Annotated in this window: 118 protein-coding genes and 2 pseudogenes (2 of these 120 cut by a window edge); 55 read left to right on the plus strand and 65 right to left on the minus strand. The window is 48.9% G+C overall.

Annotation, left to right across the window (positions count from 1 at the left end; genetic code table 11):
* Positions 1-558: the 5' end (the start) of an LPS export ABC transporter permease LptF gene (gene lptF, locus BFP99_RS30355; protein WP_065924181.1), read on the minus strand. It extends 561 nt beyond the left edge of the window; the window shows 558 of its 1119 coding nt (coding positions 1-558); it begins with the start codon at positions 556-558; its stop codon lies off the left edge, out of view.
* A 274-nt stretch (positions 559-832) separates the two neighbouring features.
* Between lptF and BFP99_RS30360 the strand changes: the two genes are divergently transcribed.
* From BFP99_RS30360 to rlmF, 5 genes are all read left to right on the plus strand, one after another.
* A complete protein-coding gene (locus tag BFP99_RS30360) occupies positions 833-2323 on the plus strand; it encodes a leucyl aminopeptidase (protein ID WP_065924182.1) in 1491 nt (496 codons plus the stop codon).
* A 167-nt stretch (positions 2324-2490) separates the two neighbouring features.
* Complete coding sequence (locus tag BFP99_RS30365) at positions 2491-2919, plus strand: DNA polymerase III subunit chi (RefSeq protein ID WP_027604668.1); 429 nt, start codon at positions 2491-2493, stop codon at positions 2917-2919.
* 7 nt (positions 2920-2926) lie between these two features.
* The gene (locus BFP99_RS30370; protein ID WP_065924183.1) at positions 2927-3319 is read left to right on the plus strand and encodes a DNA polymerase III subunit chi; all 393 of its coding nucleotides are present in this window, start codon (positions 2927-2929) and stop codon (positions 3317-3319) included.
* Between the two features lie 149 nt (positions 3320-3468).
* The gene (locus BFP99_RS30375) at positions 3469-6315 is read left to right on the plus strand and encodes a valine--tRNA ligase (protein WP_065948900.1); all 2847 of its coding nucleotides are present in this window, start codon (positions 3469-3471) and stop codon (positions 6313-6315) included.
* Between the two features lie 148 nt (positions 6316-6463).
* Positions 6464-7480, plus strand: coding sequence for a 23S rRNA (adenine(1618)-N(6))-methyltransferase RlmF (rlmF, locus tag BFP99_RS30380; protein WP_027604671.1), 1017 nt, complete (start codon positions 6464-6466; stop codon positions 7478-7480).
* 67 nt (positions 7481-7547) lie between these two features.
* Here the strand turns inward: rlmF and BFP99_RS30385 are convergent, their stop codons facing one another.
* Entirely contained in the window at positions 7548-7829 is a 282-nt protein-coding gene (locus BFP99_RS30385; RefSeq protein WP_003188840.1) for an HU family DNA-binding protein, read from the minus strand.
* 396 nt (positions 7830-8225) lie between these two features.
* On the opposite strand from BFP99_RS30385, the gene yejK reads away from it, so the two are divergent.
* On the plus strand, positions 8226-9230 hold the full coding sequence (yejK, locus tag BFP99_RS30390) for a nucleoid-associated protein YejK (RefSeq protein ID WP_012722392.1): 1005 nt from the start codon (positions 8226-8228) through the stop codon (positions 9228-9230).
* Positions 9230-9580, plus strand: a complete 351-nt coding sequence (locus BFP99_RS30395) for a glutaredoxin family protein (RefSeq protein ID WP_065924185.1) — start codon at positions 9230-9232, stop codon at positions 9578-9580. Before yejK ends, BFP99_RS30395 begins: the two co-directional genes overlap by 1 nt.
* Here BFP99_RS30395 and BFP99_RS30400 read toward each other — a convergent pair whose 3' ends face one another.
* Genes BFP99_RS30400 through BFP99_RS30420 form a run of 5 tightly spaced genes read right to left on the minus strand, consistent with a single transcriptional unit; the run spans position 9581 to position 13343 of the window.
* The gene (locus BFP99_RS30400) at positions 9581-10558 is read right to left on the minus strand and encodes a FecR family protein (RefSeq protein ID WP_065924186.1); all 978 of its coding nucleotides are present in this window, start codon (positions 10556-10558) and stop codon (positions 9581-9583) included.
* A complete protein-coding gene (locus BFP99_RS30405; RefSeq protein WP_065948901.1) occupies positions 10555-11133 on the minus strand; it encodes an RNA polymerase sigma factor in 579 nt (192 codons plus the stop codon). Before BFP99_RS30405 ends, BFP99_RS30400 begins: the two co-directional genes overlap by 4 nt.
* 9 nt (positions 11134-11142) lie before the next feature.
* Complete coding sequence (locus BFP99_RS30410; RefSeq protein WP_065948902.1) at positions 11143-11469, minus strand: DUF3325 domain-containing protein; 327 nt, start codon at positions 11467-11469, stop codon at positions 11143-11145.
* The gene (locus BFP99_RS30415) at positions 11470-13044 is read right to left on the minus strand and encodes a PepSY-associated TM helix domain-containing protein (RefSeq protein WP_065948903.1); all 1575 of its coding nucleotides are present in this window, start codon (positions 13042-13044) and stop codon (positions 11470-11472) included.
* Complete coding sequence (locus BFP99_RS30420) at positions 13041-13343, minus strand: DUF3649 domain-containing protein (RefSeq protein WP_065924190.1); 303 nt, start codon at positions 13341-13343, stop codon at positions 13041-13043. Before BFP99_RS30420 ends, BFP99_RS30415 begins: the two co-directional genes overlap by 4 nt.
* A 184-nt stretch (positions 13344-13527) precedes the next feature.
* Here BFP99_RS30420 and BFP99_RS30425 point away from each other — a divergent pair, with 184 nt between their 5' ends.
* From BFP99_RS30425 to fecA, 3 genes are all read left to right on the plus strand, one after another.
* The gene (locus tag BFP99_RS30425; RefSeq protein ID WP_065949018.1) at positions 13528-14016 is read left to right on the plus strand and encodes a sigma-70 family RNA polymerase sigma factor; all 489 of its coding nucleotides are present in this window, start codon (positions 13528-13530) and stop codon (positions 14014-14016) included.
* Positions 14013-14954, plus strand: coding sequence for a FecR domain-containing protein (locus tag BFP99_RS30430; protein WP_065948904.1), 942 nt, complete (start codon positions 14013-14015; stop codon positions 14952-14954). The genes BFP99_RS30425 and BFP99_RS30430 overlap by 4 nt, the downstream gene beginning before the upstream one ends.
* A 90-nt stretch (positions 14955-15044) precedes the next feature.
* The gene (gene fecA, locus BFP99_RS30435) at positions 15045-17384 is read left to right on the plus strand and encodes a TonB-dependent Fe(3+) dicitrate receptor FecA (RefSeq protein ID WP_065948905.1); all 2340 of its coding nucleotides are present in this window, start codon (positions 15045-15047) and stop codon (positions 17382-17384) included.
* On the opposite strand, the gene BFP99_RS30440 is transcribed toward fecA, so the two are convergent.
* Positions 17381-18253: a LysR family transcriptional regulator gene (locus tag BFP99_RS30440; protein ID WP_065924193.1), complete on the minus strand. Its 873-nt coding sequence runs from the start codon at positions 18251-18253 to the stop codon at positions 17381-17383. The two genes, fecA and BFP99_RS30440, sit on opposite strands and share 4 nt — an antisense overlap.
* Positions 18254-18358: 105 nt before the next feature.
* Between BFP99_RS30440 and BFP99_RS30445 the strand changes: the two genes are divergently transcribed.
* Positions 18359-19870: an MFS transporter gene (locus BFP99_RS30445; protein WP_065924194.1), complete on the plus strand. Its 1512-nt coding sequence runs from the start codon at positions 18359-18361 to the stop codon at positions 19868-19870.
* Between the two features lie 51 nt (positions 19871-19921).
* On the opposite strand, the gene BFP99_RS30450 is transcribed toward BFP99_RS30445, so the two are convergent.
* Together BFP99_RS30450 and BFP99_RS30455 are read right to left on the minus strand one after the other, a co-directional pair.
* Positions 19922-20332 (minus strand): HPF/RaiA family ribosome-associated protein, encoded by a 411-nt coding sequence (locus BFP99_RS30450; protein ID WP_027604683.1) that lies wholly within the window; start codon positions 20330-20332, stop codon positions 19922-19924.
* 213 nt (positions 20333-20545) lie between these two features.
* Positions 20546-21493 (minus strand): LysR substrate-binding domain-containing protein, encoded by a 948-nt coding sequence (locus BFP99_RS30455; RefSeq protein ID WP_065948906.1) that lies wholly within the window; start codon positions 21491-21493, stop codon positions 20546-20548.
* Between the two features lie 137 nt (positions 21494-21630).
* Between BFP99_RS30455 and BFP99_RS30460 the strand changes: the two genes are divergently transcribed.
* Positions 21631-23007 (plus strand): L-serine ammonia-lyase, encoded by a 1377-nt coding sequence (locus BFP99_RS30460; protein WP_065948907.1) that lies wholly within the window; start codon positions 21631-21633, stop codon positions 23005-23007.
* A 335-nt stretch (positions 23008-23342) separates the two neighbouring features.
* On the plus strand, positions 23343-23660 hold the full coding sequence (locus tag BFP99_RS30465; RefSeq protein WP_065924197.1) for a DUF3509 domain-containing protein: 318 nt from the start codon (positions 23343-23345) through the stop codon (positions 23658-23660).
* Here the strand turns inward: BFP99_RS30465 and BFP99_RS30470 are convergent.
* Positions 23657-23923, minus strand: a pseudogene (locus BFP99_RS30470) (phosphate-starvation-inducible PsiE family protein); the annotation flags it as partial. The gene BFP99_RS30465 and the pseudogene BFP99_RS30470 overlap by 4 nt on opposite strands.
* A gap of 26 nt (positions 23924-23949) precedes the next feature.
* On the opposite strand from BFP99_RS30470, the gene BFP99_RS30475 reads away from it, so the two are divergent.
* Both BFP99_RS30475 and BFP99_RS30480 read left to right on the plus strand, forming a co-directional pair.
* Positions 23950-25758: a recombinase family protein gene (locus tag BFP99_RS30475; protein ID WP_065948908.1), complete on the plus strand. Its 1809-nt coding sequence runs from the start codon at positions 23950-23952 to the stop codon at positions 25756-25758.
* A gap of 203 nt (positions 25759-25961) precedes the next feature.
* Positions 25962-26786, plus strand: coding sequence for a GIY-YIG nuclease family protein (locus BFP99_RS30480; protein ID WP_065948909.1), 825 nt, complete (start codon positions 25962-25964; stop codon positions 26784-26786).
* 182 nt (positions 26787-26968) lie between these two features.
* Here the strand turns inward: BFP99_RS30480 and BFP99_RS32575 are convergent, their stop codons facing one another.
* The 3 genes from BFP99_RS32575 to BFP99_RS30485 are packed head-to-tail and all read right to left on the minus strand — an operon-like array spanning position 26969 to position 29842.
* The gene (locus tag BFP99_RS32575; protein ID WP_083221286.1) at positions 26969-28039 is read right to left on the minus strand and encodes a DNA cytosine methyltransferase; all 1071 of its coding nucleotides are present in this window, start codon (positions 28037-28039) and stop codon (positions 26969-26971) included.
* Positions 28036-28770, minus strand: coding sequence for an MAE_28990/MAE_18760 family HEPN-like nuclease (locus BFP99_RS32580; RefSeq protein WP_083221287.1), 735 nt, complete (start codon positions 28768-28770; stop codon positions 28036-28038). Before BFP99_RS32580 ends, BFP99_RS32575 begins: the two co-directional genes overlap by 4 nt.
* Before the next feature lies 1 nt (position 28771).
* Complete coding sequence (locus tag BFP99_RS30485) at positions 28772-29842, minus strand: DUF262 domain-containing protein (RefSeq protein WP_065948910.1); 1071 nt, start codon at positions 29840-29842, stop codon at positions 28772-28774.
* Positions 29843-30338: 496 nt separating this feature from the next.
* On the opposite strand from BFP99_RS30485, the gene BFP99_RS30490 reads away from it, so the two are divergent.
* From BFP99_RS30490 to BFP99_RS33155, 4 genes are all read left to right on the plus strand, one after another.
* A complete protein-coding gene (locus BFP99_RS30490) occupies positions 30339-30941 on the plus strand; it encodes an endonuclease NucS domain-containing protein (RefSeq protein WP_256098260.1) in 603 nt (200 codons plus the stop codon).
* A gap of 148 nt (positions 30942-31089) precedes the next feature.
* Complete coding sequence (locus BFP99_RS30495; protein WP_176719712.1) at positions 31090-31386, plus strand: tetratricopeptide repeat protein; 297 nt, start codon at positions 31090-31092, stop codon at positions 31384-31386.
* A gap of 248 nt (positions 31387-31634) precedes the next feature.
* The gene (locus BFP99_RS30500) at positions 31635-33551 is read left to right on the plus strand and encodes a methyl-accepting chemotaxis protein (RefSeq protein ID WP_043205934.1); all 1917 of its coding nucleotides are present in this window, start codon (positions 31635-31637) and stop codon (positions 33549-33551) included.
* 151 nt (positions 33552-33702) lie between these two features.
* Complete coding sequence (locus BFP99_RS33155) at positions 33703-34158, plus strand: hypothetical protein (RefSeq protein ID WP_141690847.1); 456 nt, start codon at positions 33703-33705, stop codon at positions 34156-34158.
* 14 nt (positions 34159-34172) lie between these two features.
* On the opposite strand, the gene BFP99_RS30505 is transcribed toward BFP99_RS33155, so the two are convergent.
* The 3 genes from BFP99_RS30505 to BFP99_RS30515 all read right to left on the minus strand — a co-directional run bounded on the left by BFP99_RS30505 (position 34173) and on the right by BFP99_RS30515 (position 35820).
* Complete coding sequence (locus BFP99_RS30505; RefSeq protein WP_141690848.1) at positions 34173-34733, minus strand: hypothetical protein; 561 nt, start codon at positions 34731-34733, stop codon at positions 34173-34175.
* 130 nt (positions 34734-34863) lie between these two features.
* Complete coding sequence (locus BFP99_RS30510; protein ID WP_065948914.1) at positions 34864-35235, minus strand: histone-like nucleoid-structuring protein, MvaT/MvaU family; 372 nt, start codon at positions 35233-35235, stop codon at positions 34864-34866.
* 63 nt (positions 35236-35298) lie between these two features.
* Positions 35299-35820: a hypothetical protein gene (locus BFP99_RS30515; RefSeq protein WP_065948915.1), complete on the minus strand. Its 522-nt coding sequence runs from the start codon at positions 35818-35820 to the stop codon at positions 35299-35301.
* A gap of 237 nt (positions 35821-36057) precedes the next feature.
* On the opposite strand from BFP99_RS30515, the gene BFP99_RS30520 reads away from it, so the two are divergent.
* The 4 genes from BFP99_RS30520 (at position 36058) to BFP99_RS30530 (ending at position 39124) form a co-directional block, all read left to right on the plus strand.
* Positions 36058-37266 carry a zincin-like metallopeptidase domain-containing protein gene (locus BFP99_RS30520; RefSeq protein WP_065948916.1) on the plus strand — a complete coding sequence of 403 codons (1209 nt, stop codon included), beginning with the start codon at positions 36058-36060 and terminating at the stop codon, positions 37264-37266.
* Complete coding sequence (locus tag BFP99_RS33405) at positions 37263-37427, plus strand: hypothetical protein (protein ID WP_164558387.1); 165 nt, start codon at positions 37263-37265, stop codon at positions 37425-37427. Before BFP99_RS30520 ends, BFP99_RS33405 begins: the two co-directional genes overlap by 4 nt.
* A gap of 343 nt (positions 37428-37770) precedes the next feature.
* Positions 37771-38637, plus strand: coding sequence for a ParA family protein (locus tag BFP99_RS30525; protein ID WP_065948917.1), 867 nt, complete (start codon positions 37771-37773; stop codon positions 38635-38637).
* Between the two features lie 13 nt (positions 38638-38650).
* Positions 38651-39124 carry a hypothetical protein gene (locus tag BFP99_RS30530; RefSeq protein WP_014717433.1) on the plus strand — a complete coding sequence of 158 codons (474 nt, stop codon included), beginning with the start codon at positions 38651-38653 and terminating at the stop codon, positions 39122-39124.
* A 265-nt stretch (positions 39125-39389) separates the two neighbouring features.
* Here BFP99_RS30530 and BFP99_RS30535 read toward each other — a convergent pair whose 3' ends face one another.
* The 9 genes from BFP99_RS30535 to BFP99_RS30575 all read right to left on the minus strand — a co-directional run bounded on the left by BFP99_RS30535 (position 39390) and on the right by BFP99_RS30575 (position 49577).
* The gene (locus tag BFP99_RS30535) at positions 39390-39860 is read right to left on the minus strand and encodes a hypothetical protein (protein WP_065948918.1); all 471 of its coding nucleotides are present in this window, start codon (positions 39858-39860) and stop codon (positions 39390-39392) included.
* A gap of 915 nt (positions 39861-40775) precedes the next feature.
* On the minus strand, positions 40776-40994 hold the full coding sequence (locus tag BFP99_RS34225) for a PH domain-containing protein (RefSeq protein WP_370737685.1): 219 nt from the start codon (positions 40992-40994) through the stop codon (positions 40776-40778).
* A gap of 430 nt (positions 40995-41424) precedes the next feature.
* Positions 41425-41994 (minus strand): hypothetical protein, encoded by a 570-nt coding sequence (locus BFP99_RS30545; RefSeq protein WP_236323527.1) that lies wholly within the window; start codon positions 41992-41994, stop codon positions 41425-41427.
* A gap of 118 nt (positions 41995-42112) precedes the next feature.
* Positions 42113-44449 (minus strand): hypothetical protein, encoded by a 2337-nt coding sequence (locus BFP99_RS30550; protein WP_065948921.1) that lies wholly within the window; start codon positions 44447-44449, stop codon positions 42113-42115.
* Positions 44450-44513: 64 nt separating this feature from the next.
* Positions 44514-46019, minus strand: coding sequence for a hypothetical protein (locus BFP99_RS30555; RefSeq protein ID WP_065948922.1), 1506 nt, complete (start codon positions 46017-46019; stop codon positions 44514-44516).
* A 36-nt stretch (positions 46020-46055) separates the two neighbouring features.
* Positions 46056-47339, minus strand: a complete 1284-nt coding sequence (locus tag BFP99_RS30560; protein WP_065948923.1) for a Y-family DNA polymerase — start codon at positions 47337-47339, stop codon at positions 46056-46058.
* A 3-nt stretch (positions 47340-47342) separates the two neighbouring features.
* The gene (locus BFP99_RS30565; RefSeq protein ID WP_065948924.1) at positions 47343-48236 is read right to left on the minus strand and encodes an abortive infection family protein; all 894 of its coding nucleotides are present in this window, start codon (positions 48234-48236) and stop codon (positions 47343-47345) included.
* Positions 48229-49134, minus strand: a complete 906-nt coding sequence (locus BFP99_RS30570; RefSeq protein WP_083221288.1) for an abortive infection family protein — start codon at positions 49132-49134, stop codon at positions 48229-48231. The genes BFP99_RS30565 and BFP99_RS30570 overlap by 8 nt, the downstream gene beginning before the upstream one ends.
* 11 nt (positions 49135-49145) lie before the next feature.
* Positions 49146-49577, minus strand: coding sequence for a LexA family protein (locus BFP99_RS30575; protein ID WP_065948925.1), 432 nt, complete (start codon positions 49575-49577; stop codon positions 49146-49148).
* Between the two features lie 259 nt (positions 49578-49836).
* On the opposite strand from BFP99_RS30575, the gene BFP99_RS33160 reads away from it, so the two are divergent.
* The 4 genes from BFP99_RS33160 to BFP99_RS33165 all read left to right on the plus strand — a co-directional run bounded on the left by BFP99_RS33160 (position 49837) and on the right by BFP99_RS33165 (position 52439).
* Positions 49837-50124 (plus strand): hypothetical protein, encoded by a 288-nt coding sequence (locus tag BFP99_RS33160; RefSeq protein ID WP_141690849.1) that lies wholly within the window; start codon positions 49837-49839, stop codon positions 50122-50124.
* 112 nt (positions 50125-50236) lie between these two features.
* Positions 50237-51112 (plus strand): N-6 DNA methylase, encoded by an 876-nt coding sequence (locus BFP99_RS30580; RefSeq protein WP_065948926.1) that lies wholly within the window; start codon positions 50237-50239, stop codon positions 51110-51112.
* On the plus strand, positions 51109-51960 hold the full coding sequence (locus tag BFP99_RS30585; protein ID WP_065948927.1) for an N-6 DNA methylase: 852 nt from the start codon (positions 51109-51111) through the stop codon (positions 51958-51960). Before BFP99_RS30580 ends, BFP99_RS30585 begins: the two co-directional genes overlap by 4 nt.
* A gap of 137 nt (positions 51961-52097) precedes the next feature.
* Complete coding sequence (locus tag BFP99_RS33165) at positions 52098-52439, plus strand: hypothetical protein (protein WP_141690850.1); 342 nt, start codon at positions 52098-52100, stop codon at positions 52437-52439.
* Between the two features lie 314 nt (positions 52440-52753).
* Here BFP99_RS33165 and BFP99_RS30595 read toward each other — a convergent pair whose 3' ends face one another.
* From BFP99_RS30595 to BFP99_RS30615, 5 genes are all read right to left on the minus strand, one after another.
* Positions 52754-53059 (minus strand): hypothetical protein, encoded by a 306-nt coding sequence (locus BFP99_RS30595; RefSeq protein WP_065948929.1) that lies wholly within the window; start codon positions 53057-53059, stop codon positions 52754-52756.
* 2 nt (positions 53060-53061) lie between these two features.
* The gene (locus tag BFP99_RS30600) at positions 53062-56190 is read right to left on the minus strand and encodes a hypothetical protein (RefSeq protein WP_141690851.1); all 3129 of its coding nucleotides are present in this window, start codon (positions 56188-56190) and stop codon (positions 53062-53064) included.
* 113 nt (positions 56191-56303) lie between these two features.
* Complete coding sequence (locus BFP99_RS30605; protein WP_256098264.1) at positions 56304-56780, minus strand: hypothetical protein; 477 nt, start codon at positions 56778-56780, stop codon at positions 56304-56306.
* Positions 56781-57293: 513 nt separating this feature from the next.
* Complete coding sequence (locus BFP99_RS30610) at positions 57294-58427, minus strand: hypothetical protein (protein WP_065948931.1); 1134 nt, start codon at positions 58425-58427, stop codon at positions 57294-57296.
* Between the two features lie 2 nt (positions 58428-58429).
* Positions 58430-58984, minus strand: coding sequence for a hypothetical protein (locus tag BFP99_RS30615; RefSeq protein WP_065948932.1), 555 nt, complete (start codon positions 58982-58984; stop codon positions 58430-58432).
* A 736-nt stretch (positions 58985-59720) separates the two neighbouring features.
* Here BFP99_RS30615 and BFP99_RS30620 point away from each other — a divergent pair.
* Genes BFP99_RS30620 through BFP99_RS30635 form a run of 4 tightly spaced genes read left to right on the plus strand, consistent with a single transcriptional unit; the run spans position 59721 to position 63640 of the window.
* Entirely contained in the window at positions 59721-60137 is a 417-nt protein-coding gene (locus BFP99_RS30620; protein WP_231807904.1) for a hypothetical protein, read from the plus strand.
* Entirely contained in the window at positions 60134-60571 is a 438-nt protein-coding gene (locus tag BFP99_RS30625) for a hypothetical protein (RefSeq protein WP_065948934.1), read from the plus strand. Before BFP99_RS30620 ends, BFP99_RS30625 begins: the two co-directional genes overlap by 4 nt.
* Before the next feature lie 10 nt (positions 60572-60581).
* Positions 60582-61376, plus strand: a complete 795-nt coding sequence (locus BFP99_RS30630) for a hypothetical protein (RefSeq protein ID WP_065948935.1) — start codon at positions 60582-60584, stop codon at positions 61374-61376.
* A 2-nt stretch (positions 61377-61378) separates the two neighbouring features.
* Positions 61379-63640 carry a hypothetical protein gene (locus BFP99_RS30635; RefSeq protein ID WP_065948936.1) on the plus strand — a complete coding sequence of 754 codons (2262 nt, stop codon included), beginning with the start codon at positions 61379-61381 and terminating at the stop codon, positions 63638-63640.
* A gap of 115 nt (positions 63641-63755) precedes the next feature.
* Here the strand turns inward: BFP99_RS30635 and BFP99_RS30640 are convergent, their stop codons facing one another.
* Positions 63756-64844 (minus strand): PIN domain-containing protein, encoded by a 1089-nt coding sequence (locus tag BFP99_RS30640; RefSeq protein WP_065948937.1) that lies wholly within the window; start codon positions 64842-64844, stop codon positions 63756-63758.
* 509 nt (positions 64845-65353) lie between these two features.
* On the opposite strand from BFP99_RS30640, the gene BFP99_RS30645 reads away from it, so the two are divergent.
* The 3 genes from BFP99_RS30645 to BFP99_RS32590 all read left to right on the plus strand — a co-directional run bounded on the left by BFP99_RS30645 (position 65354) and on the right by BFP99_RS32590 (position 67856).
* Positions 65354-65779: a DUF3010 family protein gene (locus BFP99_RS30645; RefSeq protein WP_065948938.1), complete on the plus strand. Its 426-nt coding sequence runs from the start codon at positions 65354-65356 to the stop codon at positions 65777-65779.
* Entirely contained in the window at positions 65776-66873 is a 1098-nt protein-coding gene (locus BFP99_RS32585) for a serine/threonine protein kinase (RefSeq protein WP_083221289.1), read from the plus strand. The genes BFP99_RS30645 and BFP99_RS32585 overlap by 4 nt, the downstream gene beginning before the upstream one ends.
* Before the next feature lie 323 nt (positions 66874-67196).
* Positions 67197-67856: a hypothetical protein gene (locus BFP99_RS32590; protein WP_083221290.1), complete on the plus strand. Its 660-nt coding sequence runs from the start codon at positions 67197-67199 to the stop codon at positions 67854-67856.
* A gap of 157 nt (positions 67857-68013) precedes the next feature.
* On the opposite strand, the gene BFP99_RS30650 is transcribed toward BFP99_RS32590, so the two are convergent.
* The 4 genes from BFP99_RS30650 to BFP99_RS33170 form a co-directional block, all read right to left on the minus strand.
* Positions 68014-68895: a ubiquinol-cytochrome C chaperone family protein gene (locus BFP99_RS30650; RefSeq protein WP_231807909.1), complete on the minus strand. Its 882-nt coding sequence runs from the start codon at positions 68893-68895 to the stop codon at positions 68014-68016.
* 11 nt (positions 68896-68906) lie between these two features.
* The gene (locus BFP99_RS32595) at positions 68907-69488 is read right to left on the minus strand and encodes a helix-turn-helix domain-containing protein (protein ID WP_158275426.1); all 582 of its coding nucleotides are present in this window, start codon (positions 69486-69488) and stop codon (positions 68907-68909) included.
* A gap of 224 nt (positions 69489-69712) precedes the next feature.
* Positions 69713-70048: a hypothetical protein gene (locus BFP99_RS30655; RefSeq protein WP_065948939.1), complete on the minus strand. Its 336-nt coding sequence runs from the start codon at positions 70046-70048 to the stop codon at positions 69713-69715.
* Between the two features lie 435 nt (positions 70049-70483).
* Positions 70484-71362 carry a hypothetical protein gene (locus BFP99_RS33170; RefSeq protein WP_122752480.1) on the minus strand — a complete coding sequence of 293 codons (879 nt, stop codon included), beginning with the start codon at positions 71360-71362 and terminating at the stop codon, positions 70484-70486.
* A gap of 679 nt (positions 71363-72041) precedes the next feature.
* Here BFP99_RS33170 and BFP99_RS30670 point away from each other — a divergent pair.
* Positions 72042-72275 (plus strand): hypothetical protein, encoded by a 234-nt coding sequence (locus BFP99_RS30670; protein ID WP_065948942.1) that lies wholly within the window; start codon positions 72042-72044, stop codon positions 72273-72275.
* Complete coding sequence (locus BFP99_RS33855) at positions 72272-72493, plus strand: hypothetical protein (RefSeq protein WP_065948943.1); 222 nt, start codon at positions 72272-72274, stop codon at positions 72491-72493. Before BFP99_RS30670 ends, BFP99_RS33855 begins: the two co-directional genes overlap by 4 nt.
* A 21-nt stretch (positions 72494-72514) precedes the next feature.
* Here the strand turns inward: BFP99_RS33855 and BFP99_RS30680 are convergent, their stop codons facing one another.
* The gene (locus BFP99_RS30680) at positions 72515-72823 is read right to left on the minus strand and encodes a helix-turn-helix transcriptional regulator (RefSeq protein WP_065948944.1); all 309 of its coding nucleotides are present in this window, start codon (positions 72821-72823) and stop codon (positions 72515-72517) included.
* A gap of 191 nt (positions 72824-73014) precedes the next feature.
* Here BFP99_RS30680 and BFP99_RS30685 point away from each other — a divergent pair, with 191 nt between their 5' ends.
* The 3 genes from BFP99_RS30685 to BFP99_RS30695 are packed head-to-tail and all read left to right on the plus strand — an operon-like array spanning position 73015 to position 74480.
* Positions 73015-73389, plus strand: a complete 375-nt coding sequence (locus tag BFP99_RS30685; protein ID WP_065948945.1) for a hypothetical protein — start codon at positions 73015-73017, stop codon at positions 73387-73389.
* On the plus strand, positions 73386-73922 hold the full coding sequence (locus BFP99_RS30690; RefSeq protein WP_065948946.1) for a hypothetical protein: 537 nt from the start codon (positions 73386-73388) through the stop codon (positions 73920-73922). The genes BFP99_RS30685 and BFP99_RS30690 overlap by 4 nt, the downstream gene beginning before the upstream one ends.
* Positions 73923-73937: 15 nt before the next feature.
* A complete protein-coding gene (locus tag BFP99_RS30695; RefSeq protein ID WP_256098266.1) occupies positions 73938-74480 on the plus strand; it encodes a hypothetical protein in 543 nt (180 codons plus the stop codon).
* Positions 74481-74535: 55 nt separating this feature from the next.
* Here the strand turns inward: BFP99_RS30695 and BFP99_RS33175 are convergent, their stop codons facing one another.
* The 3 genes from BFP99_RS33175 to BFP99_RS30705 form a co-directional block, all read right to left on the minus strand.
* On the minus strand, positions 74536-74841 hold the full coding sequence (locus BFP99_RS33175; RefSeq protein ID WP_141690852.1) for a hypothetical protein: 306 nt from the start codon (positions 74839-74841) through the stop codon (positions 74536-74538).
* An 81-nt stretch (positions 74842-74922) separates the two neighbouring features.
* Positions 74923-75102 (minus strand): hypothetical protein, encoded by a 180-nt coding sequence (locus BFP99_RS30700; RefSeq protein ID WP_057021751.1) that lies wholly within the window; start codon positions 75100-75102, stop codon positions 74923-74925.
* Positions 75099-75368: a hypothetical protein gene (locus BFP99_RS30705; RefSeq protein WP_065948948.1), complete on the minus strand. Its 270-nt coding sequence runs from the start codon at positions 75366-75368 to the stop codon at positions 75099-75101. Before BFP99_RS30705 ends, BFP99_RS30700 begins: the two co-directional genes overlap by 4 nt.
* Before the next feature lie 99 nt (positions 75369-75467).
* Here BFP99_RS30705 and BFP99_RS32600 point away from each other — a divergent pair, with 99 nt between their 5' ends.
* Entirely contained in the window at positions 75468-76238 is a 771-nt protein-coding gene (locus tag BFP99_RS32600) for a hypothetical protein (protein WP_083221292.1), read from the plus strand.
* A 34-nt stretch (positions 76239-76272) separates the two neighbouring features.
* On the opposite strand, the gene BFP99_RS33410 is transcribed toward BFP99_RS32600, so the two are convergent.
* Positions 76273-76641, minus strand: coding sequence for a hypothetical protein (locus tag BFP99_RS33410; RefSeq protein WP_065948949.1), 369 nt, complete (start codon positions 76639-76641; stop codon positions 76273-76275).
* Positions 76642-77062: 421 nt separating this feature from the next.
* Between BFP99_RS33410 and BFP99_RS33185 the strand changes: the two genes are divergently transcribed.
* The 3 genes from BFP99_RS33185 to BFP99_RS30720 all read left to right on the plus strand — a co-directional run bounded on the left by BFP99_RS33185 (position 77063) and on the right by BFP99_RS30720 (position 79653).
* Complete coding sequence (locus tag BFP99_RS33185) at positions 77063-77812, plus strand: hypothetical protein (RefSeq protein WP_141690853.1); 750 nt, start codon at positions 77063-77065, stop codon at positions 77810-77812.
* Positions 77813-78205: 393 nt separating this feature from the next.
* Positions 78206-79060: a hypothetical protein gene (locus tag BFP99_RS30715; protein WP_065948950.1), complete on the plus strand. Its 855-nt coding sequence runs from the start codon at positions 78206-78208 to the stop codon at positions 79058-79060.
* Complete coding sequence (locus BFP99_RS30720; protein ID WP_065948951.1) at positions 79057-79653, plus strand: hypothetical protein; 597 nt, start codon at positions 79057-79059, stop codon at positions 79651-79653. The genes BFP99_RS30715 and BFP99_RS30720 overlap by 4 nt, the downstream gene beginning before the upstream one ends.
* Here BFP99_RS30720 and BFP99_RS30725 read toward each other — a convergent pair.
* From BFP99_RS30725 to BFP99_RS33190, 3 genes are all read right to left on the minus strand, one after another.
* Positions 79650-80372: a hypothetical protein gene (locus BFP99_RS30725; RefSeq protein ID WP_065948952.1), complete on the minus strand. Its 723-nt coding sequence runs from the start codon at positions 80370-80372 to the stop codon at positions 79650-79652. The genes BFP99_RS30720 and BFP99_RS30725 overlap by 4 nt on opposite strands.
* Positions 80369-81706 (minus strand): hypothetical protein, encoded by a 1338-nt coding sequence (locus tag BFP99_RS30730; protein ID WP_065948953.1) that lies wholly within the window; start codon positions 81704-81706, stop codon positions 80369-80371. The genes BFP99_RS30725 and BFP99_RS30730 overlap by 4 nt, the downstream gene beginning before the upstream one ends.
* 90 nt (positions 81707-81796) lie before the next feature.
* Positions 81797-83269, minus strand: coding sequence for a hypothetical protein (locus tag BFP99_RS33190; RefSeq protein WP_141690854.1), 1473 nt, complete (start codon positions 83267-83269; stop codon positions 81797-81799).
* A 160-nt stretch (positions 83270-83429) separates the two neighbouring features.
* On the opposite strand from BFP99_RS33190, the gene BFP99_RS30735 reads away from it, so the two are divergent.
* From BFP99_RS30735 to BFP99_RS30750, 4 genes are all read left to right on the plus strand, one after another.
* Positions 83430-84041, plus strand: coding sequence for a hypothetical protein (locus BFP99_RS30735; protein ID WP_065948954.1), 612 nt, complete (start codon positions 83430-83432; stop codon positions 84039-84041).
* A gap of 1 nt (position 84042) precedes the next feature.
* Positions 84043-85113, plus strand: coding sequence for a hypothetical protein (locus BFP99_RS30740; protein ID WP_065948955.1), 1071 nt, complete (start codon positions 84043-84045; stop codon positions 85111-85113).
* Positions 85114-85181: 68 nt separating this feature from the next.
* Complete coding sequence (locus tag BFP99_RS30745; protein ID WP_065948956.1) at positions 85182-85616, plus strand: hypothetical protein; 435 nt, start codon at positions 85182-85184, stop codon at positions 85614-85616.
* Positions 85617-85626: 10 nt separating this feature from the next.
* Positions 85627-86148: a hypothetical protein gene (locus BFP99_RS30750; protein ID WP_065948957.1), complete on the plus strand. Its 522-nt coding sequence runs from the start codon at positions 85627-85629 to the stop codon at positions 86146-86148.
* A gap of 101 nt (positions 86149-86249) precedes the next feature.
* Here BFP99_RS30750 and BFP99_RS33195 read toward each other — a convergent pair whose 3' ends face one another.
* The 7 genes from BFP99_RS33195 to BFP99_RS30765 form a co-directional block, all read right to left on the minus strand.
* Positions 86250-86543 (minus strand): hypothetical protein, encoded by a 294-nt coding sequence (locus BFP99_RS33195; protein ID WP_141690855.1) that lies wholly within the window; start codon positions 86541-86543, stop codon positions 86250-86252.
* Positions 86540-87352 (minus strand): hypothetical protein, encoded by an 813-nt coding sequence (locus tag BFP99_RS30755; RefSeq protein ID WP_065948958.1) that lies wholly within the window; start codon positions 87350-87352, stop codon positions 86540-86542. The genes BFP99_RS33195 and BFP99_RS30755 overlap by 4 nt, the downstream gene beginning before the upstream one ends.
* 118 nt (positions 87353-87470) lie before the next feature.
* Positions 87471-87791, minus strand: a complete 321-nt coding sequence (locus tag BFP99_RS33200) for a hypothetical protein (RefSeq protein WP_141690856.1) — start codon at positions 87789-87791, stop codon at positions 87471-87473.
* Positions 87792-87887: 96 nt separating this feature from the next.
* Positions 87888-88646, minus strand: coding sequence for a hypothetical protein (locus BFP99_RS33205; RefSeq protein WP_141690857.1), 759 nt, complete (start codon positions 88644-88646; stop codon positions 87888-87890).
* 40 nt (positions 88647-88686) lie between these two features.
* Positions 88687-89379, minus strand: coding sequence for an SOS response-associated peptidase (locus BFP99_RS30760; protein WP_065948959.1), 693 nt, complete (start codon positions 89377-89379; stop codon positions 88687-88689).
* Between the two features lie 118 nt (positions 89380-89497).
* Positions 89498-90646: a hypothetical protein gene (locus tag BFP99_RS33210; RefSeq protein ID WP_141690858.1), complete on the minus strand. Its 1149-nt coding sequence runs from the start codon at positions 90644-90646 to the stop codon at positions 89498-89500.
* Between the two features lie 672 nt (positions 90647-91318).
* Positions 91319-92323, minus strand: a complete 1005-nt coding sequence (locus tag BFP99_RS30765; protein ID WP_083221293.1) for a DNA adenine methylase — start codon at positions 92321-92323, stop codon at positions 91319-91321.
* 633 nt (positions 92324-92956) lie between these two features.
* On the opposite strand from BFP99_RS30765, the gene BFP99_RS30770 reads away from it, so the two are divergent.
* The 4 genes from BFP99_RS30770 (at position 92957) to BFP99_RS30790 (ending at position 99928) form a co-directional block, all read left to right on the plus strand.
* Entirely contained in the window at positions 92957-95626 is a 2670-nt protein-coding gene (locus BFP99_RS30770) for a hypothetical protein (protein WP_065949023.1), read from the plus strand.
* A 59-nt stretch (positions 95627-95685) separates the two neighbouring features.
* The gene (locus tag BFP99_RS30775; RefSeq protein WP_256098272.1) at positions 95686-98256 is read left to right on the plus strand and encodes a hypothetical protein; all 2571 of its coding nucleotides are present in this window, start codon (positions 95686-95688) and stop codon (positions 98254-98256) included.
* Positions 98257-98855: 599 nt separating this feature from the next.
* Positions 98856-99359 carry a hypothetical protein gene (locus BFP99_RS30785; protein ID WP_065948962.1) on the plus strand — a complete coding sequence of 168 codons (504 nt, stop codon included), beginning with the start codon at positions 98856-98858 and terminating at the stop codon, positions 99357-99359.
* A 317-nt stretch (positions 99360-99676) separates the two neighbouring features.
* The gene (locus BFP99_RS30790; protein WP_065948963.1) at positions 99677-99928 is read left to right on the plus strand and encodes a hypothetical protein; all 252 of its coding nucleotides are present in this window, start codon (positions 99677-99679) and stop codon (positions 99926-99928) included.
* Here BFP99_RS30790 and BFP99_RS33860 read toward each other — a convergent pair.
* The gene (locus BFP99_RS33860; protein ID WP_256098273.1) at positions 99925-100071 is read right to left on the minus strand and encodes a hypothetical protein; all 147 of its coding nucleotides are present in this window, start codon (positions 100069-100071) and stop codon (positions 99925-99927) included. The two genes, BFP99_RS30790 and BFP99_RS33860, sit on opposite strands and share 4 nt — an antisense overlap.
* A gap of 913 nt (positions 100072-100984) precedes the next feature.
* Here BFP99_RS33860 and BFP99_RS33215 point away from each other — a divergent pair.
* Positions 100985-102889, plus strand: coding sequence for a hypothetical protein (locus tag BFP99_RS33215; protein ID WP_141690859.1), 1905 nt, complete (start codon positions 100985-100987; stop codon positions 102887-102889).
* 77 nt (positions 102890-102966) lie between these two features.
* On the opposite strand, the gene BFP99_RS30800 is transcribed toward BFP99_RS33215, so the two are convergent.
* From BFP99_RS30800 to BFP99_RS30825, 8 genes and pseudogenes are all read right to left on the minus strand, one after another.
* The gene (locus BFP99_RS30800) at positions 102967-103860 is read right to left on the minus strand and encodes a hypothetical protein (protein WP_065948965.1); all 894 of its coding nucleotides are present in this window, start codon (positions 103858-103860) and stop codon (positions 102967-102969) included.
* Positions 103861-103910: 50 nt separating this feature from the next.
* Entirely contained in the window at positions 103911-104396 is a 486-nt protein-coding gene (locus BFP99_RS30805) for a hypothetical protein (protein WP_065948966.1), read from the minus strand.
* Between the two features lie 61 nt (positions 104397-104457).
* Positions 104458-104775 carry a hypothetical protein gene (locus tag BFP99_RS33220; protein ID WP_141690860.1) on the minus strand — a complete coding sequence of 106 codons (318 nt, stop codon included), beginning with the start codon at positions 104773-104775 and terminating at the stop codon, positions 104458-104460.
* 570 nt (positions 104776-105345) lie between these two features.
* Positions 105346-105795 (minus strand): phosphate-starvation-inducible protein PsiE, encoded by a 450-nt coding sequence (locus BFP99_RS30810; protein WP_065948967.1) that lies wholly within the window; start codon positions 105793-105795, stop codon positions 105346-105348.
* A gap of 65 nt (positions 105796-105860) precedes the next feature.
* A pseudogene (locus tag BFP99_RS30815) lies at positions 105861-106163 on the minus strand (phosphate-starvation-inducible PsiE family protein); the annotation flags it as partial.
* A 168-nt stretch (positions 106164-106331) separates the two neighbouring features.
* Complete coding sequence (locus BFP99_RS32605) at positions 106332-106601, minus strand: type II toxin-antitoxin system RelE/ParE family toxin (RefSeq protein ID WP_083221294.1); 270 nt, start codon at positions 106599-106601, stop codon at positions 106332-106334.
* The gene (locus BFP99_RS30820; RefSeq protein WP_065924199.1) at positions 106591-106779 is read right to left on the minus strand and encodes a type II toxin-antitoxin system RelB family antitoxin; all 189 of its coding nucleotides are present in this window, start codon (positions 106777-106779) and stop codon (positions 106591-106593) included. The genes BFP99_RS32605 and BFP99_RS30820 overlap by 11 nt, the downstream gene beginning before the upstream one ends.
* A gap of 154 nt (positions 106780-106933) precedes the next feature.
* On the minus strand, positions 106934-107179 hold the full coding sequence (locus BFP99_RS30825; protein WP_065924200.1) for a DUF6124 family protein: 246 nt from the start codon (positions 107177-107179) through the stop codon (positions 106934-106936).
* 423 nt (positions 107180-107602) lie between these two features.
* On the opposite strand from BFP99_RS30825, the gene BFP99_RS30830 reads away from it, so the two are divergent.
* Positions 107603-107863 carry a YebG family protein gene (locus BFP99_RS30830; RefSeq protein ID WP_012722374.1) on the plus strand — a complete coding sequence of 87 codons (261 nt, stop codon included), beginning with the start codon at positions 107603-107605 and terminating at the stop codon, positions 107861-107863.
* A 55-nt stretch (positions 107864-107918) separates the two neighbouring features.
* On the opposite strand, the gene BFP99_RS30835 is transcribed toward BFP99_RS30830, so the two are convergent.
* Positions 107919-108938, minus strand: coding sequence for a Leu/Phe/Val dehydrogenase (locus BFP99_RS30835; RefSeq protein ID WP_065948969.1), 1020 nt, complete (start codon positions 108936-108938; stop codon positions 107919-107921).
* 185 nt (positions 108939-109123) lie between these two features.
* Between BFP99_RS30835 and BFP99_RS30840 the strand changes: the two genes are divergently transcribed.
* Positions 109124-109927 carry a SirB1 family protein gene (locus tag BFP99_RS30840; RefSeq protein ID WP_065924202.1) on the plus strand — a complete coding sequence of 268 codons (804 nt, stop codon included), beginning with the start codon at positions 109124-109126 and terminating at the stop codon, positions 109925-109927.
* Positions 109928-110099: 172 nt separating this feature from the next.
* Here the strand turns inward: BFP99_RS30840 and BFP99_RS30845 are convergent, their stop codons facing one another.
* Genes BFP99_RS30845 through hmgA form a run of 4 tightly spaced genes read right to left on the minus strand, consistent with a single transcriptional unit; the run spans position 110100 to position 114744 of the window.
* Positions 110100-111470, minus strand: coding sequence for an MFS transporter (locus BFP99_RS30845; RefSeq protein WP_065948970.1), 1371 nt, complete (start codon positions 111468-111470; stop codon positions 110100-110102).
* 49 nt (positions 111471-111519) lie between these two features.
* A complete protein-coding gene (gene maiA / locus BFP99_RS30850; protein ID WP_065924204.1) occupies positions 111520-112158 on the minus strand; it encodes a maleylacetoacetate isomerase in 639 nt (212 codons plus the stop codon).
* Positions 112159-112170: 12 nt separating this feature from the next.
* Positions 112171-113457, minus strand: a complete 1287-nt coding sequence (gene fahA, locus BFP99_RS30855; protein ID WP_065948971.1) for a fumarylacetoacetase — start codon at positions 113455-113457, stop codon at positions 112171-112173.
* Between the two features lie 3 nt (positions 113458-113460).
* Positions 113461-114744, minus strand: a complete 1284-nt coding sequence (gene hmgA / locus BFP99_RS30860; protein WP_065924206.1) for a homogentisate 1,2-dioxygenase — start codon at positions 114742-114744, stop codon at positions 113461-113463.
* 120 nt (positions 114745-114864) lie between these two features.
* Here hmgA and BFP99_RS30865 point away from each other — a divergent pair, with 120 nt between their 5' ends.
* Positions 114865-115343 carry the 5' portion of an IclR family transcriptional regulator gene (locus BFP99_RS30865; protein ID WP_065948972.1) on the plus strand. The gene runs 301 nt beyond the window's last position, so 479 of the gene's 780 nt are visible here — the first part of the coding sequence; its start codon is at positions 114865-114867; its stop codon lies beyond the right edge, outside the window.

Consider the following 115343-nt stretch of genomic DNA (forward strand, 5'->3'; position numbering starts at 1 on the left):
TTTCTTGTCCTGGCCAAACCGTTTCTCGGAGATGAACACACCGCCCAGGTTGGCGCGGTCGTCGGTCAAGGTTTCCGTGTAAGTCACCCGCGAGCCGTCATTGAGTGCCTGGAAACGGCCCGGCTCGAGGGTGTCGAACTCGGTCATCGCGTCCTGTTTGTTCAGCACCAACTGGAACTGCATCGCGCCCTGGGGAGCCAGGCTCAGGCTCAACCAGGCCACGATCAGCGCAACGCCGGCCGCCGGAATCATGGTCATGCCCAGCAGGCGCTGCTGGCTCATGCCGGTGGCCGAGAGCACGGTCATTTCACTTTCAAGGTACAAGCGGCCGTAGGCCAGCAGGATGCCGAGGAACAGGCCCAGCGGCAGGATCAGTTGCAAGAATCCCGGCAGGCGAAAGCCCATGATCAGGAACAGCGAGCCTGGGTCCAGGGCGCCGGAGGCAGCCTGGGCCAGGTATTTGACGAAACGACCACTCATGATGATGACCAGCAGGACCGCACTCACGGCACTCAGGGTCAACAGGACTTCGCGGGACAGATAACGGAAGACGATCAAACCAGACACTCCAGGGTTGTCAGGCTAAGGCGGCCAAACAAGCAAGCATACCGAGTCAGCCCGTTTGCACCGGGCCGGCTAAAAAGATGGCGCATTATCCTGTGATTGACCGCGCCTGTCACTGCGCAACCTCATGCGCAGGCACAAAGGGTTGTCAGGCTCCGTCGGCGAGGTTCAAACTGCGGCCTTTGTCGCTGGTGGTTTACACAGCCGCCACGCTTTAAAGCCTGCGTACAGACGCCAGGCTCTCAGACCTTATATAAGGGACCCGAAAATGGAATTGGTTGTAAAAAGCGTTAGCCCCGAAACGTTGAAAACCGCCACCCTCGTGGTCGCCATCGGCGAAGGCCGCAAGCTCGGCGTAGCCGCCAGGCAGCTCGACGAACTCAGCGGCGGCGCGATCAGCGCGGTTCTCAAGCGCGGCGACCTGGCCGGCAAAGTCGGCCAGAGCCTGCTGCTGCAAAGCCTGCCTAACCTGAAAGCCGACCGCGTATTGCTGGTGGGCGTGGGCAAGGACGCTGAACTGGGCGACCGTCCGTTCCGCAAGATCATCAGCGGCATCCTCAACACCCTCAAGGGCCTGGGCGGCAGCGATGCGGCACTGGCACTCGATGAAATCGTCGTAAAAGGCCGTGACAGCTACGGCAAGACCCGCCTGCTGGCCGAAACCCTGGTGGACGGCGGCTACATTTTTGATCAGTTCAAGAGCCAGAAAACCGAACCCCGCGCCCTGAAGAAAATCACCCTGCTGACCATCAAGGCCGCCCAGGCTGAAGTCGAGCGCGCCGTGACTCACGCCCAGGCCATCGCCAATGGCATGTCGTTCACCCGCGACCTGGGCAACCTGCCGCCGAACATCTGCCACCCGACCTACCTGGGCGAACAGGCCAAGGCATTGGGTAAAGAGTTCAAGGGCCTGAAAGTCGAAGTCCTGGATGAGAAGAAGATCAAGGAACTGGGCATGGGCTCGTTCTATGCCGTGGGCCAGGGCAGCGACCAACCGCCACGCCTGATCGTGATGCAATACAACGGCGGCAAGAAGTCCGAGAAGCCTTACGCCCTGGTGGGTAAAGGCATCACCTTCGACACCGGCGGCATCAGCCTCAAGCCGGGCCTGGGCATGGACGAGATGAAGTACGACATGGGCGGCGCCGCCAGCGTGTTCGGTACCCTGCGCGCCGTGCTGGAACTGAAGCTGCCGATCAACCTGGTGTGCATTCTGGCCTGCGCCGAAAACATGCCGAGCGGCGGCGCGGCCCGTCCGGGCGACATCGTCACCACCCTCAGCGGCCAGACCGTGGAAATCCTCAACACCGACGCCGAAGGCCGCCTGGTGCTGTGCGATGCCCTGACCTACGCCGAGCGCTTCAAGCCACAGGCCGTGATCGACATCGCCACCCTGACCGGCGCCTGCATCGTTGCCCTGGGTTCCCACACCTCGGGCCTGCTGGGCAATAACGACGAGTTGATCGAGCAGCTGCTCAGCGCCGGCAAGGCCGCCGACGACCGCGCCTGGCAACTGCCGCTGTTCGATGAGTACCAGGAACAGCTGGACAGCCCGTTCGCCGACATCGCCAACATCGGCGGCCCGAAAGCCGGCACCATCACGGCTGCGTGTTTCCTGTCGCGCTTCGCCAAGAACTTCAACTGGGCGCACCTGGACATCGCCGGCACGGCCTGGACCAGCGGCGGCAAGGACAAGGGCGCCACCGGCCGTCCGGTGCCATTGCTGACCCAATACCTGCTGGACCGCGCCAAAGCCTAAACACCTGCCCAACTGCCTGCCGCGGTCAACTGTAGGAGCGAGCTTGCTCGCGAAGAGCGTCAACGATAACGCGTTCATCTTGGATGAACGCATTGTTCTCAGGTTCTTCGCGAGCAAGCTCGCTCCTACATTATGACGGCGGCAGGCGCGGCAGCCCAGGAACCGCAATGACCCAAGTCGACTTCTATATATTGCCCAGCGCCGATCCGCTCGCGCGCCTGGACTTCGCCTGCAAACTCACCGAAAAAGCCTGGCGCATGGGCCACCGCATCTACCTGCATTGCAGCGATGCAGCCCAACGCGACGAGCTCGACGCCCGCCTGTGGCGTTTCAAGGGCGAAAGCTTCGTGCCCCACGGCCCCGCAGAATCAGAACCCGAAGGCCAGGTTGTCCTGGGTTTGGGGGACAGTTGCGGCAATCACCAGGACCTGCTGGTCAACCTGGACCTGAAAGTACCGCCTTTTGCCAAGGCCTTCGCCCGTGTGGCGGAAGTGGTGGTGGAAGATCCGGCTATTCGTCAGGCCGCGCGGGAGAGTTTCCGTTTCTACCGCGAACAGGGCTATCCTTTGCAAGATCACCGGCTACAACGACTTTGAGTACATGATGGACACTCCCAACCCGACAAAAAAAGATGACCACCTGCTGGACGACCTCGAGTCGATCCGTCAGTTGCTGGGTGATGATGACTTGCAACCGCCGCTATTGACCGAACAGGCCGATGGCGAGGTACAGATTCCGCTGTTGTTCGACATGGTCGGCGGCAAGCAGGTCGCCCCGGAACCGGTTGTCGAAGCCCCCGTTGTGGTGGACGCTGCCCCTGCTGCGGCTGAAAAGGGCCCCGACGCCCTGCTGCTGCACCTGGACAACGAACTGCGTGCCGCTGCGCAATTGATCATGCAAGACGTGATCGACGACTTTGCCCCCCATATCGAAACCGAGATCAAGCGCCGGATGGATGCGCGGATGGAGCGGCTGCTCAGCCAGTACCAGTCTTAAACCGTCCATAGATCCCCTGTGGGAGGTGGCAAACTCCTCCCACATTTGATTGCCTGCACCTTAAGCCCGCCTTCGCCTCGCCCTGCGCCCTATCCCCCGTTATACTTGCCGGCTTTCCTGAATATATGCCAACTAGGGTCCCGCCGCGCATGGATAAGACCTACCAGCCGCACGCTATTGAAACTTCCTGGTACAACACCTGGGAGTCCGAGAACTATTTCGCTCCGCAAGGCGCGGGCGAGTCCTACACCATCATGATTCCGCCACCGAACGTCACTGGCAGCCTGCACATGGGCCATGGCTTCAACAATGCGATCATGGATGCGTTGATCCGTTTCCGCCGCATGCAGGGCCGCAACACCCTGTGGCAGCCGGGTACCGACCACGCCGGTATCGCCACCCAGATGCTGGTGGAGCGCCAACTCGAAGCCACTGGCCAGAACCGTCACGATCTGGGTCGCGAGAAATTCCTGGAAAAAATCTGGGAATGGAAAGACCAGTCCGGCGGCAACATCAGCCGTCAGATTCGTCGCCTCGGCTCGTCCGTGGATTGGAGCCGCGAGCGCTTCACCATGGATGACGGCCTGTCGGAATCGGTGAAAGAAGCCTTCGTGCGCCTGCATGAAGACGGCCTGATCTACCGCGGCAAGCGCCTGGTCAACTGGGACACCAAGTTGCACACGGCGATTTCCGACCTTGAAGTGGAAAACCACGACGAGAAAGGTTTCCTGTGGAACCTCAAATACCCGCTGGCCGACGGCGCCAGAACCGCTGAGGGCAACGATTACCTGATCGTCGCCACCACCCGTCCGGAAACCATGCTTGGCGACGCCGCCGTCGCGGTCAACCCGAACGACGAGCGCTACCAGGCACTGATCGGCAAGTTCGTCGAGTTGCCGCTGGTAGGCCGCCGCATCCCGATCATCGCCGACGATTACTGCGACCCTGAATTCGGCACCGGCTGCGTGAAAATCACCCCGGCCCACGATTTCAACGACTACGAAGTCGGCAAGCGCCACAACCTGCCGTTGTTGAATATCTTCGACAAGAATGCCGCCGTGCTGCCGGCCTGCCAGGTGTTCAACCTGGACGGTACGCTGAACGACAGCATCGACGGCAAGATCCCGGCCGAATACGCCGGCCTTGACCGTTTCGAAGCGCGCAAGCAGATCGTTGCTGCCTTCGACGCTGCAGGCCTGCTGGTCAGCGTCGACGACCACGCCCTGAAAGTGCCGAAGGGCGACCGCTCCGGCACCGTGATCGAACCGTGGCTGACCGACCAGTGGTACGTGTCCACCAAGCCACTGGCCGAGCCGGCGATTGCTGCCGTGGAAGACGGCCGTATCCAGTTCGTGCCCAAGCAGTACGAAAACATGTACTTCTCGTGGATGCGCGACATCCAGGATTGGTGCATCAGCCGCCAGCTGTGGTGGGGCCACCGTATTCCGGCCTGGTACGACGAGTCGGGCAAGGTCTACGTGGGCCGCGACGAAGCCGAAGTACGTGCCAAGCACAATCTCGGCCCGGACGTGGCGTTGCAACAGGACAACGACGTACTCGACACCTGGTTCAGCTCGGGCCTGTGGACGTTCTCCACCCTGGGCTGGCCGCAGCAGACCGAATTCCTGAAGAAATTCCACTCCACCGACGTGCTGGTCACCGGCTTCGACATCATTTTCTTCTGGGTTGCCCGGATGATCATGCTCACCATGCACTTGGTGAAGAACGAGGACGGCACGCCGCAGGTACCGTTCAAGACCGTGTACGTGCACGGCCTGGTTCGGGATGGCCAGGGCCAGAAGATGTCCAAGTCCAAGGGCAACGTCCTCGACCCACTGGACATCATCGACGGCATCGACCTGGAAACCCTGGTGCAGAAACGCACCTCGGGGCTGATGCAGCCGAAACTGGCGAAGAAGATCGAGAAGCAGACCCGCGACGAATTCGCCGACGGCATTGCCAGCTACGGCACCGATGCGCTGCGCTTCACCTTCTGCTCGCTGGCGTCCACCGGTCGCGACATCAAGTTCGACATGGGCCGCGTCGAAGGCTATCGCAACTTCTGCAACAAGATCTGGAACGCCGCGCGCTACGTGCTGGACAAAGGCGAAGACTGCGGCCAGAACGGCGAGGCCATCGAACTTAGCCTGGCCGACCGCTGGATCATCTCGCAGCTGCAGCGCACCGAGGCCGAAGTGACCCGTCAACTCGACCAGTTCCGTTTCGACCTGGCCGCACAGGCCTTGTACGAGTTCATCTGGAACCAGTATTGCGACTGGTACCTGGAACTGTCCAAGCCCGTGCTGTGGGACGAAAACGCGCCGATCGAACGTCAGCGCGGCACCCGTCACACCCTGGTACGCGTGCTCGAAGTCGCCCTGCGCCTGGCGCATCCGTTCATGCCGTTCATCACCGAAGAAATCTGGCAGCGCCTCGCGCCGCTGGCCGGCAAAGACGGCAAGACCATCATGCTGCAACCTTGGCCGGTGGCCAACGAAGCACGTATCGATGAGGCGGCCGAAAGCGACATTGAATGGCTCAAGACCCTGATGCTCGGCACGCGCAACATCCGCGCCGAAATGAACATCGGCCCGGGCAAGCCTCTGGCGGTCTTCGTGAAGAACGCCAGCGCCGAAGACCAGCGTCGTCTCACCGAGAACGATGCGCTGCTCAAGAAGCTGGCGAAGCTGGAATCGATCACCGTATTGGCGGATGGCGCCGAAGCGCCACTGTCAGCGACCGCGCTGGTCGGCGAGATGGAAGTGCTGGTGCCGATGGCCGGCTTGATCGACAAGGGCGCGGAACTGGCCCGTCTCGACAAGGAAATCCTGCGCCTGCAAGGTGAAGTGGTGCGGGTGGGCGGCAAGCTGTCCAACGCGGCATTCGTCGACAAGGCACCGGCTGAAGTGATCGATAAGGAACGCGCCAAGCTGGCCGAGGCCGAACAGGCTTTGGGCAAGCTGGCGGAGCAACATGCGCGGATTTCCAGCCTCTAAGGGGCAATCCGTGTGAAAAAAGAGACCTTCGGGTCTCTTTTTTTGTGCTTGCGGTCAATGTGGGAGGGGGCTTGCTCCCACATTTGACCGAGTTATCCTCGGGAATGTGTGACAATGGCCGCCACTTTGAGCCAACACCAGAATCATCATGACCGCCCCCACTACGCCCAAACCTCCACGCAAGAAGCCTAAGACCGCAGCCACGGCCAAACCCGTCGCGCCGCGCAAAGAGGCTACCCTGCACCCACGCAACCGCCACACAGGCCGTTACGACTTCCAGGCGTTGATCAAGACCACGCCGGAACTGGCGCAATTCGTGATCATCAACCCCTATGGCAAAGAGAGCATCGACTTCGCCAGCCCGGACGCGGTGCGGGTGTTCAACCGGGCGTTGCTCAAGGCCTTCTATGGCATCCAGCATTGGGACATCCCGGCGGATTACCTGTGCCCGCCGGTACCGGGACGTGCCGACTACGTGCACTTCCTCGCCGACCTGCTGGCCAGTGTCAACGAGGGCAAGATCCCGCGCGGTTCAATCGTCAAGGTGCTGGACATCGGCATGGGCGCCAACTGCGTCTACCCGCTGATTGGCTATATGGAGTACCGCTGGAACTTCCTCGGCTCGGAGGTCGACCCTATCGCCGTGGCCGCCGCCAAGGCCATCGTGCAGTCCAACGACCTGAGCAAGGTCATCCAGTTGCGCCAGCAGGAAAACCCCAAGCACATCCTGCTGGGCCTGCTGGAGCCGGGTGAGCGTTTTGACCTGACCATGTGCAACCCACCGTTCCATGCGTCCATGGACGAAGCCACCAAGGGCAGCGAGCGCAAGTGGCGCGCCCTGGGCCGGGCCGATCCCAAGCGCAAATTGCCGGTGCTCAACTTCGGAGGCCAATCGGCCGAGTTGTGGTGTGAAGGCGGTGAAGCGCGCTTCGTGACGCAATTGATCGCCGAGAGTGCGCACTTTGCCCACAAGGTGTTGTGGTTCAGCACCCTGGTGTCAAAAGCGTCAAACTTGCCCGCGATCGAGACCGCCCTGAAAAAAGCCGGCGTGCTGGAAAGCCAGGTGGTGGAAATGTCCCAGGGCCAGAAGCAGAGCCGTTTCGTGGCCTGGACCTTCCAGACCAAGAACGAACAGCAGATCTGGCGCCAGCGCTGGGTGCGATAGAGACAAATCCCAGGCAACAAAAAACCGTGCCCGGATCGCTCCGGAGCACGGTTTTTTTTGCTGCGTCTTACTTGTTAACAGCGTCGGTCAGGCCTTTGGCCACAACCAGCTTGATAACTTTCTTGGCAGCGATTTCGATGGCAGCGCCAGTCGAAGGGTTACGGCCAGTACGGGCAGGACGCTCGGTCACTTTCAGTTTGCCAACGCCTGGCAGAGTGATTTCGCCGCCGTTTTCCAGCTGGTCAGCAACAACTTGGCTCAGTTGGTCCAGCAGAGCGCGCACGGTGGTTTTCGGTGCGTCTACTGCTTCAGCCAGGTCAGCGATCAGTTGGTCTTTAGTAATAGCCATTGTGGTGTTCCTTCCCTATCAAATTCATATGGATTGCAGAGTGCAGTGTCAGCCGTCGAGCCCGACCGTCATGGCCTGGCACCCCCGGCTATAACCACGGAGATCGGGGTTATAGATGCTTGAAACGGGGATTGGTTCGACCTGACAGATGCTGAATGCACGCTTATCGCCGAGACTTGGCGTAAGACGGGGCAAAACTAGCACAGAGACGGGGAAATATCCGCCTCTACCTACCCATTTGGTCAGCTTTATCGCTCTAAACCGTGAAAAAAAGGCATATGCCTCGTCCGAGAGCACCCAAAATGCCCTTCGACGCGTGTCTTGACCAATGGGTGCGGTACACTGGGCGACTTTTCGGGGAGGCCGACCGCTCCCCTTCAACCAGCCGAGAAGCCCATGCCGATCCGTCATTGCATCGTCCACCTGATCGACAAAAAACCCGACGGCACACCTGCAGTTCTCCACGCCCGCGACTCCGAGCTTGCCGAGTCGGCCGCCATCGAGAACATGCTTGCCGATCTCAACGAGAGCTACAACGCCAAACAAGGCAAGGCCTGGGGTTTCTTCCATGCCGAATCCGGCGCGCACCCGTTCAGCGGTTGGTTGAAGGAATATTTCGAGGGTGGCCAGGATTTCACCACGTTCAGCCGCACCGCCGTCGAACATCTGCAAAAACTGATGGAAGAGTCCAACCTCTCCACCGGCGGCCACGTGCTGTTTGCCCACTACCAGCAAGGCATGACCGACTACCTCGCCATCGCCCTGCTGCACCACAGCGAAGGCGTGGCGGTAACCGACGAGCTGGACGTCACCCCGTCGCGCCATCTGGACCTGGGCCAGTTGCACCTGGCAGCGCGTATCAACGTGTCCGAGTGGCAGAACAACAAGCAGTCCAAGCAGTACATCTCGTTTATCAAAGGCAAGAACGGCAAGAAGGTCTCGGAATACTTCCGCGACTTCATCGGCTGCCAGGAAGGCGTCGACGGCCCGGGCGAGACGCGCACCCTGCTCAAGGCCTTCAGCGACTTCGTCGAAAGCGAAGACCTGCCGGACGAATCCGCCCGCGAAAAAACCAAGACCCTGGTCGATTACGCCAGCAGCCAGGCCAAGCTCGGCGAGCCCATGGGCCTTGAAGAGCTGTCGGGCTTGATCGATGAAGATCGGCCCAAGGCGTTCTACGACCATATCCGCAACAAGGACTACGGCCTGTCGCCGGAAATCCCGGCGGATAAACGCACCCTCAACCAGTTCCGCCGCTTCACCGGGCGCGCCGAGGGCTTGTCCATCAGCTTTGAAGCACACTTGCTGGGCGACAAGATCGAGTACGACGAGGCCGCCGGCACCTTGATCATCAAGGGCCTGCCGACCCAACTGACCGACCAGCTCAAGCGCCGCAACTGATGCTCGGCGGGGTCCTCAAGAAAGTCCTGCTGGTGTTGCTGGTGGTGGTGGTTATCCAGAACTGGGGCAAGATCGAGCGGCTGTTCAACCCCTCCCAGGTGGTCCCGGAGCAGACGCGAGCCTCGGCGCGGGTGGTGCTGTATGCCACCGAGTGGTGCGGCTACTGCAAGCAGATCCGCCGCTTCCTGGACCAGAAGGGCATTCCGTACCAGGCCGTCGATATCGAGAAGGACGCCCAGGCGCGCAAGGCGTATGAGGCGCTGGGTGGTGGCGGGATTCCGTTTGTGGACGTCAACGGGACGCTGATTCGCGACTACAACCCTGACGCGATCATGGCCGCGCTGAAATAATCAGCGCACCACGATTACCCGCCCCAACAGGCTGTGCTGCTCGAACCCCAATACCGCTTGCAAGGCGTTGAGTACCGCCTGCGGGTCTTTGCTCGGGAAGCTGCCGCTGACGCGCTTGGCACCCATCTCTTCGTTGAGCAGCAGGATGCGGCCAGGGTAGTAACGCCCCAAGTCCTTGACCACCTCCGCCAGCGGCGCCTTGTAGTAGTTGAGCCAGCCATCCCGCCAGGCCAGGCGGGATTCGCTGTCGACCGCGTGCAAGGGATCGGCGCTGCCATCGGCGTAGGCCACTTGCTGGCCCGCCGTCAGAATTTGCTGCGGGCCCTGTTTCGACGCGGTCACGCCCACCCGTCCCGACAACACCGTCACCTCGGCCCCCGCCGGTTGCAGGCGCACTTCGAACTGCGTCCCCAGCACCCGCGCTTCGCCGCCGCCCGCCTCGACCACAAAGGACTCGCCGGTGTGGGTGACGCTGAAAAAACCTGCACCGCGACGCAATTGGATATGCCGCTCACCGTCGCTGAAGTCCACGGCAATGGCGCTGTCCGCATCCAGCGTGACCCGGGATTGATCGGCCAGGGTGACGGTCTTCACTTCTCCCGGTGCGCTCACGTAATCGGCGCCGAAGTCATCGATCCACCGCGAAGGCTGCCAACCGGCGCCCATGGACACCATCAACACCAGGCACGCCGCCATGGCTAATGCGCCGGACCAGCGCACCACCCGCGAGCGCGTCGGGGTGTTCATCGCATTGAGGTAACCCTGCAATGCCAGCGCGTCTTCATCCGCCAGTTGGCGTGCCGGCACTTCGCTCAACTCCCAGAGCACCTGGGCCTGGGCATAGGCTTCGACGTGCGCAGAATCTGCCCTTAGCCAGCGGCTGAACGTGGCCTGGTCGCCACTGCTGGGCTGGTCGTGCAACAGGCTCAGCCAGGCCAGTGCGGCTTGTTCCTGGTCAGGTGTGGGGGTCGGATTCACGGTGCTTTCCCTGGCTTGCGCGATGGCGATGGTTCGCGAAGGCTGGCTTTGCAGGCTTCGAGGGCACGCATCATATGTTTTTCCACGGCGCTTTGGGACAGGCCCATGGCCTTGGCGATTTGCGCGTACTTGCGCCCGTGAATGCGGTTGAGCAGGAAGATCTGCCGGGTGCGCTCCGGCAGGCTGCGCAGGGCGGCTTCGACATGCCGCAGGTCGTTGCCCGCCTCGAGCGCCGCCTGGGGTTCGGAGCCCTGGTTATCCTGCTGTTCCGGCAGCCAGCCTTCACTGCTGCGCACCCGCGCGCCTTCGCTGCGCAGGTGGTCGATGGCGATATTGCCGGCGCAGCGCAACAGGTAGGTGCTGAGTTCTTCGACCTGCACCAATGGCCGACGCCAAAACCGCAGGAACAGGTCCTGCACCAGGTCGGCCGCCGTGGCGCGGCACCCGACACGTCGGCTCACCAACGCTTCCATCTGCGAACGCTGGGACAAGAACACCTGCAGGAAATGCGCGCGCCCACCCGCCGCGTCAGCCTGGGGGCTGTCCTGGGAATCGGGTGGGGTGCTGATCATCATGGCGGCGGCTCAGAACGTTGCGAAGGCGGCAACAGGGCAGGCCAGCAGGCCGACGCCTGCCAGGATCAAGGCCAGCCTTGGCCGATACGGCAACAACAGCACCAGCAACAGGGCGCTGAGCATCAACACCGCGCACCACTCCACCAGGCCCTGGCCCCAACCGGCGACAGCCACGGCGGGCCAGATCGAGACGGTCAGCAGCAGCCAACCGATGACGCGCAAAGCAATACGCCGCCGAGGTGATGGCCTGCTGTGCAGCAGTTCGCCGTGGTGACGGTCGGTGGACAGGCACAAGGCGGTAAACCCGGCGTAACACATCAGCAGCGCGAGGAGCATTCAGTTCGCCTCCTGCTTGAGCTGCAGCGGCCGCGCCCGTTCGGTCTTGGGCTGCGGGGCCTTGCGGTGCTGCATCTTCCAGGCTGCCCAGGCGAGGAACACACCGCTGGCCAGGCAGGTCAGGTCGAAGCCCGCCATGGCCCAGTCGCCCGTCGCCAGTGAAGCGCCCAAGTGCTGCGACGTGGTCAGGGCATTAAGCAACGGGATTGCGGCAAACAGCAGTGCTGCGAAGCTCAATTGCTCAACCCAACCCTGGCGGCCCCGGCGCAGGATCGCGTGCAACAGGCTCAGGCCCCAGGCGATAAAGAAGGCCTGCACTTCCCAATCGGAGCGCTCGGCAAAGCCCACCGGCAATAAACGGTTGGCCCAGAAGAAGGCTGCAATGGCGATCAACAGCCCGGACATGCTGGCGATGTTCAGCACTTCCACCAGCCGCAGTTCGAACGGCATCACGCCGCTTTTTGCATGTTTGAGTTGCCGCTTGCCGAGCCAGATCACCAGTCCCGTGCCGATCATCGCCGTGCCCGCCAGGCCGCAGATAAAGTACAACCAGCGCAGCACCGGACCGGCGAAATGGCCCATGTGCAGGCCATAGAAGCTGCCGCCGATCGCCGCCGGCAGCGATTGTTCAGCACTGACCCGCAACAACTCACCCGTGTTGCCGTTGAACGACACGGTACTGCCGAAGTCATGCACCACGCGGTCGGAGCTGGCACGGAACAGGTTCACCGAAGCGTTTACATCACTCGGGTTGTTCACCGCCAGCCGCCCGACATGCCCACCCGCCCACTGCGCCCTCGCCTGCTCGTACATCGGCAGCAATGACAGCAATTGGCCTGGCTGGCCCAGCGCCGGCGCGTTGTTGGTGGCGGGGAACACGTCATTGAAGAAGGCCCGGGTGTCGTTGCCATAGGAGGCCACGATCGGCGCCGGCATCACCATGCTCATGAAAATCACCAGGCTGCTGTAGGTGATCATCAGGTGAAACGGCAGCACCAGCACACCCACCGCGTTATGCCCGTCGAGCCAGGAACGCTGGCCTTTGCGGGGGCGGAAGGTGAAGAAGTCCTTGAAGATTTTCTTGTGGGTGATGATGCCCGTGATCAACGCCACGAACATCACCATCGCTGCAATGGTCGACAGCCAGCGGCCCCACGGGTAAGGCATTTGCAGCTGGAAGTGGAAGCGGTAGAAGAAATCCCCGCCCATGCTTTCCCGGGCCTCTACAGCCTGCCCGCTCACGGGGTCGAGGGTTTTCTGAATGAAATTGCCGCGTTTGCCGGGGTCGACTTTGTCTTGCCACATCACTGACAGGCCAGGGTCGCGGCCATCCGGCAAGGTGATGAACCAGCGTGCGGCCGTGGGTGCGACCTTCTGCAGGTAGTCCTGGGCGACACTCAGGCTGCGCGCATCATCCAGGGGATGGGCCTGCACTTCGGGCTGCATCCAGTGACTGATCTCATCCTTGAAATAGGCCAGGGTGCCCGTCAGGAAAATCGCAAACAGCAGCCAGCCAAAGATCAGCCCGGCCCAGGTATGCAACCAGGCCATGGCCTGACGAAAGCCCTCTTTCATGTGCGTGCCATCCACAAGCCCAGGCCTGCCAAGGTGGCGAACGCCGCGCTCGGCAGCATCACGCCGCACCACGCGCGCCATGCCGTACGGCAGGCGAAGCACCACAGCACTGCCAACAGGTAGAACACGAACGAACTCATCATCCCGGTGATCACCGCATCGGCGCGGGAGACAGGCATCCACAGTGCCAGGCAGATACTGGCCAGGGACGCCATCAGGTAACCGCCAACCACAGCGGCGAGCACCCGCGATGTGACAGCGAGACGATAGGAAGCAGGCAGTGAGGTTTTGCTTTTCATGCGGGAGGCGCCAGGTTCATCAGCGCGCAATATTAATGATAAATATTCTCATAAGCAAAACAGAACGGATGAAACACCTGCCTTCACACATTGCCGAACGGTTGGCGGCCCCCTACAATGCGAACAATTCTTGTTCTCTAAAGCATGCCTAGATTTTTCCGGAATGCACAAAAGGGAGATCGCGTTGCAGCCGTCCAACACTGTCGAAGTGCTCTACAACGACCATCACCACTGGCTCACCGGCTGGTTGCGACGCAAGCTCGGCTGCCCGGAAAGTGCTGCAGACCTGGCACAGGACACCTTCATCCGGGTCCTGACCGCACGGGAGGCGCCGACGCTGGTCGAGCCCCGCGCGTTCCTCACCACGGTCGCCAAGCGTGTGTTGTTCAACTTCTACCGCCGCCAGGACCTGGAGCGCGCCTACCTCGACGCCTTGGCGCAGATGCCTGAGCAGGTAGCGCCATCAGAAGAAGAGCGCGCGATCATCCTGCAAACCCTGCTGGAGCTGGACCTGTTGCTCGATGGCTTGCCCACCCAGGTCAAACGCACGTTCCTGCTGGCCCAGCTCGACGGCCTGACGTATGCGCAGATCGGCGCCGAACTGGGCATCTCCATTGCCACCGTCAAACGCCACCTGAATAAAGCCGCCATGCGCTGCTATTTCGCCCTATGAATGTCTCGACCCAGGTTGCCGAACAGGCCGTGCACTGGCTGATGGAAATGCAGCAAGGCGCGCTCAACCCACGCCAGCAGGCGGCCTGGCAACAATGGCTGAATGCCCATAGCGAACATCAGCGCGCCTGGGACCATATCCAGCGCGTCAACCAGCGCCTGCGCGGCATGCCCTCGCCCCTGGCCCATGCGGCGTTGAGCGCACCGACCGCCACCAGCCGGCGCCAGGCGCTGAAGTTGTTGCTGATCCTCGGCGCCGGTTCGGCCGCCGCCTGGAGCCTGCGCCAGCAGCATATCCTGCCGCCGTTGAGCGCCGACTATCGCAGCCCCGTCGGCCAACGGCGTAAGGTGCAATTGGCCGACGGCAGCCAGTTGCAACTCAATACCGGCAGCGCCGTGGATGTGCACTTCGACGGCCGGCAACGGCTGATCCGCCTGCTCGAAGGCGAGATCCTGCTCACCGGCAATGCCGGCAGCACGCCGCTGCAGGTGTTGACCGGCCAGGGCCTGCTCAGCAGCCAGGCGGCGCGCCTGAATGTGCGCCAGCTCAACGACCACACCCAACTGGCGGTCTTGGACGGCCGCGTCGAGGTGATGCCCAACACCTACAGCGGCCTGCCCCTGACGGTCGAAGCGGCGCGCCAGGTCAATTTCACCCGTAAAGGCTGGGACACTCCGCGCCCTACCGACGCCAACAGCGGCGCCTGGGCCGACGGCATGCTGGTGGCCGCGCATATGCGCCTGGAGGACTTTCTCGCCGAACTGGGTCGCTACCGCCGTGGCCAGCTCAATTGCGATGCGCAAGTCGCCAACCTGCTGCTGTCCGGCAGCTACCCGCTGGACGACAGCGAACGCATCCTCGACCTGCTGGAGGTCAGCCTGCCGGTCAAGGTGCGGCGTTTTACCCGCTATTGGGTGAGCGTCCAGGCACGTGCATAAATTATTTTCAGCCACCGTGAGCCGTTTTCCGCACCTCGCGTGACAGAGAAGGAAAGCCACCTTGATCCTTCCTTCTCAGGACCGCCCTCCATGCCCCAGCAACCCACCCTTCTCGCCCGCACCTTGCGCCAACTGCTGCTGGGCGCCAGCCTCAGCCTGACCGTACTGCCTTGCGTGATGGCGGCCGATACCAAGCCGTATCACATCGCCCCAAGCTCGCTGGAAGCAGCCCTGAACCAGTTTGGCCGTGAAGCCGGCGTGTTGATTTCCTTCGGTTCCGAAGTCACGGCGGGCATGCAAAGCCGTGGTTTGTCCGGCAGCTACAGCGCCGCCGAAGGCCTGCAGAAGCTGCTGGAAGGTACCGGCCTGCAAGCCCGCGCCGAAGGCGACAACGCCTACAGCCTGCAACCGGCAACGGCGCCGGCGGCTGTCGAGTTGGCGACCTCCAGCGTGGTCGGCGACTGGCTCGGCGATGCGGCGCAAACCAATGTCTTCGAACACCCCGGCGCCCGTGACGTGATCCGCCGCGAAGAGTTCGAACGCCAGGGCGCCACCCAGGCCAAGGACGTGCTCAACCGCATACCTGGCGTCAACGCTCCGGACAATAACGGCACCGGCAGCCACGATATGGCGCTGAACTTCGGCATTCGCGGTCTCAACCCGCGCCTGGCCTCGCGCTCAACGGTGCTGATGGACGGCATCCCTGTGCCCTTCGCGCCGTACGGCCAGCCGCAGCTGTCCTTCGCGCCGATCAGCATGGGCAACATGGACGCCGTGGACGTGGTGCGTGGCGGCGGCGCGGTGCGCTACGGCCCGCAGAACGTCGGCGGCGTGGTCAACTTCGTGACCCGCGCGATCCCGGATGCACCCACCGTCAAAGGTGGCTTGCAGACCGAGACCAGCCCGTCTTCCAGCCATGACGGCTTCAAGACCACCGGCAACCTGCTGGCCGGCGGCACTGCCGAGAATGGCCTGGGCGGCGCGATTTTGTATTCCGGCACCCGTGGCGGCGACTGGCGCGAAAACAGCAACACGCGCATCGACGACCTGATCCTCAAAGGCAAATACCAGCTCGACGACGCCAACAGCTTCAACGCCATGGCGCAGTACTATGAAGGCCAGGCCGATATGCCTGGGGGCTTGAACGTCGCGGACTACAAGGCCGATCCATATCAGTCCACCCGTCCCTACGACAAATTCTGGGGCCGCCGTACGATGTTCAACGTCGGCTATCGCTACGAGCAGGACCGCCGCGAATTCACCGTCAACAGCTTCTTCACCAAGACCCTGCGCAGCGGCTACCTGGACCAGGGCACCTTCCTGTCGCTGTCCCCGCGTGAGTATTGGGTGCGCGGCTTGGAAACCCGTTTCGCCCAAGGCTTTGACCTCGGCCCGACCAGCCATGAAGTGGGCGTCGGCTACCGCTACATCAACGAAGCCGGCCACGAGTTGCGCTACCGCACGCCGATTTCCGCCAACAACCAGCAAATCCCCAGCACCGACAGCCGCAACGACCGCGACACCCGCGGCGGCACCGAAGCCAATGCGTTCTTCGTCGATGACCGGATTGATATCGGCAAGTGGACCATCACCCCGGGCATCCGCTACGAGATGATCGAGTCCCAGCAGAGCAACAACCTGACCAACGTCAAATACAAAGGCGACTACAACACCGCGCTGCCGGCGTTGAACGTGCTCTATCACCTGACTGACGACTGGAACCTGTACGCCAACACCGAAGGTTCATTCGGCAGCGTGCAGTACAGCCAGATGCCTAACCGTGTGACCAGCGGTGAAGTGAAACCGGAAAAAGCCCGCACCTGGGAACTGGGTACCCGCTATGACGACGGCACCTTGCGCGCAGAGATCGGCGCGTTCCTGATCAACTTCGACAACCAGTATGAAAGCAACCAGACCAACGATTCGGTGATCGCCCGCGGCGAAACGCGCCACCAGGGTATTGAAACCAGCGTCAACTACGCCCTCGATGGCTTGAGCCCGGCGTTGGCCGGTTTCGATGTGTACGCTACCTACGCCTACGTCGACGCCACCATCCGCGAAGACGGCCCGAACAAAGGCAACCGCGTGCCCTTCTCGTCCAAGCACAAGGGCACCCTTGGCGTGGGTTACACCGAAGGGCGCTGGAAACTCAATGTGGACAGCAGCTATCAGAGCAGCCAGTTCGCCGACAACGCCAACACTCAGGCAGAAAGTGCTGACGGCGCCAACGGTCGAATCCCCGGCTACATGCTGTTCAGCAGCCGCGCAGCCTATGACTTCGGCCCGCAACTTTCGGATCTGAATGTGGCGGTCGGCGTGAAGAACATCTTCAACACGCAGTACTTCACCCGCTCGTTCGACGACAACAACAAGGGCAAATACGTGGGTGAGCCGCGTACGCTGTACGTGCAGACCTCTATCGCGTTCTAACTGCCCGCCAGGCAACTGGGGGTGGCGGCGACCAGAGCGTCGATTGCACAACGCGTCTTGGCCGGCATATGCACGGCTGTCGGCCAGATCACATGGATCGGCGCAGGTTGCTCGCGATAGCCGGGCAACACCGCGACCAACTGCCCCCGCAGCACATAGTGCGCAATCAACCAACTCGGCAACCAGGCCAGGCCGACGCCCGCGATGGCGGCATCGGCCACCGCCTGGAGGTCGTCCATCATCAACGGCGAGGCCACGGGATTGCGCTGCGAGGTCGTGCTGCGATAGGCAATGCCGCGATGGCCGGCAAGGTCTTCGATGCATTCAATCGGCCCGACGCGCTGCAAGTACGCCGGTGACGCCGCCAGCCCAACAGCCTGTTCGCCCAGGCGACGTGCACTGAGGCGGTCGGTGTCGGGCAGCGGGCCGATCCGCACAGCGACGTCGAAGCCTTCCTGTGCCAGGTCCACCAGCCGATCGGCGAAGCTGATCTCGATCTCCAGCTCCGGATAGCGCGCCATCAACCCCCACAATGCCGGGGCCGCGTAGTGATGCCCGAAGGCCAGTGGCAAACTCGCCCGCAAGCGGCCGCGTGGGTGTTGCCGGCCGCTTTCCAGCACCGATTCGGCCGCCTCGAGCTCCGCCAACGCGCGCAGGCAATGCTCGTAGTACGCCTGGCCGTCCTCGGTCAGACGCTGGCGGCGGGTGGAGCGCTGCAACAGGCATGTGCCCAGGCGCGCTTCCAATCGCGCCAGGCCCTTGCCGACCGCAGAGCGGGTGAGGTTCAGCCGTTCGGCTGCCCCGGTCAGGTTGCCGCTTTCGACGATGTGCAGAAACAGCTCAACGCCATCAAAACGCGGTGTCGTCATGGCTCTATTGTCGCCCTGAATTCCCCTATGAACGGAAAACTTATCACGAATAACGAAACAGATTCCCCTGAAAATAACGCGACACTTCATCCACAGGAGAATCCCATGCCACCCGCCGCCACGTTAACTACCGCCAGCCCCCCGCGTACCGCCAGGAATGGGCTGGCCCTCACGGCCGTGTGCCTTGTCGCCCTGATGTTCGGCCTGGAGATTTCCAGCGTGCCGGTGATCCTGCCGACGCTCGAGCGGGAGTTGGGCACGGGCTTCCAGGACGCCCAGTGGATCATGAACGCCTACACCCTGGCCTGCACCAGCGTGCTGATGGCAGCGGGCACATTGGCCGACCGCTTTGGCCGTCGCCGCATGCTGGTGCTGTGCCTGTGGGTGTTTGGCCTGGCTTCACTGGCCTGCGGGCTGGCCGAGGATGCCTCGCTGCTGATCACGGCGCGGTTTATCCAGGGCATCGGTGCCGGGGCGATGATGATTTGCCAATTCGCCATCCTCTCGCACCTGTTCCGCGAACCGGCAGCACGGGCACGGGCGTTTGCGATATGGGGCGTGATTGCCGGCGTGGGCCTGGGCTTCGGGCCGATGATCGGCGCATTGATCCTGGCGGTGGCAGATTGGCGTTGGGTGTTCCTCGTACATGTGCCGCTCACCCTGTTCACCCTGGTGCTGCTGCGCATCAGCGTGCAGGAATCCCGCGACCCGGCCGCCCATCGCCTGGACATCGCCGGCATGCTCACCCTGACCCTGTCGGTGTTTGCCCTGGTGTACTTCATCACCCAAGGCAGCGAACACGGTTTCGGCACACCGGCCATGCTCGGTTGGGCGGCGTTGTCGGTGCTCGGCCTGCTGCTGTTCATCACGGTCGAGCTTCGCAGTGCGCACCCGATGTTCGACTTCTCGGTGTTCCGCATCCAGCGGTTCAACGGCGCGTTGATGGGTTCGATCGGCATGAACTTCAGCTTCTGGCCGTTCATGATCTACCTGCCGTTGTACTTTCAGGCAGGCCTGGGTTACGACACCTTGACCACCGGCGCCGCTCTGCTCGCCTATACCCTGCCGACCTTGCTGGTACCGCCACTGGCCGAGCGCCTGGCCCTGCGCTATGGCGCCGAACGCATCATCCCCCTCGGCCTGGGCCTGATGGGCGCGGGCTTTCTGGCCATGGCCGCCGTCAACGGCGCCGAGCACCCACGTATCGGGCTGGTGCTGCTCAGTTGCGTGATCGCCGGCGCAGGCCTGGCGCTGACCAACTCGCCCACCACCAATACCACCACCGGCTCGGTATCGGCCGACCGCGCGGGCATGGCCTCCGGCATCGACCTCAGTGCGCGGCTGATCACCCTGGCGCTCAACATTGCCCTGATGGGCCTGGTGCTGTTGCTGGGGATCAGCCATCAGCTGGCCGAGATGCTGCCCGCCACCACGGCAATGGAGTGGCCGGCCATCAGCCAGAACATTGCCGCAGGAAAGTTGGAGTCGATGGGGCTGGCAGCCAACGATGCCCAGGCGGCACTGCGCCACGGGGCCGGTTGGGCGATGCTGTTTGCCGGGTTGGGGGCTGGGGGGCTGGCGCTGTTGAGCCGGTATTTTTTCCGACGCGGCGCCTGAACGAAAACGGGCCTGCAGATGCAGGCCCGTTTGCAGGGGGTGAAAAGAACGTCAGCCGTTGATGACCGCGTTTTCGTTTTCCAGGAATTCCTGTTCCAGCGCGTCTTCGTTCACTTTGTTGATGGGCTGGTTTTTCGCGGCAGCGCGGGGCTTGCCTTGCAGTCGACCAAACAGATGTTCCAATGCGTGATCCAGCTTGGTGGCCGCGCTGTCAATCGCTTGTTCCAGGGTATCGCCCTTGGCGGACACCGACAGCGGTTGATGGCCTTTTGGCCGCGCTTCCAGTCGGCAACTTAAATCGTGGGGACCGGGCTTATCGCCGTTCTCATCCCGCAGGTAGACCTCCACTCGGGTCAGGTCTTCTTCATAACGTTCGAGCGTGCTCTCAATGGTAGTACGTACCCACTCCTCCAGTCGGATGCTGCTTTCAATATGGTTATCGCTATTGACTTGGATTTGCATAGTTCTTCCCTTATTTCAGCTAGCTCGCGAGAGGTCACAAACTGCAACACCGGGGTGGTGAAACCATGACCTCTTGATTACACAATTGAGCAGCTAGAGAAACATTTCAACCCCTTTGCAAAGATAAATCCCACATTACAAATTAACCCTGACGACGAGCAGAAACGCTGTTAGGGTGGGGAGTTAGTTACATCTTCTTACGCCCCGCAATCCTCACAATTGCCCCCCTCCGAGCGGGTGCAATGCGCGAAAAATCCCTGCTTCCTCCACCAGCCAGTCATGCACCGCGCGTACGCCCGGATGGCTCAGGGCGCCCGGCGCATATAGCAACACATAACGTTTATAGTTGGGCACCGCGAGGCCGAACGGCACAATCAAGGTACCGCGTTCCAGCTCATCGTTGAGCAAGGTGCGTCGCGCAATCGCCACGCCCATGCCGGCGATGGCGGCTTCGATGGTCAGGTGGTTGCGGTTGAAGGTGTGGCCACGGCGTACATCGGCGACGTGATAGCCGATGGCATTCAGATAGAACTCCCACTCCGCATACTCATAACTCCCACGCCAGGCGGTAATGTCATGCAGCAGCGGGAAATGCACGAGATCGGCCGGCCCGTGCAAGGGCGGTCGACCCCGCAACAGGCTGGGGGCGCAGACCGGGAAAATCTGCTCATCCAGCAGGGCTGTGGATAACAGGCCGGGGTAGCTGCCGTCGTTGAGGTCAATGGCCAGGTCAAAGTCGCCCTCGTGCAGGGCGATGCTACTGTCCTCGGCAACCATACGCAGTTGGATATCCGGGAAGCGCTGCTGCAAGCGCGGTAAGCGTGGGGTCAGCCATTTGCCAAGAAATGATGGAATCGAGCGCAGGCGGAGCGTGCCGCTGATCATCCCCGCATCCAGCCGCTGCAACTCGGCGTCGATGCTGCCGTAGGCCTCCCCCACCGTTGCCGCCAGGCGCTGGCCCTCGGCACTCAGCTCCACCCCCCGTGCCCGTCGATGAAACAGCCGAAACCCCAGGCGCTCCTCCAACTGGCGGATTTGCTGGCTCACCGCCCCCGGCGTGATGTGCAGTTCTTCGGCGCAGCGGGTGAACGACAGATGCCGTGCAGCGCAGGAAAACACGTGCAACCAGACATAAGTCTGGCCATGGAGAGGGCGAGCCATAGAGTTTAGTCCTGCTAAAGGGTGTCTTAGGATAATTCGTTGGTCAGTGCCGATCTAGAGGCTCAGTATCGCGCCAATTGCGCTCGTCCTACAAAACATGGCAGCGATTCCTACTCCATTTCTTGTAAGGCTTTAGCATGGCTATCAGTGTTTTCGATCTATTCAAGGTGGGCATCGGCCCTTCCAGCTCCCATACCGTCGGCCCCATGCGCGCGGCGGCGACCTTCGCCCGGGCCCTGAGCGACCAGCACCTGCTGAGTGAAACGCGCCGGGTCGAAGTGCGCCTGTATGGCTCGCTGTCCGCCACTGGTGTCGGCCACGCCACCGACCGCGCCTGCGTCATGGGCCTGATGGGCGAATGGCCGGATCAGGTCGATCCCACTTCGATCAACACGCGAATCCAACAGCTGCGCGAGTCCGGACGGTTGTTGCTGGCCGGTCAACAGGAAATTGCTTTCAACTGGCAAAGAGACCTCCTGCTGCTGGACGAAAGTCTGCCCTACCACCCCAACGCCATGTCCCTGCACGCCTACGGCGACAACGGCCTGCTCAGCGAGCAGACCTATTATTCGGTGGGTGGCGGTTTCATCATCGAAGCCGCTGAAGCGGCTTCGGGCCTCGCGCCGGCCAACGATGTGCAATTGCCCTACGACTTCTCCAGCGCCGTCGAGCTGCTGGCCCTGTGCAACAAACACGGCCTGCGGGTTTCCGAATTGATGATGGCCAACGAACGCGCCTGGCGCAGCGATGAACAGATCCGCAGCGGCCTGCTGCATATCTGGTCGGTGATGCGCGAATGCGTGGAACAAGGCCTGCGCCACGAAGGCATCCTGCCCGGTGGCCTGGACGTGCCACGGCGTGCAGCGAAATTGCACCGCAGCCTGTTGGAAATCGGCAAACCCAATGTGATCACCTCGACCTTGTCGGCCATGGAATGGGTCAACCTGTTCGCCCTCGCCGTCAACGAAGAAAATGCCGCGGGCGGGCGCATGGTCACGGCGCCGACCAATGGCGCAGCGGGAATCATCCCGGCGGTGCTGCACTACTACATGAAGTTCAATGCCGACGCGTCTGACGACGATGTGATCAATTTCTTCCTGGCCGCCGCAGCCGTCGGCATTCTGTGTAAGAAAAACGCCTCGATCTCCGGTGCCGAAGTCGGTTGCCAGGGCGAAGTCGGCTCAGCCTGCGCCATGGCCGCCGCCGGCCTGGCCGACATCCTCGGTGCCACCCCCGAGCAACTGGAAAACGCCGCCGAAATCGGCCTGGAACACAACCTCGGCCTGACCTGCGACCCGGTCGGCGGCCTGGTGCAGGTGCCGTGCATCGAGCGCAATGCCATCGCCGCGGTCAAGGCCATCAACGCCACGCAAATGGCCCTGCGCGGTGACGGCAAGCATTTCATTTCCCTCGACCGGGTGATCCGCACCATGCGCGATACCGGCGCCGACATGCACGACAAGTACAAAGAAACTTCACGGGGCGGCCTGGCGGTCAGCTGGGTGGAGTGCTGATTGCGCTGTCAGCGATCGTTTTTTCCGTGTTGCCCTGAAACGGATCACCGATTTCAATAACAACATAGAACCCATGTGGGAGGGGGCTTGCTCCCGATAGCGGTGCATCAGTCAATGAATACTTGGCTGATGCACCGCTATCGGGAGCAAGCACACACACATAAGGAGCTCATTGTTTGACAGATCGCTGTACGGCACGCCCTTTGCTGTACAGCTCATGAGGTAAACGGAATTTGTACAACCTCAGCGACGGAGTGGCCGGTGGTCAGGCAACGCGAACTAATCACGACACCGGTCGTCAATGACTGCATGTTCTTATCAGGCGGTAACGCACCATGGACAATCCTTTTCAGATCATCACCGACACCTTCACCCCAAAATACCGCGTCAACCTGAGCATCCAACGGCTCGACGGCAGCATCATGCTCACCCTCTCGGACGAGACGGGCGTAGTGGCCAAACGCATGATCAGTGCCGAACAACGCAACGACCCGCAACGGCTCAAACGCCTGGTGCAAAGCATTCAATTCGGCATCGCCATCGAGCAGGGCCACAGCGCCATGGAGATCCTGGCGGTGATGACGGACGGCGACAGCCACAAACTGCTGCAGCGGCCACCGACCCGCCCCCTGCCCTTCAGCGTCGGGCTTTAAAGCTCGCCCTTCTCGGTCTCCAGGTTCGCCTCGCCCTTGCGACGCGGGCCTTCGACCTTCACCGACGGGAACGCCGACGACGCGTAGCGCACCACCAGAATCGCAAACGCCAACAGCAGAATCCCACCGCACAGGTAGATGATGCCGAGGTCGGGCGGGTTGTGGTGGGACACATTGGAGATCAACAGCCGCGTGAGCGCGGTGATCGCCACGTAGATCAGGAAACGCACCGGCATGTGGTTGGTCTTGTACAATGCTACCATTACTAACATCTTATAATGGGCATTACATGAGCAGCCAACCCCCTGCAGGCTATGCGTACATCCGCCACTCTACTAAACGCCAAGGCGGTGAAGACAAGGATTCTGTCACACGACAGAAGGAGTCGATTCGCCTCCTTGCAGAGCAATACGCAGTAGATATTCCAGATGATAATTTTTTCTATGAAAATGGCGTGTCTGCGTTTTCTGGTAAGAACCGAACACATGGAAAGCTTAAAGACTTGATCGATCAGATTGATAGTCTGCGCATCCGTCCCGGCGATTACGTCTTTGTGGAATCTATTGACAGGTTGAGTCGGCAGCGCCTCCTGCAGGCAAAGGAATTGGTAAATGGAATCCTCGAAAAGGGGATCATTCTTGTAACCACAATAGACAATCAGCGCTACGAAAAAGCATCAGAGAAGAACGGTATTGACGATCTCAGCCAGGATATTCTTCTGTCTGTAATTGCAAAAAGGGCACATGAAGAATCCCGAACTAAGTCAGTACGGCGCCTCTCCGCGTGGACCAAAGCGAAAAAACTAGCCGATGAGGTCCAAAAACCTTTCAATGCCAAGCGCCCTCCCTTCGGCGTTCAGTACAACGAAACCACTGGTAAATTTGAGCCTAACCCCGAACAAGTTGATGAACTGACCCGAGTATTCGAGTCGTTGCGACTACAGGGAGTTACTTCCACCATTAAAGAAATAAATAAAACGTCTAAAGTGCGATGGACGCAGAATAGAGTTAAAGACATTTTTGAGAAAAAATATCCTTTAGGCTTTATGTACTCACAGATTAAAGTCGATGGGAAAATGCAGTTCGATAAGTATATCGAAAACTATTACCCACAAATCATCAGCTATGAACTTTTCGAGCAGGCAAGGCAGGCCATGCAGGAAAGGAAGGTAAAGAAACGTGTAGGTCGAGCAAGCGTTGGTCATGTGAATATCTTTCGTCACACTGCCCAGTGCGGCCAGTGCGGCGAATCAATGTTCTTCATGCATAACTTTGGCTCACGGCGAAACCACTACTACTACCTTTCTTGCCGGAGCAATTTTGAAAAAGTCGAAAAGTGCAACAACAGAATTCGTTATGATTTTGCAGTAAAAATCTTATTTGACATTATTAAGGATGTTGAAACCGTATACGCATTTAACAGCATTAATCCTAATCAAGCAATGTTGACACACCTTGCGCACGACCTTGTAGATAACATTGATCAATTTATGGAAAAAAGTAGAGCTCTTGGCAAAGACGAAACAACTGACGCATTGATTATTCAGGAAACAGAAAGAACCGCAAAATCATTAAGAGGAAGCTTGGCTCTCGGAGAGCGCTTTGCCAAAATCATGATGGGTAATGACGAAACAAAGGAATATCACAAACAAAAGGTTATCATTGAAAACGAATTACATAAAAGAAAAATTAGATTAGAGAACCTCGAAAGATCAGCCGAGGCTATACAGGACGGTAGCATTCCGGCGTTCCTTCTAAAAAAAATTGTTATAGCTGAATCAGACGTTAAAGAGTCAGAGGCGAAACGTGCTGAACTGGCATCATTAGCTGCCATGAAAAAGTCCGAATTACGAATTGAAACTCTTGAACAATTCAAAAGATTGTTTCGCGAAGAGAAAGGAAGATTGGAAATTATTCACTTCCTTGTGTCTCATGGAATGAGTTTCAAATTCAACTACAACAAAGAAACTCTGAAAATGGTCACAGTCGTTTCAATCAACAACGAAGAAATATCAACCATCCGAACTATAAACGACGGGAAATTTCTTGAGCCGTATGGCTTCAAAAACCTAGGCGAAGAATTCAAACTATTTGAGTGAAAAAAACTCAAAAAACAAGCTACATCCAAATTTAGGTTTCTCTCAAAGCCCTCCTCCGGCCCATCAAACTAATCAAGCTGAAAACGCATTTTCTGCTTTTCATGTGCGTCGTACCTACTCATCAGGTCCTGAAGGCAAATATCCCCGCGCAGCAGAATGCGTCAAATGCTAGATTCTCGAATCGTCCGAGGATTTCTACCATCATGCTCATGCTGTTCTTGACCAGCCTCTTGCCTACCCTCACACCCGATAACACCAAAATCCATCTGGCACAGCACAACGGGATCGACCACCCAATGGACGTGTACCTGGCTGGGGACTTTGATGAGTGGCAGTCCTGGCAGTCGAGGAAGAATTTCGAGTGCCGATACGTCATCGGCCTTGTTGAGATTCCAGAGTCCAAGAAATGGCTCCTAGCTGGGATCTACGATTCTTTGAAGGTGAAAGAGGTACGCCAAGGCAGGGTCAATCGTGATTACGTTTACGAATACCGCCGTGTGCCAGAGTTCGAAGAGCTGGCGGGACGTTTGGTCTTGGAGTACAAAAAACCAAGGGCCAACTACCTGTACCTCAAGACATGCATGCCCACGATGAAGCTGTCCGAAATCCTAGAAAGGAAAATGACCGTGGGGGGATTCCCCGGCTTCAAGGATGTGGACATTAGCTTTCAAGAATTGAAAATCATCGCCAGGGAAGGGATTGTGTCGTGGCAGACTGCTTTGAGCAGCGTTGCAGGCGTCTACCTGATATCCGACCGCACCGAGGGTGAACACCAGCTATATGTAGGCTCTGCCACAGGCACAGGTGGCTTGTGGGATCGTTGGGTAACGTACTCAAAGAATGGGCATGGTGGTAACACACGCATACGCGACCTTCATCTGAAACGTGGTGAGTCGTTTTCTGAAAATTTCAGGTTCAGCATCTTAGAGATTTCAGATAAGCACACCGGTATTGAAGAGATGAAGCTAAAGGAAATTCACTGGAAAAAGAGGCTTTTGACTCGTGACAGCGGATTGAACGGAAATTAATAAATATCTCCACCATGAATGTACATCTGTTTAAACTGAGCACGCACCCACAGCTCTGAGACTTTAAGTGCGACCCATTCGAAACCGCAGCGAAATAAAATTAACCAACCCTCTAATTTTTAGATTAGAGGGATTATAAATAACTCATGGCAAATCAAGTAGTTTCATACATAGTATAATCATTACTGACAGTATTGTTTAACGTGAGCAATTAAAGCATCCGCTATAACCTCACCCAGCCTCACAGGCACAGCATTTCCAATTAACCGCCCCATCTTATTAAACCGTATGGGAGTTCCCGGCGGTACAAACTGATAATTCGCAGGGAAAGTTTGAAGCATTGCAGCCTCTCTTAATGAAATTGCTCTACTTTGCTCCGGATGTCCGAAGCGACCATTCCCAAAACCAAAACACTGGGTAGTAATAGTGGGCCCCGGCTTGTCCCACTCCATCCTACCGTATACGCTTGGATACGTCGCGCCCGTTGATTTTTTATGGCACGCGGCTTGCAATTCTTCAGGCCAATCTCTCCATGTACCTCCCGGAGTTGAAGCCTGTATCCGCCTCAAATTTAAATCACTCAAAGATGAAGCATAATGCATCGCGTCAGATGGATCTCTCTCGCCTGCGCGAATAGAGGGAAGCCCCTCAATAGTTTCTCTTACTGTAACCGCTTTTGTATGCGTGGGCTTAAGCACCAATCCGGCACTACCCAATCGAGAAGCGAGGAGAACTAACCGCTTACGTGTTTGAGGTATACCATATAAAGAACAATCAACTACAGCCCACCATGCATGATAGCCTTTCAAGCTCTTAACGAAATCTTTAAAAACATCGTGATCAGCTAGCTGTGGAACATTCTCCATTGCTACAAGATCTGGTTTTAGCTCGTTTACCAAACGTCCGAAAGCTAGCGCCAATGGCCACTGCGTTTCGTAATGACTGTTGCGGCCACTGCGGCTATATGTCGAAAATGGCTGGCATGGCGCACAACCTGCCAACAGACTAAACCCAGCACCATTTAAATAAGGTTTTATTACATCAGCTTGTAGTTGGCTGATGTCGCTCTCTATAAAACGCGAGCAGTTATTCTCTTCAAAAGGAAAGCGACTGTTTGGATCCAGATCCACGCCAGCAGTAACTTGAATACCACCACGAACTAAACCATGAGTCAAACCGCCAACTCCGCAAAACAAGTCCACAGCTGTAATCTGCACAACTTCTTGCGTATTAACATTCACTAACTGATTCAAACTGGACGCCGCTCTGGAACAAGGAATTCATGTTTTTCAACATAGGCACAAAAACAAACTATTACTTCACGCAGATAGCAAACTGTTTTATCTTTTAAATCAGCTAAACGCGTTACGGTTTCATACTCCGCACACTCCGTGAAAGAGATAGAGCCATGAGCAAGTCTATTGCGAAGGCGCTTCACTAGTGCTAAAGGCCCCAGCTCATCTCTGAACGGACGCTTAACATCATCGTATATTTTCTTTTTCACTTTAAGCTTGAAACCTATTCGTTTAGTGATTGCTTCTATCTCATTGTCATCCCAGTTGCCGCCGCCACCTTTTTCTATAGAAAACTCTGCAATGGGTTCTTGCGAAATTAGCTGTGCACACAACTTCAAAGCATAATCAAGTCGATGTTCAGGAGTTAGATCTTTGTGAGTTCTGGCAGTAAGCCGTATCCATTCCCGCAATAGCTGCTCACTGAGATGTTGCGGACCCCATGTAGCTGAATTTGTTGTTGCGCTGGCTACAAAATCAATGCACAGGGTCATTGTTGACTCTACCAAATTATAGAGCTGCAAATATACACTAGAGTATAAAATTTTTTGTTGCTGCGCACTTATAGGATGTCCAGCCCCTTCAAATTTTGGTGGACCTTGTTGCGCAACACCTTCCATTAACTTGAGAAAGTCTATATAAGTTTCAACCTCCGAAAGACGTTCCTCAAACGCTGCTAAGAGATCGTCCATTTCAATTGCCTAACAATTTTCGTTGAACAAATCCAATTCTTTCGCGCAAGCGAGCAACGGCGTTTGCACCATCTGAACCAGTAACGGAAATAAATTCGTCGTCATTTAACCAACTAACATCTATATGCCGTTTTTTTGCGATAGCCACTTTTTCACTTAAAGCGTGCCTTGAGCCAATTGCAATCGCTTCAAATCGAGCGCGTGGAGTAGCTTTACCGGTTTGACTCTTACGAAATCCGTAAGGAAAATATTTTTCAACAAACTCCATCGTATCATTGAAAATTTTCTTATACGCTTTTACTAGGCTAGGCGTCTTTGCGAATTTGCTATTCATTGCCTTTACATAATCAAAAAGGAACTCAGAGGGCCTATCTCTATATCCATCAAGACCATCCCCGTAAGCAAAAAATCTAGTAACTAAGTCTTCACGCCCTCTCTCATCCGCATTTTTACGAGATACAGGCGCAAGCTCTTTGAATAGATCTGTCTCTGCAAGCTCAATCACAAGATTCATAAAAGGTCCTGCAAGTGCCCCCCTACGAACCTCTGCTTTATTTGCTATCTTGCTGCCGGTGTTGATACGCTCAAACAAATCGAACCTAGCCTGCTCGTCCGCATGTTCATTCAATACAATCCCTCGAATGGAGCGATTATTTATCTTCCGTTGTCTAGAAGGCGGCAAATCCGCAAACACAAAATTCGATAAATTAGTAAGGCTTTCTAATTCATTAAGCCGAAAGTCGTCATGTACAAACTCTTCGATTGTTCTAAGTCGCTGAGAACCATCTACAATTTCAAGCCTGCCATCTGGCATTTCCCAAAAGAAAAGGAAAGGTATAGGAAGCCCTAGTAGCAATGACTCAATGAATCTGGATTTGCGTTCACTTTCCCAAGTAAATTCTCGCTGATATGAGGGGACTACAAACTCTTCATCGCGCATCTTTTTAGCTAAAAGCTCAATAGAGTATTCAGTTAGGTAAAATTCAATCCGCTTTGAAAGCTCGACAATTTGTGCTTCAGCACTCGCCACCTCTTGGGCGGTTTTCGTCGGTTGTTGCTTCGGCCTTCTCATATACGCTCAAATTTTCAAGTGTTACTTATTATTCATCACTCAATGATCCTTAATAGCAATGAATTTGCAATTACTCGGACCTAGCGGTGACTCCCTGTACTTTGCCTGCTAGGCCGGATGACCCAGAATTTTGGAACAGATATCGACAGTCCTCCCTAAGATATCACACCCCTTATCGTTCCTTAGCAGCTTCCACTCTACAATCCTTCATTCTGGCAAAAACCCCAAGAGCTGGAGGGTTGCCCTGCTAAGCCCCAAGGGTCAAAATCTTGTTTCATTACGTCCCGGTGCGCGCTGAAATCATCCAATGACAGCTTCCAAGGCAAAGCAACCAGAGGTATTCCAGTGAAAGATACATCTCTCCTCTCACCCCACGCGACTGAAGCTCATGCAGCCACCTAAGAAATACCTGATAGTGAAAGCAGGGCAAGAAGGAGCTAGCGATCTCTTCCCTATGAAGGAGTGGTGCAGGCAGAACCCGACTGACGCCCCTCCAATGAATCCTAACGAAGCTAACTCGCAGCAGCTTCGCAAAGGGTTTGCCCGCATGGGTTGGGTCATAGAAGAAACCGAGACACAGGTTTTGATCCTTCACCCAGGAACGCCGCAAACGGCACTTAAAGACCTGGAAGACGAAGAGCTAGAGCAGGAAGGTGGTGAAACGCCTGACGATGCTAGGGGCAGCGTCTTCGAGCTGGAATGGCAGTTGCGAGATTTCATCGCTCATAACATCGAATCACTGTCTGTTGACGGCAAGACCTTGCGCTTGTACGTCGATGAACAAGGACGAGACGGCGTTGAATACCCCACTGGCGTTGGCCCTATAGACATTCTGGCAATAGACAGCGATGGCGCCTATGTCGTCTTTGAGCTGAAACGTGGTCGCGTAGCCGACAAAGCCATAGGCCAGATAAGCCGGTACATGGGCTGGCTGATTACGAACAGGGAAGGAGGAACGAAGGTGAAGGGAGTCATTGTCGCAAAGGACATTAGCCAGAATTTGCGTCATGCAGTCGTGGCAGTACCGAACGTCTCGCTTTTCGAGTATCACATCAGCTTCACTTTGAACGAGGTCAAAGCCGCCAATTTCAGGGGGTGATGAATACCAGCCCTACCTACTGTAGACAGATCAGCGTCTATGCTGCACTCATCCCTTCGGCCCGAGGTGTTGGATGCGCCTGTACTCTGCGGTTTTGGTAGCCATGATGCTTGTAGGCTGCGATAAGCCCCCTACCCTCGAGCAAGGAATGTCTCTGTACACTCAGAGTCAGTTTGGCCCAGCCGCTTCGGCTCTTCAGCCCTATGCAGATAAAGGTGACTACCGTGCGCAGCTCATCTTGGGAATGGCCTACCTCCAAAAGGATTTCAAGGATGATGCCAAATCAGTGCACTACTTCAAGCTAGCTGCTGACCAGGGCGACGTTGACGCTATGTATTTCCTTGGGCGAGCTTACCTGGACGGTAAAGGTGTCCCACAGAACACTACGATAGGTGAAAGCTACCTAACCAAAGCTAGTGAAGCAGGGTCGATAGCAGCGCTGTAAGCGGATGGCGAACACACCTAGGCCCCTATCGATATACGGGTACAGGTAAAGCTTTGCTGGTTTCAGCCGAAACATTCCGAACGGAGAAAAAACTGGCTACGGCAGGCTACTACTGAACCATCCTGGGCTCTATCAGACGTCGACTTCATAGAACGTTCGCCTTGGATAGCTTTAAACAACATCTTCAAGCCCTGAGGCCTGCCATGCTTAGAAATGCTCCTTTGAGTACAAAGCTACTGCTTATTTTGATGTTTCCCCTGTTGGGCTTTCTGGTCTTCGCCGGGATTTTTGTAGCTGACAAACGAGAGACACTGAGCGAGATGAACCGAGCGGTCACCGCTACCGGCACCGCGCAGAAACTCAGTGACGTAGTAACCACTATCCAGCGTGAGCGCGGCGCAAGCGGCGTGTTTCTGGGCAGCGGTGGTAAGACGATGCAGGACAAGTTGAAAGTCTTACGCCAAGAAACCGACCGTGCGGTGAGCGCGATGCATGCGCAATCGACCGAGGGTCTTATCGCGCCTGACAAGATGCTGCGCGCAATTGATGGTTTGGCCGGACTGCGTCAGCAGGTGGACACGCTCGCAATCAATAACGGCGAGTCCGGCACCCGATTCACCGATCTTATCAAAAATTTGATCGGCTTCTCTTACTCACTGGAAACCAGCATTGAGGATCCGGAAATCCTGCGTGGGCTGAGTTCACTCAATCAGTTCGTAGACATGAAAGAGCGCTCTGGTCGAGAGCGTGTACTGCTTGGCCTGGCATTCAACCAAAACCGTTTTGATGCGCCGCTGTTGTCACGTTTCAGCCGCAACATGGGCGAGTTCTCCGGCTATTTCGAGGCCTTTCAACGCTGGGCTCCTGCCGTGTTCAAAAATAAGCTGGATGCGGTTCTACAACAGCCCGCATCCGTCGATGTAGCTCGCCTGCAAAAACTCGGATTTGATACGCCTCTAGGCGATCCGCTTAATATCAAACCCGAAGACTGGTTCAACCTTTCCACCAGCCGTATCGACATGATGGCTCAGGTCGAGGCTGAACTGGGCCAGACGGTCGTGAGCCTAGCCAATGTCGCGCGTACCGATGCCCAGCGCAGTCTGTATGTCGCAATAGCCACCGTCATTCTGATGTTGATTGCGGTGCTGTGGCTCGCTTCGGTGATTATTCGCAATATCAAAATCGCTGTGGTCGACGTGAACCGCACCCTTATTTCGCTATCCACGCGTGACCTAACTGCCAGAACCCGTTACACCGGCAGAGACGAGTTTGGCGAGATCTCGCGTAACCTGGATAACATGGCCATACAGATCGGTGAAGTGATCCGTGAGATCGGGAGTGCCACGGCGCAGGTCGCGACCGCCGCCGAGCAGTCTTCGGCTGTGGCCCTGCAAACTAGCAATAACGTCGTCCAGCAGCGTCAAGGCACCGATCAGGTGGTCACTGCCATCAGCGAGATGAGCGCCACGGTCAAAGACGTGGCGCGCAGCACTACCGACGCCGCAGAGATGTCGCAGCGCGTTAATGCCAGCACTATGCAGGGCAAGGCTGAAATCGAGAACACCATCAGCTTGATCAAAGGGCTTGAGGTTCAGGCCGAACAAACATCCCGAATCATTGAGGAGCTCAAGGGTGAAAGCTATTCCATCTCCTCGGTTTTGGATGTGATTCGTGGTGTAGCAGAGCAAACCAATCTGCTAGCTTTGAACGCTGCCATTGAGGCTGCCCGTGCCGGTGAGCAGGGTCGTGGATTTGCCGTGGTCGCCGATGAGGTGCGGAATCTGGCCAAAAAGACTCAGGATTCCACCGTCAGTATCCAGAAGATGATCGCCAATCTGCAATCCGGCTCCGACCGTGCCGCCACTTCCATGCAGGAAACTCTAGGGAAGGCTCAAGAAGGCGCGAGCAACGTAGTGCGCGCAGGGGAGTTGCTAGAAGAAATAGCCGAGGGCATCGCGACCATCAGCGACAGCAACATACAGGTCGCCTCGGCGGCAGAACAACAGAGTCAGGTTGCCGAGGAGATCCACCGCAACGTAAACGACATCAACACTCTGGTTATCCAGGTCAGCGCCGGTGCTGAACAAACCGCCGTCACCAGCCGCGAGTTAGCCCGCTTGGCCGAGCAACAGCAGGGGCTGGTGGGACGGTTCAAGGTGAACTGAGTTACAAGTTTTTTTACCGGATGCTCAAATGCCCGAGAGAATGACTTTCGGGTATTCGAGGATTGGTAGGTGAGAGGGTGACGCGCCTATAAGGGCTACTTTGCTCAACGCGATAAACGAGGCTTTTCATGACGCCGGATGAGGTCAGGCCATGGATTATCAGCCGTCCTACGGCTTTCTGAAGGACTGCTTATACCGTTCTGAGTCATACAAGGTGACTTTGGCAGACGCTTACGCAGCGCTTCGAGAATTAGGTAATAGACACGCAGATTTCTATAGAGAACGTAATTCTTCTGTAGAAGCGCTTAAGGCTATTCAATACTACGAAAAGGCATTTTTACTGGGAGAAGGTAGTGCCGCTCTAATGATTTCCTCTACCTATGGCAGCGGATCTATCAGTGATAAATATTCAGCTGCGGTATGGAATGCGGTATTTCAACTAACCAAAACCAGTCAAAAGACAACTGATGCTTTTCAGTTATTGCCTGTAGCTCAGAGAGACAAGGCTATGATGGATTCCTACGCCTTGTATTCAAAATACTCATCACTGAAACCGGCAAAAAGCTTTCTAGATGAGGTCAGAAAATATAGAAAACCCGCCGAATGATTTTCGTCACGGTCTTAGAAGCCGGAACCTGAAGGCGGTACTGAACCTGCTACATCTTTAGCTAGGGATTTGTGCGTGTATGTCAGGCAAAGGTACTTGACGTTCCCACAAGGGGCCTCAAGCGTGATAGCGGAATCCGGCTTGTTCCAGCTCAGAGTAGTTGCCTTGATTTCTTGCCCTAGTCCGTTGGTTGCAGTTGAAACGACTGATTTGCCAGCTCCCCATTTTTGGGTAAGCCCCGACTCAGCAATAGGATAATTTCTACGGTCGGCCATGAGCATAATCATGTAAAGGCGAAGCTCACCGCTTTTGTCTTTGTCGAAGTGGTAGTCGCCCAATGCAGGACCGTAGATTTGCCCAAATGGATCATCACCAACGCGGTGACAAACAAGCTTGCCCGCTCTCTGGTCGCACCAACCGGCCTTGCCGTCAGGGGTCAACTTTCCATTGATTACGGGAAGAGCTTGAAACTCAGTGAGCTTCATTCCCAACACAGCACCATTGAAGTCGAATTCTTGAGCTTGAGAGGCAGCGCAGAAAAAAATCCATAGAAAAGCCGCTGTGGCCTTGTTCATCCTTGTCATACCCCATGTTCAAACGCAATGAGAATACGATGGTACACCCAATTACGCCATCATAGATCTAGGGGGGAGAATGAGAACAGGTGAAGCACATGCCGCCGCTGCGGCGGCATGATAGCTGGTGTTACTTGCTCAACCACGACTCAACGGTGTCAGCACCGAACTCACTTTTCCATTCTTTCAATTGACGGTGGTTGCCACCTTTAGTTTCGATGGTTTCGCCAGTGTGCGGGTTCTTGTAAACCTTAACAACGCGCTCGCGGCGGGTTGCTTTGGCAGCTACAGGAGCAGCACCACCTTTGCGGTTAAGCGAAGCTGGATCGAGGATTGCGATCACGTCGCGCAGACTTTTGCCATATTGGCCTAGCAGATTGCGCAGCTTCTCTTCAAATTTGATTTCTTCAGCCAAACCAGCGTCACCTTTCAAGGCTTCCAGTTGGGCCATTTGTTCTGCAAGGTGTTTTTCAAGCTGACGGAATTCTGCAAGCTTCGACATGATGTAACCCTTTAATTAGTGATGATTGGATACTACAACAAATTAATTCAGTTTGAAAATAGGTCAATCCATTTTCATTTTGAATGGTTTGGATTTTGCTACAAGTTCAAATTTTTTAGCCTTTTCATTCCAAAGCACCACACCATCAGATTGCATCATGTCCGGGCTACCAGCTTTGTAGTAACGCAAATCACTCATGAAAATTGCATTGCTGTTTTGCCTGTGAGCAACCCCACCATTAGCTGGGGCAAGAGAATCTGACTCGCTTGGAAACTGCATAGGTGCTTTGTAAAGCTTCCCATCGTTCACATCAACGAAGACCGTTGCTTGGCATCCCGTGCCGCAACCGTAAGTAGCGACAACAAAGTGCCCCGCAAAATCGGCTTTCTTGCCAACGGTGCCTTCGATGGATTCTTTGATGCGCCATTGGCCTGCTAGGGCTTTGTTACTCGACCAATCTACCTTTGCCAGAGCCTTGCTGGAAACCGCAGAGGCTGGGTACTTCTCAAAAGTAAAACGGTCGTCAGCATGGCTTGCAGAAGCTACGCACAGGGAGATAACTACAGCAGTCAAAATCCTTTTCATTTGAATCACTCAATTTTGGTTTGAGGCAAAACCATAGCTCCAGTCTTGAGGATCAATCAAGATCGATCCTAGAAATATTTTCGTGCCTGCAAAACCCGGCAGATATAGCTTAAAAATTGCTTTTCCCTGCAATGCCTAACAGTTTGTCTCAACACGTTGCCCCAGTCTTTATTTCGCGTAGCGAATGCCTTCTAAAAATCAAATGGTAAAATCAGTCATATAACAACCAGAAATTAAATGGCAGTAGCTAAACGAAAATCATACAAAGAAAAAAAGGAGTACATCGACAACAGTAAAGAGAAGCTCGAGGGATTCCTTGCGGATAAGGTCGATAGCATCCACGCAATGCTCCAGGCAGAAAATCCAGACGTGCCGGTGTGGAATTCACCGTGCTTCAAAATCCGATACCTGAACCCCATGTCAGGAACAGTCTACAACCTCGAAAACTCCATGCTTCTGTCCATGCTAGGGAAAGAGAAAGGCTTTGAACTGCCCTACTACCTCACAGCGAAACAGGGCTACGACGCTGGCCTGTCAAACAAGGGCGAGAAGGGAGACTTCGTTGTTCACCACTTCGGCATGCAGATCGGCTTTGTAAAAGACGGCGAAAAGCCAGGTGCTGGAGGTAACGATGACCAGGACAATGCGGAAGGCAAAGCCATCTATAGACGTGCTTCAAAGCTATCGCCTGTCTTCAACCTGCAGCAATTTACAGGCGAGCTACCCGAGAAGATAAAAGCGCAGATGGCGCAACGCGCCAAGATCCCAACCCCAGCCGAAGTACAGACGGTGCTTCAGTCAGTCATGGATACGATGCCTACACCGCTCAAAAGGCATGCTGGAGTTGAACACAGCAATTACTTCTCCCCCGGTGAAGACACCATCTATATGTCACCTTCTAGCCACTTCAAGAGCGACCTCCACGAGCTATCCACTCTCTTGCATGAAGTCAGCCACTCATACGGCGTAGCAAGCCGCAAGAACCGTGAAAGCCTCGCAAAATATGGTCAGAGTGATGAACACAGGGCCTATGAAGAGTTGGTAGCCAATCTGTCAGCGCAAGCCGTGGTTAAGCACCTGAACTTCAACCTCACAGATGGCATGCGCGACCAGTTAGACGATGCCTTTTTCAAGAACCACCAGACCTACGATGTGGGTTGGGCCTTGAAGGGCTTGAGAGACAAGCCTGATCAGGTATTCAAAGCAGCAGCAGACGCAGACCGCACAGCGAACGAGATCATCTACAAGCTTGAGAATGACCTCAAAGCCAAGTACGACCTAGACCCTACCCTGCCTGTTTCTGACTTCATCAAACAGCGCCTATCGCGGGTTGATACGGATTCAACGCCACAGGTGAAGGCGCCGACCATAAGCCCTAGAGATTCAGCGGTAGAGACTCCTACGCCCCAAGAACAACAACAAAAGAAGAGGACATTGAAAATATGAATAATTTCGAGAAAAACAGAAAACAAGCTATTGAAGATCTGATCGATGGAGACGAAGAGCTAACGGAGCTTTACGAGCAAGGAATGCTGACAGAGGAATGTTTTGTAGAGGAATCCAATCACGAAGCCGTTCAAGATTCATTACCAGAAAGGATTTACTAAGGAGATAAATTATGATCCTAGAATCAAAACAGAGAGATTCCTGTTTTTTTTCGTTTTGATATCCACAAATTAGAAATTACAGGGTTTTGATATCCCTTCAGTCTAACGCCACGAAATTCTTAGCATGAGCTAAGTAATAGTGATGTTTATGATCCCCCCATGAATTCATTCGGAGCCAATTCCGAATACGCTCTGAACAGATTCATAAAGTATTCAGAAGAAATTCCGACCTAATTAATAAAGGACTAGGAAAATATTCCTAATATATTCCTAATAACCCCCTATTTCCATAAATCTAAATGCTACGATATTTAAAACAACCTAAAACTAAAGGAAGAATCAAATGAAAAAAGCCATAACGCTTGACCAGATTGAAAAGAAAAAAACTAAAACCATCGTTGCTGCCTCACATAAAAGCAGTGGGAAGACTACATTCCTACTTAATCTTGCCGACTACCTTTTGCAACTTGGCTTTTCAATTCTGTATGTGGATCTTGATCCCATCAGAGCCGCTGATGACTTCTATGTCCAACGTCAAGAAATGAAAGACAAAGCAATTCAAACCCTCACAGACTTGATCACAATAAACACTGATAATGAAAACTTTAAAAACATACCACATTTAAACCAGAAAATTAAAAATTTAACCATGAGTGCTAAATTGAAGGTATACGGTTCGGCTATCGCAAGCTTCAATATTGATAACGTACAAAATACTCACACAGAATTTGATTTCATCTTAGTAGACATTCCCGCAAATATTTACACTTCAACAGATGAGATAAAGCCGCAGTTCCTTGAGATTTTGAAAAAATCCGACCTTGCAATTTTCCCCTTCAAAGCAGATGCACAAGAATTGAAAACAGCACCTTACATAGGTCGAGTAGTCAAAGAATTGAAAGCTGGTATGGAGTCGAAAGGTAAGAGCCTGGACACCATAATTCGCAGTTTGATCAGCTTCGAATCATCGAAATACAAGGGTGCAAAGGGTATCAGCCGTATCGAAGAGACACTGACAGATTTCCATTTTGCGTATGGGGAAACTCATCCACCTATTTTAGCACCAATGGTTTATCGCGCTATTTATCCAAATATGCTTGCACAGGCCAAATCAATTTTCAGTTCCAATAGCGCAGAAAGTGATATTGCGAAAGCGGAATTCAAAGCTATCGCTGATCAAATTTTCGCAGAACTTAACATCAATAACTAATAGGAGAAATAACATGAGCAAAACTATAGACATTCAAGCAATGCAAGCACGTATCAACAAAAACCAGTCAGAAAGCCTTTCAAAGATTTCAGTAGGAATCCAAGCGCCTTTGGTTGAGCAAACGATTGAAGAAAAAATCCAGGCGGTTGGTAGAGCGTTTCTGGATGCGCCTAGCACCACAACCGTGGGTAAGAAGCACGTCTCAGTGGCTACACCTGACTACTACCATGCGTTATTGAACGGCACCGTAGAGGTAACAGGGACCGCCCACTATGAAGAAAACGCTACCCTGCAATCGCACCTTCAGGACGTTTTGCAAATCAACCTTCTGCGGTTACACGCCCAAACAGACCCAGCCCTGCAGGATCTGCTCACGAAGGTCGCAGTCTTGTCACTGGCACCTAAAGAGCGTAACCAGCTTTTAAAAGCCATGGGAGCGGACGCACGAAATGAGGTCTTGAGCATAATTGGCTTGAACACAGATTGATGTGACTGATTCCCCCCCAAGCCCTTTAATCAGGGCTTTTTTTGCCTGTAGCGTACTGAATCTTCACCGAGAAAGCTCCGAGTACATTCCGAACATTTTCCGAATATCCTCTGAATAGGCTAGGACTTATATCAGAGAGGAATCGGAATCTACTCCTAGACAATTCAGAACACTGTAAGAACGCATTCCTATCTAATTCCTATCCAATCCCGACTCTATTCAGAATACGCCCTGAATAGTTTCCTAGGACAGTCAGACTCGGTTCTTAACGCTTCCCGCTACCGTAGCTCCCAGGTAGCCGTGCCCATGAATCAAGCATGTCTATTTTTTTTGGCCCCTTCCTGACCTTCTCTTTTGGCTTGTCAGGACTTGGCTTTTTCACAGGTAAGGTGATTTTAAATTTACTCGCAGCGAATTGTTCAAGGCTCACTTTCCAGCTCATGCGCTCGTTGGGCGGATTGTCGTTGCGAGCAAAGACAGCTCCGTTCGGTCCCATCTTGCTCAACAACCCAAGGCGTTCACACAGCCAACCACTCACGAACAATCTGTAGTCTCGGGTTTCAAAGACATTCACTAATACACCCAGTAGGGAGTACTCCCTATGAGCTATTGAATGGGCAACACAATGGCTTATTGCCTGGCTGTACAGGGTCGATACCAGGACCTTCTTCTCATCTAGCAAAGGGCGTAGCTCGTTTTTGTTCAGCGCCACCAACAGCTTGTACGACTCCTTCATCACCCACCCTCTCCTTTCTACCGTGGAAACAGCCTATCACCACTCAAGCATAGGCGCTCTGTGTTGAATTCTGGTCATTTTTGCGAGGCATTGCCCTGCCAATTTCAATCCCAGCCGTGCGATTTGCGCGCATCAAAAATTGTGGACTGCCATCTGCGGGCATGTCACATTGCCAGCATCCATAGATCCCTTTTTTTATTCTCAAGGACGACAAATGTTAAACATGCAAATCCCAACCATCGAAAATTATTCCGAAGCTCATGCCGATTGGTACAGAGGATTTTCAACAGCCTTCAATTTATCCCAGCTGAGTAACAACCTGCTTATTAGTTATATCACTACTCAAGCAGAACTAAATTCGCAATACTTCGAGAATACAAGAGAATATCACTATGGCATAAATATGTGCCGCAACGGTGACGACCGAACAGATCTTTTGCATAGCTTAGACATCATTGACATGCTAAAGCTTATTGTCAGAGATTTCGCAGCGACCAACTCAAAACACCAAAATCTATTATTATGTCGGGGATTGTCGATTGAGGGTTATTATGACGAAGACGTGAAAGTTGACTTAGATGAAATATTGGAATCAACCACGGAAAAAAGCTGGAATAAATTAATCAGAGGTTTGGTCAACGTATTCGAATTCATGTATTTGTTTTCTGTTACAGAGGATCACCTCAAAGAAGTAGTTTTGTTAACTAGCACTCCTACAATTGTGAGCAAGGCCCTTAAAGATAAGCCAGGTCTCATAAAGCATCTTGAAGAGGAATTCAAACTGCCGAGGGACTTCATGATTAAACTATGGAATTTTTATCTCGAGATTCGGAACCTGTATGCTCATAGCTTTGGATATATTAACGAAAAAGATAAATCTTCCATCACCATCAAAAAAGCAGCTTTTGTAGAGGCTTACGAAAATCTCCCATTTGAATGGCATCTAATTGACAATGATTTGGTGGATACCTTTTTCGATGAAGACAAATTGATTGTTGGAAAAATGTACGTTATGAGCGTAAGCGAAATCTGTGTATTCAGAAATTTCGTCCGAATTTTTATACCCGAATTATCTAAATGGGAAAAGCAAGAAGCAGTAAAGGCTAATGTCAAGCCTGACGAATCTTCTGCCATTTGAGCCAGTATAACTTTATCATGGTTATGGAATCGCTTATTTGGCACTCCATAATCACTAAGCAAATATTAATCTAAATTTCTATATCTAGAATTTGGGACAAGTCATAATGGTATAATTAGACTAAACAAACCAAACCCATTATGAAAAACACACATGCTTTGATTTTACCTAACAAAGCCCGATTAATATTGCCTGACCAGAAATTGATTATCCTCAATGAACAAGGTTTGATCCTACCTAAACCGCCCATAAATGCTTTGTTGGATTTTTACTGTACTTCCCTGCCCGCGAGCGCACTCAATAGATTACCAACGTGCAAAACCAGATGAATTCCCCCTCTACGGCAAAGCCGTAATGCACCTCGATAAATCATCCCCAATAAAAAAGCCACTGAAGAGTGGCCTTTTCATATCCCAATATTTTTATTCATGCAGTTCTTCTATTGTCGTTGCGTAAGCTTCTATTTTTCATCAGCACCAAAGTGAACATTCCAACCAACAGAGTAATCGGCCAGATTATTGTAAACGCAAACATAGAGCCGAACATTGCTGAAGGATCACTTCTCTTAAAGCTCATTTGAATCTGTGTGAGATCGACGTAATACAATTCATGGAGGAAAAATTTCACAACTGCCGTTTCCCCCGCAAAGCTCCAAAATGGCACCCCGAACAACATGACCATGGATGCCCTGTAGATGAAAACCCATACCAGGATATTCATTATCAACTTGAATGCTTTGATTCGCTTATCGTAAATATCAGGACTGAAAAAATTAGGTTTGTAATCAATCTGATTGATTAAATAAAAAACTGGCAACGTGATCAATCCAAAAATGAATGGCGCGACATGAAAGAGAATAAGGTGAGCATCATAATACGCAGTATTAACATTTGACGTACCTTGTACGAGAACGTTTCCAATTGGCAACGTTGAGATACCTGCGTATATAATTATAAATCTCTGTAAGTAATTTAACCTAATTTTTTCCTTCTTCATGTTGCTCACCTTATTCTAGTTATCCAAATTATAGCATTTGCAAATAAAAAGAAAAGGGTTAAGCGACAAACGCATCAACACCTTTGCAATAAACTCCTACACCCTTATAACTTATTCCTTATTTGAAACTCTGCAATTTTAATGAGCCTGTGAATTTCTCGTTTGCGCCTTTAACTTTTTCAAAGCCTTTCTCACCCATTCTCTTATCTTCAACAATGTCTTTTGCCACTAGCAATTCCTTGAATGAAACGTTGATGGATTTCACCTGCCTCAAGAATACGACAAACATCACGATACTTATTATGTGATGCAAGAACAACATCACGAGCATTCTTATCACATCAAAGATAAGCCCTGTACCGCCCACCATAAAGATAGAAGATAAATGGTAGACCACCTCATTGACTATTACGAGTATATTTGAAATCAGAACAATGCCCACAACAAACAAGACAATCGTCATAGGACCGTGCAAACAAATCCAAGCGTGCTGCAGAAGAATATTTTTCAACACATCAAAAGCATGATCTTCACTTTTCCCTGGCATTATTGCCTTGAGAATTCTCACGCAAAGAATAACTGTGATGCCCACAATACCAGCAAAAAGAGTTCCTAATTCACCCATAAGATAGATGATCGGAAGAATTCCGAACAAGATCTGGCTACCCATAAAGAACAAATACATAAACATTGAGATCTTGGAGATACCCGAAAGGGTATTAGTCAAATATCTTTCGTTCTTATTAAATGTCAGAATTCCGTTTCTTAATACTTCTGCACCGTAGTAAATCGACAGTGACATTTGTGTGTATTCAGCTGAGTTACTGAACAGCGCTGCTGGTGCGTTCAAAACTGGCGAATAGCAATTCGCACCGGTTTTAAAACATGACTTGAACTGAAAACCAATATTTTCATAATACTTTGCTGTCATCATATTTAAGAGTTTTTGAATTATTCCTAACGTTAAACCTGATAAATCGTTATTTCCGCCAGTCAGGTACACATCATAAATTGATTTCTTAATGTCGAAGAGCTTCACATTTTCAGAATCACTTAATAAATTACTTCTACTATTGCCAGCATCGTTTTCATTCAATGCAGCAGATGAATCAGCCGCATTCAGCTTTTGATCCACAGTAACCACAAAGCCTTTATATTCTGCGTCTACCGCATCATGGATTTTCTTTTGGAAGCTGTTAACGTGCATCAATGATATGAACATTGAAAACAAATCAGAACGAATTTTCTCTTTTTCCGTTTTATCCAACAATTCTCTAACCACTGTGTCTACAGTGTCTTTGACAATGCCAACCAGTTGATCACGGTTTTCACGTAACTGTTCAGCAGTCACGCTTTCCCTATATTCATGAACAAACGTATCCTTGTCAGCAACAGATCCGTCCACCTTTATGTCTAGACAGTCGTTTAGTAATAGCTCACTGTCAGCGTAGGTTTGACGATTCTCGCCCTTATCTAGGCCGGTATTACACATGTAAATTAGGTTTTTCCTGGCCTCTTCATAAGCACCATCAAACAACCTAATGTTTGCCATCTTTACGACTTCAGACTGAGAAGACTTGATGATCCCAGGTGAATATACGTTTATCTGTAGACCCTCTTTCATACACTGTTTGGTCTTCACTATCTCACCAACCAGTAAAGCCTCACCATCGTAGACGGTTTGTGGTGCAGGTTGTTCAAGGCAACGAGAGAAAGCAGTCTCGACGAATTTTAACCTACCCATGTTCACATCTTTAATTAGGTTGTGCTTCACTAGGAGCTTTCTACGAAGCGAAATGTCTTCGGCGGACATTTGTATAGCATTCAATATGACATTATTATAATAAAGCTCGGCAGCGATATTTCCTCTTGTTGTAAATGCAGATTCATCCTTTACCGACGAGTCGAATAAAATACCAAACAAGAATATCCCTGCCTGTATCGTCAGTACAAAACAGACAATCGCAGCCGCTAAAATTGTATGAATTATCCATCCATAACCGACAAGAATAATGGCGGCTATCCAGCAAAATATTAAAAGGGCTTTGTTTTGATTTGCTACACCGCTAGCGTCAGATGCATTCTTGTAAATATTGTAAAGAACCGCTAGACCAACCATTAGAAAAGCAAATATACCAATCACGTCCACGGCACCTTTCACGATAGCCTGTATTGCTTCACCTCCTTTGGATTTATCAGCAACGATTGATAGGTCATCGTAGTAGGGTGACAAGATCAATCGAGCTATCATGACCGATTGCGGGGTTAGCATTTTAGCGGCTGCGCTAAAGGCAAAATCATTTTTAGCCGCATGCCCAGCGCATTTCCCTACCATGTCACTCGTTGCGTAGTAACAATCTGCCTGTTGTGCTTCTTCTAATGTGTTTGCTTGCGCTTGTGAGAAGGAGGAAGAAAACAACAAAAGCAGTAGAAAAATATTTCTTGTGAAGTTCATCTATTTAGTATTCATTTCCTTAATTATAACATTTGCAGGCCTCCATTTTAAATTTGCACAGACTTTAATTTATGGGTATATCTTTTTCGTAGAATATTTGATCCGTCTTTAAATCGAGCAAATCTTGGCGTAGATAATCATTAGAACAGTTTAAGATTTCGGCAGAATAAACCTCATGGAGAAATTTGGTTACTGCCCAGCCCCTATTTTCACTTGCTTTAAATTTATCAAAAAACTCATCAAACCCAACAATGTCTAGAACCTGTATGAGCTTTTCATACTCATCAATCGAAACCACTAGATAAGGGTATTCGGACTGAATTTCAGGGGGAAGCCCTTCGATAGCAAGCTTATCTAGAATTTCAGTTTCGAACCTTGCAATTATCACTGGGTCCATCATCAAAAAGTCTCCTAGGGTAACGACCATCGGATACAAATGGCGACCTAGGCATTTCCAGTTCGTATTCCCACTAACAACATCCACTAAATTTTTATAGTTTTGAACCACAAACATAGCCAACTTCTCGATTTCGGAAATTAGACTTTTTTCACCATAGCCATACCTGGCGTCCCAAACCATTTTCTTAGTCTTGCATTCTATTAATATAGCGGTATTAGAACTCTCAAGAATAAGGTCTACGCCATGCTTTTTGTCTTTCCCAACTTTATACTCACTACCCTCAATAACGGTGAAGAAACCACCCTCATTTAGCTGCTCTGTTATCCCTTTCACATAACTCTCAAATGCAGCTCCGTATGAGTTACCGAAACCTTTTACATTTTTAATATCAAAAAATAAACCTTCTGTTATTCGCTGAATAAGGTACGAAGGTATCGGGCACACAGCCATGTTAGGATCTCTCGTCAAACCTCTAATGAATGGCTTTTCCATAAGCGGGTTAAATGTATATGCCCAGTCATCATCGTATTTTTGCTCCTTCCTAACAGCCTCACGCAGATCGTTGACGTTACTCGACACCCTATTCCAAAAAGAATCCCGCATTTGGTTTGAAATGCCGAATGCCTCAAACGATTGCAGTGGACTATACCAATAGCTGCCAAGTAAGTGCCCTGTAATCGCCGCCCCCATTAGCATATGGTGCTTTATCGACATGCCCGTCGCTTTCAGCAAAACTTCATGCAGATCAGGATAGGAATAGATTCTTAGGTATCTTGCTAGGGTCTGCAAGTCCTTCCCAGTCTTCCAGGTACTTTGCTGACTGTAAATGCGCGACATCTCACGCATGATACGCTCTTGCGGCCTCATACCAATTAGCGTATCTGGTATATTTTTTACCAAATTAAAAGCGCAAACAAAGTCAGGAATTACAAATAGGTTTTTATCGCATACTTTACCTGCATGCAAGATTATCTCTTTTACTAAAATATCTAGCTCCCATGGAAACGCCTTACCTTTTACAGATGGGCTTCCGTTACCCAATACGTGGAACTCGTAAGGCAGAGGCTTATCGTTGACGATGTTTTGAAAAATCTCCCAGACCTGAACCAGTGAAGTATTCAAGTCTAGTTTTTTTGAGAAGTTACGAAGTGGCTTATAATAGTGGTACATTAATTCATCCTTGACCTGAAGCCATATTTTCTCAACTTAACATAAAACCCTTTTGAGCTGATTCCAATCGGTGACAAAACTATCTGATAGGTAATCCCTTTTCATTCCCCACTGGGGAATGGGTGGCTCCACAGCGAGCCTGATGCTACCCCTGCCATACCTGGCATTGATTCCGTCCAACACTTTCATCAACGTCTCTGAATTTCGCCTAGGCTCTGGTGCAAATAGATCCGGCTGATACCCGTCACCACTGACGAACTGGCTTAACACGATTCCAGCTTTGGCATAGAGATAGCCTGGCACGTAGATCTTTTGTAGTCCCTCAAGGGCCACGGCAACGAACTCCCGAGTGTCGTTACTCGGCACCGGCAGGCCACAGATCACAGCACGACTGTAGGGCTTGTCATCGAAGCGGGACGTTTGGATGAAGACCTGGAGGCAGGAAGCGGCCTGCCCTTCCGACCGGAGCTTTGCGCAAGCCCTACTCGCATACGTTGCAACGGCTTCACGTAGCCCCTGCAGTGTAGTAACACGCTCACCAAAGGATCGAGTGCTTGCAATGGTTTGCTTAGGTTCAGGGGATTCTTCAAGCGCGTAGCAGCTCGCCCCCTCCAGTTCCATGGATGTTTTTTCGATGTTCACGTTGAACACCTTGCGCAGGCTTTTACGGTCATACCTGGCAAGGTCGATAGCCTTATGGATTCCCATACCCTCAAGGCTTTTAGAAAGCTTTCGGCCTATGCCCCATATCTCATCTACCGGCATCCATTTAAGAAGCTTGTCACGACGTTCTGCATCCATGAGAACAACGACACCACCAGTCTCTTTCCGCCATTTCTTCGCGCTGAAATTGGCAGCTTTTGCCAAAGTCTTGGTCGGCCCAAACCCTACCCCTACCCCAATTCCGGTTTGCTTTTTCACCGCAGCCTGGATCTCACGCCCTAGCTTCTCCAAGTCGCCCTGGACGCCGGTGAAATCTAGCCAGGACTCATCAATCGAATACACCTCGATCCGAGGCGCAAACGTCTCTAAAACACGCATCACACGGTTACTGACTTCTTGGTACAAGGCGTAATTTGAACTGACCACTCGCAGGCCGTGAGACTTCATCAGGTTCTTAATTTCGAAGAACGGCGCGCCCATCTTGATCCCCAGCCCGCCGTTGGCCGTGTCCTTGCTTTTGGCAATTGGACAGCGGGAAACGACGCAACCATCTGAGTTCGACAATGCGACCACGGGAACACCGATCAACGTAGGGTCGAAAAGACGCTCTGCGCTCACGTAGAAGCAATCACAATCGACCAGACAGAAGACGGCCATCAGTCACCTCGCCTTCAACACAAGGTCGGTCTGCTTCATCACAAAGAAAGAGGCAACACCGGCAAGATGGTTGATGGTTTGGGCAAGGTCAGATGGTGGCGGAACGTAACCGGCGTTCTTGCCATGTGAAACACTTCTATCGTTCCTAGAAGCCCCTACACACTGAAAAATCGTAGCGGCACCACGAAGCATCTGTGACGTGTTGTCATCAATAGCCCCGGAAGCCCTTAACGCTTTCAAGGTCAGGGAGGAAAGCCGTTCTACTGTCTCTCTCTCATATCCACTTTCACCTAGAGATTTGAGACACGCTTTCAGTACTGTCTCAATGTGGCTGCAGCTCAAGGTGATAGAAAGCTCTGGATCAGTCAGTACGCAACCCCTTGCCTTCATCCATGACTCCAGGAGCATGGTATTGCCGCTAAACAGCGTATCCAGATCGGCGTCAATTTCTGCCTTCTCGACCGTCACAAACTGGGAAAGCGACTGAACCACAGAGGCCGTTTTCAGGTACTCCCTATCCAGGTTCACCAGCAGGTCAGCTACCAGCGAATTCAGAACCTTATGGTCACTGATACGCCTGTGCAGGTCAGTGTCCGCTTTGTCCAATGGGCAAAGGGTCCAGTAATCCTCTTCGCTTGGACAAGGAACCTGTTTCCATCCAATCATTAGCTCCCGTCCAGTGAATGCGAGATAACAAGCTGTGTGCCCCATCGGCTCATGTTCTTGGTCGAGAATTTCATCAAAAACTATGGTTTCACTGTTGCCACCACACCCAAGACCCTCAACCAAATCGAGAAGCTTTCGCTCGAAAGCTCTCAACCCAAGCAGCAGTTGCAGGTTTTCGTTTTTGACCTTCGCTGATCGAGCTGCCAGCTCAAAAAATCCGTCATCACTCATTTTCTGCAACCATCCGCTCTTTAAGCTTTTCCAGAATGTAGATAGCCACTGCACCCGCTAGATTATTGGACAGGCGCGCCTCATCAGCATTGGCGGTTTTATCTCCACCATGGGCCGTACCCAAATGTGTTCTTAAAGCCCCGGCACTTTGTGATATTCCCTTAACGCCGCCAAAAAAGGCTTTAATATCTGCTGTATGGTCTTCGCCGCTTGGAAATTTCAGCGGGGGGAAATCGGTTACGACAGCATTTATGAAATCTGTAATGGTTTTCTTGTTACCCAAAGGGATTTTACGTTTTTCCAGGTAATGGCGGCAGACCGATTCAAGGAATTGGGTTGTGCGCGTTAAGGAGTCACTTGCATCTGTCTCAATTGCAAGTCTTGCGCGAACCCATTGCCTTTCAAAATAGTCGCCATCCATCAAGTTTACTAATTCTTTATGGATGCTCTCACTTTGAACATCCGAAAATTCGGACAGGAGTTTAGCGGAGCTTTTAGCCTCACCAAGCATCTCCTTTGCCTGATCTTCCAATGCGTTCCAAATAGAGTTTATTGAGTCGGGAGAAGTTAGTTTAATAATCGCATTGTCGTCTTTGATCTCGCTCATATGCCGCGAAGTCATGTGCCCCTCGTAAGGCGTTCCGTAATTTTGACCATCCTCCATAGTTGTGGAAGTAAGAATCCTTAAATTTTCCCCGTCGAAATGCAACATTCCATATTCCCAGTCCCATTCGTCGATTCTATATAGATCTATTCTTTTACCGGTTGCGTATATTCTCAGACCATTAACTGACTCACGCAATTCTATCTCTACAGATTCCAGACCTGCTCGTACCTCACTTCGCGTTTCCAGTACCTGCTTGGTCAAACGGGAAAGAGCTTCTTTTCTGCTAGTCATAAAGCACTCAATTATCGAGACACACGGTGTAGGTTGTGCAGGACGATACCCCACAGCTCGATGTCTTCCCACTCTCCCACCTCAATGCTTGCATTGAGGGGATTGTGAGCCAGCAGAACGGGCGATTTTCCTAGGCGTTCTCTGTACTCCTTGCAGCAGAAATCTGAGCCAATGACCACGACCACAATGTCACCATTGAGGGGTTCCAAAGCTTTGTCCACGACCAGCACGTCACCATCGTAGATCCCAATCCCCTGCAGGGAATCACCGTCAGCACGTAGCAGCCAGCGAGACGGCTCACGTAGACACACCAGTTCATCCAGGCTCAAAGGCGGTTCGGAGTACTCCAAGGCTGGGGACGGAAACCCACACGAAACCCTGCCCACGATGGGCTTTCGCAGAGGATCTAAAGGGGGATTGATAGGACCGAGGATGGAGAACATGGGGGCTTGCTCATACTGTACATGCAAACAGTATGGCGCGACGTGCCAGCAGCCGACAAGCGACCTACAGATCCGTCCGACAGACGAGCTTCGAAAAAGCCTAACAGACGTATTCAGACGAAACGCGAACAGCGATCCCAAAGCTGAAAAGAATTAATTGACGAAAGACTATTTATTTAACGCAAAAATTAAAAAAACCAAAATGGTATAATATGCCTACAAAAGGAATAAACCTTTTATCAACAGGCCGGAGATAAGAATGATAGTTAGCACACAAGAATCATCAAAAGAAATTAAAGCACCAAAGGAACTTGAACCGTATTTAAACATACAAACCGACAAAGAAGGAAAAATAGGAATTAAGATTTTAGATTCAAAAATACTTGGAGAAAAATACACACTTGAAGTAATGAGACTAGCTAAAGAGGTATCAATATTAAACCACCATAACAATCATAGAAGCATAGAGCTACGTGAATATGATAGCGAAGATTACAAGCTACAAAAGACCGCATATCAGAAGTTTTACCAAAGCAAAATCAAATAAGCCCTTTAGGGCTTTCTTATAATCAAACGCCGAACCAATACTATAATAATAATCTTGACAACTACATTTAATTCGATCTATATTTTCGCCGTCATTACTGAATAGGTGAAAAATGAATGAATTAAAAATCCAAATCGAAACTCTTAGAAAAACCATATTTAAGATTTATGAAAATCATCCTGAAAACGATAGAACAAACCAAGAAGACTCATTCAAGCTGTTCGTGAAATTCGCACTGAATATTCAGCTAAAGCTCTTCATCGAACGGTACAAGCGATTGGGTTTGTCAGACGCAGAAACTATGCAATGCATAGTGATCCACCCTTCCCTTTACGAAATCTCTCCAAAACAGATCGATGATTGCGATTCCGAAGCACTCTGTATCGCAGTGGCGCAGTACTTTGAAATCGTGTCTATAGCTCCTGCATACACTGACGTTCTGTCACTTCTCCTAGAAAGCATACTGCTCGTGGGCAAGCGCGGGAAAGGACTCGGGCAGTGTCTGACACCTCCAAGCCTTGCAAGCGGATGCTCCGAACTCATGCCTATGCAGACAGACCAGCCATTCAAGGTCATGGAAATGTGCTGCGGGGCTGGTGCATTACTGTTGGCACCAATGCAGCAAATGATGAAGCGAAATCCCCATCACGCGAAAAATGCCACTGTCATAGCGAACGACATTGACCCTTTCATGTGCTGCACCACAACCCTTCAAATCATTGCCAACACTGTGATTAACGACATAGACCTTTGCGAGTTCACACAGCACTGCTCAAACGTGATTACAGAGTGGACTTCTGGAAATCCTTACCTCTTCAGGTTCATAACCCCTGCCAAGGTTTACGAATCTCGCGCCAGGATTCGTGAAGAGAAGCTTCGTGCGTGTGGTTACTACGAGATATTTGGCTACCCGGCGAATGTCACACCTCTTAGTGATAGCGAAGCCAAGAGAGAACACAGCGCTACGCAATTGGTAGGTGCAGCATGAGCCTACCTATCGAACAACAAATCAAAGCCCTGAAAGCCTCAATCTTTCAGATCACAAGCCATCAAACCGGTGGCAAACGGGCAAAACGAGATTTGGCCTTATCCATCTTCATCAAATTCAACCTTGGAGTGATGCTGAATCAGCTTGTGGCGCGATACCGTCATTATGGAGCCACTGACCTGGAGCTAACCAAACACGTCTTCATTGACGATACCTACATCTGTCTAGACGCAAAGCTGTTCAGCTCAATCAACCTAGCAGCGTTGGCAAGGTCGGCGCAGATCTACAAAGGGGTTGTAGAAGCCCTACCTGTGTTCTCAGACGTGCTGCATTCGCTCATCGAAGACATATGGCTTGATGACCAGAAGGGCAATGGTTTAGGTCAGTACCTCACTCCACCAGACTTGGCTAATCTGATTGGCAACCTGATAGACGTGTGCGAATCCGACCGAGATAAGCGCACCCAGCCGTATGTCATACATGATGATTGCAGTGGGGCAGGTAGCTTGACGTTACCAGCAGCACAGAGAGAAGCCAGAGTAGGACGCCACCGCACGCAATTACTCAATTTAATGGTGAACGACATTGACCCATTGATGTGTTGCGCAGCGGCCCTGCAGTTCGTATCGAGCATGGTGGTTCATGAGCATGACCTTCATCAGCTGAGAGTCATTTGCTCGAATGCGCTCACAGAGACGAAACCTAATAGTAAGTCGATGGTAGTCATCAAGACTCCTGAAAAGGTTCTCCTGAACGTCAAGCTCGCTCATGACCAGCACATGCAGGAAAAGCTTCAACAGTTCAAACATATGAATTCATTGACGAATAGGATTTTAAATAAAAGCTAGGGTTATTTTCGCACAACCCTAAAAAATAAAATCCAAATGGTACGATAGTTACACCTAACCCTGATTTTACGACAATGCAAATGGTAATATATTTATATGAAAAGCAATTATGCCGACATATTCGAAAGGTAATTAGAATGACAACATTAAACAAACCCGCAAATGAAAAAGCACAAGCAGCAGCCAACACCAACTACAATGAAATATTAGGCTTGGGATTCAAGATAGAAATTAGATCTCAATCCAATGGTAAAAGCAGAGCTTATCTCACAGATAATAAAATCGAAAGAATCATGGAAAATGATACTCCGATATCCATAGACTTTTACGACAACAAGGGTCAATCCGTTAATCCAGTGAGATCACGCGAAGGCTCACACCTAGATTACGGATTAAAATTGTTACTGGAAAAAGCTAAAAAGGCAAAACTGACAGTAACGCCTGAACCAAAGAGCAAAAAGGTAAAATTCAAAATATAATAACTCAAATAGCCCTAATGGGCTTTTTTTGTATCCTAGAAACCTCACTCACCTACCTGCAATCTTTAATGATTCAACGTCCTCTCCTAGCAACGCCCTCAACACGTTCGTCTTCTCCCCTTCCCGAAGGATGAACGCAAACACAGAACAGGTCACAGGCCATGCCACACGGTTAGAGGCAACGAGGGGAGCCAGATCCATGGCGCTAGGCATCACAGCAACAGGCCAAGGCTGTATAGCGGCACTGGCCGACGCCAAGCTCAAGGCAAGGAAACAGCACAGAAAGGCTCTGGTGACACAAGCAAGAAACCTCATCAATCACCAAGCCCGAGCTTTTCAAGTCTCTTCTTTCTGACCACATTCTTGCGCGCCACTTCCAGTCCCATCAGAGTTTCGTTGTGTTCAATCACATCACGATTCGCAGCATCAACTTCTTCAATTTTTGCATTTAGCTTATGATTTTTACTCACACCCTTGAGAATTGCCCAAAACAATACCGCGCAAGCGAATGCAGTTAACAACATCGCACCGAAACTTAAAACGGTAAAAACCTTCACCAGACCTAGCACGACGATAGCAACCAAAAACCAATAGTAGTGCTTTTTAGATTGCTCATTCATATTCAAGCCTCCCCTTCAGTGGTTTGTTTATTATTATGTTCTTCCTTACTGAATTCTTCACGAGCTTGTCTATTTCTCTCTTTCCTTTGGGCCTCGTATTGCTTGGCCTTCAAATTGTTAGCCACAAGATTTTTGAAGCCTTTCTCAAGTGCTGGGACACTAGAACTAATCGCATTTTGCATTCTATTATTCGCAAACAATAAAGCATACATTCTGTTTGCTGAATCATCAGCAGGGGCATCCTCATTACCGATTACTTTCATTGTACTGTCGAATTGGTCCATACCACTTTTATAGATACTGAAAATACAGAAAATGATAAAGATTACCGTAGCAAGAATTGCAAGAATATCTCCAATAAACGACCCATCACTCATACCTAGAATTCCAGCAATTAAACCTTGAGCATTCATATTGTCTGCAGTGAATGAAATCACTTTCATAAACAATGCGAGAACGGGCATGTACCAAGCTAAATAAACCAACTTCCAACCAGCTCTTTGTAGATGGATAGGATTACCACTTATGGCTCCGTAGCTGAAAAGTACCGGTGCTTCGATAAATTTGAAGAAAAACGCGAAGTAGATAAACGAAATCAATCTACCCAACAACATGAAAAATAAGGCCAAAGGAATAACGTATTTACAGAAAAAACCTAGAGCAGCAAAAACGTAGCCTAAAGGCAAATACGCGCTCATTATAATATCCATTGATTTGAGAGCTATCTGTACTGTCTTACCGCTAAACGAACCTAGGAATTTAGCGATATTTCCGGTGAATTGTCCTGTCTTGATTCCCGCTGATGAAGAATCACTAGAACCGATCATCTCAATAATCGAATCGAGTGTTCCATCTGCAACGGCTGTAAGCGCCTTAAGCAATATGATCTTCACACCAAAGTCGAACATCTCGTTACCAAGCATGTACATCCCACCAGCGAGACCTATATGGTAATTGTTCGCACAGCTTTGTGGATTTGCTGCACACTCAGCTCTACCTTTCATAATCGACAGCGAGGGATCAAACCCGGCCATCAATTTGATAGAGGTGAAATCAAAGCCGATTGCATCCATGATTAATTTGTTAAAGTCAAATTTACTAAACCAGCTTCCATCGTCCAGGAGAGTGGAAGGTGTTACGTTGATAATTGCTGAAAGATAAAGCCCTTTGTAATCAATCGGAGCAAACGGTACAAGGTTACACGAACTTGCTTGGCCTTCTGGCCTAACATCCTGTATGCCACAAAGCACCTTTCTATTCACATAGTTATAGTTTTTAATATCGGCGTTATCCCAGTGAACAAAGAAAGCATTTTTCAATGTTTGGGTACTGATATTTTTATTGTTGCGGAATTTAGACATTGATGAAGCTGACAAAGCACTACCTAAAATCCCTTTTGTCGAATTCGTCAGCACCTCATATGTCAGCATGTCTATGCCTTCCTTGTTCTCTTGCAGTGCCTTCTTTACCCCAATGTAATAAAGCTCGAAAGCCCTATTAGCAGCCGTTAAGTAAGCTAATTGCACCGCTCTGAATTTTAGAACGTCAGCTTGATTTTCGCTTCCCAATATCTCAATTCTCAATGAGGTTGGGTTAAGGGTCGCGCACTGCATGTCAAAATCAGAGATTGAATCCCATCCTTGGTCACGGTTTAATTTGCTACCCTTCACGTCATTAGGTAATTCATTGTATTGCTTTATCGCACGCCTTGAGGATTCATGCTCAGACCATGTATCAGTGCAGTATTCGTTTAGTTTGGCTTTTACAATCGTGTTCTTAAAATAGTTAATAATGTTTTGAAATGAAGCACCATCAGCATCAAAGTCGTGGCCCATGTACGCTGAAAGAAATCCCGATGCAAATTTCGATTTTATCACTTCAGCAACTGATGACGTACTGACTCCAATTTCGTCAAGCTTCAAAATACCCATCACTTCTTTTGATTTAGTATAAGCATCATCAACAATGGCTTGCTCTTCTGCATCGAACTTACCATCAACAACATTCATTGAGTTCGTTTGGAAATTGTCATCCATGATTTGAGCGTAATACTTACGACCTAACGTACCAGTATTTTTCAGGTAGGTAGAAGATCCACCTAACATTTCATTGCTAGTCTTTGCCCCCTTTTCAAACATAGACCTCATCGTACCGTCATTAAGACTCTCACCAGTCAATTGCTCAACGTCAGCACCATTCGATCCAATGATGAATTTACCAAAACTAGCTGGATAACCTTTAAGCACTTGGTCTTTGAAGGGATAATGGTCAGCAGACTTTTTCATCGAATAGTCTTTGACTTCGTTGAGCCAATGAACAATGTTCTTCCAATTGGTGGTTGCGTCTACGTTGGGTCTACCCCAGCTTTTATCCTTCGAAACCTTTAAACCGGCGTCAGCAGAAATTTTAAGTATCTCACCTCTTGTATACCCGGCTTCCCCAAATGCCACACGATTATTAGCAAACATTGCGTCTATCGTCCTTACATCTTCAGTAGCTATATCGTTTATCCTCTCGATATTTGCAGAGAAAACCATCTTCTCTTCTGGTCTGACCACATTATAATCTTCAGACTTGGCAAGCTCTTCTAAATCAGTAGAAAGTGCATGCTTATTCGAGACCATGAATCCAAATATTGCAAACAACAACATTACAACGCTCACAATGATGAGGTGACAGAAAAGCAGAAGCAGTGCAATCATTCTTACAGTATTATTTTTGATAGCAGCCTCAAGGCTACCGGTTTTGGCCTTGTCATATAAAAATTTCCAAATAAGAAAAACAGCAATCAAACCAGTTACGCCCAAACCTATATTGGTTAAATATGTAGTCATTGAATCGAGAAAAGGGCTAGGCTTTGAGAAGCTGGCATCAGTACGACCAGCGTTTACAAGAATCGGCTTGATCGCTTTAACAGCAGCAGAATTAGTACCTTCTAAAGCTAGAAGTACGCTTACCCCCTGATCGGCATCACAAGCGAACATGCCCTGTGTTATCTGAGAAGCCAACCCCTTGGATTGAGGTGTTGCTGTCCTCATCACTTCACAAATATTTGAATATTCGAGAGCTTGGGCTTGGTTGCCAATTAACAGAAGAAAAAGCATTGCGAACAGAATTTTGAATTGACGCATTAAGTTTAAGATTTGTTTTCTTAATTATACCATTTGCCGAATGGCTTTTAAGACATAGAAAATCTCTCAATAAAAAAGCCGCTTAAATGCGACCTTTTGAACTCCATTAGCAATCAACCTCTGGTGAGAGTTTCGACCTCTTCATATGCGTTAGCTTGGATCGTATTGAGCTGGGCAGACCACAAGCCTACAGCGGCACCCAGGACGATGAGACTCACCACTACGGGTACGTGAAGGGCAAAGGCTATGGCGAGCATCACAGAGGGCACCAGGAAGCACACAGCGCCGTCTTTGATGATTGCTTTGTGCTGTGCCACGTACTGGCCGGGTGCAAGGATATTGCTTGATAGGATCTTGCCTGAAAGCGCGAGAGCTGGAGTAAACCCGCCTTCATAGCCATCATCCTTTTTGGCGCATTTGGCTCTTAGCATTGCTAGGGAGGAAACTCCTAGTAAGCTGATTAAAAATACCAAGGAGAATAGATAGAAGGCGAAGCTTGTACTGAAGGGTTCTTTGAGGAAGAAAGCAATAATCGTTTTGATCACGAAGCCACCCATAACGGCAATGGGTAGGACGCGGACAAGGTTCATTCCCACACCCTCAAGGAGATTCCTTTTTACGTGCAGTAGACTTTTGATTTCGGAATCGGTTGGTTGATTTTTCATTTGTAGTAAAGTTTGTTTATGCTCCCATTATACCATTTCATAAAAACAAAACCGCCAGTTAAGGCGGCTTTATTATTGCTTAAATTTATCAGGAATGACGGCCATTCCTAAAGCTTAAAAACAAAATTGGAACATACACCACAACGAAACCAAGAATGCAGAATATTGACGCCGGGTAAATAAATACATCCAGAAAACTAGTAAGGTTTTGAAGCGTATATTTTAAAGCAGCAACCATAGCGTTAGATACGAGCCCCATTCTTTCTGCTGCTCCGTTAAAAATACTATTAATCGAGATAAATCCGATAAAAATAGATACAACTGATAATTGCATTACTTGGGTTTTTGTAATTTTCATAATTAGTAAAGTTTGTTTTATAAGCGAATTATACCAAGCCGAAAATTCAAACTTGACTTTAAGGAGATATATTTTCGAAATTAATTATTTAAGCCGCTTTCAATCTCTCCCAGTTTAGTAAAATATTCATCCACGACCGTAAACTCATAAGAGTTAAGTGAAACCTTCTCCCTTACTAAATGCAGTTCATCAAGAAACTTTTGAATCATTTTTTTATAGGCTCGCGAGTCTTTTAGCTCGTTAACTTTCAGCTTCGAACTGAATAGAATATTAAGCTTTTGCCAAGCTTCTAAGAACATTCGCTGACCGGCTGTATCCTTGGCTTGATCAATCCAGAAATGAAGCCTAGCCAGCTCATCAATCATTTTAATTTTTTTGATCGGAACAAGCCCATGCTTTGCAGCATAGCGCCCATCAAAATTCTGCATCAGGGCTTTTCGCAATTCGTAGCTTTCGGCACGATGAACAATGCTAGGGACTGGTGAATTACCAGTGAAGGTAAGAAATGCATTCAAGATGTTCGTAACACGATACACGTATTCATTCATCGAGTAGATGTTAATCCCAAAATTATGACCATCAAGCTCCATATCACCATCAAAAGCATCCTCTACATGACGGAAGCTCAGTGAGTTGGGCATCATCATTAAATGCCTTACGAGGTTATCAGCCTCACCAACAAACCATTGTGATTTTTCAAGCATGGCTTTGAGTAGAAGGTGGCTCGAATACATGTCAGACAAATCGCCAACCGTCCCACTGCCACTACCCAAAATCTCCACCGTGAAAAAGCATTGCAGGGGAGAGTTCTGAGGAAAAATATTGTGGTAGAGGTTGTCGTGATTCTTGAATTTTATCTTACCCTCTAGACTCTCTTCAATTTCCTTCAACCGCTCAAAAAACAGCTTTCGATGGTTCACGTATTGCTCGAATGTCACAGCTTCAATTTGTTTCGCCGTGACCTTCTGCTGCTCCTTAAATTGAGCATTCAGGAACAGCAGAGTGGCTATGGTTGCAGTGGTGCCAAACAACGTGAATACACCAGCCAGCATCGAGCCAAAACTACTCCATGCCGTGTGGTCATGTGAGCGAGGCCCAAGGCTTACCCCATAGGTAATGAAGATAACCAAAATGAACAATAGGCCAACACCTATGACACCCGAAATCCATGGATATTCACAGATGCTTCCCCACCATTTTTTAAAAGTTTTCATTTTTATTTATTCATGAGATAGATAAGAGCAATCGGTGTTGCCACAGCAAAAAATATAGATACCCCTGCTAATATTATAAGGTCGGTGCGGGTGGCATTTTTATTGTTCGTTTGGATATATAAAAAGTTAATAAGCACCCAATATAACAGGCCACCAAAAAACCACCAGGCTAATTGAGGGTGAGGCGTTTCTGAGAGGTATTGGCTGCTGACAAAAAAACCTAAAGCACCGTAGGCAATATCAGAGGCTATATTAGAAACAAACAATAAAAACCTAACAACCAACTTCAAAAGTTTTTCATTAGTAATTAATCTGACAATGGTTGCGAATAATACACAGCAAGCACTGCCTACCGCTCCATAACGAAGATTTACCAGACTTTTATTCTCATCAACAAATTCTATAGCATGTAGCTTCGTAAAAATGGCGGCTATGATGAGGGCCAGAACGAAGGGATAAATAGAAACCTTAAAGTTATCTAAATACCAAATTCTGGCGTTGTCTATCTTCACAGGTAGCCATTCTTTCCTCTTGCATTGACAGGTCGATGCGTTCATTAACGGTCCTTGTTATCACGTTGATTGAGGCATGCATTCTACCCAAGGTAATGGCACACCGACAGCACATCTCTCATCACCCTGGAACAGAGCCAACCACACCTCCCACCAGCCGATCCAAGGGCACACCAGCGGCACCCATTTCTGCCTATCAATGGATCTGACTAAAAGCTCTTACCGCTTCTGTACAACGTACACGAACCATCCAGACACAGCCGATCCAGCTACGGCCAACACATCAGCTTGCCGAGAAGATTCCGGCTGCGCAGCGGTCGTATGCTTCACTCACTCCCCTACCCCCTTCGGATGACCACGACAGCGGGGATTCCACCAAGAGCTATGCACCATTGGGTAAGTATTGGTTATTCAATAAAGCTATTTTTAAGCATTTTTTACAGCAGGCAAGGTCAGGTTGTTAATTGACAAGTCAATTAAAACAATCTAGCGCACTCCGTTTGTTTGGATACCGCATTCTATAAGGCTTTCATTAAATCAGTGATGACAAAAATCAGACATGAACCAATAAAAAAGTGAAAGCATGTTAAAAGGCATCAATAGAATAAAGTGCGCTACTGAAATGCTATAATCTAAAGTACAACAATCTCTATTCACCATGATAACCACACACCTAAAAAACTATTTTCGACTTATAAAGCTTGGCAAAAAATTACGCTCCAAAGAATCCTACAAAATCTTAATCACATACAGAAACTCTGTAGAAGACAACATTCGTGACGTGCTTAAAGAAATAGAGAGCACGCAGCCCCATAAACTACGCAAAGCACTCTTTAAATCTGTAAAAGCTCGGGCCGAGGAATACACACCATTGGCTATGAACCTCGCAAGGTTAAACTCTTCAAAACTCGAAATAGACAATGCCATCTTGGACTACAAATATCTCTACCTTATGAACCCGGTTAAGCAAAGAGCCCTAATCTACAACTATGATTTACTCAACCTTTTAAAACTGCAAACCACATTCGTACTTTTAACTATTATTTTAATTATTGCAGCAGTCAATCACTTTGACAAAATCATCGCTTGGATAATTGCAAGTGTTGTTTTTATTTACACTCTACAAATGAAATCCAACAGAACAACTTGCGAAATTAAAAATGCTATAATAGATACAAACAAACAACATAAAAAATGACAATCACAAAAACCATTTCTGAACTAAAAGACGACATTATCGAAAAACAAAACGAGTTCACAACGCTAGCTTCGGAAATAAAAAAACTTGAAGATCAGGCTAATACCATTCGCGCAAGCCGAGACAAATTCGGTGAAACCCTACTGAAGAAATCTTCCACTGACGAAGCAAAAGCCAGGGCTGAAAAATCCTACGACAACAAAACCAAATTGCTTGAAAGAAAGGAGTCTATAAAAAAGTTAAAAACAGAAGCCCGAGGAAAAATCGCGTCAGAAATGAGCGCTATTGAATATTCGATCTCAGTAATAGAAGCACTAGAGTTTGTCGAAGAAATGAAGGCCCTGACTTCAATCAAGGACACTGCCAAGTTAAGAGAAGCCTTCAGGACAAAACTTCAGCCGCAGCACACAACGAATAACAGCCCCCATCAGTGAGGGTTGACCCATGAAAAGGTATCTCCAGTTCAGGTGTTCAGAACGCTTCAAAGCAGACCTGCAGAACCTAGGTTTTGCTTGTGGTTACACACGCCTTCCAGAGATCGTGAATGAGATCGAGATAACGGCCAAATACAGGAAAGGCGTGAGCCTTTTCCTGACCAATCTCCACAGGGATAAAGACATCTACATTCCTCTGAAGGATCAGAAAAGCGTTGCGGCGTTAAAGGACACGTTCAACAGGAATCAGAGCAACATCCAGCAGCTTTTCAACCTCTGTGCAGGCCAGCAGTACACATCTAAGCAAGGCAAGACAGTCAAGCTCCCCAACGTGCTTACGATGCTCCTGAAGCATCACGTCAAGGTGAACCTGCTCAGTGAAAAATTCACGTATGTCCACGTCGAATACGTTGAGCAAACGACTGGTACGGAGGCCGTAGCCAAGCGCAAATTCTTACGCAGTAGCCAGCTTTATACGGAGAGCGAAACGCGCCTATCTGCGCTGCTTGAGGACGAACCATACTGGTTTTTTAAACACGATGACGATCCATTTACTCAAATTGTGAGGGCAATCGAAGAAGCCAAGATATTCAAGATTGGGGTTAGCTCAAAGCACCCCTTCTTCGTCGAAAGAAAGCGCATTTACGACCTTCTGAATCGACGCGTCAGAGACGTGAATGAGCTTGTGAAAATCGGAAAGGACTACAAAGAATTGTTGGTTCGCACAATGCTTGAAGCATCAAAAGCGTTGGAGCTTTTACACATGAAATATAGGAATAATAAAACGATAAGAATACGAGAGTAAAAATGATAATTGCCGCACCGCTTAAACTTAAATTCGCAAGCATTACATCAAACGCAAAAATTGAGTACGTTGAATCCTCTGATCCTGAAATAAGAGGAAAGGTTAGGATCAAAGGAGCAGTTGCATACCTGTATCTCCCAAAAATAAACGATGACGGAATGGACACTCACGTAGGAGCCCAATACGCAGAAACTAATCTGGACGTACAGTTAGATTCACCATACAAAATGAAGAAGCTTGGCCTCTTTAAAAACGACTTTGAAGAAAAGAAATACACGTTAAAATTTGCAACTACTTGCGCACATGAATTCATGGAACATTCTAACCAAGGTAAAAAGTCTTCCTCCAAAGCAGCGGATGCTTTTTCGTTCATCGTTTCTTGTACAGACAACGAGCTAGCCACACTAAAAACTGACGAAGAAAAAGCAAAATTCCTTATCAATTCTGCCAAAGAAACTTTACTTGAGCTGTCTAATTCCAAAACGGATATTGCATTTAAATACATGATTGTTCCGCATTTGAAAGACGGGAATCCACACGTACACGTCCTAATGTCTACTCGTAGACTGGATGGGTATAGACCTAGCTTTTTCCGTGGCAAAAAACACAGCGGCATAATCAAAAAAATGAGAGACGTAAAATTCCGCCTTGAAGAGAAGTATCCATTCCTTTTACAGATGGAGCATGAAGACCGAGCTAAAACTATTGATGTATCAACAAACCCAAATACAGGAGAAGTCTTTGGTAAAGACGTTGAGCTAGTAAATAGTATTGAGTCAATCACCTCGAAATTCATCGGGCAGAATTTCTCTTATCCACAATTCACACAAGCCCTCCAGGACAGTGGTTTTGAGGTTGTGGATGATTACCTTAATGGAAAACAGCACATCAAGATCAAACACAAGGATTATAGCGATAACTTCCTTTCTATAGACACCCTCCCCCATCAAACAAAGGGTGTGCTTGAGTTGCATGCAGCTTACAAATACAAAGCCAATCAAACAAAAACAGATGTGTCCCTGATCGTTTCAAAAGCAGCGGCGCTAATAAACGCCACCGACATGAGCGATGGGATTGAAGAGCTGAACAAAAAACTGTACCAAGAACTCGGCGCTAGGTTGGTCCCGAACATCAGCAAAAACAAAAGTGGCGAACGTAAGGTTAGCGGTTGGTCGATCTACCTGGACGAATTCGACTTCAAAATCTCTGCCAAAAAATCCGGCGTCATCATTGATAACAAGCTGAAAATCGACATGGATGAGGTCGAATCAATCAACAGCCTCTACCAGATGATCAAAAAGCAGAACATTCAAAAGCAGGTCACAGAAGCCACGGCGAACGGCTCAATCTCCATTGGGGACGGCAGGAAGAAGAAGATCAAGTTCAGGTTCATAGACAACTCTGAAAGCCTTCAGGATTTCATCACACGGTTCAACGAGAACAGTAGATTCGGCCCATCAATCACCAAGCAGATGATCGTGGGGAACACCGTTGTGTCGAAATTCAACCAAAGAGACGTATGCACAATCGTTGGGAATGCCGTAGAGACCTACCAGACTGACCTGAATTCGGCACTCATCACCATGTCGATCCACGTTGCCAGAGGCCACGCCAAGATACGCTGCACAGGGGAGCCGAACCCAAGGACTCAAGCGAATCTCTACCTTGCATCCCGCATTTGCGGCACGACGCTTCTGGACTACACCCCATCCCCGGAGCTTGTCAGAGAAGCAGATTCAATGATGGACAAAGAGTACAAGAAGCTCGTGGTAGCTAACCGTCAGCGCGTGAGGGACGCGGTAGCCATGAGAGCAACAAACCCAACCAACAAATCGAAGAAGGTGTTCATACAAACGAACAACAGAATGGATCGTGAGGTTGATGCCCGACCGAAGCTATATGGCTTCCTCTATGGCATACACAAGGGGATACCCTTCCAGGACTTCACCTACGTCCAAAATCTGAACGATCTGCCGAAGGCAGTGAAGAAGCGTGTCATTGACGACCTACGCAAGGATGAGCAGCTTTCGGCCAACGAGATGGACAGCATCCTCATAAGAGCAGGGATAACCCTGGAGGACGCACCACCGGCAAAACCACCAGCCCATGTGCCGGCACTTGCTGCGCAAGATCAAAAGCCAGCCCTTGCAACGCATTCAGCTCCTGCGGACACAGAGCAGGAAAAGCCGGATCAGCCAGGTTCTTTAGCATTCGGTAAGCCTAGAGGCCCTATACGTCAACCTAGCAAACCGGGTAAGACATGATGTTTCTCATCGGCCGCCCGGCCTCGTCTGGTGGGACGCTTCAAAGATGAATGCAGCTGAAGCTGTGCCAGGATCTTGAGGTTTTTAGGTAGATAATCCTGAACATGGCTCAATGTTAGTCACCGTTAACATCAAGGTGTCTGACTTCATGATCATAGGGGTCTAATAGCGGTATAACATCCGGCGCAATTATCTCTTCAATGTATATTGAGTGATCAATTCTATCTGAATAGCCTATTACCAACTCAGCAGAAAAGTTAGCTCGAAATGATTTTGCATGAATACTTTCAAGAACAAAGAAATACCTATCATCCTCTCGATCAAATGGGCTTCTATCGTAGTCCTTAGTTATTTCAACTGTATCGACAGAAACTGAAAATAATAGGCTGTAGGTACAGTATTCTTTATCGACGGAAATTAAATTACTATCAACCAGATTTAGGTCTCTAAATTTTACATCTTCAAGCGAGGCCTCATCGTATCTGCCAAAGTCAATTATATCGATAGTGATATCATTCAAAGAATCACTTATTCGCTTTATAGCTTCGTCACGTACTTTCATGAAGGCGGTAGCGGCAAATTCAGAAGGTTCTATGGAAATTATTTTATTTATCGAATCCATTAGCACATCTATGGACTCACTACATATTAGATTGGAGTGAGTCTCCGAAAACCTGAACATATCCTTGTCTTTTGTGATTATGTGTATTGGCCAGCCCCGCGTTCTTGAAAGTTCATCCAGCGCTAAAAGCACGTAGGCGTCAGGGAATTCTTTTCTCTTTTCGCCATTTGCGAAAGGCGCTCTCAGATTGAAGTACATATCGAAAACTATCGATGCGCTCACATTTTCAATCGTGACATGCTCAACATTATCCCCGTGTAAAAACTCGTCGAAGTTTCTGCATAGCCTATCCTCTACCGCTTCAACAGTTAATTCCTCAAATATCCCATGCACAGCAAAATCAGGAGTATTGCGTAGCAGCATCGCAGAGCGCCTTACTTTTTTTATTTCTTTAACCGCCTCCTCAGATTTAGTTCTAATATGCTGCCTAACTTCTTGAATTGTAGGATCGGTTATGAGAAGCCTAATCTCCTCATCGTCAACAAGCTTCTTAAAAGCCTTTAGACTGTGATTATCAAACTGAAAATTTTTACTTTCAAAAATATTGGTATCTAGAAAAACTAGCCGTGACTTGATTTCCATCCTAGCTCCCTAAAGCATTTAATGATTCTTGTTTTGCCGATCTTGAGCGTCGGTGCTTTGGTATAAAAATACCACTCGCTGTATTGCTTTGCATACTACGTTTTAGGCCCCATGTCTGAAATTACGATACGCCCCCCTTGCTGGGGCCGCTTTGGAAACTATTATTCCCAGCCACATTACCGCAGGGGATGCCGATGAATGCTCGATCGAGGTTGCATGGAAAAGGGAAGAGGCCTGGCTAGTAAGGAATTATCTTTGTTCCTTGAGAGCCGTTATGGGCCGTTTTCTTTTTCTCACCATGGACAGAAAATAGCCGAAACAGCCGTGCTACGCATCTGCTGATAGGCAGAAGCGCTCAATTTGCTTCTTATCGCTTCTGCCATTCGCCAGAGGAGTCGGGGAAACCCCAGTTAGGTACTCAGAGACAAAAATGGACGAGCTGATGGCCACCTGCTAGCCTTGTAAATTGTACAACTATGCAGAATTTATTTGAAATCTAAAGGGATGTTATGGACAAAATATGCGGCGTGGAATTGGCAGGCTCTGAAGCAGTAATCGTGCTGCTGGAAAAAGCCAATGCGGACTATGTGTTTCTTAGAAATGAGTCACAAAAAATCAAACTTGGTGATGACGAATCTAGTGATGACATAAAGTCATTTTTTGAGACATTTCAGAATTTTGTAAGACAGCACAACGTCGAGCTAGTAGTTATAAAGAAGCGTCCTCAAAAGGGAAAGATGGCTGCTGGTGCGGTATCCTTCAAGATGGAATCACTTATCCAGCTAAATGGAGTTTCAGAGGTCACATTTGTGACCGGTCAAGGAATGTCTGCATCTGAGAAAAAAGTTCCTTTCAACTTGCCAGTCGGGCTTAGAAAATATCAGGAAGACGCCTTCAAAGCCGCTGCTTTTTACATTCGGAAGCAGGGCCTATGACTGGGATACTAATTGAGACCGTCGGTGCTCCTCGGCAAATAAAGGATCAGCTCAGATTTTTGAGTAAAGACATAATATTTACGAGAGAAGGAAACAAGGGGGCAAATGGTTATTTATTTTTCGGCCGAAATCGAATACTGAATAACGAAGTAGCTGTAAAGTTTTACTACTGGGGAGGAAACATTAAGTATCATGCTGAACCCAGTACTTTGGCGTTGATTGAAGCGCCAAATATCTTGCCGGTAAAGAGTGCCGGCCTTCTTGACGGGGAGTGGGCATATTTTGTTACGCCTCGCTTGGATGGCGATCTTGACGATGTGCTAGAAAAGACTGAACACAGCAATCTGCGAGCGGTTGAGCGAGTTAGGCAAGTTTTGTGTGGCGTTGTTCATTTACACCAGCGGCGATATCTACATAGAGATTTGAAACCTTCTAACATTTACGTGGGTGATGATGGTAGGTCGATCATCGGCGACTTTGGATCAATTAAATATATACCCGAAGATCTAGATTCAATACCTGCATCAAGCCACGCTGTTCTTTATAGACCACCGGAGTCTCTTGAGGCAGGGTCTTACGGGTTCGCAGGCGATCTGTATCAATGCGGGGTAATGCTCTATCAACTCTTGGGTGGCTATTTGCCCTATGAAGAAATGGCGTGGCTAAGTCAGAGACAAAGGCGTGAGCATGATTTGCTTTCGTCGAGAGCTGATCAAGCGATCTTTGTTGACAAGTGCATAAAAGAGCGTATTCAACGCGGGAAGATTCTTGATCTCTCTACGCTCCCCCCTTGGGTTCCAGATGTCCTTAAGAGAACAATAAGAAAAGCTACCCATATAAATCCAGAAAAACGATTTGCATCTGCTTCTGCTTTTCATACTCACCTTAATAATATCAAAAATAATATCCCAGATTGGTCAGTAATCGAAGGACGCCCAGTTTTGATCACCCCTACTATTTCTTTTAGAATTCTCGAAAAAGATAATCATCTTTATGTGCAAAAATCAAAAAATGGCGGTGTTTGGCGGCGAGATAATTTGATTATTGGCACTAGCCTTAGTGATATTGTTTGTGAACTTGAGGGGAAAATCTAATCATTCTCGGTATCCATTTGTCTTCCACTTTGGGTTAACTCCACCAAATAGCCGGCAGCCCTTATGAGCTTTAGTTTTTAGTCAACTCCAGAACCGTCAAACCTTGTCAGCCAATTTTCGACGGTTACGAATGGCAGCTATTGGGTTCTTGCTGCCCCTCACTACAGGCGGCAATCGGCCAACTCTGTTGTAAACGGTCGACTTTCGGTAAGGTCCATAAAGGGGATACCATTCTGCTTACATTCAGTGGCGTGCTTGATGCCGTAAGCACAAGTTCCCAAGAATCTAGGCGTCGGGGAGCCTGACGTACCTAAAGGATTATCATGTTCCGCAAAGCTCACATCATTACCTTTCCAGCCCTTATCGCGACGGTTCTTTTACTGACCGGCTGCCCGCCATCACCAGAATTTACGCGGTGGAAACGCCCTTCTACCTCTGTTGAGGGTGTCAAAGCCGCAATGACAGAATGTGGCGACCCGGTAGGCACTTCGATAACGGATTTGCCAATCAACGAACAGGTGCTGCAATTTCAGTGTATGAAACGTCATGGTTTCATCCGAAAAGACGGTTTTGAATACTGTGACATTATGAAAGACATGCCCGCCTGCGTCGAAGAGAGGCAGGGACATCCTCTAAGCCTGTCCCAGCTCGAGGCTTTGCCATTTGTGGAGGACGAAGCATTTCACCCTATAAAGCCGAATTCTGGCAGGGATGAACGCATGCAAGTAACTTGGCGCAAGGCGGGGGCATCACCGCATTTCTCAGTCCAGATAGCCAATGATAGTGAAGCCCTACCTGTAATGTATGCATGCGGTTATGCCAAACCACTGGGAGCAAATCTTGACGTTGCAAGCATTGGAGATACAGCCAAAGCGCAACGCTGCATGATTGATCACGGCTTTGAGCCAAAGCATAAATCAACGCTTGTTTGCCTGATTTATCCACAGGTGACGGGCTGTTCGTCAACGAAACTGCAGCGTTGATGCCGTGGATAAGCACGGGTAAGGGTTGCCGGTGAAGCTGACTGGTGTCATTAACGGAGACTACCTGGCGAATGGCATCCTAGCGGTGATGAGGCTATAGACCTGCTCCAAATAACTGATATCAGAAAATCTGAAGCAGATCGAAAGCATCAACGCGCTATTTCAGTCCGGCACCGCATGAAGCGCAAAATTTGCTGCTAAGAGGGTTCGGGACATTGCAACTTTTGCATTCGACGGTGGTTGCGTTCATTAGAGCTTTTTGTCTCATATACGCAATTTGCACCACGCATGGGACCGTCACTCTATACGCTGGGCTTGCAAGATCCGCGATTGTCCATAGACCGGTGACTACCCAGCCAATTGGCCCCAATACAGCCCCAATCGATTTAGTGATCAGACGATTAGTTGCGAATGAAAGCCCTTTGCCCAAGATGCTGCGCGCCACGGCGTTAGCAACGATCAAAGCAATTTTAAAGGTCGCGAAGCCTGCCATTTTCCCTGCTACAAGCATGGCGGCGGTGGCGGTGGGTCCAAGCAGCGAAAGATCTGTCACCCCAAGCTCATCCAGAACTGCCTGACGCTCCTCCGGTGTCATTTTTTCAAATGAATCTCTCAGAATTTTCTTCAACAGGCCATCTTCAATTACAAGAACATCATCGCTCTTGTTGAAGTTGACTTTCATATGAGAAGCAACATCCCTAACGACTTCATCATAATCTACAACGTAGTCGGCTTCAGGGAGAATTTTATCTAGAAACCCATCAAATATCTTACTTCTGACATTGCGGTAAGTATTGGCTATCGTATTTCCGCCGAAACCACAAATCTCATTCGCTACTGCCATCCTATCAAAGTCGCTATAACTGCCTTTATCACGACACGCGATTAAGCGCTTGCATGTGTCACCATCTAACATTAACCGTCCAGCGCCTTTATCAGTAATGTAATCGACCAAAATATTAAGATCATCAACATCTGAAACGCTTAACAAGCTCATAAGGTCATGAGGTTGCTTCATAAAATTCGAAAATTCAGTCATGGCATTTCCTGTCATAAGCGAGGCGACGAGGCCCCTATAATTGAACATATTGTCAGAATCGAGGGGCGATATCGGGCGTTCATATTTGCCATAGGCGGCGCGGAGCAAGTCGCTGCGATGGAAGTTCTTCTTTTATTCAAGTTGCTGCTTTCAGCATCAACATCTTCTTTCGGAATCAGTCCCAGCATTTGAGCCATTAACAATCCAGCTTCAGCAATATCAACATTGCTTGATCTACTTTCAGGAGACGTAAGCTGTTTCGAAAATCTCAAAAATCGCCCGTCATTTTCAACTCTATTCAGATAGTCTATGGCGTGGCAAATTCGAACCCAGTCATCGGCTGACATTAAAAGAAAAGCTACAGGTAGCCCTAGTGTGCCCGCCAATCGATATAGCACATCTAATGTAGGGTTAGCGGGATTTTCCTTACTTGCTGAAAGATATTTTGCAATAGTTGACCTACCGACGCCCGACTCTTCGCTCATTTGAAGTTGGGTCATTCCTTCCAAATTCCCGTCGCTATCGGTACCGCCGACGCGCATCGCACGACGCAGCGCTTCTACAAAATTGTTAGAGATATCTAGAAATTCCATTAGCTTCCCTACCGACCAATCCGCACCACGATCCCTTTGTGCCAGCATCGTGCCATGATTTGGTTTATCGGCAAGCCTCCCTGTCTACTTTAATAGACTGGGCATCTGATCGACATAGATGGCCAGACAGCAGCCTAAACCCCTTCCCCCTGACACGCAGTCATTTCCCAACCGTCAGAAACAAAAAAGCCCGGCAAACCGGGCTCCCTGAAACCGAACGCTGCTTATTTGGCAGTTTTCAGCTTGATCACGTCACCGGATACGGTTGTGGTGTAGCCGTTCAGAACCCAAGCCCAGAACCATTTTTCCTGCACCTGAGTATTGATCAGGGCATCGCCACCTTTGGCCTGAATCGCGGAACTCTGAGCACGAACAAAACGGTCGTTCTGACGAATAGGGATCAGACCGAAAAGCATCAGGCCAGTGGCGCTCGCCTCACTGTGGCCAACGATAGTGTATTGGCTGCTGTCGTACTGCTGGGTTTTCATGGCGGTGCCGGTGCAACCCGCGAGAACCAAACCACATGCTGCAGAAGCGATGATTTTGCTAAAAGACTTCACGTAAAAACTCCATGGTGTAGAGCCCGGATCCAATTATCGGGCGGGGACACTTTACCGGAAGGGATACCACTTATGCACACCGTCCAACGCTTCCTAAAGAAACGTAGGGATGATTGGCACCCACTGGTCAATTTGATACCGTCACGCTACGCTCGCTTTCATTGAGGGATGGTGGTGAGTGGGAAATTGCACTTCACTTGACCACCCGTTTGCACCGGACTTGACCAGTCATTTGCATTCTCGCTGGCCAACTGTTGTAGTTGATCGGTGTCAACGTGTGCCACTCAGGAGGAGTGCGTCAGCCAGACACTGAAGGACTGCAATCGGGCCGGTTCCTGACGGTCACCATTGGCTGGGACCGTCCAGGGCAGATGCAATTGGTGGTCAATATGGAAGCAACAGGCTCGGCAGACTGGCGCAATTACGCAACGACCGTCACCAGGTCTCCCCGATATCATCATTGTCCGCGCTGAAGCATGCGTCGGTGATGTCCGCTACATCCAGAAGAGATAGGCCTAGTACGTTGTTGTAAGGTGCCAGTTGTGCCCAAGCCTCGACTTCCGTCATGTAGGGAAGATGTTTGACGACTTCCAGCTCGCTACCCATCTCATTACACCTTACGACCGCGCTGGAAAATCCGGCTTGCCGGCTGTTGACCAAGCAATAAGCCTGGCGAAGATCAGGTACGCGGTCGGTAATTGATTCAATGAATGTGTGGGAGAGAGGCCGTGACATTGCGCCGGTGAAGTTCGTCGCAGTGCCGGTGTTTGGATCTAGGGTGATCCACCAGACTGTGAGCTTGAAGGCGACGCCGCCCTGTGGATTGGTAAATGTCATCACGGAGGGGGTGTGATCCAAGCGGCTGTAATCGGGTTTGTGCGGACCCAATGGCACTTTGTGCTCGGTGATGCTCCCAGGTGCCAGCGCGACCGCATAACTCCAGTATCGAGGTATCGCATCACCTTCCGGGTCAGGCCTTGAGCAACTGGGCACAGTGAAACCTGCGGGGTTCAAGGAATGCTTGGTCAGATGATTGCGCACCTTTTCAGGCAGCCGCCATGGAGCATCAATGCCGGTGGCTATGAACGTCTTCGGAAGTGCGGACGGAACTTCGAGCAAGGCAATGCCAACATGGGTATTGCCGGGCGTGTGGTTGGGCAACATTGCGGATGCCCCATTCCAGTCATTGAAGCCGAGCAGCCTGCTGAGCATTTCACGCTTTGTCGCGAGATTGCTGGGACGGCCCAGAGCTTTTGATGTGGAGTGGAGGATATGCGACAGCAGTTTTACATCGTTTGAAGAAATCGCGGACATACGAGGCACCAGATAATCGACCCATGTGCATCTGGTTCCCCCTATTACAGACACTAGATCGAGTTGATTTAGGGCCTAGCATGAGTGTGTCGCGCCCCCCGCGATAGCAGAGGGTGGGAAGGCATTAACCGTGCACTGGTGTGCAATGGGGGAGGCTGGGGCTTCCAAAACCAACGATAGGGTATGGCCAATTCGAGCTCGCTGCAATAGGCCGTAGTAGGTACAGCTATTCTGCAGACCTCGATACCTCAAGGTGAGCCTACTGATCCGTGTGGGAGCTGTCAGCTTTTGGCCGCTCTCTAGCAGTTGTCACTTCCATGCAATCACGCAGGTGAGAATAGAAGCCCCGGAGGTATAGCGAATTAGGGGCTTCGCTTTAATCAGCAATCAGGCCCACGGTTTCATACAAGACCATCGAAACAGCGAACACCCATGACGCGGACCGGATCACTGCGATCAATATCATTTGCTAGCTCACTGCACGTCCATACGCTACACCTTGCCATTATCAGCCTAGCTCTCAGCTCTAGGGACATACCCATCGAGCGTAACGCACCTTCACACTCATCCTTCACGAGCCTAGGCAGTGACAAATGCAAGTGATGAGGGCGGGTTCTTGAGCTCCTCTTTCCTCTATAGTCATACTCGTCAGATAGGAATCACATGTACGGACGCCACCATGCACCTCACCAAGCCCAAACAAGCGTTGCGCGAAGATCTTAAAGAAGCAGCGGCCACCCTCAAGTGGGCAGGCCTCGATCTGTTTGCCGTGGCAAATCGGATGCAATCAGCAGGAGATGAAAAAGGTGCCACCGAGCTAATGGAGATTGCTCGCTCCTTCCAGGAAGTTGACGATAATCTGGAGACGCACTCGGTGAGCCAAGTGAAGCACTACTCGAATAAAGTCGTATGACGGCATGGCGAAATCAGAGCTTCAAAAGCAAGGTAGGGGTCATTGCTTGGTTGGCCTTTCTCGTACTGATCTCCGGTGATTCAGACCCGAGTGGTCTAGGCGGCGGTTCGTCTAACCGCAAGCGGGTTTTCACGCCTGGATTTCTCGTGCTATGCGTTTTCGTGGCCGTGATTGAATTGATAGCGCTGAACCATTTTTATGGCGTTCAAAAGTTCTAGGCTATGGTGGCTACCCTTCCGCTAGGGCTTCGATGCCTTGCGAGCCTTCCCTACCAACGCAACGAGCCGCCGCAGCTCTTCAGCATCTGCGTTGTGGATAACCTCAAAAAGAAACGCCCTCTGCTCAATCTCGCCTTCAAGGTCAGCAAAAAAATCCTTCACCGGCACGCCAAGAATTTCAGCAAATTTGTACACAGCCTCCACGGTTGGGACGTACTCGCCCGTTTCAAATCGACTGATCGTCTTGGGGTCGAACCCCGACCGATTGGCTAGCTCCGCTTGTGTGATTCCCTTCCCTAGGCGGTATTTCTTAATCGCTTTTGCAAGCACCACAGTTTTTCAGCCTGTTCACATATTTCAAACAAGCACTTCACAGTAAAAATCCTTGTCTACAAACGCTCTGTGCCATCGGATTTTTTGCCAAGAATACGATGGCTGGCGTAGACTCCGCTTTAGGTATCAGACGGCCACCACGCCGTCTGTCAGGGGCTCTACGTTCGGTATGGTTGAGGATTCAGGGAATGGCAGATCGCGATGAGGATGACAAATGGTTGTCGTATGACGGCCAGAAGCACGAAACCCATTTTCAGGCCAACGAGAAGGACAAAGCCCATGGCCGGGAGATGCGTGAGACCTTTCAAAAAGAAGTCAGCCTGAAGGGCAACCTTGTCCAGGTCATCTACCTTTTCGTCTGCGTCATTGTGTTTGCGGGTGCGCAGGGCTTTGAGAGTGGCTTGGGCTACATACTCCTTATCCCGATGATTTGGGGTTTGTATGCGCTCACCAAATTCGTCAACAAATTTACCCAAGAACAAAGAGACCGGGTATTTATGTGGACACTCATCATCATTGCAGTCGTTTCAATAACGATGATGATCAAAGGAATCGTGAAATGAAAATCGCTACACTAGTGCTTTCAGCTTTGATTTTCTCCACTGCGCCCCTTGTTCAGGCTGCCACTAGCTTTTCGAAGAATGAAAGCTATCGGGTGGACCAGGTGAGTGCAGATATACAAGGTTTCGGCAATCAGATTTTAGATCAAGCAGGAAAATCGAAGTATCTGAAATTTGATCTGCAAGGCACAGAATATGCCTACATCATTGAACGTCTTGGTTCAAACGATGTGCAATACACGGGAAATGCTAAAGACCTAAATGGTGTCATTTTTATTAATGTGAGAGCTTTCAAAGACGGTTTTGAGCTTCCAAAACAGGTCAGCACGTTCAAGCCTAGCAAATATAATAATGCGATCCGCATTGTAAAAATGGACCGTAACGACGAGCGCCCTTATGAATTTGACCTAGGGATGAATGAAGACAAACAGTTATTCTTGATTGAGAGCCCAACCTTAACAACCAAGCTCGAGCAGGTCGAGACAATTAAAAAGCACGTTTCAAGAAAAGACAAAAAAAGCCCTTACGCTTTCTAAATGGAATTTCATACCATGTTTAAGCAAATCAGCAGTCTAGTATTTACAGCTATGCTGTTTTCAACAGCCACAGCCGTACAAGCTGACACCAGCTTTTCTAAAAACGAAAACTACAACGACCGACAAGTCAGTGCCGACATCCAAGGCTTTGGGAACCAAGTTCTAGACCAAATTGGAAAATCTAAATATATAAAATTTGACCAGCAAAAAACAGAATATGCCTACACGATTGAAAGAATGGGTTCAAACGATGTGACGTACACGGGCAACCCTGCAGATATGAAAGGTGTACGGTTTATCAAAGTACAATTCTTTGTAGATGGGACACCGGGCCATACTCAAGTGAGTTCGTTTACACCCAGCAAATATAATAACGCTATCAAAATCGTAAAAATGGATCGTGACGATGATAGACCTTATGAATTTGACCTAGGAATGGATTCCGACAACAAGCTGTACCTGATAAACAAAAACGGAAGCACAACACCGCTCCAACAAGTCAATGAAATAAAACGTGATATTCCGCTGACAGAAAAAAACAAAGACATGATTTTCTAATTATAATAAGGCAGTAGAGCAAATCTACTGCCTTAAAATTCATCAAGCTTCCGCCTTATCCACCTATGATTTTCAACCTTATTATCCTCTTCTCACCAGGAGTTAAATTCATTTCAGCCAGTTCGCCAACTGCATGAAGATAAGCATCTTTCGTTGTAGGCAGATTTTGATCAAATTCTTCTTCAAAATCATGAAAGAACAAATTAGCTAATCTGTCAGCTTCAATAACCAAATCATAGCGAGCCAATTCTTCTGCTAACCGGATTCTTTTTGATTCTTGATTGTGAAGCCTCACCCCCGCCACATAGTCATTATTATTCTTGTCTTCTAGCTCAAGCTCAATCGTTTCATATGTATTCATTTTTAGTAAAGTTTGTTGTTAAGCGAATTATAGCATTTCACATTAATCAAATTTACCATTAAGCAAAAATAAAAAACAGACTCAAAGGTCTGTATTTATTGGTTTCCAATTCTCTCTAAATTCTTGATGCTTTTTCCGCTCAAGATAGATATTCATTTCCAGACTCAAACATTCGTCAATCTCATCATCTGATTTTTTATGTTTAATCGGCTCTAAATCATCATCGTAATAGTTAAACGGCTTCTTTATCCCTATTTTCATTTAACAGCCTCCTTACTGATAAGCTCAAGACTTAAGTCATGGAGCGCAGAAACTGCTGACTCACTGAAAGTGATAAATATAGGCGTTCTGAAATTCATCACTTTGATTTTTGTTATCTTCTGCATTTTCTTAGTAAAGCTTAAAAACTTATCCCCCTTGACTCTAACTTTCACCAGAATCGACAACCTTTTTAACTGATCGCCTTCAACCTCAAGACTAAATGCTTTTAAAGCATTTACATCTTCAACTGTTATCTCCTTTTTCATTTTTTGGCTTGTTTGTTTGTATCCATTATAACATTTTAAAATGGTATAATTTGAGAAACAAACCTTCTAAAAACAATGAACACAATAAAAAAATGGCTAATGATTCTTTCAGCCATCATAGCCATTTCAGTAACAAACATCCCGTCGAGCCAAGCAGAACCAATTACCGGAGAATCCATATCAGAAAAATCAAGCGGATTCGTCGGGGTTGATGACAATGATGAAGGCTATGACGAGTGGGCAGATAATTCTAATGGAGACGCATATTTAGACCTTATATCAATAATAACTTGGGTTGCTGTAAAGGTTTCAGTTTTGATCGGAGTAGTTCTTGTCCTAAATGCTTTCATGGATATGCGTCTATCTACAGAAGTAGGCGGACATGAAAAGCCAAAGCTGGTGCGGAAAGCAATGGTAGGATTTCTAATTGGCGTTTTATTGCTTAATATCACGTCCATCATTGACGTCGTTGTACATACATTAAACCCTGAATCAAAAGGGGGTTGCCTTATCACGAATGCCGAAGCTTTGGATGAAATAAGGGTTGGTAAAAACAAAGACGCATGCTGGAGTCTAGCATCAGCACAAATAACTGGTCCAACTTACGAGAAAGCCAAAAGCATCATTGACTCACAGTATGCCGGAGGTATTGAAAGCCAGTTAAAAATTGTAATAAGCGCCCTGCAAGCCTTGGGTGTCATATACTTTATTATTGGTATTAATGAACTGAACCAAATATCAAAAGGTTCAAGCAGGCATGGCGTTGGGCGTGTTTTAACTCAAATAATTGCCGCTGGCCTAATTATTGATTTCCCGCACACTGTAGCTGTAGTCCAAGCTTCTGGAAAGCTGTTAGGTCTGGACATATAAAAAAGCCCTATCTGGGGCTTTTCTAATTCATTGCTCACTCGCTAATGAATTGATCAAACAGGCGCTTGGAAATTTCATATCTACATTCGTTGTAAACTCCACGCTTGATAAAAGCCATTTTCAGCACATTTTCAAGATAATCAAATTCTGTTGCAGTTGGGTCAAAATCGTAACTGACTAATATCTGCGCTGTTTTAAAAGCATCACGCAAAAGCGCTTCTTCTTCTTTCTTGTATTCAAGAGCCCACCTCTTGTAATCAGCCAGGGAATCGCCCTTCTCTTCCACTGGCGTAGCCGGTGGCGTTGCTATAGCTACGTCTAAGCTTACTTCTTCCTCTACCTGGACGATGCCTAGAGGCTCATACGATTCGCTCACACCAAGGGGCACAATCACGTCAGGCACAACGACAGGCCACTCATCATCCCCGATGCCTTGCGAAGGCTCAACAGAGGCTACTGCAGGCGCTAGGATGGGTGCTGGTGCTGGTGCTGGTGCTGGTGCTGGTGCTGGTGCTGGTGCTGGTGCTGGTGCTGGTGCTGGTGCTGGTGCTGGTGCTGGTGCTGGTGCTGGGAGCTTGATCGCGGCAAGTGATGCATTCAAGCCACGATGTTCAGTTATCGAGCTTAACGCTTGGATCAGTGAGTCAGTTCTTCCCGCGACGTTCTCTTTTGTTTTTTCTGTTCCGAATAGATCTGGTAAATCAATCTGCACTGGCGGTTCGTTAAAGTTTAATTCATTCATATTTTACACAGTTGTTTTTGTCATTATAGCAAATGCGATTAGCTCAAATGGTATAATACGTTAAATAAATAATTTCCCGCACATGACGAATTCAAACATCCACGTATTAAATCCTCAACTAAAACTAACATTTCAAGACTTCACAGCAAACGGAAAGCCATCAATCAATCAAAACCTAATTCAAGCCCTGGCGAAACTTCATCAAACAAATCCCAGTGAGTTGATGATATACACGGCCCAAAGAAAACCCTTCACTACAAAGATTCAGGTGCATTTCACAAGAGACTTGCTACTAAAACGACACATCAGTATTACAGCACCAGATGCTATACGCATCGAACACGAACACCACTGCTGCTTTGAATTCGACATTACACATAATGGTAAATCCAAAACAGCTAATGAAGATTATTTGAAGCTACACCTTTGCCGCTTTTTCAAGGTTGTGGTGAATTACGACACTTGGGATTCTTTTACTAACGAAGACTACAGTAAAGCGTATAGGAAATTCATGCCGTACAGAAGCCCTTCAGAAACGGCCATCAAGATTAGCCAAACAGATCTTCTTCAAGGTTTACGCTCAATAATAAAAGACCTTGAAGCCCCGGTCATCAAATACATTCCAAGCGGAGCCGAAGCATTCGCAGATTTAACCCAAGATATAGAAACACGAACACATAAGCTTTACGTTGCAATTGAAAACCCATTAGGGGAATTGCATTGCATGGTCGCAGTGGATGCGGCCACTTGTCAGATGTTTGCACACTATCCTAAATCAAATCTAAAAGACCTCGCTTATTTTAGTAACGTCTTCCTTAAAGAATCCTCCTGACAAAATGGTATAATTTATAAAAACAAACTGAACAATTATGCAAAATTCAAAATTATCTACAACTGAAGCATACAAAACTTACTTTAAAATAGAACGCCTCGTTAAATTCATAATACTAAGCTTTGTCATCCTAATATCTTGTTCAATATTTATGAGCCATTCGATGGGCAATTTCAGCTTCATCAATTGGCTAGAGGCAATTTCTCGATCAAATGTCACTCAAGTTGTGTGTGGCTCAATTGCTTACATTGCCTTACCAATCACCCTCTCCTACCTATTCATTTACAAAAGAAAAAATCGTCAGGCTTAATACCTGATTATCTTTATCCTATAAGTAAAATTTCGGCGCTATCAAATGGTATAATTAGAGAAGAAAAAACAAACAATGCCACTATGTTTAAAGCCAGCCTAACTAAAGGTCGAGAGATTCCGATCAATGATTTGAACGAATTGCTTTACAGCAAGACTTTCGACTTCGATCCAAAGCCCAATACACTTGACGAAATCAATAGTGCCAAAAATTACACAGAGCTGAGTAATCCTTTTATCCTCTACAAGTACAACAAAGAAATTGAATTTCTGCTTTTCTTTTCTAACTGCCCAACGCGAAATGACCTAATCAGTGCGCTTATCTTTGACGATTACTCGCAACGATTGGCTAACAAACCTCTCGTTTTTCGTTTGAAGTGGTTCTATGAGAAAGACCTGAAAGGTTTAATAAAGACTCTATACGCTTTTCCTACGGACGCTTTGAACGTCAGTGGCTACAGAGCTAATAGCCGTTGTACGGATCATAGATTCCGAATCAGACATGACTGGGCACAGATTCAAAACGAAGAATCATTAAACAACTTCACTACGAATGAAGAAAACTGGCTGGCCTTTGATGCTTTTCAATTATGCCAATTTGATGAGTGGGCCGAAAATGCCAGGCCAAATAGTGTTAATGAATACATCGTTTTTCTGCTAAAGAAAAACTATGCAAGGTACTTTACACACTACGTGAACAAGCCCGAATGGCTAAGATACCCATCCGACTACATGACTCAGCATCCTACGCTTCATAAAGATTTAGTAATCCGTTATGAGCCATTTCTGAAAAGGTACGGGCACCTTTTCGCCAAATACAATGAAACGTATCTGAATAAAAAAGCCAAGTCATACAGAGCTTTTTTAATGGCTACAAAACATAAACAAGTATTTATGAAAATACTTTCAATACCAACCAATATCATGAGGATATTATGACAGACGAATATGAAGAAGACGCGATAAATCAGATGATGGAAAATTTAGATTCCGGGATAAACGGTGATGATGAAAAAGATATACCCAATCGGAATGCTGACATCCTTGATCAAATTTTCAACTCTGTCCCGCCACCGGAAGACAAATCGTATGCCGGGATTAAGAAGAAACTAGGCGCCCCGCTGGATAAATACTGCACTGCATTTGATCAAATAATCACAAGCAATTTTCTGAAACAACCAATCGAAACCTGTGCATCTCTAATGTTTGTCACTAGCATGATTAGGACTTACACAAAAATCAAACCCGGCTCATCCGAATGGAAAATGTGCATTGAAGAGGTAAAGGCATTCTTAAAACACATGGATGACTATTATAGTATTTTTAAGTACACCCAATTCGAAAATAACAAGATCAACACTCACTTTGTAGAAAATCTATTCGAGCTGGACAGGATTATTTTCAAGATGGGTTATTCGAAGGTCAAATGGGAATACAGACAGCCCATGGAAATCCTAACAATCTGCCTAAAATTTCCAACGAACAAATCAGTGCTAGCCGAGATATTTACAGATTTACAGGGCGACCTTTAATCGCCTTTTCTGTAGGTGCTTGTCGTATCAAAGATGTAAAGTTCATCGAATAGAACATCTGCATTCTTCTGGAGTTTCTTATCCAAAAAGCTTTTCAAGTCTTCATCACCCACCAGGTGAGGTGCTTTCAAGGCTTCATGACGAGCTACAGCTAACGGGATGCGCTGATTGTCAGCGAAGTACTGCCCTAGCGTCGAAGCAAGCTTACGCGCAATCACAGCATAAACCTGACCCTCCACATCCTCACGCCCAGCTTCCAGTACCGAGTCAGGCAGATCGATGCACGCAGCGTGGATTACGTCAGTGATGAGCCTTACAAGGCCCCCTTTTGGCGTTACAGCTTCATCAGCTACCAGGGAGAGAATGATCTGACCTTCGTTGCTGGCACCTATACCAAATTCATGATGCACATCCCGAATCAGGGAAAGCGCAATCTCTGCAGACTGTGTACGCACGTCCAGCACGCAGAAGCCCTTACCCGTCAGTAGTACAGAACCCAACCCGTTGGCCGGGGCTGTGGACCCTTCGGCGGTATCAGGCACCACAAGCGTCAAAGACCGAGACGACCGAATCATGGTGCTGATCAAACGTTCTCCACATCTATTGAGGAATTCAGGCTTCGCCACCAGCTCATCAGCAGCTTTGGAAGCCTCCTTGCTTCTTGGCCTTTGAGCTTGGTTAGGTACGAAGAAGGAGAACAGCCACTTCATCGAAATCATGGTTTGTACCCCCTTTTAACTGCCTCCCGCACCGTGTGGTCGTCTTGCTCATTCTTTTCAAGCTTGTGCATTTCTGAGAGGGTTTTACCTCCAATGATTTTACCCAGTTCAAGTGATACCTCGTGCGTCTTTCCATCTTTTACCTTTTTACCGACAACATTCTTTGAATCATCTGAAATCGACATATCAGCACTTGCTTTTTTTGCATGCTCTTCAAAAGTTGAGAGATTCCCATTACTAGCTAAGACTACGTTTCTGATAGATTTTTCAATTCTTTGCTCTTCACCCATTTTCAGCTCTTGAATATACCTCTCCCCTTTTTCCACCGTTTTGGTAAGGAATGTTGCAGAAAGCTTTTTATCCACCGTCGAACCGGTAACATGCTGACCATCCTTGCTGAACGTAATTTCTAAATTGTGCACACCCGCAAACATTTCACTTTTACTTTCTAAATACTCTAAATCTCCACCGCAAACCTTTAACATCCTCAATGTACGTTGCTCTAAAGCTTCTTGTGCAGTAATAGGTTTAACCCCACCAGTTAAAGGAGGCGCTTGTGAATTCACTGGAGCTGCATTGTTATTAGATTCAATGTCAACTTTGACTGGCTCAACTTTGGGCTTTAACTCATCCATTAGGTATCTGAAATCTTTATCAAGAATGACAATTCTTTTATGGTCTATTCCCTCTTCATGCAACGTCTTAATAACATCAACAAAAAACTTTTCTCGTTCGGTCCTACTCACCAACTTAGCATCTGTCGATAACTCAACTGGTTTTTTCGTATCAGCATAATTATGTCTAGCCTCAAACCTAGCTATCTCTTTAACCCAGGGCGCATTTATATTTGAGTAGAAATTTATGGAGCCCGTTCTATTCAAATCAAAAATTGGCATATTACGCTCATCGGCTATTTTTATTTTGGTGTTCGAAAGCTGAAGAATAGAAAGGTTATACTTCGCCAACAGCACTTTTAGTTCAGCTAAATAGTCTTTCGCTTCTACAAGATCTTGTTCCCGTTCTTGTACAAGCTCAGAGGCGGGAATTCTTTTCAGGTTAATCGTCGCTATCACTTTCTCTTTGAAAGAACCGTCATATTCAGTCAAATCGTAATTTGTTTGGCTGTTACTACCCATGCTGAATGTTTTGGCATCGTCTGCAAACTGTTGCAAAATATCATCACTATATTCCTCCTTGTTTTCAGGAAGGTCTTGGAGAATATTAGGTTTGTCATCTGCATCTTGAAAGGACTGAATAACATCCACTGTATCCTCTGTGAATCCAGTGTCTTTCTTCCCACCAAATACCTCTTTAATTTTATCTATAAACTTCATTTTAGATTTGTTTGTTAATGCTTTAATTATACCATTTCGCAGGCAACAAATTATGCGCAAAAAAAAAGAACCCGTAGGTTCTCTTATTTTTTACATCGAAGGTTTGTTCCTTCGATTGGTTTGCTTCTCTTCTACACTCTGTGGATTAGCGTCAAACAATGCATCAGCATTAGCTGCATTGCGTGGACTGCTAACAGGTGGTTCTTTGAATTGATTATCAGCACTTGAAATATTATTCAATGCACTATACAACCCAGCACCTAACCTTGACCCATCAACAACAATACTATTCAAAGGGAAAGACTCTTTTTCAGTTGCACCATTTATAAATCTTGAAACTACTACGTCTTGATAATCACTAGTGAATGAAATGTCTATACCTTGTCCCTTTAGGTATTCTTTTTGCTTTGTGAATTTCGCTACATTTTTCCCTGCTCTGATTATCGCAAGCATGCCTTGCCCTTCAAGAGAATTGAAGACCCTTTTAAACTCATCCTTTTCAGGCATTTTAGAAGTGTCGAACTGGAATTTTCTATCTGGAACTCTTTGACCATCACCTATTTTTGAGACGTTCCAGGTGCTTCCATCTAACGATAATTGAATTTTTAATCCTTCAGTTCTTTCTAGCTCTGCACGTCTATTGAACATATCCAAAAAAGTGTCTCCCCTTCTGAACAATCCCTCACCAATAAAAATCTCTTCGATTCTATTTTTCACTTCATCAGATGGAGTATCGGTTACATTCTGCTTTGCGGGAATCTCATCTTTTGTTTGAGCGTCCTTTGGCGAAGGTTCAGATACTTCGGTTGTAGGTTCACCGAGCTTTTCAACAGGCTTGTTTTGACTCACGACATTAACACCAGCTATAGCCGGCTCTTCAGGATTAGCTTCTTTTGCGTCTGTTTTGTACTTTTCAAGAATAGAGTTGAATTGCTCGTTTTTTAAGATAATACGGTCGAGACTAACGCCAGACTCTATCAACGTACCAATCGTCTTCTTAATGAATTCCTCTTGCGCAGCAATTGATTCTGGAGTCTTTTTGGAATCATCTACCCACACCTCAAGCACGGTGTCAGGCTGGTGAAATTTGAAAGGAGCTACCGCTCTTACAATGTCTTGATTCATCTGGCAATTCAAATCACCTTCATTGAATCGTATATCACCACTATGCTTTACACTCACATCAATAGTGCGTTCTTGCCCTACTTTGATGAAGAAAAGGTCTACGCCGTCATGAATGTCGTCTTTCTTCTGCATTACTTTTCTATCGTAATTTTTACCTATTTTCAGTAGAGCAGAAATTAATTCATCCACTGGTAGCTGTTCTTCTTCCTCTTCATTAGACAGCTTTGTTAAAGGAACTGCGCGTTTAACATTCACTCCCCCGCTTATAACCTTTTGTTGTTCAATGTAAGACGCTGGATTTGGTTCAGGTAATTTCTTAGCAACACCTTTTTTGGCAAGCATGTAATCAATATCTTTGATTTGCTGTGCCTCATCTATTTCAGATGATTGATTTCTTTTGGCCAGCGCTTGTCTTTCTTCTTCTTTTGTATACTTCATATTAGATTTGTTAGTTATATGAACAATTATATCATTTTCTTTTTCAAATCTTTTTCGAACGTTGAATTACGCCTTAAGCCACACCATTGCCTGATGTTCCCTGATAGCATGATGGCGTACTGCCAACCTGACTCTTTGCTCAATCATCAAAGGACTGACCATGCGATATGAAATCACTGGCATAGACTACGAGGACTACGAACCACCCACGCTTGTCGAGGACCGAAGCCATAGAAATCATTGGCTGAACCGGGCTAACGACCTGCACGCATCGGCTGGTGCAATCTGGTTATCAATGCGCTGCGACAATCCGAAAGAGATCACTGACAAGCTTGGCTTGGGGGATGGGTTCAGCATGTCCACCGCATGCTTTCCCGTCTACCACATGCTTTGTGGCCTTGCCCTAGAAGTAGTCATGAAAGCAGTCCTTGTGAGCCGTGGAGAACAAGCTCCCGAGATTCACGACCTTAACGACTTGGCCAACCTGATTGGCATGAAACGCAACGTGAACGAGAAGCGCATTTTGCGGTTCTATCAGGAGTCAGTCGTGTGGGCTGGACGCTACCCTATCCCGCGTAAAGCTAATGACCAGATGCTTCGGCAATACTGGGATCTAGCAAACAAGGTTTTGACGAAGCCAAAGCCCATGGGCAAAGAGACCGTGCTGACTTTCTATGTCGCCAGCGGAGCTACTTCGTGGGATCGGTTTACCGGGCTATATGGTAGCTATAACAGTCTTTTCGATCATCGCTACTCAGTCAAGGCCAAATAAAATGAGCGAGTGGGAAGAATTCTGTGAGTCCCGTGGCTTCTCCACGGGGGAAGACGACTATGAAAAAATCATCGACAGTCTTGAGAAAACTCCACGTCAAAAATCTTCGAGCCAACCGCCTCCCTGTGATCTTAACCAGGAGGAAGTGAACGCTTTGATCAAGCTTGATGCACACGGCATCCCCAAGCATTCCGAAATCTCTCTTATGGTTTGGACGGGCCAAACGGCTGAAATCGGTCAGTGGTCATTGGATGGCATGATCGCGGGTAAAGATGAAGGGCTGATTGTTCGCTTCCGAGAAAAGGACGGTGATTATTTCGCGCCTTTGCACATGCTCATCAAGGCACTCCGCTCAACGTGCTTACCTCTGCAATTGGAGGACCAGCTTGTTATCTGGGATTCCAAAAGCGAGTGCTTGGATAGCTGGCAGCGCCTTTTTAAAGAGTCATTCTTGGTCCAACGTACCGATAGGGTTCCCTCGGGACAGGACGATCTGAACATGCTGCACCTTCTGGACCGTGCAAAGGCCGCTGACCATTCCTTAAAACCACTACTGGTAGCAGCCACTGACCTTGAACGAGCGCTTTCCGGTGGGGTTGTTGAGTTCATTGATGGTAGCTCGCTGTCATCAGAAACCCTGTCTGATGCTTTCCTCGTTTACGTCACCAGCAAGGGCATACCAGTCAGCAAGCCGCTTCGGTCGATGGATGACTTTGTGATGGAGCTTCACACACGAAATGGCACCTACAAACTCTCAGATGGCAAGGTTCGCACGGTAAACGGCCCTGCTCGACTCACTGCCGGTGCAATCCTTCTCGACAAGGAAACGAAGTACCCAACGTACTACCTGCGGGCCGACCATGGGACGATCTACCAGCCTGTGTACAGAAAGGTTTCCGAGGACGATATCCAGGACCACGACCCAAGCAGCATTTTCGCCACTGATGGTGCCCATCCGCTTGAGCTGAATGGAACGCACAGCGCTGATCGATACGTTACGACACTGCTCTATGCAGAGCGTTACCAAGGCAGTTTATTCAACGGCATAATGAACGAGGATATTTTTCGATAGCGCGAAAAGCATACCACTTACAAACAAGTAAAATACTCCGCACTACATGGATCTATAAGAGGTTTTCAATGGAATATTTGATCGGTGCAATCGTGGCCGGAATTATCATTTTTGTTGTCTTGGTAAAATCCAAAACAGACAAATTTAATAAGCTCACGCGGATGCACTTTCCGAATTGGTTTGCATTATTTTCCAACAGTCAGATGCCTGAAAATCACGGGATGGCGCGTGCGTTGATCCTTCAAACCTTCCACCTTGCAGAAGAATTCGGAGCCATCACCCCGACTGAGAAACGCGAACTCGACGCCGGATGCATGAAGGAAGATCCTATAGAGATTCTGAATGGGTGGTTGGAGCATGCTTTGCCGGTCGTAAGGAGAGAATTTGGGGATGCTGAAATCGCCACTTCGGAGGCTCGATTAATCGGAGTTTTGATGTTGGTTAGCGTCAAAGGTGTACGTCCAGAACGTGACCTTAACGAATTTCTAAAACGGTTCAATTAGGAACGTCAGCATGGATGAAATTGACCCTCAAGCCCTCCAATTTAAAGAGGTCTGCGCCTACTACGGTGCAGCTATGCACATGGCCCAGGTGCTTGAGCATGGGATAGTGAACGCCATCTTCTTCCTGGACTTTTTACCTAGTAAAAAATCCGAATGGACTGACACAGAATACGAAGAGTTTTTTGACGGTAATTTCTCCAAGACATTTGGCGCGCTGGTCCATTCCTTGAGAAAAGTTATGACCGTACCGGACGCCTTTGATGACTTGATTCGCAGATCCAACAAACGCCGAAATTACCTCGCCCATACCTTTTTCCGTGAAAACATGGACGTGCTTTACGCAGGTGGTTTTGAGGAAATAGTCACCAGATTAAACGATGACATTGAGCTGTTTCGAGAGGCAGATGCTGCTCTCACAGTCATCCTTGAACCCTTGTGGATAGAGAACGGTTGGACTATAGAACTGATCGAAGCGGAGGCTGAAAAATACCAAGCTGAATTGCGTAGGTCCAAGCCAGATGAGGTGGTTTGATGATCAGAAGCTGACGGCCCAGCACGTTTGAAGGGAGCTTAACGGCTCCCTTCAGTTAGGCATTCTCTAAAGTACAGGCATAAACTTGCCGGAGAAAGCTGTCAAATTGACTTCTCGGCAATGGCCTTAAATTCTGGATAGAGCTTTCCATTTGCATCACGAAACGATCCACTGACCAGCAAACTGCATTCTGCAAGGGTAAATGGCGAGTCAATATCAGCCCACGATATTTCAATCCTTTTATCTATGCATATTACGGTCACAGGATAATCAAACAAAACAGATTGAACAGAGGCACAAGCACAATTCAAAGCACTAGAAAAAGCCGTTTCCGAATCAATAAAAAAATCTTGATCTAGCAATAGGTTAGGTTCAACCTCAAAAACGTATTTCATAGCTCACCCTTCATATCCTTGAAAAATTCTGCTGATTGTTCATCATTGATTCCCCTCATGAAAATCTTGAACGATTCAAATTCCTCATCAGATTGAGACTCAAGAATTGGAATCGCACGCAAATCATCAGCAATGTCTCTGCGGCTAATATTGCCAATAATAGACATGCCATTATTCATCTGGTAATCAAGAGAGCCACACTCTCGATTGATCATTCCAAAAGTCAGGAATGAGCTAATGACTTTTTCACGTTTGGGCATATGGTGCTTCGCGAGAGCGACACGAATGGTCTCAAGCCGTAAAAATATGAACCGGATTTTATTCAGGTCACCTCTAAGCTTTTCCACTAGCGCAGGGTCATCAATTAAGCTTTGAATCTCTTTAGAACGTTCTAGAGCAGTCGGATTCGCATATCCGTAGTCTTTGCCTGTTCGCTCAACCTTGTAGGCCAACCCACCGTTGTCGGCGGCTGTAATGTATCCCTTTGCCTTACCTATCCAAGTTCGCAACAACTCATATGCCGAGAAAATCCACATTTGTGACTGCGCAGCAAGGAAACGCTCCTCTTGGGGAGTGGCCTCGCCTTCGTAGTAATGCCGGTGGTATTCAAGCTCCAGCCCCATGATGAAAGGGTCTACGGTAGCGAGATTCATAGCCTGTGTTACGAGGTTTCGATCAGAGCCGAATGCAGTGAGCCCCAGCAGAGCATCGAGCAATTCATCTTCACAGATTTCTTGAGGATTCCGGTATCGGGGAACGTCACGATCAGCCTGATCAGACTCCCAGTCTTCCTGATGCTTGTCATCCATGTAGATCCATCCCAGGCTTTGAATTTGATAGATGGTAAATGCAATCCAACCCTGTGAACAGTAGCTATGAATTTAATGACGTGTGGAAGATTCAGAATAATAAAATAAAAATCTAAGACTAAACCCTATGCGCATCCATTTCTTTTAAATACTTTATCTGCTTATGAGTTATGACTGTCTCGCCTCGGTAAAGCAGTACCTCTTTGTCATTGAATCTTCTCACAGCGATTCCTACGTCTTTGACCACATCCCAGTTAACCATTGCATCTAGTTTCACATTGTGGCAATCCAATGAAATTACTGTTTTGCCTGAATAATCTTCGAAGGTCAAACCCGATTGACTGTAACCATATTCAGAGGCTATGTGCCTTAAAGAATCAAACAACCATTCGAAATGCGCTAAATATTCTTCATCAGATTTGAATTTAATTTTACTCATGGAAATTTACGTTTGCTTGTGAGTTAAATTATACCAAATGGAATTAGCAAAATTTGCCTTTAAGGTTTTTATTTTAACAACTCAAGCATTACTACTTCAAAGCTCTTCGCCATTAAGGCTCCAACCCGCAACATACAACATACTTTTATCGACCTTCTTGCTTGGAGTGGTTTTGTCGTCCAGCAACACAGATTCACGATTGATCTTTTTAGGGATAAACGTACTGTCAACCCCTAGCCCAATCTGCACTCTCCCTCCTTTATCTATGGCGCTTAATGTTTTTGACGATGCTTGTACACGGTTATAAAGATCGACGATATTGTGCGGGAAAATATTACGAGCAAGCTCCTTTCTTTTCAGAAGTATATTACGATGATGATAAAGTATCTTGCGCTCACTTTCTGCTTTGTACTTCGTTTCTAGAAGATTAATCAAACTCAACAACCGTGACCGTTTATTTTCTAAATCCTCACCTGCTTTACGTGCTCGATTAAAACTTCGAAAAGAAGACTTTATCTTATTCCAATCAGATTTGGCTGAACTATCTGTCTGAATCTTTTCTTCTGTAAGAGACTTCAAGAACCAAAAGCTTTTTTTAAATGTGTATATGTTATCGGAGTTTTTTAGAATTTCTTCTATATTGAGACTTTGGGAGACCAAGGCTTTCACATGTCCGACTTCAACGAGGGTAATGTCTATCACCAGCTTCACCACATCATCTACCACCCACTCACCTCGACGCTCGGCTACCTGAAATCCAGCGTAATTAGGTTCAAAATCAGCAGGCACTGGGTTGATTCTAAGGACTGCGCAGAACTCAGAAAAGGTAGGAGGAAGGTAGCAACCTACATTCATCGTCAAAATCCGTCTTTGGCATAGGGTGCCGGTACATGAGCTATGTGACCGACTTAATCAGATACTCGCCTTTATTCTTCACATTGCCAACGTCTTTTGAGACGGGATACCACTCAAAATCTTCTGCAGGTTGCCCAAGATCGCGGGCAATTTCCTTGGCCCGATCCTTCGTCAGTTCAGGGGAAAGCCATTCCCGCGCAAGCTCGGGAGAAAGAACCACTGGCCTACGGTCATGCACGTCAACCATGCCCCCAGCAGCATCAGCAGTGATGATCAAAAAGCCCGGTGACTCATCAGGTGACTTACCTGGCTCTACCTGGGCCAGTCCAGCGAAGAACATAGGCTTGTGGCTCTTTAACCTGATGAAGAACGGCTGCTTCTTCTCATCACCCGGTTCTTTGACCCATTCGTACCAGCCGTCAGCCATCACCAAGGCCCGGTGGTCAGGGAACAGATCCTTGTAGAACCTGCCCTTCGCAATGGTCTCAATGCGTGCGTTTATCGGCTGCACAACCTTCGGCTTCGGCCAAGACACCTCCCTCTTCCAACCCCAATGCACTGGCGAGATCTGCGGTCCGTCAGGCTCTGCATGGATGATTAGCACATCAGTAGAAGGGGCGATGTTGTATCGCTCAACAGGCGTGGTGTCAGCGCTTACGAAGAGGTCGCGTTGAGGGTCAAGCTGCAGCACATACTCATCAAGGCTTCTAAACATCACGAATCGACCACACATAAACCTTCTCCTGATATTAAGGTTTAGGTCTCTCGACCTTCCCCCATCTGACTGCCTGCAGGTAGAAATTTGGATGCCTTCAATGGTAAGAAATTCATTAAAAAGCATAGGCTAGAAACTAATATTTGGGTTGAGGTGGAACGGTCCAAGAAGGGTTAACCCGCCCTTCACCTAAAATGATCGCAAGTTCTTCTAACTCTGTCACGGAAACGGGTAATAGCTTCTGATGAAGACCAATCATCTGCTCACCGGGATTTAATGGATCAGCGAATGTAAGCCCCATCCAAAAAATTGCTAAATTCTTATCGCGTGTAACAAGAGTCACTTTAAGATCTGGTGCTTGTGTTTGAAGAAGGTTGGTAAGCATGATCAGAAAAAGATCATACATCGAGTTGTACGCATCTTCTTCTGTGTAACCTACTTTCGGCTTAATAAGCTTCTGTGCTGGATTGAAGCTTTGATTAGCAGATGAAGCGCTTAAACAAGCAAGGAACGCAATATTGTTGACTGAAATATTTTCAGCTTTAGCTATTGCAGCCATAGCTTTCCATTTTTCCACCTTTCTATTTCGAGCAGGTGAATTCACAATTAAGGGTGCTAATTTTATAAGTAACCGTACCCCTTCGGAGAAATACACACGGTACTTATCAGCAATATCCAGTAAGTACTGTAGATCAGCATCAGATTTCGGCCAGATTTTCACATGGGGCAAAGCTTCGGAAAGAGTCTTAAAAGCTGTTTTATGTTGCTCAATAATTTTCTCAGGCGATGGTAATTTACGTTCATTACTTTCCAGTGCATAAGATATTGTATGAATAGTGCATGAACAGTTCTTGTCACAGATGTAATCTAAAAAATCGTTATGCTGTCTTTCAGAAGACATTTCACCATTTGAAAATCTAGCTTGAATTTCAGAAACCAGATTTCTATCGGCAATTATATTCCCTTTAGAAAAAGCATAAAATATAGGCACCCATCCGCCTTTAACCAAAGCAAAACAAGAGTTTTTTAAACTTGGCCCGACCGCAAAGTCAGCTTGGAATCTATTGCCAACGGGAGGAAATGATTTATCCCAATCAGGTTTTCCAGCAACAACACCAGCAATTTTAATCTTTAAGTCTTTCGATTCAGAAAAAACTAACCAATCATCCAGTGTAAGTGGATGAGGTTGAACGTCCTTGAAATATACGATTCCATCAGAACCGGTTTCCTCACAATGAATAGGAAATTTCATGAAAAGCTGGGTATCGAGAACGGCGCTATGCATTTCTATCCCTTTAAATGTAGTGGCTGAAAGTTGATAGTAGCCTAGCGGTTAAGTTTTTAGAAGGCAAAACCGTCTTACTTAAAATCCATATAGAAGTTGGGACCATCCAGGAATAAGGCACCTACACGCGTAGCGCTGACCCTACTAAATCAAAGGGTAAACCAACAACGTAAAGCTCTCTTGAGGGATTTACATTAGCCAAAAAAACCGCGCTTGTTAGATATTTGTTTTTGCACCATGAGATTTCTCATTTCTACCTTTAAAAAAAGGAGTATGGTTATTTGACTTTAAGGCTGCATTGTAGATCCTACTGAAAGCTTTATAAATCTTCTCAAATTCTAAATCCTGAACTTTACGTCGAAAGCACTTTTTAAAAATAGCATTACATAGATACTTTGCTTGAACATCGCAGCAATCGTTATCAAATCTTAAATATTCATTCCACGTAGCGAACATTAATCTCGAAATTATTTCGTAGACCGGCTTGCGTTTAGGATGAATCATAAAACCTGAAGTCCTATTATTGAACCCGGCGAACATTGGAAACGATGACTTATGCGTTTTTAATTCTGCTTCACATCCCTCCCTGCTCATAAAATCGAACAACACTGCATAACCGTCTCTAGTAACCATTTTGAACCCTCCTATTCAGATATATTAATAAAACAGCGATCATTGATTCTTGTGCAATACATGTAGGTATTCAGTCACGTAAATTTCATTGGCAGCTTCTTTACGTGATTTGAATTTCTTGTACTGCATTTCCTTTCTTTGGTATGTGCCAAAGCAGCTCATCACATCGACAATCAGATCCACCGGCATGATGCTTTCGTTTGAATAGCTCATGACCAGGTATTCAAAATTGGCCGAATTAACAAGCTGCCTGAATTCGGCTTCAACCTTCGGCCTGCTAGCCCATGGAGAGACGTTCCGGCCTTCAGGCCGACCGCTGATTCCGTGGATCGTCGGACGCTCATTCTGCGCAATGGTGTTCAGAACGTGATATGCGTTGCTGTACTGCATCGACGTGTAAGGTGGGTCGAGGTAGAGAACGTCACCACTAACGCGCTGCAACAGGCCGTTAGCGTCTCCCAGGTACACATCATTGCTTGCCACGGGCTCCTTAAGGTCAAACCCTCTGAACTCGATGGGCTTGAGCGAAGCACCAGTGAATTTCTTTAGGAAAGATGAGTAAAGTCCGGTCGTGTTGCTCACCCTGTCAGCAGCCTCTAGGACAGAGCAGAGGCAGTAGTAGAACTGCCCTTCAGTCAGCTCTCCATTTCCATATAGCTCGTACACCAGAGACACCCCAGCGTCGATCCTCATAGCGTTTGCATTGGTAAAGAAGGTACGGCCACCAGCTTCGCTATAATTCTGAAAAATGAAGCCTTCAACACCATCCATGCCGTGGTTCATGTAGTCGATGATCGGCTGACATTCGTAGACGGTCGAAGGGTCATTGTTCAGCAGATTTTCAAGCGTCGCATAGGAGTAGTACTCCAGGTCATTAGCTACGATCTTGAAACGATTTTTGAAGTGATTCGCTACCCGTCCTGACCCGCTGAATAGGTCACACAGAACAATCTCAGCTGAAGGCTTTGAGATTGTAAAAACGCATTCATTAACAACAGAATCAATAAAGCCAAGCAGCTTCGTTTTAGACCCAAGGTATTTCACAAGCGCACAGAGCGACGCACTGATTCAAAATGAAAGCAGTGGAAAAGACTTTAACTTTTCGGGTTTGCACTGCTGAAATCAATCAGCGTTTAGAAATGGGTTATTTCAGATAGTGCGCTTGGTACAATTGACTTACTAGAAGATTCAACGAAGCAAACTTTAATGATTTTAAAAATATTGTCAAACAGCCATAATCTAGAAAAAACAGATTTTTATTTAGCCAAAAAATCTTAAACCCAAAATGATGATTTTGATAAATAACACATGGAGGCTCACACATCGCTGCAGCTCTTAGATTCCCAGGGCTAGAGGTCATTTAAGAAAAGGAAATGACTTTTTTGAAAAAAAATTAAAATCGGATTTTTTGGGAAATGCTGTTCACCCCTGCCATTTCTGATAGTCAAACTCGATCAGGGGCACCGAAGGCGATTAAAACGATTTTGAAAAAAGATATGCCTTTATACCCTTGCTCACCGTAATTCCACCCAACTAAACCAGCTTGATGATCCGCACTGCTCAGAAAGATCATGCGTGTGTCCATGGGTACGCACTGTGTGCAATGAAGGCAATCGGCTTATCAGCCGGAATTCACAAAGCAAAATGGTACAATTTAGAAAACAAAACCTATTACTAATGCGTCAATTTGCTCTCGCTCTTCTTCTATTGCCTTTCATGTCTCTGTCTCAAGCATCTGCATCGGAGTGTGGATTCAAAGCAGACAACAAAACCGTAGATCCAAATTCAATGGTTCTCTGCCCAAATAACAAATCATTACAGTTACTGACAAGTTCCTATGGTGAGGGGGTGATGGTTTTCACAAAGGATCAGGACGAGACCTACGCAAAAATCCAAAATGAAAAAACAGAATCACAATTAAGGTTTGACGAATCAAACCAAGAACAGACAAGAAGAGATAAAGAATTTTTTCGCAGCGTTGTATATATAGTCGCACTTATAGCCGGTTTAATATTGATTGCTCAAATTATTTTCAATGCTGCTATTGGAAATTTTAATGAGAAAAAAAATGAGAGCGGAGAAACGGTAGAGGCAAGATATAGCTTGTTGACCAACCTGTTTTTGGCAGTTTTTGCAGTAGGTTTAATTGGGTTCGGCCTTGTTGGCCATAAAAACTCATTATCAATCATTGATTCTGTTGGCATTAGACTCACGATGATTGGTAACTCTTTAACTCAATATGAAATGCAGCTCTATACCTACATGCTCCAAACGGGAGGACTGGAAAAGAATATTGTTGATCCAGACACAGGGGTTAAGGATGATGTATCGCAGACCCAAGCGGCCTATACTGCGTCTGCATGGACAGAACAACTCATACTCAAAGCTATTGTTGCACGACATTCAAGCCAGCATTACAACGACATTTTCTACAAAAGCGATTCCTCAAATTGGGTAGTTTCAGATTCTCTTTATGATTTATCTAAAAAAGAAGACGTGAGCTATACCTTTGAAAAATACAGTCCAAAAGGAGATCTGCTTTTCGAGCTAGACCCTGTAACGGTTTTCAAATCAGAGTTGAATGCTGGTGCAGCGAATTCTTACTTTCAAGCAGTTCGATACGATCAAAGATACAGAGACGAAGCTGATTTAACAACGGTCGAAGCTACTGCTAATCAGCTTAAAAACGAATTATTGAGTGGGCCATTTGATAATAATCGCGCAGGGTATGAAGATATAAAAAACACTGCCATGTCGATTTTTTATAGAGATTCAAGAGCAAACACTTACCTCAAAGAACTTCCCAATGATTTCAAGCTGGCTGATAACGCTGCAGTGGTAATGCTGAACCTCATCTGTGCAGAAAATCTACAGCTACGCATGTCTGCGAAGCAATATATAGATGCCCACAATGGAAGTGGCCCTAAAGGCACAGGATCTATTTTTTGTGTGGGCGATGACTGGAAAGTCAAAGGAGAGGAAAACGCAGACGTTTATAAGAAGCAACTCTTCGAAACAAGAAAAACCCTTGAGACGAAATTGAGAGATAGAATCCTTGCGTACAATGATGCTTTTAGCAGCGCATTAACAAATGACTCATCATTGACCCAGTTGAAAAAGATGCTCCAAGAAGGTGATTTGACCTTTCTATTTTATACTTTCAATTACAGCGAAGACACCACCTACACAAGCGCAGCTCAAAACATGTTCAACGACAAGGTGTTGATAATTTCAGAAAGAAAAGCGGTCGATTTTTTCCTGGACGATGAATGGGCTAGAGGTCATGGATACGATCCTGACTATTCAATTGCAATAAACATAAGCCAATATGTCAGAACCTATTTCGAGAAAACAGAAAGCGTGAAGCTTCCGAACATTGTGGATTCAGATGCTATTTCACAAAAATTGATTTTTGATAATGGCACTGCAGCAGGGATGAACAAAGACCTTCAACAAGGTGCAGGGCTTGCATTTGAAATGCCTATGACCGCTTTGCAGCGTTGCAAAAACACAATCACACATCCTTTAAAATGCTATCAGATGTACGCCACAAGCATCAGCAAAACGGCCAGTGACCTACGTGCTGTTGGCTTGAGCCTAGCGATCAGTGGTCAAATTGCTAACGACTACGCAAATTCCAAATTGGCAGATGTAAAAAGTAACAGTGCCGCAAACATCGGGAAGAAAGACAAAAGCAGCGCAGTAGTTTCTTTTTCTCAAACAGCAACATTCATTGCTGCGGGGATAGGAACAAGTCTTGTCAAGATGAGTATCAGACTCGACCAAGCTAGTAACTTCTTAAGATTCTTACCGATGTTGATTTCAATATTGCCTTTTTTTGTGCTTTTGTTGTCTCACAAATTCGTTACCTTGATGACAATCCAGCTTTCGCCATTTTTCCTTTTGGCATTCTGCCGTTTAAATGACGCTGACAATTTCGCATCCATGAGAAGCAATCTTTTAGCTTTCGCTTCTAGCATTATCTTTGTGCCATCTGTCGTCATGATGACAGCATTGCTGAATTGGGAAGTGAGTCGAGTCATATTGTTGTACACAGACAGCTACTCACATTTTGAAGCTGGCGGTATCTTAGATAACGTGGTTGGTTTCGTCGTTGAATTCATCAAGCCAGTGATTGTTTCTATCGTATCAACCACATTGAGCCTTCATTTCCTTAACAGAGTACTTCACTTAATGAATGGACACGTTATGTTTTCAGAGTCGGGAGAGCTAATCATTGCTGTCATGATTAGCTTTTTAAGCATGTTATCGATTGGATCAGTAAATCTAATTCTAAAATTAAGCTCTGGATTAATGGACTCTGTAAAATCTTATAATCAGCGGTAATCGTGTCCCAAAATTGAAGGGCTTGAAAATGTTATAATACAACAAACAAGCCCTACACCATGAAAATCATTACCTATGTATTTTTAATAGTCTTATCGACTATTTCATCATTTGCTAACGCTGATAATATTGCTACCAGAGCAAACGCTCATATGCAGTCATTAACAGAAGAAGAACGTGCGGCATCATTTACCGGCCCACTCGTGGAATCAATGTTTGGCTGTGAAATGACGCAGAGTGCAGTACAAGGTGATGAATTTGGGAAGCATGAATGCGTAGGCAACAACAATCAGTTTAACAGTGGAACGTCAAAAGTACTGAACCCTGCAATTTTTTATACGCTCAATGCAATTTCTATCCTAGCTGGTCTGATATTGAGCAGATTCATTTACCTAAAGATATTTGTCGCTGCCTCTACCAAATTCAAGGATAAGAACTCAATTATCACAGCGGGATCTGTTTCAGCCATTATTTTAATATTTGCATCTCCTGTTTTTGTGAACGAACAAAGTATTAGGTACAATCTTTTCACAAAGCTGGCTATTCAGGTCGTGGTTAAATCGCTAGACATTGATGAAACGCACCAGTTTGAAGAATCACAAAAAACACGGGTTGAATTCCCTAAACGTTTCGTTCCGAACAAAGATTCTGGCGGAGCGATAAATGAATATAACGCGATTAGCTTTCAACTCTGCACTTCTAGTATGTCTATCCAAGAAGCTGCTAAACAGCAAATAATCAAATTCACAATTGACGAATCGAAAGGAGAAATCAAAGCTTTCCATCAGGTTGGCAGCTGCATTCTAGACATTAGCTTTTTGGTAGACATAAATACAGAAAGCATCTCCAAAAGATTTGGGCTCCCAAGCTACTTAGATTCTGCTATAGAAACAGCCAAAAGGATCGTGGAAACAGAGTACACACTGAATGCCAAGAAGATTGCAGACAACATCATAAAAGCGGGTAGGCCCACCTTGGGTGTGGCCGATACCTATACTCCAGGCCAGCTTGATTGCAACGACGAAGCCAGTTTCAACCTTAGAGGGATGAGCCCTAGCAGCATCAAGGACTACGCCTTTGATGCGGCAAAGTGCATGCATGGGCGTGCAATAGATGAGCTGAACAAAGTGCCCACATACACAGAGTCACTGATGCCAGCAGACAGAAACGTCAGGATCTGCTCGACGGTTGACCATAGCGCAGGGCAAGGGACAAATCTAAATCAGGACTCAAGCTCAACATCGTTTGTCGCTGATGAAACCCTAGAATCAACGTTGAGGGCGTGTGTAGAGCGTTCTTGTGCAGAGGATTCAAGCCCAAAGAATTGTTCTGACTCAATAAACTTCTACAATGTTTACTTTAACAATCGTTTCATGACGAATCCGAACATATTGACGATTCTACCAAAAATATTATTCACGGAATTTCAGAACAATCAGTACTCAACACCAGGAGAAACGCTAGCTAACTCAATGAAGGTTGATATGTACCAGTCTGGCAGCATTTTAATATCTGAGAATAACAACAAAGTCATTTTCACTGTTGACTATGAAAGGGCTGTATCAGACATCAATCTTCAATATTTTTTGAACAATAGCCTTGATTCAGTTCAGCTTACTAAAACCTCTAACGACTGGTCCGCTGGGTTATTGAAAGCAGTGACAGTGGGAGACAATGGCGTACTAGGTATTGATAAGCTAATCGACTGCCTAAATTATCCAAGCTCCACAACACCGAGTGGCAGGGAATGCGGCTCTGTGTTCGTTGAAATTCAGAATTTTGGTCAAACACTGGTATTCACTGCGTCATTAATAAAAGCTGAATTGCGTGTAAATCAACAATTGAGAAAAAATACCCAAAGCAGAAGCAAGGAAGCAGCAGCCGTAAACGGAACAAAAAGTATTATAGATTCTGCCATAGGTTTTTTCGGAACGACTGGGGGTAAGATTGGAATTGTCTCTGCTGGTATAGCAGCGTCCGCTGGATTCAATGACATTTACAACCCTGTTGGCTTAAACATCGGGCCTGAAGCAATGGTAGCCCTTTCGGTCGTGGTCAGTGTCCCGCAGATGCAAGAGTTCCTGGACTCTCTGTCATCGACGTTGCTATCACTTGGCTACATTCTCATTTGGTCTATTCCTATAGCCATCAGCGTGAGCGTAGTAAGCGTAATCGTTACTTTAATAGTCGCTTTAGTCGGCTTCCTTTTGACCTCAACAGCTTCATCACTGCAGATAATTAACGGCACGACCGTAGACAGGAAAACTGACTACCTCAAATTCATAATAGAACTGGCAATGCTGTTCATACCAACTGTCTGCTACACATCAGTTTTGTACATGACATTCAGATTCATAAAGGCTTTGTTTATATACAAAGTCATAACATTAGAAATGTTGACCGGTTCATTGAGCGTTTCGTACACCATAACGAGCATAAGTGATATATATTCAACCCTTGTAGCAATTTGCATCTACCTCTTTGTTGTTTTATTCATCTGTGTTCACATGATAAGAAAAGTATCGAAGATTCGAGAAATCATGAAAGTCATTCTTTTCTCGAAACAAGATTCAAACCTACCAGAGCATGCAAATGATATTGTTTTTGCCCCTAACAGGTATCACATGTAAATAGATTGGCCTTACGGCCAATTTCTGATTTGGGAAATGCTATAATTTGCAAAACAGCCTAATACTATAATGTCAATCAAAATTGAGAAACGAAGCGCACGATACACAGATGAAGAAAAACTAGAAATTCAGCAACAGTTTGACTACTCGTTAAGTCAATACAGTGAAGTCGATAACCTTTATAAAATCGCAAAAATCACTGCCCTATTTTTTCCCTATGCATTTTTTGCGACATCAATACCTATAATGAGACTGATACGTTCAAAAAACAAAATCTTCAAATTTTGGGTTATAGCTCCACTCATAATAATTTCCCTTTGGGTCTTCGCAAGCATATACATTTGGTACGCGTACTTTTCACTTTATGCGAAAGGCTTACAAGAGAATTTTCCTTTAGTGATATTTTTTGGATGTTCAGCTTGCCTTTACATTACAGCCATTGCTTTCAGACAATTAAGTAAATTTTTGTGGACCATCAGAGAGTTCATTTATTATAAAAACGTTGGCAGAGTTCAGCATTTCAAAGCCATTTTAGCTATGCGCAGAAAGAACTCTGGATTCAAAAACCTCTTCAACACATTCAGGAAAAGAGGTTAATCATGTTCAACGTATCAATACAGCAAGGGTTATCAACGTCTTTTTTCGAGTACACGTTTGACGAACCGCTAACCGCGCCTTTTAAATCTATTAATACAGGCCGAGAAAATGAACGCAAAGCCAGAAGCTGGCTATATTCAAGGCTTAACTATTTTGAAAACATAGACCTTGGCTCTAATTATGTGGGGAGTTTCATCAGCGAAGATGGTGATGTTAGCCATCATTATTTGGTAATGACGTTCGATCATGAACAATTTACGAAAGACAAGGTAGTATTGATGATTGCAGAAGAAACAGAATCTGCTGAATACGAATGTGGCTTTATGTATATGGATGACATAGAAAACGAAGTAACTATAGCTATTGAAGGTGTTAGCTATCCAGAAGCGTTAGATGCTTTCTGCTTTGAGAGTGAAGGAGTTATTGAAGCTGACACATTTGAAGAGTTTCTAATGGACCCGGATTTTGCTGAGATCGTGGCAACACACAAATTACTAACCTATTGAATAGCATTGCCTACGGCGAAGGATAAGGAAGAATGGATGGTCAATTTGCCATAGACGCCCCTCCTTCGTAGCTCGAATAGAAAAAGTCAGAAAAAGCTTTGTGCTGCTCACAGCCGAATCATTCATTCGTACAACCCTTACCAGATGCTTCTCGCGTCAGCGAATGCTCCTCCAGGTACTCAACCTTCTCTAGGCCGTTCCTAGGCCATTCCGAACAGAATCCGAATGCCTCTATCAACTCGATAGAATCTGTCCAAGTCCAGGGAGCGCAGGGCCGGTTATACTCACCCATACCGCAGGTTCAGGGAGTTGACCAGATGGACAAGGAATTCAGCTACAACCCTCAAATTCCCTGCATTGTGCTGCACAACGGCCAAGACGTTGGGGCAATGGTGGATGGCAAGCTCTACAGGTTCGATTCCAGCCTTACTGCGCAGAACCAGCATGCAGAGGTAGGAATCCTTGTTGATAAGGTTCTGTTCCAGTACGGAGAGCCCATAGGCCACCTTGAGGGCCGAAGGCTCATCATTGATAGCCGTTGCGAAATCCTAGAGCTGGTTGAAGCCTAACGACCCTTCTCTGCTCCACCGGCAAGCTGACTACGAGCAGCATCGAGTGATTCCAAAAGGCTCTGTGAATAGCTGACGGCATCAGCTAGAGCCAGCTCTGCAAAGCCAGTATCAACCTCTACGAATTTCTCCACAAACGCCATGCAGTACTCCTGCCATTCCGCATCCTCTCCCAAGCCATAAAGCCCGAGCCAACAAGCGATTATCTGGTGTACGTGCATAGCGTTCCTCGCCGTGTCACCTTGTGTCCGTAGAAAGGCTTCGCGGTCATCAGAGACCGAGAACTCACGGAAAGCTTGTAGGTGCTGATTCAGGTTCAGGACACACGCAGCAACGTCAAAATCTAGCTGAATGCGGTCCCTAGGGTTGTACCTGTTGCGTATCGGTCGAGACATGTGAAGGCGCCCTGGAGGAAGTCGATCTGATCCTAACTCCAGATCTCGCAGCGAAGCCACTTAGTAATCACAGAAAGCATAAAGCCCGCATGATTGCGGGCTTATCTAAAAACAAACCTAACTACAAGCAGCGGACTTTACTACAAGAAGAACAACATGCTGCTTGCTTTTACAGTTTACCATTTAAAACCTAAAACGAAGCCTTAACGAAGATTCTTTTTCAGAAAATTAGATTTTAGTTATGCAAATGCTATGATTTAAGAACAACAAACCTTTACCACAATGAAATTATCAATAATAACCTTCACAACACTAACCTTATTTTCCATACCATCCTTTGCAAAGGACGTTAAAGATTTGCAGCATCAATCAGGAAAACAGAATATAGCTGAACGAAATCTGATTGAGACCACAAGACAAATTGTTGACTCAGAGGGTTTCGTTGATATGGATGCACAGTCACGTTCTTTTTTAAGCACAGACTTCAAAGGAATTCCTATTGAAGATTATGAAGACACAAACGATTACGACGCTCATATAGACGCTTCGTGATTAACCACTTATCAATTAGTGCCTCATCAGAGGCTTTAATTTTGCCCACAGAAAAAATATGCAATCGGCAAAATGGTATAATTAAGCTAATAAACAAACCTTTTGAATCATGCAAAAACGAATTATTGCGTTACTCACGCTTTCCATAATTGGACTTACAAACACAGCAAATGCTTACACATGGCCTGCAGGCCAGCTTTACGAAGAATCATTGCATGCTGAATCTGTCGCAGTGACATGCTTCAACAAACCGCATGGACAACAACAATACAGACGTTTATATACAAACAACCCAGATGGCACTAAAAATTATATCAACAAAGGAAATGGAGTATACACACAAAGCTTTTCAAAAAATGATGATGGATATGAACTGACAGTAGATTGTTATGACCTAACAGCCGGACATATAGGCGACTGGGATGTTGGGTACGATTCACAAGTTACAAAATGCGATAACCCAAAAGCGGTTGGAAACGTAACCAAGTACAGAAAGTTCATAAAATGGAAAAGTGAAAAATTAACAAGCAATTTAAAAACTGGCTTTGACGTATATTCAATAATCGACAATTGCAAAGCACCAGAACTTACACAGCAATTTGAAACTCAAAAACAGAATTGCCCTTCGGGTTATACTGGACAAATCGTAAATTCTAGAACGTACAATTTATATTCAGACGGAACAAAAGACAACTATACAGATTGGGCAAAAACACAGGATACCTGCGTTTCAAGGCAAACAGAATCAGAGTGGAAAGCATGCCCACAAGCAGATTACGTGGGTCAAATCGTTAACGAAAGAACATATGATTTATATTTAGACGGCACAAAAAACAACTATTCGGCGTGGGTTAAAACACAAGATAGCTGCCAATTAATGAGTACAAAAACCGTTGAAAACTACAATTGCGCAACGAAAGCCCCAACACATCCCCTTGGATTTACATTAGAAACGTGGACTAGAACAATAAAAAACGGCATTCCAACAGAATGGTATTTGAATCCATTTTATCCCGTAAAAAAAGACAACTGCTATTATTTAGAAGATAAGGTGGCGAGCACTGATGTAGCTTCTTGCCCTGCGGGTCAAACTGGAAAAATTATTAGAGAAACACACACAAAAACTAAAAGATTTTTTTATGACAATTGGCAAAACGCTTCGTCGTCTATCATCGTTGAAAAAGAAAATACTTGTAAAGCAACAGGTCCTGTTACTGTTGAAATCAAGCCGGGTTCAGAAACCGTAAGCTGTGATTCTTACTACGGCACAGAGCAAGGAACGTACACAGGTAACGTTTCAAAAACCGGCGACAACATCACAATTTTTGACCCGGTTTCAGGAGCGACGAACACAACGTTTCAAGCGAAAAGCCAAGACACTACATCGTGTGTAAAAGAAATCACTACGACTACAAAAGAACTCATAGAAGAAGAATGCCCTGCTGGTTTCCTTGGAAAAATCACAACGTATTTAATCAAGGCCGAAAGCTCCACTGGTACGGTTTACCCATACGGAACCACACCAATTCTTGATTCAAATACCTGCATTGCTATTTCGGTAAGCGATGAAATAAACGCACCAAGCGCTGAACATTTGCAAGATTCAGTTCTTTCAAACTTGAGTTTCACTACAACATCAATTTCAAAAAGCGATTTGATAATCAATGAACTCAACAAAATTGACACATCAAAGATTGAAGGCAAAGCCTACATCATGAATATCAGTGCCGATGACTTAAGTGCTGGGGCTTTTGATAGCACAAAAATTTCAAACCTTGTTAAAACCTTCAAGGCGAAATTAGGCACACAATCTACAAGCGTGAAATTAGCGTCCGCGCCGGTCACTCTAGATAAATACATTGGTCAAGATGGTTTGACACAATCAAGAATTGCAAAAGAGAAATTAGCGCTTTCTGGAACGAGCATTGATAAAGGCACAGTCACTGTTAAGTACGTTTCTCTTTCAAAACCTACGCCTGCGCATTACAGCCTCACCGTGAAGGTATTTGAATAAGATAAGCAACAATAGAAGCCCTACGGGGCTTTTTTTGTGCCTTGAAATCACCGCCTTTTTTCTTTGGTGGTCATTCATCAGAAGGTCATGAGCTTCACAGCATGCTCCAATGCATTTTCCCTCGCTTTGACGTGGCCCTGGCTCATGAGGAAGGCCAACACGTCATCACCGCTGTAATGCTCTGCAAATGCTTGTCTAGCCACCCTCCTGTCGATCACATCATCGATCACGGAATCACCAAGAAGTCTTGATTTGTACACGAGCGTTTCACGTAACGCCTTTAGGTAGAAAGCGGCGTCATCAGGGCTACCAACTCCAACAGCAGGCGCTGTGAGCTTCATCCCCCTCACCTTCTGTATCTGATCCACACATTCAGTGCAGGAGCGCTTTAGCGAGCGATTACAGGTCACGAATGACCCTGTGCCATGGTGCTTGAATCCAGCAGCGTGGATCGGTGCTTCAAGGCTCTTTGGACGAGGTACGCGCAAGGTGCTGACACTCTTATTCAGAGCCCACACGAACATCTGTGCGTTGTATGCGTACAGGTCATCTGCTTGATCCTTATCAATCCTACACGCCAGGTCGTAAAGCTTGCTGTGAAGGCTTCCCTTGATGGTTGTTACCATAGTGGGGGCAAAGCCAAGGCTAGCCAGGTCTTTGAGCTTCAAAGACGTGACAGAGCTGATAGTGAGGTAGTGGTAGGTCTTAGACTTCGGGACAATCGTTACGTCATACCCTTCTATGTTTTTTGCGCTCATCAGCTTGAAAAGCTTGTCGGTCAGCAGGTCATCAGCAGTGAAGAACTGATCCTTCACCCCCTGCGCATTGAATGCTTTCAAGCAGAAAGCCGCCTTCTCTTTGGCAATCAAGGTTTCTGTAGCGGGGTTGAATATGACTTGGAATTTGTCAGCTTCAAATGATGCTAACTGGTTTGAAAAATGGTCGACTCTAGCTATTTTTGTTTTTGTCATGTTGTTCTCGTATTTGTTATTTTTTCTCCTTCGTAATATAAATCGTCAAATCAAAACGGAAGTCCGTCGTTGCGTTTGGTCCTACCTTTGAACTGCTTATATTTCCCAAACCTCTCTTTACAGATCTGCCCGTCTACCAGCAGTGAAGGACATAAATACTCATCAAAAGCACCTTCCATATTCACTTTGGTTTCAACGTTACCTTTGCAAGCAACTTGTACGCTTATTTTAAACTTAGTTTTTCCGTCTTTAACCGTATTTCTTTTGGTTTCTATAAAACTCATATACCTCAATACATTCAATGCTCGCTTTCTGGTATTTTCGCTCACGTCCAAATAGGAGTCGAGTTCTGTAATAATCACTTCACACTCATTAAATCTATCCATGCTCTCAATCGCGGCCATCATTATTCGCGCAGCTACATTATCGAATGCTATTATTGCACTAAAGAATGGCATAGCTTTTACAAAAATCGGCGCGTAAACGTTTTTTTCAAGCTTATTAAATGCTATACTTTTAAAAGGGTTCTCTTTCATATTAACCTCAACTCATTAATTAGACTGTTATCGCAGTCTTTTTTATTATTCTGCACATCAATTAAAGGTTAAGGAACTTAACTTCTATCCACATCATTCCAACATGCAACTTGTCTTGCTCAACGGCAATCATTCTCTGCTCACTTAAAATATTCATACATCTTCGAATATTTTCGCCAGAGCAATCCATGATTTTCATTAACTCCGGCTTGTCTGTGTAGACAACAAAATAACCACTCTCTGTTTTTTCCGCGAGTGTGCAGAGCTTGATTAAAAGAGAATGTGCGGCATGTCTCGCAAGGGCAACTTTGGATAAAGCATCTAGAGCTGTTTTTGAGGTAGGAAATCTAATGTAAGTCTTATTTTGAGAGTAGTTCATTTTAGTTATTAATGGTTTGTTTTAATACAATACCATTTAAAAACACCAAAACGTGTTTTAAACACCAAAAAGTGTAATAAATATTTTAATATCAGAAAACCAAGCTAAAACTACAGTGCAATATTTTGTACTGTAGCTAGTTAAAAACACGTTTTGGTGGAAAATATGCCACTTACAGCTCAGTATTTTGTACTGTAAGTTATGCCTACAGTGTAGTTTTTTGTACTGTAGCTACTCTACAGGCCACGGAAATCAAGGACTGAAAATGTATAGCGCGCCTATAATATCTAGAACTCTTTAAAAACTTAAAGGCGTCAGCAAATCTAGCCATCAATTGTTGGGTATTGAATCATGCATTAGAATTGAAAATGCATTCGACAGGACAATGACTTTTATTGATCCTTGTAGCTCATTCCTTTAAAGAGGTTAGGGCACTCGCTGCGCGAAATTGTTCAGCACTGCAAGCCCCAAACCTTTGGATCATGCCTTTGTCGCTTAAGTATCCGCCAAGACACTTTTTAATTAAAGCTGTTCCTGCAGAGTCTTTCTCATAGTCGTGGATTCACCGAGTCAATTTTCAGACTTGTCTTTTACAGATGGAAATCTAGAAGACGAAAATCTAACCACCAGAATTGCAAATGCCAATAGAAGCACCCCGCCACACACATAGATAATGCCTAGGTCTGGTGCGTTATGGTGAGAAACATCGCTAATCAAAAGCCTAATCAGTGCAGTCACGCCTATATAAAGCAAAAATCGCAGAGGCATATGATTTGTTTTAAAATAAATCCCGCTCATTGCTAACAATTCTAAATAAATGAATAGCAACAGAATGTCATCAACGCTTATTTTTTCTTGGCCGAGCATTCCTATGAATGCGCTAATCGCTGCCCAAATCGTAATCAGAGCTATGCCAAACAGTGCGAGGTAGTGAAAAGCCTCTACCACTAAATTCCCAAGCGAATCTGCACCACCATGAAGGCTTTTGCGCATCTTCTCAATTCCACGTATTTCGCTCATCACTCACACCCTTACCATCAAATAAAAAAACTGCCAAGCTGTCCTTAAGCGCACCAAAGGCCAGTAATCATAGGGGTTTCACCCGTATTTTGCTTAAAAGAAAAAATGTTAGTAACGAGGGGTTTGTTCTTGAAGTAAATCCCGACCATCGCGCCCAATTCCAGGTAGATGAACAGCAGCAGGATGTCATCGATCTTGATGTGCCCGTTCTCCAGCATCCCCAGGAATTCCATCACCGCTGCCCAGGCGGTCACCGCACCGATGGCGAACAACGCCAGGTAATGGAACGACTCGACAAACAGGTTCCCCAGGGACTCGGCCAGCCCATGGACTTGATGGCGCAGCTTTTCGGCCCAATTAAATTTCACGATGGTGCTTCCTTAGGTCGGTTCGACCGGATAATGCGGGTTGGACGTGACGGTTGTTCTGCATGCAGAAAAAAGGCCAGAGGCAGGTATAAGATGATGGCGGGGTGACATGAGGCACGTGGGAGGATGAGCAGAGTAGATACTTTGCCCATCCGAGAAGCGGATTTTTCAAGGATATCGCTGGCGGGCGTGTAAAACCGAGATGACCCGAATGTTGTCTGTCACCTTATAAACGACCAGATAATTCGGGTGTACCACCATCTCTCGCGTGCCGATGACACGCCCAGGGCGGTAAAGATGGGGCCTACGAGAAAGAGCCAGCACGGAGGCTTCTATTGCTTGGTTTAGCTCAAGCGCAGCAACTGGATTGCGGTCGCTGATGTAATCAGTAATTTGCCGGAGTTGCACCCGCGCTGCGGGACCCCACTCAATCAGCATCGCCTTTCTTGCGTTTGGATTCAATTAACGCGCGCATCTCTGCCATCACTTCATCATGAGAAATGCCAGGGCTTGGATCATCAAGAGCGGCCTGTACCTTGGCGCGAAACCAGCGGTCATAGCTGTCGGCCTGCTCTTCGGTATCTGCGGGGATACCTGAGGAAAAGGAAGTGTCCATAAAAGCCTCCGTTGTCGATGAAGAAGGAGTCTAGTCGCTGGAGTTTTTACTGTCGTGCTCCGAGCGATGAAGTGAGTAACAGGAAAAATCGAAGCCATTTGTGACTATTTTTTGACCGTTCCCATAAACGTAGGAACGGTCAGAGGGCTTGGCATCAAACTGGTGCGACTTTCTCTAGCGCTTGGTCGACTAACAGACCGCCAATCTCAACCAATTGGTGAATGGCCAATACCAGACTTCGCTGCGGACCTTCAAGGTCGAATGCCAGCATATTAGCCATTTCACGGGCGCTGTTCAGGGTTTCGCTGGCGTTAGCCAGTAAGGTTTCTGTGTCAGCTTCAGGCGTGACGCTGAATAGCGTCGAATCGGTGGACGGGGGGTTGGGAGTGATTTTTTTCATAGATTAGTTCCTTAGTTAAGAAACCATCACCGCCTGCCGCCAAGCAGGTTGGGTGACGGATTGCACAAGGTTGGCGGACCGGTAAGGAACAACCCGGCACCCCGAAGGGTCCATGCGCAACCCGCCATGACACAAGAATGCAAATGCAAAAAACGCCTGCAGTCTTATAGGGGTGTTGTTGCGCTTCCTTGTTGGGCCGCCAAGCCCGCTAGCTGCATTTGCAGCGCCCGGTGAAAGTAAGCCACCGGACAATTCCAGCGCAACCCCGGCAAGTTGTCAGAAATTTCCGGTGTAGCAAACCCCTATTTCCCGGCTACATTAAAAAACTGCTACCCAAACCCCACGGTTTGGCTTACCCTTTTAGCTGTATATAAATACAGTAGTCGCAAAAGACAACTATCGTGAAGGCATGTGAGGTGGTGAATGGCCGTCGAAGTGGTATACCGCAGCAGCCGAGATCTGGAGCGTTTGTTCATGGATAAAGCCGAAGCTGACCGTCATGACAAGATGCTTGAACTCGCTGAGTTGCTCGCAGAAGTGTTGCAAAAAGCCGTGCCGTCCCTGAGCGAACAGCAGGTGGAGGAAGCCGGGATCTACATGGCGAAGAATCGCGATGTATTTGCCAAGGCCTTCAAGAGCCAACCGGACGCGTTGTCCGAGTTGCTGAACGCGCCGGCGGAATAAAGCCCGAATTGAACAGGCCCTGAATCATGGATTCAGGGCCTTTTTAATGCGTGGTCTATTTGTAGAGCAATCGCTCGGCCAGTTCGTCCGCGACCCGTGCGGGTGAGCGTTTTTCGGCCTGGGCGTGGGCGAATATTTCCGTCAGGCGCGTGCCGATATTGGACAGGTGCGCGGTGATGGTAGGCAGCTCGGCGCCGCTGTGCTTGAGCGCGACGTAGATCAGGCCGCCGGAATTGATCACATAGTCCGGGGCGTAGAGGATGCCGCGGCCTTCGAGTTGGTCGGCCACTTGCAGGTTGGTCAGTTGTGCGCTGGCGGAGCCTGCCACGGCGGCGCAGCGCAGTTGGCCGACACTGGTGCGGTTGAACACGGCGCCCAGGCCGCAGGGCGCGAGGATGTCACAGGGGGTGCTGAGCAAGGCGTCGTTGGCGATTGGGTGCGCACCGAGTTGTTCCATGGCCAGTTGCACCTTGCCGTGGTCGATGTCGCTGACCAGCAGTTCGGCGCCAGCGGCGTGCAGTTGTTCAGCAAGGGCGTAACCCACGTTGCCCAGCCCTTGGATTGCCACGCGCAAGCCTTCGAGGTTGTCACTGCCCAGTCGGGCCATGGCGGTGGTGCGGATCCCGGCGAACACCCCCATGGCCGCATGGGGCGACGGGTCGCCGGCAGCGGTGGTGCTGGTAACGAAACGGGTGTGTTGGGCGATGCAGTCCATATCGGCGACCGAGGTGCCGCTGTCGGTGGCGGTGATGTAGCGACCGTCGAGTTGCTCGATGCAACGACCGAAGGCTTCAAACAGCGCCGCACGGTTTTCCACATGGGCGGGGCGCAGGATCACCGCCGTACCGCCACCCACCGGCAACCCGGCCAGGGCGGCCTTGTAGCTCATGCCTTGGGCCAGGCGCGCGGCGTCCGCCACGGCGCTTTCATCGTCGGGGTAGGCAAGGTAGCGACAACCACCCAAGGCTGGGCCCAGGCGGCTGTTGTGGATGGCTATGACCGCCTTCAACCCCGTCACCGGGTCGATGCTCAGGTGCAGCGATTCAAGGCGGGTGCTGTGCATGAGAGCAAACATCGTCGAGCTCCCGAATCACTTCTTGTGTCGCCAAGTATAGGCTTGCGGCAGAAAACTGCCGAAGTGCGCTGGAATAAGCCGTCCGGTTTTGTAGGTCTTGTGACATAAGCGGATAGGATATTTCTTAAGCCACTGGACGAAAATTCCCAGCAAGGCTAAAACGGGGGCATTCGCCGGAGAATGCAATGAATCCCCGTCACGCTTTTTTCGCCTGCCTGGAACGTTCGCCCCCCGCGCTGTTTGAAGCCGCGCTGTGGATCGCCGCCGAGCATGACCCGGCGGTGCAACCGGCGTTGATCATGCAGGACCTGAAACTGCTCGAGCAACAGGTCAGCCTGGGCATGCCCCTGCTGCCGGCGGATGAACTGGGCCAACCCTTGCTGCGACGCATGAATGACCTCGGCTTCGCCCAGGATGACTTCACCCCGCTGCGCCCCGCCGCCGCCCTGCTGGACAAGGTGTTGCAACGCAAACGCGGGCAGCCCCTGGCCATGGGGTTGATTGCCATGGAGCTGGCGCGACGCCTGGGCATTCCCATGGTCGGCGTCAACTTTCCCGGCCACTTCCTGCTGCGGGTGCCCGGTGCCGATCACCTGCTGGACCCCTGCGGCGGACGACGCCTGTACCCCAACGATTGCCGCGAGCTGCTGCAACGCCAGTATGGCCCCAACCTCAAGTTGCAGGTCGACCACTTGCACACCGCCGAACCCCGTTCGATCCTGCAACGGCTGTCCCGCAACCTGCGCCAGTTGCACCTGGCCAATGACAACCCCCTGGCCGCGCTGATCGACGCCGAGCGCGTGCTGGAACTGGGCAATGCCAGCGCTGCCGATTACCTCGCACGGGCCAGCCTGTATCAACGCCTGGACTGCCCCAACGCCGAGCGCTTCGACCTTGAACACGCGCTGATGCTCAGCGAAGACCCGATCCAACGCTTGCGCCTGACTGAGCGCCTGGGGCACCTGCCGCCCAACTCCGTGGTGCATTGAACCCACTGCTCTCAAGCGCCTATTTCCCTGTGGCAAGCGGCCTTCTGTGGTGAGCGGGCTTGCCCCGCGCTGGAGTGCGAAGCGCTCCCACGATTTTTGGGGCCGCTACGCAGCCCAGCGCGGGGCAAGCCCGCTCACCACAGTGATCCTGCTCGATGTAGATGCAACATCTTCAGTGATTGGCCGGTACCTTGAGGATATCGCCGTGCAAAGAGCTCTTCGGCGCGTCAGGCGCGGGCGAGCGCACTTGAATGATCAACAACGCCGCGATCACCGCCGGAATCGCGCAGAAGAAGAAAATCTGCTGCACCGGAATATGCATCGCCAGCAGCATGCTGCCCAGCAACGGGCCCAGGATCGAGCCGAAGCGCCCTACACCCAATGCCCAACCCGTACCGGTGGCGCGTACATGCGCCGGATAAAAATTGCTGGCGAAAGCATTAAGGGTCAGTTGCCCGCCGATGATGCAAAACCCGGCGGCAAACACACAGGCCACCAGATAGCGCGGATTGTCGTGGTTCAGCCCCAGCAGCACGGTACACACCGCCGCTGCCGCCAGCACGCCGGACAACAGCCGCACCTTGCGCTTCAATCGGTCGGCAAACCAGGCCATGCCGATGGCACCCAAGGTGCCGGCGAACAGGAACATCGAGGTCACCAGGTTGGCTTCACTCAACGCCAGGCCACTTTCCAGCAGCAGCGACGGCAACCAGCTGATCATGAAATACAGCAGGATCAGGCTGACAAAGAAGGTCGCCCAGATCAGCACGGTCGGGCGTGCATAGCCATGGCGAAACAGCTCCACCACCGTCAACGGGCTGCCCTGCTCGTGGCGGTTTTCTTCCTCGCCCGCCAGCGGCGCACGCCACCCAGGCAACATGCGCGCGGTGACCTTATGCAAGCGTGCATACGGCGGCGCATCGCGCAGCAGGCGCGGCAGGGATTCCGGCAGCAGCCACACCAGGAAAGGGAACAGCAGCAACGGCGTCACGCCGCCGGCAAGAAACACCGCCTGCCAGCCAAAGCCGTCGATAAATCCTGCGGCCACAAACCCACCGGCTGCGCCGCCGAACGAGAAGCCGCACGCCGCCAACGTCACCATCAAGGTGCGCAAACGTGGCGGGGAATAGTCCGACATCAACGCCATGGCACTGGGCATCGCGCCGCCCATGCCGATACCGCAAATAAAGCGCGCCGCCATCAGCGTTGTCAGCGAGCTGGCGAAGATCATCAACACCGTGAGGCTGGCATAGATCAGCACGCAGCCCAGCAGGATGCGGCGTACGCCAAAGCGGTCGGCCAGGGGTGTCACCAGCAACGAGCCCAAGGTCAGCCCCAGCAGGTTGGCACTGAACACCGGTCCGAACGCGGCCTTTTCCAGCCCCCAATCCGACGCCAGCGCCGGCACCACATAACCCAGCACCTGGGCATCGTAGCCATCGGTTACCAGCAACAAGGCCAGCAACAGGAGAATCAACCACTGGTAGCGCGACACCGGACGGGCATCGAGTGCCGCGCGAAAGCTGGCAATCTGATTGTGCATCGCAAGGTACCTGTTTTTATTATTGTGCTCACGCTCTGCGTGGGCACGATCACTCAGGAGTGTCGGGTTGATTGGCAGGATGGGCCTGGATAAATGCCGGATGCTGCGCCGCCAACGCCGCCACCCTGCCGATGCGTGGATACGCCCCCAACGGCACCTTGAAGCGCTCCGCCGCATACAGTTGGGGAATCAGGAAGGCATCGGCCATCCCCGGCTGCTCGCCGAAGCAATAGCCCTTATCGCCAATCAACTGTTCCACCGCACCCAGCCCCTGGCTGATCCAATGCCCGATCCACTCCAGCACCTGCGCCTCGTCATGTCCCCACTGACGCAACAGGTTCTGGGTGCTGGAGTTGTGCAGCGGGTGAATATCGCAGCCGATGATCGACGCCACTGCGCGTTCATGGGCACGGGTGGCCATGTCCTTGGAAAGCAGCGGCGCCTGTGGATAACGTTCGTCCAGGTATTCAATGATCGCCGCGGACTGAATCAGCAGCTCGCCGTCATCGGTGCGCAAGGCCGGAACGCGACCTTGGGGGTTGATGGCCAGGTATTCGGGCTGGCGATTGGCGCCACCCGCCGGCACCAGCAGGTTGATGGGCACCGCAGTGAAAACCAGGCCCTTGAGCGCAAGGGCGATGCGCACCCGGTAGGACGCCGTAGAGCGGTAGTAGGTATAGAGTTCCATCGCCCTGCCCTCCTAGCGCGCCGAGACCACAGTGCCACGGCATTCGCCGAAGCCGATGGAGGCGAAGCCTTCACGGTTGCAGCGGGCGCGCAGGATGACTTCATCGCCATCCTCCAGGAACCGGCGCACTTCGCCGGAAGGCAGCTCGATGACCTTCTTGCCGCCTTCGGTCATCTCCAGCAGGCTGCCGAACTGCCCGGCCTCAGGACCCGACAACGTCCCCGAACCAAACAGGTCGCCGGCCTGCAATTGGCAGCCGTTGACGCTGTGGTGCGCCACCAATTGCGCGACGGTCCAGTACATATGCAGGCTGTTGCTCAGGGCCAGGCGATGGGCCGGCAGGTTCTGTTCGCGCATGGCGGCGGTGGTCAACAGCACCTCAAGTTCGATATCCAAGGCGCCAGCGGCCTGGTCACGCTTATCCAGCAGGTACGGCAGTGGCTGCGGATCGCCTTCGGGCCGCGCCGGCTGTGCTTTGCGGAACGGTTCCAGGGCTTCGGCCGTGACCACCCACGGTGAAATGCTGGTGATGAAGCTCTTGGACAGGAACGGGCCCAGCGGCTGATATTCCCAGGCCTGGATGTCCCGCGCCGACCAGTCATTGAGCAGGCAGAAACCGGCGATATGCTCGGCTGCATCGCCGATGGCAATCGAGTCGCCGATGGCGTTGCCCTGGCCGATCCAGATGCCCAGCTCGAGTTCGTAGTCCAGGCGCGCGCAGGGGCCGAAGCTTGGTTCGGTCTGGCCGGCCGGCAAGGTCTGGCCTTTGGGGCGACGGACGTCAGCACCCGAGGGGCGAATGGTCGAGGCGCGGCCGTGATAACCGATCGGCACGTACTTGTAGTTCGGCAACAGCGGGTTATCCGGGCGGAACAGTTTGCCGACGTTTTGCGCATGCTCGATGCCGACGTAGAAGTCGGTGTAGTCGTTGATCTTCGCCGGCAGGTGCATCTGGCAATCGGCGGCGCGGTGCAGCACCTGCGCTTCACGGGCCTGCAGCTTGCTGCCCTCGGCGAGCAGCTCCAGGAGGCGCTCGCGCAAGGCCACGCGCGGGCCACGGCCCATCTCGAAAAAGGCGTTCAACTGGCCGCCCGCAGTCGCATCAACGGCGCGGCGGGCTTCGCCTTCAAACTCATCCACGGCGGCGTGCAGGTCGAGGATCGCGTCGCCAATCGCCACGCCACTGCGCGGCACCGAGCCGTTGATGCTGAACACACCCAGCGGCAGGTTTTGCAGGGGGAAATCACGGTGACCATTGGCGGAGGCTACCCAACTGCGGGTAGGGGTTGGCTGCGTCATGGGTTATCTCCGGTTCGGGTTGAAGGTGACGGGCAACGAGGCCCAGCACGCGTCATAGGAAGGTTGCAGTTGCGGGCACTCCAGGGCGAACTGAGTGGGACGCAGCACTTGGCTGGTCTCGAACATGAAGGCCATGGTGTTATCGATCTTGTGCGGTGCCAGGTCCACGTTGATGGCCTTGGTGCAGGTCTCGCCGTCCGGGCCGTGGGCGCTCATGCAGCTGTGCAGCGACGCGCCACCGGGCAGGAAGCCTTCGGCCTTGGCGTCGTAGGCGCCCTGGATCAGGCCCATGTACTCGTTCATCAGGTTGCGGTGGAACCACGGCGGACGGAAGGTGTTCTCGGCCACCATCCAGCGCGGCGGGAAGATCACGAAGTCGAGGTTGGCCAGGCCGTGCACGCTGGTGGGCGATGTCAATACGGTGAAGATCGACGGATCGGGATGATCGAAGCTCACGGTGCCGAGGGTGTTGAAACGGCCCAGGTCGTATTTGTACGGCACGTTATTGCCGTGCCAGGCCACCACGTTCAGCGGTGAGTGGTCCAGCTCGCACGCCCACAGTTCACCGAGGAATTTCTGCACCAGCGTGGTCGGTTGCCTGAGGTCTTCGTAGTGGGCCACCGGGGTGAGGAAGTCACGCGGATTGGCCAGGCCGTTGCTGCCGATAGGCCCCAGGTCCGGCAGGCGCAGCGGCGCGCCATGATTTTCGGCGACGTAACCGCGCGCCTGTGCATCCAGCAGTTCGACACGAAATTTGAGGCCACGGGGCAACACGACAATGTCCAGCGGCTCGACGTCCAGCACCCCCAGTTCGGTGGCGATGCGCAGGCGGCCCTGCTCGGGCACGATCAACAGTTCGCCGTCGGCATTGAAGAACACGCGGTCCATCGAGCGGTTGGCGCGGTAGGTGTAGATGCTGATGCCTGAGGGTTTTTCCGCCCCTGAGTTGGCCACCATGCCGACCAGGCCGTCGATAAAGTCCGTCGGCTCACTCGGAATATCCAACGGGTTCCAACGCAGGCGATTGGGCGTCACCGTCCCCAACGGGCCGCCGGCCAGCTGCCGCTCCAGCTTGACGAACGCCGGGTGATTGGCCGATGGCTGGATGCGGTACAGCCAGGTGCGGCGGGCTTCGCTGCGTACCATGGTGAAGGCGGTGCCGGAAAACAGTTCGGTATACAGCCCGTAGGGCGCTTTTTGCGGGGAGTTCTGGCCGACCGGTAAGGCGCCGGGCAGGGCTTCGCTGGCGAATTCATTGCCGAAGCCCGACAGGTATTCGAGGTTCATGGATCATCCTCTATGCGGAAGTTGTTTTTATCGTAATCCAGTTACGCATAACGTAATTTGATCACTATCGACCGTCAAGCTATAAAGACGCCCATTCATCTCTCGGATTCTCGCCTCTCCATGGAAAAGCCCCGCGACACCGGTAAACAGAAAGTCCGCTCGGCCGAAGTAGGCACCGACATCCTCAAGGCCCTGGCCGAACTGTCGCCCTCCACGTCGTTGTCGCGGCTGGCCGATCATGTGCAGATGCCGGCGAGCAAGGTGCACCGTTATTTACAGGCGCTGATCGCCTCGGGTTTTGCCGAACAGAACGCCGCCACCAACCATTACGGCCTGGGGCGCGAAGCATTGCGCGTGGGCCTGGCCGCACTGGGCAGCATGGACGTGCTGAAAGTCGGCGCGATGCCCCTGGCAGAGCTGCGCGACGAGTTGAATGAAACCTGCTTCCTGGCGGTATGGGGCAACCAGGGCGCGACGGTGGTGCAGATCGAACCGGCAGTACGCGCGGTGACGGTGGTGACGCAATTGGGGTCGGTGTTGCCTCTGCTCAGTTCGTCCACCGGGCTGGTGTTCAGTGCCTTCCTGCCGTCGCGGGAAAC

The organism is Pseudomonas sp. 1 R 17 (assembly GCF_900067035.1).
Classification (GTDB): Bacteria; Pseudomonadota; Gammaproteobacteria; order Pseudomonadales; family Pseudomonadaceae; genus Aquipseudomonas; species Aquipseudomonas marginalis.

Coding starts and splice junctions, on each gene's coding strand:
- yejK (WP_012722392.1), top strand. CDS start 8,226: ATGCCGATCCGTCATTGCATCGTCCACCTGATCGACAAAAAACCCGAC.
- BFP99_RS30535 (WP_065948918.1), bottom strand. CDS start 39,860: ATGAAGGAGTCGTACAAGCTGTTGGTGGCGCTGAACAAAAACGAGCTA.
- BFP99_RS32600 (WP_083221292.1), top strand. CDS start 75,468: ATGATTCTTTCAGCCATCATAGCCATTTCAGTAACAAACATCCCGTCG.
- BFP99_RS32580 (WP_083221287.1), bottom strand. CDS start 28,770: ATGGACGATCTCTTAGCAGCGTTTGAGGAACGTCTTTCGGAGGTTGAA.
- BFP99_RS30820 (WP_065924199.1), bottom strand. CDS start 106,779: ATGGACACTTCCTTTTCCTCAGGTATCCCCGCAGATACCGAAGAGCAG.
- BFP99_RS30745 (WP_065948956.1), top strand. CDS start 85,182: ATGGAATATTTGATCGGTGCAATCGTGGCCGGAATTATCATTTTTGTT.
- BFP99_RS30830 (WP_012722374.1), top strand. CDS start 107,603: ATGGCCGTCGAAGTGGTATACCGCAGCAGCCGAGATCTGGAGCGTTTG.
- BFP99_RS30700 (WP_057021751.1), bottom strand. CDS start 75,102: ATGAAAATAGGGATAAAGAAGCCGTTTAACTATTACGATGATGATTTA.
- BFP99_RS30610 (WP_065948931.1), bottom strand. CDS start 58,427: ATGAAAACTTTTAAAAAATGGTGGGGAAGCATCTGTGAATATCCATGG.
- BFP99_RS30530 (WP_014717433.1), top strand. CDS start 38,651: ATGAGCAAAACTATAGACATTCAAGCAATGCAAGCACGTATCAACAAA.
- BFP99_RS30585 (WP_065948927.1), top strand. CDS start 51,109: ATGAGCCTACCTATCGAACAACAAATCAAAGCCCTGAAAGCCTCAATC.
- BFP99_RS30580 (WP_065948926.1), top strand. CDS start 50,237: ATGAATGAATTAAAAATCCAAATCGAAACTCTTAGAAAAACCATATTT.
- fahA (WP_065948971.1), bottom strand. CDS start 113,457: ATGACGCAGCCAACCCCTACCCGCAGTTGGGTAGCCTCCGCCAATGGT.
- BFP99_RS33155 (WP_141690847.1), top strand. CDS start 33,703: ATGGATTATCAGCCGTCCTACGGCTTTCTGAAGGACTGCTTATACCGT.
- BFP99_RS30625 (WP_065948934.1), top strand. CDS start 60,134: ATGACAATCACAAAAACCATTTCTGAACTAAAAGACGACATTATCGAA.
- BFP99_RS30800 (WP_065948965.1), bottom strand. CDS start 103,860: ATGACAAAAACAAAAATAGCTAGAGTCGACCATTTTTCAAACCAGTTA.
- BFP99_RS30740 (WP_065948955.1), top strand. CDS start 84,043: ATGAGCGAGTGGGAAGAATTCTGTGAGTCCCGTGGCTTCTCCACGGGG.
- BFP99_RS30365 (WP_027604668.1), top strand. CDS start 2,491: ATGACCCAAGTCGACTTCTATATATTGCCCAGCGCCGATCCGCTCGCG.
- BFP99_RS33210 (WP_141690858.1), bottom strand. CDS start 90,646: ATGCATAGCGCCGTTCTCGATACCCAGCTTTTCATGAAATTTCCTATT.
- BFP99_RS30805 (WP_065948966.1), bottom strand. CDS start 104,396: ATGAAAGAGAACCCTTTTAAAAGTATAGCATTTAATAAGCTTGAAAAA.
- BFP99_RS30360 (WP_065924182.1), top strand. CDS start 833: ATGGAATTGGTTGTAAAAAGCGTTAGCCCCGAAACGTTGAAAACCGCC.
- BFP99_RS30510 (WP_065948914.1), bottom strand. CDS start 35,235: ATGTCGAAGCTTGCAGAATTCCGTCAGCTTGAAAAACACCTTGCAGAA.
- BFP99_RS30735 (WP_065948954.1), top strand. CDS start 83,430: ATGCGATATGAAATCACTGGCATAGACTACGAGGACTACGAACCACCC.
- BFP99_RS30615 (WP_065948932.1), bottom strand. CDS start 58,984: ATGAACGCATCGACCTGTCAATGCAAGAGGAAAGAATGGCTACCTGTG.
- BFP99_RS32590 (WP_083221290.1), top strand. CDS start 67,197: ATGTTCCGCAAAGCTCACATCATTACCTTTCCAGCCCTTATCGCGACG.
- BFP99_RS30430 (WP_065948904.1), top strand. CDS start 14,013: ATGAATGTCTCGACCCAGGTTGCCGAACAGGCCGTGCACTGGCTGATG.
- BFP99_RS30485 (WP_065948910.1), bottom strand. CDS start 29,842: ATGAGAAGGCCGAAGCAACAACCGACGAAAACCGCCCAAGAGGTGGCG.
- BFP99_RS33190 (WP_141690854.1), bottom strand. CDS start 83,269: ATGAAGTATACAAAAGAAGAAGAAAGACAAGCGCTGGCCAAAAGAAAT.
- BFP99_RS30730 (WP_065948953.1), bottom strand. CDS start 81,706: ATGAAGTTTATAGATAAAATTAAAGAGGTATTTGGTGGGAAGAAAGAC.
- BFP99_RS30635 (WP_065948936.1), top strand. CDS start 61,379: ATGATAATTGCCGCACCGCTTAAACTTAAATTCGCAAGCATTACATCA.
- BFP99_RS30410 (WP_065948902.1), bottom strand. CDS start 11,469: ATGCTCCTCGCGCTGCTGATGTGTTACGCCGGGTTTACCGCCTTGTGC.
- BFP99_RS30450 (WP_027604683.1), bottom strand. CDS start 20,332: ATGCAAATCCAAGTCAATAGCGATAACCATATTGAAAGCAGCATCCGA.
- BFP99_RS30385 (WP_003188840.1), bottom strand. CDS start 7,829: ATGGCTATTACTAAAGACCAACTGATCGCTGACCTGGCTGAAGCAGTA.
- maiA (WP_065924204.1), bottom strand. CDS start 112,158: ATGGAACTCTATACCTACTACCGCTCTACGGCGTCCTACCGGGTGCGC.
- BFP99_RS30810 (WP_065948967.1), bottom strand. CDS start 105,795: ATGAGCGAAATACGTGGAATTGAGAAGATGCGCAAAAGCCTTCATGGT.
- BFP99_RS30575 (WP_065948925.1), bottom strand. CDS start 49,577: ATGTTCTCCATCCTCGGTCCTATCAATCCCCCTTTAGATCCTCTGCGA.
- BFP99_RS33195 (WP_141690855.1), bottom strand. CDS start 86,543: ATGAAATACGTTTTTGAGGTTGAACCTAACCTATTGCTAGATCAAGAT.
- BFP99_RS30640 (WP_065948937.1), bottom strand. CDS start 64,844: ATGGAAATCAAGTCACGGCTAGTTTTTCTAGATACCAATATTTTTGAA.
- BFP99_RS33205 (WP_141690857.1), bottom strand. CDS start 88,646: ATGAATGTAGGTTGCTACCTTCCTCCTACCTTTTCTGAGTTCTGCGCA.
- BFP99_RS30790 (WP_065948963.1), top strand. CDS start 99,677: ATGGACAAGGAATTCAGCTACAACCCTCAAATTCCCTGCATTGTGCTG.
- BFP99_RS30415 (WP_065948903.1), bottom strand. CDS start 13,044: ATGAAAGAGGGCTTTCGTCAGGCCATGGCCTGGTTGCATACCTGGGCC.
- BFP99_RS30480 (WP_065948909.1), top strand. CDS start 25,962: ATGCTCATGCTGTTCTTGACCAGCCTCTTGCCTACCCTCACACCCGAT.
- BFP99_RS30525 (WP_065948917.1), top strand. CDS start 37,771: ATGAAAAAAGCCATAACGCTTGACCAGATTGAAAAGAAAAAAACTAAA.
- BFP99_RS30460 (WP_065948907.1), top strand. CDS start 21,631: ATGGCTATCAGTGTTTTCGATCTATTCAAGGTGGGCATCGGCCCTTCC.
- BFP99_RS30835 (WP_065948969.1), bottom strand. CDS start 108,938: ATGTTTGCTCTCATGCACAGCACCCGCCTTGAATCGCTGCACCTGAGC.
- BFP99_RS30725 (WP_065948952.1), bottom strand. CDS start 80,372: ATGATTTCGATGAAGTGGCTGTTCTCCTTCTTCGTACCTAACCAAGCT.
- BFP99_RS30845 (WP_065948970.1), bottom strand. CDS start 111,470: ATGCACAATCAGATTGCCAGCTTTCGCGCGGCACTCGATGCCCGTCCG.
- BFP99_RS30750 (WP_065948957.1), top strand. CDS start 85,627: ATGGATGAAATTGACCCTCAAGCCCTCCAATTTAAAGAGGTCTGCGCC.
- BFP99_RS30825 (WP_065924200.1), bottom strand. CDS start 107,179: ATGAAAAAAATCACTCCCAACCCCCCGTCCACCGATTCGACGCTATTC.
- BFP99_RS30465 (WP_065924197.1), top strand. CDS start 23,343: ATGGACAATCCTTTTCAGATCATCACCGACACCTTCACCCCAAAATAC.
- BFP99_RS33175 (WP_141690852.1), bottom strand. CDS start 74,841: ATGAATACATATGAAACGATTGAGCTTGAGCTAGAAGACAAGAATAAT.
- BFP99_RS30395 (WP_065924185.1), top strand. CDS start 9,230: ATGCTCGGCGGGGTCCTCAAGAAAGTCCTGCTGGTGTTGCTGGTGGTG.
- BFP99_RS30440 (WP_065924193.1), bottom strand. CDS start 18,253: ATGACGACACCGCGTTTTGATGGCGTTGAGCTGTTTCTGCACATCGTC.
- BFP99_RS34225 (WP_370737685.1), bottom strand. CDS start 40,994: ATGGCAGAAGATTCGTCAGGCTTGACATTAGCCTTTACTGCTTCTTGC.
- BFP99_RS30555 (WP_065948922.1), bottom strand. CDS start 46,019: ATGTACCACTATTATAAGCCACTTCGTAACTTCTCAAAAAAACTAGAC.
- BFP99_RS30695 (WP_256098266.1), top strand. CDS start 73,938: ATGTTTAAGCAAATCAGCAGTCTAGTATTTACAGCTATGCTGTTTTCA.
- BFP99_RS33855 (WP_065948943.1), top strand. CDS start 72,272: ATGACGGCATGGCGAAATCAGAGCTTCAAAAGCAAGGTAGGGGTCATT.
- BFP99_RS30560 (WP_065948923.1), bottom strand. CDS start 47,339: ATGGCCGTCTTCTGTCTGGTCGATTGTGATTGCTTCTACGTGAGCGCA.
- BFP99_RS30775 (WP_256098272.1), top strand. CDS start 95,686: ATGAAAATCATTACCTATGTATTTTTAATAGTCTTATCGACTATTTCA.
- BFP99_RS30520 (WP_065948916.1), top strand. CDS start 36,058: ATGGCAGTAGCTAAACGAAAATCATACAAAGAAAAAAAGGAGTACATC.
- BFP99_RS30705 (WP_065948948.1), bottom strand. CDS start 75,368: ATGAAAAAGGAGATAACAGTTGAAGATGTAAATGCTTTAAAAGCATTT.
- BFP99_RS33220 (WP_141690860.1), bottom strand. CDS start 104,775: ATGAACTACTCTCAAAATAAGACTTACATTAGATTTCCTACCTCAAAA.
- BFP99_RS33185 (WP_141690853.1), top strand. CDS start 77,063: ATGACGAATTCAAACATCCACGTATTAAATCCTCAACTAAAACTAACA.
- BFP99_RS33200 (WP_141690856.1), bottom strand. CDS start 87,791: ATGAGTAAAATTAAATTCAAATCTGATGAAGAATATTTAGCGCATTTC.
- BFP99_RS30715 (WP_065948950.1), top strand. CDS start 78,206: ATGTTTAAAGCCAGCCTAACTAAAGGTCGAGAGATTCCGATCAATGAT.
- BFP99_RS30770 (WP_065949023.1), top strand. CDS start 92,957: ATGCGTCAATTTGCTCTCGCTCTTCTTCTATTGCCTTTCATGTCTCTG.
- BFP99_RS30550 (WP_065948921.1), bottom strand. CDS start 44,449: ATGAACTTCACAAGAAATATTTTTCTACTGCTTTTGTTGTTTTCTTCC.
- BFP99_RS30760 (WP_065948959.1), bottom strand. CDS start 89,379: ATGTGTGGTCGATTCGTGATGTTTAGAAGCCTTGATGAGTATGTGCTG.
- BFP99_RS32595 (WP_158275426.1), bottom strand. CDS start 69,488: ATGGAATTTCTAGATATCTCTAACAATTTTGTAGAAGCGCTGCGTCGT.
- BFP99_RS33160 (WP_141690849.1), top strand. CDS start 49,837: ATGATAGTTAGCACACAAGAATCATCAAAAGAAATTAAAGCACCAAAG.
- BFP99_RS30445 (WP_065924194.1), top strand. CDS start 18,359: ATGCCACCCGCCGCCACGTTAACTACCGCCAGCCCCCCGCGTACCGCC.
- BFP99_RS30405 (WP_065948901.1), bottom strand. CDS start 11,133: ATGATGATCAGCACCCCACCCGATTCCCAGGACAGCCCCCAGGCTGAC.
- BFP99_RS33860 (WP_256098273.1), bottom strand. CDS start 100,071: ATGGCGTTTGTGGAGAAATTCGTAGAGGTTGATACTGGCTTTGCAGAG.
- BFP99_RS30370 (WP_065924183.1), top strand. CDS start 2,927: ATGGACACTCCCAACCCGACAAAAAAAGATGACCACCTGCTGGACGAC.
- BFP99_RS33405 (WP_164558387.1), top strand. CDS start 37,263: ATGAATAATTTCGAGAAAAACAGAAAACAAGCTATTGAAGATCTGATC.
- BFP99_RS30420 (WP_065924190.1), bottom strand. CDS start 13,343: ATGAAAAGCAAAACCTCACTGCCTGCTTCCTATCGTCTCGCTGTCACA.
- BFP99_RS30565 (WP_065948924.1), bottom strand. CDS start 48,236: ATGAGTGATGACGGATTTTTTGAGCTGGCAGCTCGATCAGCGAAGGTC.
- BFP99_RS30455 (WP_065948906.1), bottom strand. CDS start 21,493: ATGGCTCGCCCTCTCCATGGCCAGACTTATGTCTGGTTGCACGTGTTT.
- BFP99_RS30690 (WP_065948946.1), top strand. CDS start 73,386: ATGAAAATCGCTACACTAGTGCTTTCAGCTTTGATTTTCTCCACTGCG.
- hmgA (WP_065924206.1), bottom strand. CDS start 114,744: ATGAACCTCGAATACCTGTCGGGCTTCGGCAATGAATTCGCCAGCGAA.
- BFP99_RS30495 (WP_176719712.1), top strand. CDS start 31,090: ATGTCTCTGTACACTCAGAGTCAGTTTGGCCCAGCCGCTTCGGCTCTT.
- BFP99_RS33165 (WP_141690850.1), top strand. CDS start 52,098: ATGACAACATTAAACAAACCCGCAAATGAAAAAGCACAAGCAGCAGCC.
- BFP99_RS30475 (WP_065948908.1), top strand. CDS start 23,950: ATGAGCAGCCAACCCCCTGCAGGCTATGCGTACATCCGCCACTCTACT.
- rlmF (WP_027604671.1), top strand. CDS start 6,464: ATGACCGCCCCCACTACGCCCAAACCTCCACGCAAGAAGCCTAAGACC.
- BFP99_RS30720 (WP_065948951.1), top strand. CDS start 79,057: ATGACAGACGAATATGAAGAAGACGCGATAAATCAGATGATGGAAAAT.
- BFP99_RS30545 (WP_236323527.1), bottom strand. CDS start 41,994: ATGAAGAAGGAAAAAATTAGGTTAAATTACTTACAGAGATTTATAATT.
- BFP99_RS30630 (WP_065948935.1), top strand. CDS start 60,582: ATGAAAAGGTATCTCCAGTTCAGGTGTTCAGAACGCTTCAAAGCAGAC.
- BFP99_RS30685 (WP_065948945.1), top strand. CDS start 73,015: ATGGCAGATCGCGATGAGGATGACAAATGGTTGTCGTATGACGGCCAG.
- BFP99_RS32585 (WP_083221289.1), top strand. CDS start 65,776: ATGACTGGGATACTAATTGAGACCGTCGGTGCTCCTCGGCAAATAAAG.
- BFP99_RS30600 (WP_141690851.1), bottom strand. CDS start 56,190: ATGCGTCAATTCAAAATTCTGTTCGCAATGCTTTTTCTTCTGTTAATT.
- BFP99_RS33215 (WP_141690859.1), top strand. CDS start 100,985: ATGCAAAAACGAATTATTGCGTTACTCACGCTTTCCATAATTGGACTT.
- BFP99_RS30650 (WP_231807909.1), bottom strand. CDS start 68,895: ATGACTGAATTTTCGAATTTTATGAAGCAACCTCATGACCTTATGAGC.
- BFP99_RS30515 (WP_065948915.1), bottom strand. CDS start 35,820: ATGAAAAGGATTTTGACTGCTGTAGTTATCTCCCTGTGCGTAGCTTCT.
- BFP99_RS30375 (WP_065948900.1), top strand. CDS start 3,469: ATGGATAAGACCTACCAGCCGCACGCTATTGAAACTTCCTGGTACAAC.
- BFP99_RS30570 (WP_083221288.1), bottom strand. CDS start 49,134: ATGACTAGCAGAAAAGAAGCTCTTTCCCGTTTGACCAAGCAGGTACTG.
- BFP99_RS33170 (WP_122752480.1), bottom strand. CDS start 71,362: ATGTCCGCGATTTCTTCAAACGATGTAAAACTGCTGTCGCATATCCTC.
- fecA (WP_065948905.1), top strand. CDS start 15,045: ATGCCCCAGCAACCCACCCTTCTCGCCCGCACCTTGCGCCAACTGCTG.
- BFP99_RS32605 (WP_083221294.1), bottom strand. CDS start 106,601: ATGCTGATTGAGTGGGGTCCCGCAGCGCGGGTGCAACTCCGGCAAATT.
- BFP99_RS30595 (WP_065948929.1), bottom strand. CDS start 53,059: ATGAATGAGCAATCTAAAAAGCACTACTATTGGTTTTTGGTTGCTATC.
- BFP99_RS30500 (WP_043205934.1), top strand. CDS start 31,635: ATGTTTCCCCTGTTGGGCTTTCTGGTCTTCGCCGGGATTTTTGTAGCT.
- BFP99_RS30505 (WP_141690848.1), bottom strand. CDS start 34,733: ATGAACAAGGCCACAGCGGCTTTTCTATGGATTTTTTTCTGCGCTGCC.
- BFP99_RS30645 (WP_065948938.1), top strand. CDS start 65,354: ATGGACAAAATATGCGGCGTGGAATTGGCAGGCTCTGAAGCAGTAATC.
- BFP99_RS30605 (WP_256098264.1), bottom strand. CDS start 56,780: ATGAACCTTGTCCGCGTCCTACCCATTGCCGTTATGGGTGGCTTCGTG.
- BFP99_RS30755 (WP_065948958.1), bottom strand. CDS start 87,352: ATGGATGACAAGCATCAGGAAGACTGGGAGTCTGATCAGGCTGATCGT.
- BFP99_RS30785 (WP_065948962.1), top strand. CDS start 98,856: ATGTTCAACGTATCAATACAGCAAGGGTTATCAACGTCTTTTTTCGAG.
- BFP99_RS30670 (WP_065948942.1), top strand. CDS start 72,042: ATGCACCTCACCAAGCCCAAACAAGCGTTGCGCGAAGATCTTAAAGAA.
- BFP99_RS30490 (WP_256098260.1), top strand. CDS start 30,339: ATGAATCCTAACGAAGCTAACTCGCAGCAGCTTCGCAAAGGGTTTGCC.
- BFP99_RS30840 (WP_065924202.1), top strand. CDS start 109,124: ATGAATCCCCGTCACGCTTTTTTCGCCTGCCTGGAACGTTCGCCCCCC.